Source organism: Paraburkholderia ginsengisoli NBRC 100965 (assembly GCF_000739735.1).
Taxonomy (GTDB): domain Bacteria; phylum Pseudomonadota; class Gammaproteobacteria; order Burkholderiales; family Burkholderiaceae; genus Paraburkholderia; species Paraburkholderia ginsengisoli.
Window position 1 is genome coordinate 1 of record NZ_BBJF01000003.1, and the last position, 113823, is coordinate 113823.

A 113823-nucleotide genomic window follows, 5' to 3' on the forward strand; every position below is an offset into this window, starting at 1 on the left:
GGCTTGGCATGGTCGGTGGCGGCCAGCTCGGCCGCATGTTCTGCTTTGCCGCCCAGGCGATGGGCTATCGCGTCGCCGTGCTCGACCCGGACGAAAGCAGCCCGGCGGGCGCCGTCGCCGACCGCCACCTGCGCGCGGCCTATGACGACGAAGCGTCGCTGACCGAACTCGCGCGGCTGTGCGCGGCGGTGTCGACCGAATTCGAGAACGTGCCGGCCGCGAGCCTCGACTTTCTCGCGAAGACCACCTTCGTGAGTCCGGCGGCCCGCTGCGTTGCCGTGGCTCAGGATCGCATCGCCGAGAAGCGCTTCATTGCGTCGTCGGGCGTGACGGTGGCGCCGCATGTGGTGATCGAGTCGTCGGATGCGCTCGCCGCGCTCGACGACGCCGCACTCGATGCCGTGCTGCCCGGCATTCTCAAAACCGCCCGCATGGGCTACGACGGCAAAGGCCAGATTCGCGTGCGCAACGCGGAGGAAGTGCGCGAGGCGCATGCGTCGCTTGGCGGCCTGCCCTGCGTGCTGGAAAAGCGTCTGCCGCTGAAATTCGAAGTGTCGGCGCTGATCGCGCGCGCGGCGAGCGGCGCGTCGGTGGTCTATCCGCTCGCGCAGAACACGCACCGCGACGGCGTGCTGTCGCACACCATCGTGCCGGCGCCGGACGCGAGTCCGACGCTGGTCCAGCAGGCGCAACAGGCCGCGCTGCAAATCGCCGACAAGCTCGGCTATGTGGGCGTGCTATGCGTCGAGTTCTTCATTCTCGAAGACGGCTCGCTGGTCGCCAACGAAATGGCGCCGCGTCCGCACAACTCGGGCCATTACACGGTCGACGCCTGCGCGACCAGCCAGTTCGAACAGCAGGTGCGCGCGATGACCGGCATGCCGCTCGGCGACACGCGCCAGCATTCGCCGGCGGTGATGCTGAACATCCTCGGCGACGTGTGGTTCCCGGACGGTCCGAAGCGCGCGGCGGTCACACCGCCGTGGCACGAAGTCGCGGCGATGCCGGCTGCGCGTCTGCATCTGTACGGTAAGGAAGAGGCGCGTTGCGGCCGCAAGATGGGTCACGTGAACTTCACGGCGGCGACGCTCGAAGAAGCTCGCACGGCGGGCCGCGATTGTGCGCGGCTGTTGCACATCATCACGGGCTGACGCGAGCGCCATGCCGGATCAACAGAAACCCGCTGAGGACGCCGCCAGCGCATTGCCGGTGAGCGCCGCGCAGATCGAGCACGCGGCAGCGCTGCTCGACGCGGGCGGGCTGGTCGCATTCCCGACGGAGACCGTGTACGGGCTAGGCGGCGACGCCGAAAGTCCGGACGCGGTCGCGCGCATCTATGCGGCGAAGGGCAGGCCGGCCAATCATCCGGTCATCGTGCATCTGGCGCCGCAGGGCGATCCGAATTACTGGGTCGAGCAGTTGCCCGAGCAGGCGCAGCGCCTGATCGACGCATTCTGGCCGGGCCCGCTCACGCTGATCCTGAAGCGTGCCGCGCGAATTCCAGCGGCGGTGAGCGGCGGCCAGGATTCGGTCGGACTGCGCTGTCCGTCGCATCCGGTCGCGCAGGCGTTGCTGGAGGCGTTCAGTGCGTTGCGCGGCGGACATGGCGGCGTGGCCGCGCCGTCGGCGAATCGCTTCGGACATGTGAGCCCGACCACCGCGCAACACGTGCGCGACGAATTCGGCAGCGCGATTCATGTGCTGGACGGCGGCGCGTCGGACGTTGGGATCGAGTCGACCATCGTGGATTTGTCGCGTGGCTTTCCGGCGCTGCTGCGGCCCGGTCGTGTGACACCGCAGGATATCGCCGACGTGCTCGGTGAAGCGCCGCGTTTGCCGGACGGCTCGGATGCGACCGCGCCGCGTGCCTCGGGCACATTGAAGGCGCATTACGCGCCGCGCACGCCGCTGGCCTTGTTGCCGTTCAATGCGCTGGAACCCTTGCTCGCCGCGCGTGAAGCGGGCGAGCGCGTCGCGCTGGTTGCGCGTGCTTCGCGAGCCGGGCATTGGGCCGACGCCGAGGGCGTGCATTTCATCGCCGCCCCTGAAGATCCGCACGTGTACGCGCGCGAGTTGTACGGCTTGCTGCGTGCATTGGATCGCGCGAACGTCACGCGGATTCTGATCGAGAAGCTGCCCGACACGATCGAGTGGATTGCGGTGAATGACCGCCTGGGCCGAGCCGCGGCGGCGTTCGAAGCGCAAGCTTAGCGGCGGGTTTTATCTTTATCTGCATGGGCGCACGCGCAGTGCTGTCGCTCGCGTCCAGCTGAAAACAAGAACGCCCGGCTTGAAACATCAAGCCGGGCGTTCTGTTTTGCGGAAGCTTTTTGCAGACCTACCGCTGCCGCCGTGAGGCGGCAAATCCCCCCTTACTTTCCAAGCCCGCTAGCCGCGATCTGCTGCTGCACGTACTGCGCGAACAACGCGTGCAAGTGCGTGCTCGGGTGGACAGTGTCCGCGAACATGTAGGTCTGGTCGGCGCCGGACACCGTGTAGGTCTGCGGCGAGCAGAACAGCGACGAGCCGAACTGGGCACCGTACTGCTCGGCGGTCAGCCCGTTCGTCGCGCTCGGATTGGCCTTGGCGTAAGCGATGGCGTTGTTCTCCATCGACGTCAGGTTGCACGCCGTGCCCGTATTGGACACCGCGAAGCCGAGCGCCTGATAGTTCGGCAACTGTTCGTCCAGCCACTTGAACGCATCGACGACAATCACCTTGCCCGAACCCACGAGGCCGAGGGTCGTCAGGCTTTGGAGCAGCATGCCGTTATATGCCGCGGTAATCCCGGATAGCAGCGCGGCCGAGCCAGGCGTTTTCGCCTCGGCCGCGACGCCGAGCGGCGCGTTGCCGATGTCCGGCACCGTCGACACCACCACGTGCGCCGCCCCCGAATTGACCATGGTTTGCACTTGCGCGGCGAGCTGCGCGGCAGCCTGCGCGATCTGCGGGTTGGGCAGCGCCTGCAGATAGCCGGCGATGAACATGACCTGGCCTGCCTGCGAGTTCGGCAGCTTGCCCGCCTGCACGAGCAGCGGGTATTGCGTCTGAAGCGCGGCGCCGAGTGCCGTCAGATTGGCGGTGGTCCCTGCGAACTGGAAGATGTCGTTCGCGCCGCCGTTCACCAGCACGAGTTGGTTCGCATTGAAGCTCGTGTGTGCGCCGAGGTAGTTCGCCACCTGAGTCACGACCGGCACCGTCGTAGCCGCCATGTTGTTCGGCGCCCAGCCCTGGCCTTGAGCATTGACGACGTCCGAGCCGCCCTGCGCATAGCCGTAGCCGCCTGCCGCGACCAGCGGCTTGCCGAAGCCGCCGAGGTAGGCCGGCGTCAACGTGTCGCCGTAGTACTCGGCAACCTTTTGCGTCCACACTTCGCCCGGGTTGGTCGTGAAGCGGCCGCCGCCGAAGCTCGACTGAATCACCGGCGCATACGTGCCCACATCCGACAGGCTGTCGCCGAACGACACCACCTGCAGCTTGACGCCGCCTGCCGGCGTGCTGCTGTTCGAGTTGTTGTTGTCGTCGCCGCCACCGCCGCAGGCCGCGAGCAGGGCGAACGCGGCGCTGGCCAGCGCAATCTGCGTGACGCGAATGAATTGATGCTTCTTCGATGTTGTTTGATTCATGTTGACTACATCTCCTCGTATGTGTGGCCCTTGCGCCATGTGTTGCAGGCAGCGTCCATCGCGTCGGCGGCGTGACGACAGCTTACAGAATCTTCTACGGCCTGCGCTGCGTTTGAAACGCGGCCGTATGGGTTGCACTCGCGCCTGACGGCTGGCGCGTGTCCTCGTTCGAATCTATGCCCGGCACAGTCGCACCGGCAGCGCGACGCGCATGATAATCCGCGGCCCACGCGGGCGGCGCGAACAACGCGCGCCACTTGTTGTGCCAGCCGCGCACGCTCGTAAAGTCGGCGGCCATCGACGCCCATTCGTGAAACGTCGCCTTCAGCGGGTTGTACGTGTACAGCGGCTCGACGATGCCGTACACCGGCGTGTGGTGCGGATCTTCGTCGACGTAGCTGCCGAACAGGCGATCCCAGATCACCAGCACACCCGCGTAATTGCGATCGATATAACGGTCGTTGCGCGCGTGATGCACGCGATGGATCGACGGCGTATTGAACACGTATTCGAGCCAGCCGAGCTTGCCGATTGCCTGGGTGTGCACGAAGAACTGGAAGCCGAGATTGATCAGCACGATGGCGACGATCTGCTTCGGCGGAAAGCCGAGCACCGCGAGCGGAATCCAGAACAGCCACATGCCGGCGACCGGATACATCAAACTCTGACGGAACGCGGTCGAGAAATTCATCCGCTCGGACGAGTGATGCACGACATGCGCGGCCCACAGCCAGCGCACCCGGTGGCTGCAACGATGAAACACGTAGTAGAGCAGGTCCTGCGCGACGAACAGCACGACGAACGAGACCCAGCTCGCCTGCCATGTATGGACGCGATAGTGCTCGTAGAAAAACGCGTAGACGGGAATGATCGCGAGCCACGCGAGCTTGTCGGCGGCTTGCTGCATGAGCGCAAGCGCGGCGTTGCAGAACGTGTCGCGCCAGCTATAGATCTGCTCGCCCCGGCGCGTGCGCCGCAGGTGCCAGGCCTCCCAGCCGATACACGCGAGAAAGACCGGCGCCATGGCGAGCAGCAGCAATTCAGCATCGAATTGCATGGTGTCTTCCTCCGTGGTCCCTGACCGCTGCGCTGTGCGCAGCGGGTCGTGTCGTTTTTGTTCGATTGAGCCGCGCTGCGCTTCGGAGCAAGTCTCGTTGAAGACCCTGCCGGGCGCGCTCTTTGTACGACACGCGGAGTGCTGTGCGCGCGCGTCAATCGCTGCCCGACAGCGTACACGCTTAGGGCCTGGACGCGCACCGCTTCGCTAGAAGAATTCCTCAGTGACTCGCGCGCTTGCGCGGGTTTTTCCTGGGCTTGCCGCTCGGTTCGTCGACGGGAGCGGCGACCTTCGTGAAGCCTTGCGACGGTCCCTCGTAGACCCATTCGAGCAACGCGTCATGCGCGGCGCGCGCGGCTTCCGAATGCGGATCGTTGATCAGGCTCACGACCACGTAACTGTTGCCGTCCGCCGACGCGACATAGCCCGCGATCGCGCGCACGTCGCGCAGGGTGCCGGTCTTGATGTGCGCGTTGCCGCCCGCGCCCTGGTTGGTCAGGCGGTTGCGCATCGTGCCGTCGACGCCCGCGATCGGCAGCGACTCCACGAAGACCTGCGCGACCGGGCTCGCATTGGCCCGCTGCAACAGGTCGGCGAGTGCGAGCGCGGTGATGTGCTCATCGCGCGACAGGCCCGAACCGTTCTCGAGCGTCAGGTATTGCATGTCGAGGCTGTCGCGGCGTAGAAACTCCTGCACCGCGCGCGCGGCTTTGGCGGGCGTCGCGGGCGCTTTTTCCTCGGCGGCGCCGATCGTCAGGAACAGATTGCGCGCCATCGTGTTATTGCTGAACTTGTTGATGTCGCGAACGATGTCGGACAGCACCGGCCCCTGGTGCGTGGCGACCAGCTTCGCACCGACGGGCACCGCGCCTTCGCGGGTCGCGCCGCTGAAGGTGCCGCCGGTTTGCTGCCACAGCGCGAGAAAGCCGCCCGCGAAAAACGCCGAGTGGTCGAGCACCGCGACGTTGATCGTGCGCGGGTCGCAACGCATCGAATAGTCGCCGGTGAACGAGGCCACGATGGTGCCGTTCGGCTGCTGAGTGACGGTCGGCGACACCGAGGCCGAGTCGCCACGGCACGGACCGTTGACCGCGCGCAGCTGATTGTCGATCTGCAACTGCGCCAGAGCCGGCAGCACGTCGATCGCGACGCTGCCATCGGGCGACGGCGTCACCGTGAACGACAACGATTTGAACGCGTACAGCAGCGGATCGGGGCCGACGTTGTACGGCGCGGTGGCGTCGTCGTCGAACGGCGCGAGGTCGCGCGTCGACGGATCGAAGTAGCGCTTGTCGAGCACCAGCGCGCCGTCGATGCCGGTGATGCCCGCCTTGTGAATCTTCTGCACCAGGTCGATCAACTCTTCCGGTACGAGCTTCGGATCACCAGTGCCTTGAATGTACAGATTGCCGTGCAGCACGCCGTTGGCGTCGAGCGTGCCGTCCGCGTACGCGCTCGTGCGCCAGCGATAGTCGGGGCCCAGAATCGACAGGCCGGAGTAGGTGGTGACGAGCTTCATCGTCGACGCGGGCATCATCGGCTTGCCGGCGTTCAGCGCGAGGATCGGCGTGCGGTCGCCGACCTTCTCCACGACCACGCTGATCGACGACAGCGGCACGTGCGCGCGCTGCAAGCCGATCATCACGGATGGCGGCAGCACCGTCGTGACGTTGACGCTCGGATGCGCCGCCTTGACGCGTGCCTGCGCGGCCATCGGCAGCGCGGCGGCCGAGCCGAGCACGGCGCACACGAAGAGCCACGCCGACGCGCGCGGCGCAAGCTTGCGCGGCAGGCGGGCGGCAGCGGCAACGGTAGCGGTGGCAACGGAACGGCGCGGACGCAACGCCACGCGGCGTGCGACGGAAGACAGAAAGGCGTGCGTCATGAACGGGTGAAGAGGCAAAATTTCAGGGCGTGGCGCTCACGGCGCATCACGCTGCATGGATTGGTTGCGTGGCGTCGGCGGTCGCGCAAAGACTTCGGCGAATCGACCCATCCGGCATGCACGACGGCGCGCACTTCATGGACCCCAGCCGCGCGACGCAAAGCGCCCATTGTAGTGACATGCCGCCGGGCTGCGGTGACAAAAAAGCATCACGCGCCGCGCAGGGCGGGGTGGGCGCTAGAATGCGGCATCATCAAACGTTTCGGAACGTACAACCATGCGCATCTTGCTAGTCGAAGACGACCGGATGATCGCCGAGGGCGTGCGCAAGGCGCTGCGCGGCGAAGGCTTCGCGGTCGACTGGGTGGAAGACGGCGAGGCGGCGCTGCGTGCGGCGGCCGGGCAACCTTACGATCTCGTGCTGCTCGACCTCGGCCTGCCCAAACGCGACGGTCTCGACGTGTTGCGCACGCTGCGCACGCGCGGCCACGCACTGCCGGTGCTGATCGTCACCGCGCGCGACGCGGTGGCCGAACGCGTCAAAGGCCTCGACGCCGGCGCCGACGATTACCTCGTCAAACCTTTCGATCTCGACGAACTCGGCGCCCGCATGCGCGCGTTGATCCGTCGCCAGTCCGGCCGCAGCGATTCGACGATCCGTCATGGCAACCTGACGCTCGATCCCGCGTCGCATCAGGTCACGCTCGACGGCGCGCCGGTCGCGTTGTCGGCGCGCGAATTCGCGTTGCTGGAAGCGCTGATCGCGCGGCCCGGGGCGGTGCTGTCGAAGAGTCAGCTCGAAGAAAAGATGTACGGCTGGGGCGAGGAGATCGGCAGCAATACTGTCGAGGTCTACATTCACGCGCTGCGCAAGAAGCTCGGTGCGGAGCTGATCAGAAACGTGCGCGGTCTCGGCTACATGATCGCGAAGGACGCCTGAGCCGATGCGTTCGATCCGCCGACAACTGCTGGTCTGGCTGCTGGCGCTGGTATTGCTCGGCGTCGGCATCGCGGGGCGGCTGATTTACCGGCAGGCGCTCGCCGAGGCCAACGAACTGTTCGATTACCAGCTGGAGCAGATCGCCGCGGCGCTGCCGTCCGAACCGTTCTCGCAGGTGCTCGGCTCGCGCGATACCGGCGACGAAGGCATCGTGTTGCAAATCTGGAATCGCAACGGCGTGCTGATGTACTACTCGCGCCCGCGTGCGCCGCTCGCGCCGCGCGCCGAGCTAGGCTTTTCGACCGAACGCACGGAGCGCGGCGAATGGCGCGTGTATGGCGCGATCGTCGGCGATAACGTCGTGCAGCTGGCGCAGCCGCTGTCGGTGCGCAACCGGCTCGCCGCGAATGTGGCGCTGCGCACCTTGTGGCCGCTGATCGTGCTGCTGCCGCTGCTGGGCCTCGCGGTGTGGGTGATCGTCGGACGCGGGCTGATGCCGTTGCGGCGCGTGACGACCGCGCTCGACGCGCGCCGTCCCGAGGCGCTCGATCCGCTGCCGGACCAGCGTCTGCCGCTCGAAGTGCAACCGCTCGTGCGCGCGTTGAACGGGCTGCTCGCGCGGCTTGCCACCGCGCTCGACATTCAGAAAGCGTTCGTCGCCGATGCCGCGCACGAATTGCGCACGCCGCTCGCCGCCGTGCAGATTCAGGCGCAACTGGTCGCGCGCGCGAAAGACGACGCCGCGCGCAATGAAGCGCTGACGGATCTGCAGGCGGGCGTCACGCGCGCCACGCGGCTGGCCGAGCAACTGCTGGCGCTCGCGCGGTCGGAGCCGGACGGCGTCGCCGTCACCGACGCGGTGGATCTGCGCGCGCTGCTGCAGGAGTGCGTGGCGGCTTACGCGCCGCTTGCGTTGAATCGCGGCGTCGATCTGGGCGTCGAGGCGAGCGAAGCGGCCACGGTGATCGGCGATGCCGACGCACTGCGCGTGATGTTCAACAACCTCGTCGACAACGCGACCAAGTACACGCCGCATGGCGGCCGCGTCGACGTCAGCCTGCATGTCGAGGACGGGCATCCGGTGGCGCGGATCGCCGACAGCGGACCGGGGATCGATCCGGCCGATCGCGATCGCGTGTTCGATCGCTTCTACCGCGCCGGCAGCGGCGCGAATCGCGCCCGCACCGACGTGGCCGGCAGCGGGCTCGGCCTCGCGATCGTGCGCCGCATCGTGATGCAACATCACGCGAGCGTGTCGCTCGATGAATCGCCGACGGGCGGTTTGCGAGTCACGGTGCGCTTCTGACAAAGAGCCTTTCGTTTCGCAAAGCGGGCTAAACGAGCCGGAACGTCTCTCGGAAAGGAGCGTTCAGCAATCCGTGCTGCTTAAGTCCCCTTTAAGCGATGCCACGTACGCTCCACGACATCCCAAAAGGCTCTCTCCAGTCAGGAGTACACGATGAACGCGAAAACCTTGTCTCGCAGCGCTGTTGCAGTAGCTGTCGCCGTTGCGCTGTCCGCCGGCTATGTGGCGGGGCATCGCGATGTGCCCGCGCCGCAGGTGATCTCGCCGGCGCAAGCCGCGATGATGCCCGCCGAAGCCGCCGCTAAAACCGGCATCCCCGATTTCTCCGGCCTGGTCGAAACCTACGGGCCGGCCGTCGTCAATATCAGCGCGAAGCACGTGGTCAAGCGAACCGCGTTGCGCGGCAATGGCGGCAATGCCGGCAGCAATCAGTTGCCGATGGATCCGAGCGATCCGCTCTTCCAGTTCTACAAACGCTTCTTCGGGGGCATGCCGGGCATGCAAGGCGGCGATGGCGGCGGCGATGCGCCGGATCAGCCGAGCGCGAGCCTGGGCTCGGGCTTCATCATCAGCAATGACGGCTACATCCTGACCAATGCGCACGTGGTGGACGGCGCCAACGTCGTCACCGTCAAGCTCACCGACAAGCGCGAGTTCAAGGCGAAGGTGGTCGGCGCCGACAAGCAGTCGGACGTCGCCGTGCTGAAGATCGACGCAAGCAATCTGCCGGCCGTGAAGATCGGCGACCCGCGTCAAAGCAAGGTCGGTCAGTGGGTGGTTGCGATCGGTTCGCCCTATGGCTTCGACAACACCGTGACCTCGGGCATCATCAGCGCGAAGTCGCGCTCGCTGCCGAACGAAAACTACACGCCGTTCATCCAGACCGACGTGCCGGTGAATCCGGGCAATTCGGGTGGCCCGCTGTTCAACCTGCAAGGCGAAGTGATCGGCATCAACTCGATGATCTATTCGCAGACGGGCGGTTTCCAGGGCCTGTCGTTCGCGATCCCGATCAATGAAGCGATCAAGGTCAAGGACGATCTCGTCAAGACCGGTCATGTGAACCGAGGCCGCCTCGGCGTCGCGGTGCAAGGTCTGAACCAGACGCTGGCCGATTCGTTCGGCATGCAAAAGCCGCAAGGCGCGCTGGTCAGCTCGGTCGATCCGGGCGGCCCCGCTTCCAAGGGCGGTCTGCAGCCGGGCGACGTGATTCTGTCGTTGAACGGCGATCCGATCAGCGACTCGTCGGATCTGCCGGCGAAGGTTGCGGGTCTCGCGCCGGGCAGCTCGGCCACCGTGCAGGTGTGGCGCGACAAGTCCACCAAGGATCTGAAAGTGACCATCGGCTCATTGGCGGACGGCAAGGTCGCATCGAACAAGGCCGATCAACCGACCCAACTGCAAGGCCGTCTCGGTGTCGCGGTGCGACCGCTGACGCCGGAAGAGAAAAGCGGCGCGTCGGTGTCGCATGGTCTGCTGGTGCAGCAGTCGGGCGGCGCGGCGGAAAGCGCTGGCATCCAGCCGGGCGACGTGATTCTGGCGGTCAATGGCCGGCCGGTCACGAGCGTCGATCAACTGAAGCAGATGATCAGCAGCGCGGGCAATAGCATCGCGTTGTTGATCCAGCGCGACAACGCGCAGATCTTCGTGCCAGTCGATCTCGGCTAGCAGGGAGGACAGCCAGGGTGACCGTCGAGGCGGCAGTTTGACCGACGCATCACCCGACCCGCCGGGCAATTGAAGTAAGGTTTGCCGGTCCTTGCATTTACTGCAACGGACCGGTTTTTTTTGCCTGTGCGAAAGTCATGAACAGGAGCTGGGAAGACCCCGGCGCACCGCCTTAGCGCGGCGGCAGCGATTTCTGGACGGCGCATGCGATCCTTGGCATGCAGGTTGCGTCTGCCTTGATCCGGGCCCATCGCGGGATTCCGGACGATAGGTTCTCAACAAGGAGCGAACCGATGAAAACCCAACGCAAGCAGCGAGGGATCGTAGCCGCTGCGCTTTGCGCAGCGCTCACGCTCGGTCTGACAGGCGGCGCGTATGCACAGCAGGCAAGCGAAGTAACCGGCGGCACCACGACTGACGACACCAGCGCGGGCAACGCCAACGGCGGCGGTCTGCCGCAGATCCAGCAGCAGGGCGACGTGTCGTTCGTGTCGGGCGGCGTCGGTCTCGACGAGTCGAAGGCGCTGCAACAGGCGCAGAACCAGTGGCCGCTGTCGCTGCGCTTCACGGGCCCCGGCTCCGAATTTCTTGCGGACGTCAACGTGCGAATCGTCGATGCGCATAACAACGAAGTGTTGAACACCAGTTCGCGCGGGCCATATATGCTGGTCAAACTGCGCCCCGGCCACTACACGGTGCACGCGCGGTACAAGGACAAGGAGCAATCCAAAGCGGTGACGGTCGCGGGCAACGGCGGCGCCAAATCCGCGTTTTACTGGAACATGAAGTAAGCGGCCCCGGCCTGCGCGCAAGTGCCGCGTTCGCGCCGGGCGCTTAGAAGGAAGCCTGCGCAATCGGCGGAAGATTGGCCGATAATGAAAGCCACGGGCGCACCCGTGGCTTTCCTGTTTGTACGACCGCTTACCATCACGGAGCCGAGACATGAGCGATGCCTTGACACCTCACGGCGACCCCGGCGCGAGCGCTGGCGGCCACACTATTGCAATTCACGGGAACAGTCACCGGGTGCGCGTGATCCACGGCGGTGTAACTATGGCCGATACCCAGGCGGGACTCACGCTCACGGAAACCGGCTTGCCCGACGTGTTCTATTTCCCGCGCGAGCACGTCAACATGGCGCGGCTCGAACGTTCCACGCATACGTCTCACTGCCCGTTCAAGGGCGACGCCTCGTACTTCCATTTGCGCACTGAAGACGGCCTGATCGAAAACGCCGTGTGGAGTTACGAAACGCCGTTCGAGCAAGCCGAGCAGATCAAAGGGTATCTCGCGTTTTATGCATCGCGCGTCGACCGCATCGATCAGACCTCCTGATTTCCGCTGTCGCGCGTTCATAGCAAGAGGCTGTCATGGAGTTGAACGACGCGTTACGGATTCCACTTGCGCCATCCGATGTTTGGGACGCGTTGCAAGATCTCGCGCTGTTGCGCGCCAGCCTCGATAACTGTGAGTCGCTCACGCGTCTCGCGCACGACGAATACGAGTTGATCATGACGGTGCCGCTCGGCCCGTTGCGCGCGCGCTACGAAGCACGCGCCCATGTTGCTGGGCAGGACTCCGGGCCGGCGGATGCGCAGCGCCGCACCATCAACTTCAAGGCGCGCGCCGAGGGCATCGGTGCATTGCGCGGCCAGATCGAGATCCGCTTGCGCGGCGACGAGGTTGTGCACGGCGCGGGCAGGCAACCCAATACGCGGATCGAGTACACGATCTGGGCGACCTCATCGGGACCGCTGGCCGAACTGCCGCCGCGTCAGCTCGAAAACGCACTTCATCAACTGGCGGACGATTTTTTCGCCGAATTCGACGCGGTCGTGCGCGCCAAATACGGAGAAGGCCCGAACCGCGCGCGCGGGGCGGCGGTGCGTCGGCAGCATGTGTTTTTGCGGCCGATCACGTTGGCCGGCATCGCGCGGCGCACGCGCACCGAGCACGCCCACGCCATGTCCGGGCGGGCGGCGGGCGCGTCGCATGGCGTTTCGCATGGTTTGTCGCACGATGTCTCGCGACGCGAACCGGGTGCGCGCGTGATTCCGAACTGGGCTTGGGCTGTGATGATTTTTCTGGTCGCGCTGTTGTTGTATGCGGCGCGCTGGCTCAGCGAGGCGTGACGGTTCGACTGGTGTATGCCGTCCTTCGTATGACGACAAAGCGCGCTGATGTCGCGTCGGCGCGACTACGAAATCACGGTAGGACACTACGAAATGGTGTTGCCCGCTCAGCGCGCCCGCGCGGTTAGGAGGCCGCGCTTCGATCTGCGGTTATCACGTCTTCGGCGCGCGCTACTCTGCGTCTTCACGCGTCGCCACCGCTCTCGACGCGGCACGTCCTCACACGCCGCGAAACTCCCGCCGCCACGCCGATGGCGACGTGCGAAACGCGTCCGCGAAATGTTGCCGCAGCGAAGCCGCAGAGCCAAAACCCGCGATCCCCGCGATCGCTTCCACCGACGCGTCGCTACTCTCCAGCAACTGCTGCGCGCGCGCCAGCCGCTGCGCGAGCAGCCATGCGCCGACCGTCGTGCCGGTGGTGAGCCGGAAGCGTCGCGTGAACGTGCGGCGGCTCATCAACGCGCGCCCGGCGAGCGTGTCGAGTGTATGCGGTAGGTCCAGATGGCCGCTCACCCAGTCGAGCAGGCCTGACAGCCGGTCGCCGCGCGGGTTCGGCGGCATCGGCTGCTGGACGAATTGCGCCTGGCCGCCCTGCCGGTGCGGCGGCACCACCAGCCTGCGCGCCACATAGTTCGCCACCTGCGCGCCGCACATCTTGCGCAGCACGTGCAGGCAGCAGTCGAGGCCGGCGGCGGTCCCGGCTGACGTCATCACGTCGCCGTCGTCGACGTAGAGCACGTCGGGGTCGAGCCGCACGCGCGGGTAGCGCCGAGCGAAGTTGTCGGCCCATGCCCAGTGGGTCGAGGCCGGACGCTCGTCGAGGATGCGGGCGGCGGCCAGCACGAACGCGCCCAGGCACAGCCCGACCAGTTGCGCGCCACGCGCATGGGCGGCGCGCAACGCGTCGAGCAGTGCGGCGGGCGGTGCCTCGTCGGGATCGCGCCAGCTCGGCACGATGATGATGTGCGCGTCGGCGAGTGCTTCGAGGCCGTGCGTGACGGCGATCGAGAAGCCGGCGGTGGTGGTCAGCGCGCCCGTTTCGGCAGCGCAGACGCGGAAGTCGAAGTCCGGAAGCCCGCCGCCGCTGCGATCCTCGCCGAAGACCGCGCACGGCACCGACAGATGGAACGGACTGATGCGGTCGAATGCGACCACGGCTACGATATGGCGGGACGCGCCGTCGCGCGGAGCGGGTGAGGAAGCGGGAGTCGCCATCGATCATCTCCTAATGAGCCGACGATGGCCCGATTCTAGCGAATCTTGTCATTCGGGCCGCTGTCGTGAATGTGGGCGCGGGCGAACAATGCTGTCATCGCGACGCTGCGCCGCAAGATGCCCATGCCGGACCGCAGCGCAGCGCGAGCCTTTCACCGCATCATTCCTTCACCCCGACAGGAGCCTTGCCATGACCACGCCGCGCCGTGCGCTGATCGTCATCGACGTGCAGAACGAATACGTGACCGGCGATTTGCCGATCGAATTTCCCAGTGTTCAGACCTCGCTCGCCAACATCGGCCGCGCGATGGATGCGGCGCGGGCCGCCGGCCTACCCGTGGTGGTCGTGCAGAACTTCGCGCCCGCCACCTCGCCGCTGTTCGCGCGCGGTAGCGCGACGGCGGAGCTGCATCCCGTGGTGAGCTCGCGCCCTCACGATCACTACGTGGAGAAATCGCTGCCGAGCGCGTTCACTGGAACCGATCTGGCCGAGTGGCTCGCCGCGCAGCAAATCGACACGCTCACCGTAACTGGCTACATGACGCACAACTGCGACGCGTCGACCATCAACCACGCCGTTCACGCGGGGCTGGCCGTCGAATTTCTGCACGATGCGACGGGCTCGGTGCCGTATGAGAACGGCGCGGGTTTTGCCAGCGCGGAGGAGATCCATCGGGTTTTCAGCGTAGTGCTGCAATCGCGCTTCGCGGCGGTGGCGAGCACGGACGAGTGGCTCGCGTCGGTGCGGAGCGGGGCGCCGCTTGCGCGCGACAACATCTATACGTCGAATCAGGCCGCACGGGCCCGACGGGCGGTTGCCTAGTGCGGTCGCATGGCTCGGAATCGCTTGATCGGATAACGTGCCCGTCACGCGGCAGTAGCGGCTAGCCCCTATTGCCGCCGGATACGCAGAGCCGCCGCAAGCGAAACGGCCTCAAGAAACTGTCACGCACCGTTAACGAAAGCGGGCGGGTTACTCACCCGCCCGCTTTTTTTCTCTATCCGCCTCGCCCCAGCCTGGCTATCGGACCGTCTGACCGTGCCTGCTACGCTTTCCGTTTGCATAGCGCCGGGCTCAACCGCAGCGCGTCGAAGATGCCCTCGACCAGCTGCTGCGCGTGAGCGCCGAAGTCCGTCGCATCGGGCAGGAACAGCATGTCGCGCAGCGAGCCGCTGACAAACGCATGCACCATCGCCGCCGCCAGTTTCGTATCGAGGTCCGCGGGCACTTGCCCCTTCGAGATGGCGTTGCGCAGACCGCCTTCGATTTTCAGCAATCCCTCGCGCATGTTGGTCTGATAGCGGACCATCACCGGGCCCATTTCCTCGACCAGCTCGCACTTCAGAAACAGGATGTCGAACACGCGCCGGCGGCGCGGATCGTTGGCGGTGTCGCGCAGACAGACTACGCACACCTCCATCAGGCGGCCGAGCGGATCGGGCTCGTTGGGGTCCTGCGACGCGGCTTTGAGTTCGTCCAGCGGCAGCAGCACGCGGTCGAACATTTCGGTGAAGAGATCGCTTTTGTGCGCGAAATGCCAGTAGATGGCGCCGCGCGTGACGCCTGCGGCCTGCGCGATATCCGCGAGCGAGGTGCGCGAAACACCCTTCTCGAAGAAGACGCGTTCCGCTGCATCGAGAATGCTTGTGCGCGTCTCCAACGCCTCTTCTTTGGTTCTTCTGACCATGTGGGTATGACCTGCTGATTGCGGGGGTTTTCCCGAGCCTTTTTAAGTCGGCCCGATGACAATCTGTCTTCTAAAAACCGATTTGGAAGCAAACTTGCGGGCCCCCGGCCCGCAAGAGATATAAATGCACTTTTACATGCATTCGTGAACGTATATATAATAGCACCCCACGATCGGATAGCCCAAGCCGTGACGACCGGTTAATATCCGTCACTGTTGCCTTCAAAACGCTCTTGCGCGTTGCCCCATAGGGCGGCGCCGTGCGGCATTCCCCGGTATGGCGCATTCGCATCACGATGCCCCTGCAGGTGCGATGTGCATCCATGGGCTTCCGGTCAAGCGTCGCAAGACGCATGTGTGCGCTGCGGTCCCCGGGGTAGGGATGCGCGCACTTTTTCATTCTCAGTCTTAGACAGAGGTCGCTCCATGCGCGTCGAACGGGTTCCATTCCGCTTAATCAGTGCCGCGACGGCTGCCGTATTGCTGGCAGCGTGCGGACCAAAACAATCTGCCCCGCCGCCCCAGACGCCCGAAGTCGGCGTCGTCACCGTCCAGCCGACGACCGTGCCGGTCGTCACCGAACTGCCGGGCCGCACCAGTGCCTTCCTCGTCGCGCAAGTGCGCGCACGCGTCGACGGCATCGTGCTGCGCCGCGAGTTCACGGAAGGCAGCCAGGTGAAGGCCGGCCAACGCCTGTACAAGATCGATCCGGCGCCGTACATCGCAACGTTGAACAACGCGAAGGCGACGCTCGCCAAGGCGCAGGCCAACCTCGTGTCGACCACCGCGCAGGCCAACCGCTACAAGGTGCTGGTCGCCGCGAACGCGGTCAGCAAGCAGGACTACGACAACGCGGTCGCCTCGCAAGGCCAGGCCGTGGCCGACGTCGCGGCCGGCAAGGCAGCGGTCGACACCGCGCAGATCAACCTCGGCTACACCGACGTGACCTCGCCGGTGACCGGCCAGATCGGCGTGTCGCAAGTCACGCCGGGCGCATACGTGCAGGCGAGCGCCGCCACGCTGCTCGCGACGGTCCAGCAACTCGATCCGGTCTACGTGGACCTGACCCAATCGAGCCTCGATGGTCTGAAGCTGCGCCGCGAAGTACAGGAAGGGCGCCTGAAGACCAGCGGTCCGGGCGCAGCCCAAGTGTCGCTGATTCTCGAAGACGGCCGCGTCTATTCAGAGAAGGGCAAGCTGCAGTTCACCGACGTCACGGTCGACCAGGGCACCGGTTCGGTCACGGTTCGCGCGATCTTCAAGAACGCGGACAAGGTGCTGCTGCCGGGCATGTTCGTGCGCGCAAAGATCGAGGAAGGCGTGAACCAGAACGCGCTCGTCGTGCCGCAGATCGGCATCACGCATGACCAGAAAGGTCAGCCGACCGCGCTGGTCATCGGCGCCGACAACAAGGTCGAACTGCGTCAGCTGGTCACTTCGGGCACCTTCGGCTCGAACTGGGTGGTCGCAAGCGGCCTGAAGGCCGGCGATCGCGTGATCGTCCAGGGCACCGACAAGGCCCGCCCGGGCCAGCAGGTCAAGCCGGTTGCCGCGCAACTTCCCGCCACCCCCGCTTCCGGTGTCGCCGCCCAAGGCGCGCCGGCCGCCAGCGGTGCTGCCCAGACGGCTCAACCAGCCTCTGCTGCATCGGGCGCGTAATAACAGGGAGCCCGCCTCATGGCAAAGTTCTTCATTGATCGCCCGATTTTTGCATGGGTGATCGCCATTATTCTGATGCTCGCGGGTCTCGCGTCGGTCTTCACGTTGCCGATCGCGCAATACCCGACGATCGCACCGCCGGCCGTGCAGATCAGCGCAACGTACCCGGGCGCATCGGCGAAGACGGTGGAAAACACCGTCACGCAGGTGATCGAGCAGCAGATGAGTGGTCTCGACCACTTGCTGTACCTGGCGTCCACGTCGGACGACTCGGGTACGGCAACCATCACGCTGACGTTCGCGGCCGGCACCAATCCTGACATCGCGCAGGTGCAGGTGCAGAACAAGCTGCAGCTCGCCACGCCGCTGCTGCCGCAAGCCGTGCAGCAGTTGGGCACCAAGGTCACGAAGTCGAGCAGCAGCTTCCTGCTGGTCATGGCGTTCGTGTCCGAAGACGGCAGCATGAGCAAGTACGACCTGGCGAACTACGTCGCGTCGAACATTCAGGATCCGGTCAGCCGTATCGACGGTGTGGGCACGGTGACGCTGTTCGGCTCGCAGTACGCGATGCGGATCTGGCTCGACGCGAACAAGCTGAACAACTTCGGCCTGACGCCGGTCGACGTGCAAACCGCGTTGCAGGCGCAAAACGTTCAGGTTGCCGGCGGTTCGCTCGGCGGCACGCCGTCGGTGCCGGGTCAGGTGCTGCAGGCCACCATCACGCAGGCCACGCTGCTCAATACGCCTGAACAGTTCGGCAACATTCTGCTGAAGGTGAACCCGGACGGCTCGCAGGTGCGTCTGCGCGACGTGTCGCACATCGAACTCGGTGGCGAAAACTACAACTTCGACACCAAGTACAACGGCCAGCCTACAGCGGGCTTCGGTATTCAGCTCGCCACCGGCGCGAACGCGCTGGCTACCGCGAAGGCGGTGCGCGCGAAGATCGCCGAACTGTCGAAGTACTTCCCGCATGGTCTGGTGGTCCAGTATCCGTACGACACCACGCCGTTCGTGCGTCTGTCGATCGAGGAAGTGGTCAAGACGCTGCTCGAAGGTATCGTGCTGGTGTTCCTGGTCATGTACCTGTTCCTGCAGAATCTGCGTGCCACGCTGATCCCGACGATCGCCGTGCCGGTGGTGCTGCTGGGCACGTTCGCGGTGATGGGGCTGGTGGGCTTCTCGATCAACACGCTGTCGATGTTCGGGCTCGTGCTGGCGATCGGCTTGCTGGTTGACGATGCGATCGTGGTGGTGGAAAACGTCGAGCGGGTGATGCAGGAGGAGGGCTTATCGCCTCGCGACGCCACCCGCAAGGCGATGGACCAGATCACCGGCGCACTGGTCGGCGTGGCGCTCGTGCTGTCGGCGGTGTTCGTGCCGGTGGCGTTCTCGGGCGGTTCGGTCGGCGCGATTTACCGGCAGTTCTCGCTGACTATCGTCGCGGCGATGGTGCTGTCCGTGCTGGTCGCGTTGATTCTGACGCCGGCTTTGTGCGCGACGATCCTCAAGCCGATTCCGCAAGGTCATCACGAAAAGACCACCGGCTTCTTCGGCTGGTTCAACCGCACGTTCAACAAGAGCCGCGACAAGTATCACTCAGGCGTGCACCACGTGATCAAGCGCTCGGGCCGTTGGCTGATCATCTACATGGTGGTGATCTTCGCGGTCGGCCTGCTGTTCGTGAAATTGCCGAAGTCGTTCCTGCCTGACGAGGACCAGGGCACGATGTTCGTGCTCGTGCAGACGCCGTCGGGGTCAACGCAGGAAACCACGGCGCGCGCGCTGAAGGACGTGTCCGACTATCTGCTGAACGACGAGAAGTCCATCGTCGAATCGACCTTCACGGTGAACGGCTTCAGCTTCGCCGGTCGCGGTCAGAACGCGGGTCTCGTGTTCGTACGGATGAGGGACTACGCGCAGCGCCAGCACTCGGATCAAAAGGTGCAGGCGCTGGTGGGCCGTCTCTACATGCACTTCGCCGGCTACAAGACCGCGGTGGTGTTCCCGGTCAATCCGCCGTCGATTCCTGAACTCGGTACGGCTGCGGGCTTCGACTTCCAGTTGCAGGATCGCGCGGGTATCGGCCATGAAAAGCTGATGGAAGCGCGCAACATGCTGCTGGGTCTCGCGGCGAAAGATCCGACGCTGGCCCAGGTGCGTCCGAACGGCCTGAACGATACGCCGCAGTTCCGCGTGAACATCGATCGGGAGAAGGCGCAGGCGCTCGGCGTATCCGTGTCCGACATCGACCAGACGTTCTCGATTGCCTGGGCATCGGCGTACGTGAACAACTTCCTCGATACCGACGGCCGGATCAAGAAGGTCTATCTGCAAGGCGACGCGCCTTTCCGGATGAAACCGGAAGACGTGAGTGCCTGGTTCGTGCGCAACAGCGCGGGCGCGATGGTGCCGTTCTCCGCGTTCGCGAGTACCGAGTGGGCGTTCGGCTCGCCGAAGCTGGAGCGCTACAACGGTATCTCGTCGGTGGAAATCCAGGGCGCGGCCGCGCCGGGCAAGTCGACCGGTCAGGCAATGACGGCGATGGAAGCACTCGTCGCGAAGCTGCCGGCGGGCGTCGGCTACGAGTGGACGGGTCTGTCGCTGCAGGAGCGCCAGTCGGGTTCGCAGGCGCCGATTCTGTACGGCATCTCGATCCTTGTCGTGTTCCTGTGTCTCGCGGCGCTGTATGAAAGCTGGTCGATCCCGTTCTCGGTGATCATGGTGGTGCCGCTCGGCGTGATCGGCGCACTGCTGGCCGCTACGCTGCGCGGGCTCGAGAACGACGTGTTCTTCCAGGTGGGTCTGTTGACCACGGTCGGGTTGTCGGCGAAGAACGCGATTCTGATCGTGGAATTCGCCCGCGAGCTGCAACAGAGTGAAGGCATGGGGCCGATCGAGGCCGCGCTGGAAGCGGCGCGTCTGCGGTTGCGTCCGATTCTGATGACGTCGCTCGCGTTCATTCTCGGCGTGATGCCGCTCGCGATCAGCAACGGCGCGGGTTCGGCGAGCCAGCACGCAATCGGTACCGGCGTGATCGGCGGGATGTTGACGGCGACCTTCCTCGCGATCTTCATGATCCCGATGTTCTTCGTCGTGATCCGCGCGAAGTTCGGCGGCGAGAAGGAAGATCCGGACGAGGCGCTCGCACACTACGAACAGCACCATCCGCACGATTCGCAAGGCGGCGGTTCGGCTGCGTCGACGGATGAAGGCTCGGGCAAGGACGGACATTGAGATGCAAAAACATTCTCTGATTGCAGTGGCGGTTGCGTTGTTCGCCGCGGGTTGCACGATGGCGCCGCGGTACCAGCGCCCCGATGCGCCCGTGACGGCAACCTTCCCGACCGGTGGCGTGTACGACACGCAGCCGGGCGCGACCAAGCCGGGCGCGCCCGATTCTGGTTCCACCAGCGCGCGCAGCGCCAGCGGCCAGGCGGCCGCCGACATCGGCTGGCGAGATTTCTTCGTCGATCCGCGCATGCAGCGGCTGATCGAAATCGCGCTGAAGAACAATCGCGATCTGCGCGTGTCGGTGTTGAACATGCAGGCGTCGCAGGCGCAGTACCGGATCGTGCGCGCCGGTCTGTTCCCGACGCTTGACGCGGCGGCTTCCGGCACCCGTTCGCGCACGCCGCGCGACCTGTCGTTCACCGACCAGCTGATTACGTCGTCGTATTCGGTGGGTCTGAACGCGTCGTGGGAAATCGACTTCTTCGGGCGCATCCAAAGCCTGAAGGATCAGGCGTTGGCGACCTACCTGGGCACGGCTCAGGCGCGCAAGGCGGCGGAAATCGCGCTCGTCTCGCAAGTGGCTAACCAGTACCTGACGGTGCTCGAACTGGACGATCTGCTGAAGGTCACACAGAACACGCTGAAGACGGCGGACGAGTCGTACCGGATCAACAAGGTTCAGTTCGATACCGGTACGGGTTCGGAACTCGATCTGCGGCAGGCGCAAACGGTGGTCGAGGTGGCGAAGGCGAATCTGCAGGCGCAGATGCGTCTGCGGGCGCAGGCTGAAAACGCGCTGGTGCTGCTGCTCGGCGAGTCGATCCCCGCCGATCTGCCGCCGGGATTGACGTTGGACAACCAGAATCTGCTGACGGATATTCCGGCTGGGCTGCCGTCCGATCTGCTGACGCGTCGTCCGGACATCATGGAGGCCGAGGAGAATCTGTTGGCGGCCAACGCGAATATCGGCGCGGCGCGCGCGGCGTTCTTCCCGCAAGTCACGCTGACCGGCAGCGTCGGCACGCTGAGCCCGACACTGGGCGGGCTGTTCAAGGCGGGTTCGGCGGCATGGAGTTTTGCGCCGTCGATTACGGTGCCGATCTTCCAGGGCGGCGAGCTCAAGGCCAGCCTCGACGTCGCCAACATCCAGAAGAACGTCCAGATCGCCACGTATGAAAAGGCGATCCAGACGGCCTTCCGCGAAGTGGCGGACGCACTGGCGGCGCGCGGCACCTACGACCAGCAGATTGAAGCGCTGGAGCGCGATACGTCGGCTGAACAACGCCGGCTGGATCTGTCGAACCTGCGATATGCGAACGGTGTCGACGGCTATCTGGCGGTGCTGACCGCACAGACCGCGCTGTACCAGTCGCAGCAGTCGCTCGTGACCGCGCGCATGGAACGCCTGCAGAATCTGGTCACGCTGTATCAGTCGCTCGGCGGCGGCTGGATCGAGCATACCGGCGAGCAGCCGCGTCCGGCCGATGCGCCGGTCGACTACGGCGCGGCCAGTGCGCCGGTGGCGGCTTCGGCGCCGAGCGCGGGTTGAATCGGTTGATCGGTTGAGCTTCGCGTCAGCGCGTGTGTGGGGCGGCTTCTGATTCAGGGAGCCGCTTCACGCAGCGGAACAAAACAAAACGCCACGGCAATGCCGTGGCGTTTTTGTTTTTGCGGCCCTTGCGGCAGCCGCAACCGCAGCGGCCACAGCAACATCCGTCACCGCAACGCACGACTCAGCAGCAGTCGTTACCCTCAGTGCACATCCACCGTGCGCAGCATCTCATCGCCTTGCGGTTCGCTGCCCCCACGGCCATCGAAGTCGTGCCCGGCGCGACGAATCTCGCACTTCGCTTTCTTCTCGCTCTTCACGCCGTTGAAGATCAGATTCAGCACCACCGCCGACACCGACGCCAGCAGAATCCCGCTATGCAACAGCGGCGACAGCGCGGGCGGCAGCTTCGAGAAGAAGTGCGGCGACACCACCGGCACCAGACCCAGCCCGATACTCACCGCGACGATGAACAGGTTGTGCGGGTTCTTCACGAAGTTGACTTTCGACAGCACCTTGATGCCGTTCGCCGCGACCATGCCGAACATCACGATGCCCGCGCCGCCCAGCACGAACGCCGGCACCGACGCGACCACCTGCGCCATCTTCGGGAACAGGCCGAGCAGTACCAGGATCACGCCGCCCATCGCGCAGACGAAGCGGCTCTTGACACCGGTGACGCCGATCAACCCGACGTTCTGCGAAAACGACGTATGCGGAAACGAGTTGAAGATGCCGCCGATCAGCGTGCCCAGCCCGTCGACGCGCAGCCCGCGCACCAGCGTCTTCTGATCGACCGGCCGATCGACCATGTCGCCGACCGCGAGGAACATGCCGGTCGATTCGATGAAGGTGACGAACATCACCGTGACCATCGTCGCGATCGACAGCGGATCGAAGTGCGGCAGGCCGAAGTGGAACGGCATCACGAAGCCGACCCACGGCGCGAGCGTGACGCCTTCCATGTTGACGCGGCCGAGCGCCAGCGCGATCACGAAGCCCGCGACGATGCCGAGCAGCACCGAGATGTTCGCGAGGAAGCCGCGCGCGAATTTGTTGATCAAGAGGATCAGCATCAGCACGACGAGCGACAGGCCCAGATAAACCGGATTGCCGTAATCGGGATTGCCCACGCCGCCGGCGGCCCAGTTGATGCCCACTTCCATCAGCGACAGACCGATCACCGAGATCACCACGCCGATCACCACCGGCGGGAAGAAGCGCAGCAGCTTGCCGACCGCGGGCGCGAGCAGGATGCCGACCACGCCGGCCGCGATCGTCGACCCGAAGATGTCGAGAATGCCAAGCGAGGGATTGGTGCCGATCGCGACCATCGGCCCGACCGCCGCGAACGTGCAGCCCATGATGACCGGCAGACGGATGCCGAAGATCCACAGACCGAGCGTCTGGATCAACGTCGCGATGCCGCACGAAAACAGATCGGCGCTGATGAGGAAGGCGATCTGGTCCTTCGGCAGCTTGAGCGCCGCGCCGACGATCAGCGGCACCGCGACGGCGCCGGCGTACATCACCAGAACGTGCTGAATGCCGAGCGTGAGCAACTGGCCTGCGGGCAGTCGCTCGTCGCACGGGTGAACCGTGTTCGGTTGCATATCGTCTGTCTCCACCATCTGTTTTGGGATGGCTCCAAGGTATCGGGGACGAAAAGGTGCAACAAGACCGCTGGGGCCTATTCCGGCATTCCCGGTGACGATATGCGGGTGCGTCGTTTGAAAGGCGAATGGAAGGCGCATGGGTGACCCAACGGCGGGCAGCCCTTTGCAGCGGCGCTGCGAAGCCACTTGCCGCCGATGCCCGATGCGCGGGGATATATGTGAGAATCAATGAGGTGTATCGCGCCTTGCGCATAGTCCTGTTTCCGTGCGGCTCGCAACGTGGCGGGGTTAACCCGCGATTCGGGTTTTTCAGCGAGCGTTGGGCGCGCGTCCGAAGCTGTGCGGCGGTGACGACAGATAGGCTCGATGACGTAACCCGCATGCGCGCCGCTCTCCATTCCCATTCGACCTTCAATCAATCGCCCATGAGTTTTCTCGGCATCGATCTCGGCACCGGTTCCCTCAAAGCAGCAATCGTCGACGCACACGGCCGCGAGCAGGCGGTGTCGAGCGTCGCCTATACGCTCGACACGCCGCACGCGGGATGGGCGGAGACATCGGTGCAGACATGGTGGCGCGCGCTTGTCGAAGCAATGGCGCGCTTGCCCGACGGACTGCGTCACGACGTGCAGGCGATCGGCTTGTCCGGGCAGATGCACGGCGTCGTGTTGATCGACGCGGCAGGCGAGGCCGTGCGGCCCGCGATGCTGTGGCCCGACACGCGTGCATTGAGCCTGCTCGATGCGTGGCCCGAGCCGCAGCCGAATCCGGTTGCGCCAGGCATGGCCGGCCCGCTGCTGCGCTGGATCGTGCTGCATGAACCGGAGGCCGCGCGCCGCACGCGTTGGGCGTTGCAGCCGAAGGACTGGCTGCGCGTCGCGCTTGGCGGCGCGGTCGCGACCGACCCGTCCGACGCCTGCGCGACCGCGCTCGCCGATCCCGCCGGCGTGTGGGACGCGGCGCTACTCGAACGCCTGCGGATTCCGCGCGAATGGTTCGCGCCGTTGGCGCCGTCGTATGCGGCGGGCGGCGTGTTGTCGGAGAGCGCGGCACACGCGCTCGGCCTGCGAGCCGGCATCGTGCTCGCGACCGGCGCTGCGGACACACCCTGCGCTGCGCTCGGCAGCGGACTCTCGAACGATGGCGATGCGTTGCTCACCACCGGCACCGGCGGACAGATCGTCGTGCTCGCGACACAGGAGCCCGCCGCGATGAAGGGCTTGCATCGCTATCGGGCGGCGAGCGATCACTGGTATCGGATGGCGGCGATGCAGAACGTCGGCATTGCGCTGGAGCGGGTGCGTGGCTGGCTGTCGTATGAATGGGCCGAGGCTTATCGCGATGCGTTCGGCGACGAGGCGGCCGCAAGCGCCGCCAGCACGCTGACCTTCCTGCCTTACCTCACCGGCGAGCGCACGCCCTGGCTCAACCCGCAAGCGCGCGGCGGCTGGCTCGGCCTCGCGCTCGATCACACGCGCGGCGCGATGATGCGCGCCGCGTTCGAAGGCGTCGCGTTCTCGCTGCGCGCCGGGCTCGATGCGATTCGCGCGAGCGGCGCGACGGTGACATCGTTGAAGCTCGCCGGGGGCGGTTCCGTCGACGCGCGCTGGCGGCAACTGCTCGCCGATGCGCTGAACGTCGAACTGCATGCGGTCGATTGCCCGAATGCCGCGCCGCGCGGTGCGGCGATTCTCGGCGGCCTCGCGAGCGGTCATTGGCATGCGGACGATCTCGCTGCGCTCGCGCCGGGCGCGACGCGGGTCGCGGTTCCGCAAGACGATGCCGCACTTGCCGCCCGCTATGCGCGCTTTCTCGATCTGTACGGCCGCGTCGACACATGGTTCGGCGACACGACGCCGCGCTAGCCGACGCAATGTCCGCTCAGGACAATGCCGCGACGCACTTTGCAATACCATGTCGCTTTTCGCGCGCTAAGCTGCAAGCCGGCCTGCGCTGCCGTCAGGCAACGACAGCCCGGCGGCCGGCGCCGCGCGCGAATCACGCGCAGCCGCAGTAACGGAACACGCAGAACACCCGCGCGCCGCAACGCATCGAACCGCGCGCGCGTCGCATTCACAGACTCACAGGAGCATTGACGATGAAGACCAAAGCAGCAATCGCATGGAAAGCCGGCGCCCCGTTGACGATCGAGGAAGTCGATCTGGAAGGGCCGCGCGCCGGCGAAGTCCTGATCGAAGTGAAGGCGACTGGCATCTGCCACACCGACTACTACACGCTGTCGGGCGCGGACCCGGAAGGCATCTTCCCGGCGATTCTCGGCCACGAAGGCGCGGGTGTGATCGTCGATACGGGGCCGGGCGTCGGCACGCTGAAGAAGGGCGATCACGTGATTCCGCTGTACACGCCGGAATGCCGCCAGTGCAAGTTCTGCCTGTCGCGCAAGACCAATCTGTGTCAGGCAATCCGTTCGACGCAAGGCAAGGGCTTGATGCCCGACGCCACGTCGCGCTTCTCGCTCGACGGCAAGCCGCTGTTTCACTACATGGGCACGTCCACGTTCTCGAACTACATCGTCGTGCCCGAAATCGCGGTCGCGAAGGTGCGTGAGGACGCGCCGTTCGACAAGATCTGCTACATCGGCTGCGGCGTGACGACCGGGGTCGGCGCTGTCGTGTACTCGGCGAAGGTCGAGGCGGGCGCGAACGTCGTGGTGTTCGGTCTCGGCGGCATCGGGCTGAACGTGATTCAAGGCGCGAAGATGGTCGGCGCGGACAAGATCATCGGCGTCGATCTCAACCCGGGCCGCGTCGAGCTGGCGAAGAAGTTCGGCATGACCCACTTCATCAACCCGAACGAAGTCGAGAACGTCGTCGACCACATCGTGCAACTCACCGATGGCGGCGCGGACTATTCGTTCGAATGCATTGGCAACACCAAGGTGATGCGCCAGGCGCTGGAGTGCACGCACAAGGGTTGGGGCCAGTCGTTCATCATCGGCGTGGCGGCGGCGGGCGAAGAGATCAGCACGCGTCCGTTCCAGCTGGTCACGGGCCGCGAGTGGAAGGGCTCGGCGTTCGGCGGCGCGCGTGGCCGCACCGACGTGCCGAAGATTGTCGACTGGTACATGGAAGGCAAGATCAATATCGACGATCTCATCACGCACCGTCTGCCGCTCGAACGCATCAACGAAGGCTTCGATCTGATGAAGAAGGGCGAGTCGATCCGTTCGGTCGTGCTGTACTAACGAGGAGCATTGCGATGCTTGAACTCTTGTCGTCGCACGCCTGTCATGGCGGCGAGCAGCGCTTCTACCGGCACGACTCGCGGACCGTCGGTCTGCCGATGCGCTTTTCGGTGTATCTGCCGCCGCAGGCTTTGCACGCCAATGCGACGAAGGTGCCCGCGCTGTTCTATCTCGCGGGTCTGACCTGCACGGAAGAAACGTTTCCGATCAAGGCGGGCGCGCAGCGCTTTGCCGCGCAGCATGGCATCGTGCTCATCTCGCCGGACACCGGTCCGCGCGGCGCGGGCGTGCCGGGCGAGAGCGCGGCGTGGGACTTCGGCGTGGGCGCGGGCTTTTACGTCGACGCGACGCAGGAGCCGTGGGCGAAGCACTACCGCATGTACTCGTACGTGCGCGATGAGCTACGCGACACGGTGCTCGCGAATCTGCCGGTGGACGGCGCGCGCCTCGGCGTATTCGGGCATTCGATGGGTGGTCACGGCGCGTTGATGCTGGCGCTGCGCAATCCGGAGATCTACCGGTCGGTGTCGGCGTTCGCGCCGATTGCCGCGCCTTCGCAGTGTCCGTGGGGCGTGAAGGCGTTCAGCGGTTACCTGGGCGACGACCGCGAAGCATGGAAGCAGTACGACGCGAGTGAGCTGGTGGCACGCGCGTCGAGCAAGTTCGCGGAAGGGATTCTGGTCGATCAGGGGCTCGCGGATCAGTTTCTCGCCGAGCAACTCTATCCGGAGGTCTTCGAAGCCGCGTGCCAGGCGGCAGGGCAGCCGCTGACGTTACGCCGTCATGCGGGCTATGACCACGGCTATTACTTCATCTCGACGTTCATCGAGGATCATCTCGCGCATCACGCGAAGGTGCTGCTCGGATAAGGCCGAAGACGGCGGCGTGCAGATGCGCCGCCGCCGTCACTGTTTCAACGCCGCTTCAACAAACTCCCGCCATACACCAGCGCCGACAGCACGGTGATCCAGAAGCTCGTCGGCCAGTCGGTATAGAACGCCAGCGTCAAACCGAGCCACGCCTGCAGCAGCGCGAACACGGCGGCCAGCACGAGGCCGGCCGAGAGCCGCGTCGTCATGTTCTGCGCGGCGGCGGCCGGGCCGACCATCAGCGTGAACACCAGCAGCACGCCGACGATCTGCGTGCACGCCGCGACGGCCAGCGCGGCAATCGCGAGAAACAGCACCGAGACCAGACGCAGCGACACGCCCTTGGCCTCCGCCAGTTCCGGTTGCAGCGACGCGAACAGCAGTGGTCGCATGATCGCCGCGAGCGCCGCCAGACTGACGATGCCCAACGCCGCGAGCACGGCGAGCGTCGACGTATTCACGCCGAGCACGTTGCCGAACAGCAGCGCGGTGACCTGCGTCGCGTACGCGGTGAAGAAGTGCAGGAACAACAGGCCGAAGCCGAGCGACAGCGACAGGATCACGCCAATCGCGACATCGCGTCCGGCGAGCCGCTCGCCGAGCGCGCCCATGCCGACCCCCGCTGCGAGCGTGAAGCCGATCATCCCCCAGATCGGCGAAATGCCGATCAGCACCGCGCCGGTCGCGCCGGTGAAGCCGACGTGCGAGAGCGCGTGGCCCGCGAAGGTCTGTCCGCGCATCACCAGGAAATAGCCCACCACGCCGGCCAGCACCGCGACGATCCCCGACGCCGCGAATGCGTTGACCATGAAATCGTATTCAAACATCGTGCGTATGTCCGTCGCGTGAGTCGTGCTGATGGGAGTGGCCGTGCGAGTGCCCGTGCGAATGCGAGTGGCTGTGGCCGCCGCCTTCGTCGTGTTCGTGCTCGTGATCGTGCTTTTCCACTTCGACGTCGCCCGACATCACGAAGATGCGGCCGTTCACGCGCATCACGTCGATCGGCGAGCCGTACAGGCGCGAGAGCACTGGCCGCGTGATCACTTCATCGACGGTGCCGAGCGCCGCCACGCCGCTGCCGAGATACAGCACACGGTCGAGCGAGTTCAGGAGCGGATTCAGTTCATGCGCGGAGAACAGCACGGCGATGCCGAGTTCGCGCTGGACGTTGCGTACGAGTTCGACCACGCTCTTCTGATGATGCGGATCGAGGCTGATCAGCGGCTCGTCGAGCAGCAGCAGTTTCGGCTTGCCGAGCAGGCATTGCGCGAGCAGCAACCGCTGACGCTCGCCGCCCGACAGCTCCGACAACGGCCGCTCGGCGAGCTTGCGGCCGCCGACCAGATCGAGCACGCGCTCGACGTCGGCGCGGGTTTTCGCATCCGCATGCGGCAAGCCCCAGCGGTGGCCGTCGGCGGCCATTGCGACGAAATCGCGGCCGCGCACGCGGCGGCCGGCGAGCGCGCTACGCGTCTGCGGCATGTAGCCGATCGACGCATTGCCGCGCTCGACCGGTTGCCCCAGCACGCGGATCACGCCTTGCGAGGCAGGCACGAGGCCAAGCACGGCGCGCATCAGCGTGGTCTTGCCCGCGCCGTTCGGCCCGAGCACGCCGATGAATTCGCCCTGGTTCACCACGAAGCCGGTGTCGCGCAAAATCGTGCGTCCGCCGAGTTCGAGCGTCACATGGTCGAGTTCGAGCACGGGCGCGCCGCCGGAGGCGCGCGTGGGTGCGCTCGCGGGCGCACTGGCTGGCGCGTTGCGGCCAGTCGATGTCATTGGGTTTTTCCTTTGGCGGAGGCCGCCGCTTTTGCGTTGGTCCCAGCGCCAGCACTGTTCGCATCGCCCGCGGCCAGCGCGTGACCGAGCGCGTCGAGCTGGGCCAGCATCCACGTCTGATAGGTCTTGCCGGCCGGCAGGGTTTCGGTGACGCTCATCGTCGGCACCTGGGATTGCTGCGCGAGCTTCAACATGCGTTGGGTCAGGGCCTCGGTTGCCTGGCTGTTATAGATCAGAACGCGCACGCGCCTGTCGCGCAGATCGCGTTCGAACGCGGCGATATCGGCCGCGCTGGCTTCGGTGTCGTTCATCGCGGCGAGCTGGAAGCGCTGGTTGCGCATCGTCAGCCCGATCGCGTCCGACATGTAGCCGAACACCGGCTCGGTCGCCGTGACCGGCACGCCCGCATAGCGGCCATGCAACTCGGCGACCTTGGCGTCGATCGGCTTGAGCGAAGCGAGAAATTTCGCGAGGTTCGCATCGTACGCCGACTTGTGCGCCGGGTCAGCCGCGACGAGCGCGTCGCTCATCGCGCGCGCCACTTTCGGCATGGTGGCCGGGTCGTACCAGAGGTGCGGATTATCGCCGCTCTTCTTGCCGGTGAGGTTGGCGGCGACGATGGTGGTGCGCTTCGCCCCCTTCGACGCGGCCAGCAATTTCGCCATCCACGGATCGTAGTCGGCGCCGTTGTAGATCACAAGGCTCGCATGCTGCAACTCGCGCGCGGTCTTCGGGCTCGCTTCGAACAGATGCGGGTCCTGGTCGGGATTGCTGAGAATGCTCGTCACGTCGACGCGATCGCCGCCCAGTTGCTGGACCACATCGCCGTAAAAATTCTCCGCGGCGACGACCGGGATTTTCGCATCGGCGGCCAACGCGGCGTGGCTGAGGGCGAACGCCGCCGCGCACGCGGCCGCGTATTTCGACAGCTTCAGCGCGCGGAGTGCGCCGGTCAACATCGAGCCGATTTTTTTCATCGTTGTTTCCTGCTGCTTGAGAGTTGGGTGAGTCACAAACGTTAGGGATGAGAGCGTTGGCTTGAGGCCAAGGCACTTTCGCGTATGAAGTCATGCGCGGTTCGTGGTGCTTCGGCTTCGGCCGCGGATTCATGCATGGCTTCGCGCCTGGGCGGCCCGATATGCAAGTTCATTCATGGCCTCGCTCGCGACATCAGACCGAAGCCCCGGCGGGCCGCGCCGCGCGGGCGCATAGCGCACACAGCCCGCTCAGCTCGATCACCTGCCGATGCACCTCGAAGCCATGCGCGGGCGCGCTGTGCGACAACTGATCGGCGAGGTCGTCGCCGGGAATCTCGACGGTCGCGCCGCAGCCGTCGCACATCAAAAACTGGCTGCGATGCGGCACGCCGATTTCGCAGCACGCGACATACGCATTCTTCGATTCGATCCGATGGACGAAGCCGTGCGCGAGCAGAAAGTCGAGCGCGCGATAGACCGTCGTCGGCGGCATCCGCCCACGTTGTGGCGCGAGCGTGTCGAGCAACTCGTAAGCGCCGACCGGCCGCTCGCTGGCGACGATCGCCGCATACACCTGACGACGCAGCGGCGTCAGCGCGAGTCCATGCAAAGCGGCGTGCGCGTCGGCATGCGCGAGTCGCACGGCATGGTGTTCTGCAATCGACATGGCCATCGGCGTGGACCTCCCAAACGGCGGCAAAGGCTTCGAAGCGAAGCGAGGTCGAAATGATATAACGTATCTCGATTTTTTGTCAGTGGCTTGCACAGATCGCGACCTGCGGTGGGTCCCGCGTCCCATACAGATGCGGTCGCGAGCGGCGATGACGTGTTCAGCCCCTGCCGCGCTGCACCATCGAAATCTGGTCGAGCGCCTTGACATGACCCGGTCCGTATCCGATCATTCGATCACCAACAGAGCAATTGTTCGCGCAATGAGCGTTCGCTCACTGCGCCTCAAGAAGCAGAACGAACCGGAGACATGCGGTGGCGGCACGATTGCAAGACAAGGTGGCCATTCTGACGGGCGCGGCAAGCGGCATCGGTGAAGCGGTGGCGCGGCGCTATCTGGATGAAGGCGCGCGCTGCGTGCTGGTCGACGTGAAGCCGGCGGACAGTTTCGGCGACGCGCTGCGCGCCGCCTACGGCGAGCGCGTGCTGAGCGTGAGCGCCGACGTCACGCGCCGCGACGACATCGAACGCATTCTGGCGAGCACCCTCGAGCGCTTCGGCCAGGTCGACATTCTGTTCAACAACGCGGCGCTCTTCGATATGCGCCCGATCCTCGACGAATCGTGGGACGTGTTCGACCGCCTCTTCGCGGTCAACGTGAAGGGCATGTTCTTCCTGATGCAAGCGGTCGCACGAAAGATGGTCGAGCAGGGCCACGGCGGCAAGATAATCAACATGTCGTCGCAAGCCGGACGGCGCGGCGAGGCGCTCGTTTCGCACTACTGCGCGACCAAGGCGGCGGTGCTCAGCTACACGCAATCGGCGGCCCTCGCGCTCGCGCCGCACAAGATCAACGTGAACGGCATCGCGCCGGGTGTCGTCGACACGCCGATGTGGAACGAAGTCGACGCGCTCTTCGCCCGTTATGAAAACCGGCCGCTCGGCGAGAAGAAGCGGCTCGTCGGCGAAGCGGTGCCGCTCGGCCGCATGGGCGTGCCGGACGACCTGACCGGCGCCGCGCTGTTTCTCGCGTCCGCGGACGCCGACTACATTACCGCGCAAACTTTGAACGTCGACGGCGGCAACTGGATGAGCTAGGCGAAGCCACGCGTCGCGTGTGATCCACCGCCATTTCCGTAGAACAAACGCAGCACCACATAACGTACGAGAAAGGAGACAACACATGAAACCAGCTTTCAAATCCACGCTGAAGGCGGTCAGTGCCGGCGCGGCGGCGTGCTTTGCGTTGAGCGCATCGGCGGCCACGGTCACGATCGCGACGTTGAACAATCCGGACATGATCGAGTTGAAGAAGCTCTCGCCTGCATTCGAAAAAGCGAATCCGGACATCAAGCTGAACTGGGTGATTCTCGAAGAAAACGTGCTGCGCCAGCGCGCCACGACCGACATCACCACCGGCAGCGGCCAGTTCGACGTGATGACGATCGGCGCGTACGAAACGCCGCAATGGGGCAAGCGCGGCTGGCTCACGCCGCTCACCAACCTGCCCGCGAGCTACGATCTGAACGACGTCGTGAAGACGGCCCGCGACGGCCTGTCGAGCGGCGGCCAGCTGTACGCGCTGCCGTTCTATGTCGAAAGTTCGATGACCTATTACCGCAAGGATCTGTTCGACAAGGCTGGTCTGAAAATGCCGGATCAGCCGACCTACGACCAGATCGCGCAATTCGCCGACAAGCTCACCGACAAAGCCAACGGCCAGTACGGCATCTGTCTGCGCGGCAAGGCGGGCTGGGGCGAGAACATGGCGTACGGCACGACGGTGGTGAACACCTTCGGCGGCCGCTGGTTCGACGAGAAGTGGAACGCGCAGCTCACGTCGCCGGAATGGAAGAAGGCGATCACGTTCTACGTCGATCTGCTGAAGAAGGACGGCCCTCCGGGAGCCAGCTCGAACGGCTTCAACGAAAACCTCACGTTGATGTCGTCGGGCAAGTGCGCGATGTGGATCGACGCGACGGTGGCGGCTGGCATGCTCTACAACAAGAGCCAATCGCAGATCGCCGACAAGGTCGGCTTCGCGGCGGCGCCGATCGCGGTCACGCCGAAGGGCTCGCACTGGCTGTGGGCCTGGGCGCTGGCGATTCCGAAGTCGTCGAAGCAGGCTGACTCGGCGAAGAAGTTCATCACATGGGCCACGTCGAAGGAATACATCGAACTGGTCGCGAAGGACGAAGGCTGGGCGTCGGTGCCGCCGGGAACGCGTCAGTCGACGTATGCGCGCCCCGAATACCAGAAGGCCGCACCGTTCGGCGCGTTCGTGCTGAAGGCGATCGAAACGGCCGACCCGGATCACCCGACGCTCAAGCCGGTGCCGTACACAGGTGTGCAGTTCGTCGGGATTCCTGAATTTCAGTCGTTCGGTACCGTGGTCGGTCAGAGCATCTCCGGCGCGATTGCCGGTCAGATGACGGTCGATCAGGCGCTGGCAGCGGGCAACGCTACCGCGGATCGCGCGGTGAAGCAGGCCGGCTATCAGAAGTAATACGGCAACCCAGCCACTTCAGTGATGTGGCACGCGCCGGCTGACGCCCGTCAGCCGGCTCACGCAGCACAGCGGGCCGTTCCCGCCGCGAGCGCGGCGACATCGAAAGATGTCGCGGCGTCTCGCGCGGCACATGCCGTTCAGGCGGACGCCCCGCGCATTACCGAACAGGTGGTTAATCATGCGTCCTCTGCGCCTACCTCTCATGCACGCTCATCCCCAGACAGAAAGAGAACGCGAAATCCGCAAAGCCAATTCCGCCCGCTGGCTGGTGTCGCCATCGGTTGCGGTGCTGGTGCTGTGGATGGCGATCCCGCTCGCGATGACGATCTGGTTTTCGTTCTCGCGCTACAACCTGCTGAATCCCGACATCAAAGGCTTCGCCGGCTTCGATAACTACCGGTATCTCGCGAGCGATCCGTCGTTCTGGCCGTCGATCGCCAACACGCTCGAACTGATCGTCTCGGTGCTGGTGATCACCGTGGTCGGCGGCGTGCTGATGGCGATTCTGTTCGACCGCAAGTTTTACGGCCAGGGGATTGCGCGGCTGCTCGCCATCGCGCCGTTCTTCGTAATGCCGACCGTCAGCGCGCTGATCTGGAAGAACATGATCCTGCATCCGGTGTACGGCCTCGTCGCGCAAGGCATGCGCGCGCTGGGCATGACACCGATCGACTGGTTCGCCGTTTATCCGCTCACCGCGGTGATCATGATCGTCGCGTGGCAGTGGCTGCCGTTCGCGTTCCTGATTCTGTTCACCGCGATCCAGTCGCTCGATCAGGAGCAGAAGGAAGCGGCGAAGATCGACGGCGCGGGTCCGTTCTCGATGTTCTTCTACATCACGCTGCCACATCTGAAGCGAGCGATCGCGGTGGTGGTGATGATGGAAACGATTTTCCTGCTGTCGATCTTCGCCGAAATCTATACGACCACGGGCGGCGGTCCGGGCACCGCGACGACCAATCTGTCGTACCTGATCTTTTCGCTGGGCCTGCAACAGTTCGACGTCGGTCTCGCGTCGGCGGGCGGCATTCTCGCTGTCGTGCTGGCCAACATCGTGTCGTTCTTCCTCGTGCGGATGCTCGCGAAGAACCTGAAAGGGGAGTACGAAAAATGAGCCACGTTGCCTCCACTCCGGCGTCCACGACGCCGCCCATGACCGTGCCGGCGAAGTCGCCGTTCGCCGCGATCCGTCGCGGCATCCCCGGCGTGATTGCCTGGCTGGTCGCGCTGCTGCTGTTCTTTCCGATCTTCTGGATGACGATCACCGCATTCAAGACCGAGCAGCAGGCCTACTCGTCGTCGCTCTTTTTCGTGCCGACGCTCGAGAGCTTCCGCGAGGTGTTCGCGCGCAGCAATTACTTTTCGTTCGCGTGGAATTCGGTGCTGATCTCGGTGGGCGTCACCGTGCTGTGCCTGATTCTCGCGGTGCCCGCCGCGTATGCGATGGCATTCTTCCCGACGCGCCGCACGCAGAAAGTATTGTTGTGGATGCTGTCGACCAAGATGATGCCGTCGGTCGGCGTGCTGGTGCCGATCTATCTGCTGTGGAAAAACAGCGGCCTGCTCGACACGGTGTCGGGTCTCGTGATCGTCTACACGTTGATCAATCTGCCGATCGCGGTGTGGATGTCGTTCACATACTTCGCCGAAATTCCGCGCGACATTCTCGAAGCCGGCCGCATCGACGGCGCCGCGACGTGGCAGGAAATCGTCTATCTGCTGATGCCGATGTCGCTGCCGGGGCTCGCATCCACCGCGCTGCTGCTCGTGATTCTTTCGTGGAACGAAGCGTTCTGGAGCATCAACCTGTCGAGTTCGAACGCTGCGCCGCTCACCGTGTTCATCGCGTCGTATTCGAGTCCTGAAGGCTTGTTCTGGGCGAAGCTGTCGGCGGCTTCGTTGCTAGCGGTCGCGCCGATCCTGATCGTCGGCTGGCTGTCGCAGAAGCAACTGGTGCGCGGCCTCACGTTCGGGGCGGTCAAATGACGGCGGGCACCGGTTTGGGCAACCTCGCGCTGATCTGCGATTGCGACGGCGTGCTGATCGACAGCGAAGCCGTGGCCGCGCGCATGCTGGTGCACGAACTCGAAGCGCGCTGGCCGGATACCGAGGTCGAGCCGGTGGTGCTGCCGCTGCTCGGGCTGCGCATCGAGAAGGTTTTGCAGGGCACGGCCGAGCAGCTCGGCAAAAACCTCAGCGTCGCCGACATCGACGCGATCCGAAGCGCGGTGGAAGCCGCAGCAATCGAGGCGCCGACCGTCGAGGGCATCGAAGCCGCGCTCGCGCAGGTGCCGCTCATCAAGTGCTGCGCGAGCAACAGCTTCCGGCCGTACGTAGAAACCGTGCTGACGCGCACGGGCCTCGTGCGGTTTTTCGGCGAGCGCCTGTTCTGCGCGGACTCGGTGCCGAATCCGAAGCCGGCGCCCGACGTGTATCTCGCGGCGGCGCGCGGACTCGGGCTCGCGCCTTCCGCGTGCCTCGTCGTGGAGGACAGCGTCACCGGCGTGACGGCGGCGAGCGCGGCGGGCATGACGGTGCTCGGCTTCATTGGCGGCGGTCATGCGAGCGACGCGCAGATCGACAAGCTGCGCGCGGCGGGAGCGCGTCACGTATTCGACGACATGCGGCAATTGCCGGAGCTGGTCGCGCAATGGACGCTGAACGCGACGGCGGCCGCGCCGTGAGCGCGGCCTCGCTCACGGCGGTGAAGATACGACAGCCAAGCGGCACGCAGCACGACTGCGGCAACACATAGCAACACACACACCGCAACACATAGCGACACACAGCAATACACGGAGACACATCATGGCAAGCGTAACTCTGCGCAACATCAGAAAGGCCTACGACGACAACGAAGTGATGCGCGACATCAACCTCGATATCGCCGACGGCGAGTTCGTCGTGTTCGTGGGCCCAAGCGGCTGCGGTAAATCGACCTTGATGCGGATGATCGCCGGCCTCGAAGACATCAGCGGCGGCGACCTGACCATCGACGGCACGCGCATGAACGACGTGCCGCCCGCCAAGCGCGGCATCGCGATGGTGTTCCAGTCCTACGCGCTGTATCCGCACATGACGCTGTACGACAACATGGCGTTCGGCCTGAAACTCGCGGGCACCAAGAAGCCGGAGATCGACGCGGCCGTGCGCAACGCCGCGAAGATCCTGCACATCGATCATCTGCTCGATCGCAAACCGAAGCAGTTGTCCGGCGGGCAGCGTCAACGCGTGGCGATCGGCCGCGCGATCACGCGCAAGCCGAAAGTGTTCCTGTTCGACGAGCCGCTGTCGAATCTCGACGCCGCGCTGCGCGTGAAAATGCGCCTCGAATTCGCACGTCTGCACGACGAGTTGAAGACCACGATGATCTACGTGACGCACGATCAGGTGGAGGCGATGACGCTGGCCGACAAGATCGTCGTGTTGTCGGCGGGCAATCTCGAACAGGTCGGCAGCCCGACGATGCTGTATCACGCGCCGGCCAATCGCTTCGTCGCGGGCTTCATCGGTTCGCCGAAAATGAACTTCATGGAAGGCGTCGTGCAGTCGGTCACGCACGACGGCGTCACGGTGCGTTACGAAACCGGCGAGACGCAACGCGTCGCGGTGGAACCGGGGTCGGTCAAGCAGGGCGACAAGGTGACGGTTGGCATCCGCCCCGAACATCTGCACGTGGGCACCACCGACGACGGCGTGTCGGCTCGCACGATGGCGGTCGAATCGCTCGGCGACGCGGCGTATCTGTATGCGGAGTCCAGCGTTGCGCCGGACGGCCTGATCGCGCGGATTCCGCCGCTCGAACGGCACGCAAAAGGCGAAGTGCAAAAGCTCGGCGCGACGCCCGAGCATTGCCATTTATTCGACAGCGAAGGGAAAGCATTCCAGCGTAAGATCGTTGAAGTGCTGGCCGCGTGATGTCATGAGAAAGCGGCGGGCGCGCCGCTTTTATCCCATCACGCTTCGGGGAACGCTCATGCCCGCCTACGTCGTCATCACGCGCGAGAAAACGCTCGACTCCGCGAAGCTGGATGAATACAAGCAGATCGCGCCCGCCATCTTTGAGCAGCATCCGGTGATGATGCTGGCGAGCCACGGACGCAAGGAAGTGGTGGAAGGGCCGGCGATCGAGGACATCCTGATTCTCGAGTTCACCGGCTACGACGAAGCGCTCGCGTGGTATCGCAGTCCGGCGTATCAGGAGATCAGCAAGACGCGGCTGCAGGGCGGCGACTACCGGATCATCATTACCGAAGGTTTGCCGACGGCGTAGCGCGCGGGCGTGCGGCTTTCATCCGGTGCGCACGCCAGGCCGCGTCGAGTCGCGCCACACCACGTCGCAAATTTCACGCTTCCAAAGCCGCCCGCGCGCACAACTCGTCGGTCACGAGTCCCGACAGCCAGCCGCCTTTGAGCACAGCGATCAACGCCTCACGTTTGCGCTGCCCGCCGGCGAAACCGATCGTCGGGCGACGCGGCGGCGTATCGAGCGCAATGCTCGTCACGCGCCGGCCGGTCGGCGATTCGACGTGCGCGCCGGCGGCATCGATTGGCAGTCCGAGCATTTCCGCGACCGCGCCGTTCTGCATCAATTCCTTCACTTCCGCCGACGTAATGAAGCCGTCTTCATGCAGCGGACACTTCGGTCCGATATTGCCGATCCCGACGAACGCGACATCGGCCTGCCCCGACAGCGACTCGACGATCCGGTACAGCCGGTGATTGCACCACTGCGCGCGCTCGGCCTCGCTATCGGCGAGCAGCGGCGCTGGCAGCAGGAAATACTTGCCGCCGGTCTTTTCGGAAATGTGCAGCGCGACGTCGTAGCGGTTCGACGAGCCGTCCTGCGCGATCGCCCCGACCATCGATACCAGCCGATGCTGCGGACGGTCAAGTTGCGCGATCTGATCGACCGCGGCCTTCAGCGTACGGCCGCTGCTCACGGCGACCACCATCGGTTTTTCGGCGCCGAGATAGCGCTCCATCACCTGCGCGCCGGCCACCGCCAGCTTGCGGTCGACTTCGTCGGAAGTGTCGCCGTCGATCGGCACCACTTCGCACATCGCGAGGCCGTAGCGCCTGGACAGTTGATCGGCGAGCGACAGGCAGTCGGCCAGTTTGTGATCGACCCGCACGCGAATCAGGTTCTTTTCCACTGCGAAGGCGACCAGCCGCTGCGCGACCGGGCGCGAGACCTGCAGCTTCTCGGCGATTTCGTTCTGGGTGTTGCCGGCGACGTAGTAAAGCCACGCCGCGCGGGTAGCAAGATCTAGTTTTTCTGTGGACTTGGGCACGGTAACGGTTCGCTTGAAGTGCGCCGATGATAGCAGCCGGACCGCGCCTCTCAGCGCGCCGGCTGCGGTTTACCGCCGCTCACGCGAGCGGGGCGCGCGCCGGGTCGAACAGAGGCCGCACGTGACGGTACAGCGCGCGATACGCTTCGAGCCGCGTACGCAATTCGGCATGGCGGCGCGGATTCGGCGTGAACTCCTTTTCGATCGGCGGCTTGCTCAGCACCGTGGCCGGATCGCCGCCGGCGGCCAGCCAGCCGAGCCGCGCCGCGCCGAGCGCCGCGCCGGTTTCTCCGCCGCCGTGTTTGCGCGTCGCGGTGTCGAGCGCATCGGCCAGCAACTGCGCCCAGTAATCGCTGCGCGCGCCGCCGCCGAGCAGCGACAACGCCTTCGCTTCAGTGCCGGCTGCGCGCAGCGCGTCGAGGCCGTCGGTCAGCGCGAGCGTCACGCCTTCGAGTACCGCGTAACCGAGCAACGCGCGATCGGTCGCGTGGTTCATGCCGAAGAACACGCCCTGTGCATACGGGTCATTGTGCGGCGTGCGTTCGCCGGACAGATACGGCAGGAACAGCGGCGCGGTAGTCAACGCGTCGGCGGGCAATGCTTCGATTTCGGCGAGCAGGGTCGGCTCGTCGGTGGAGGTGAGTTTGCAGACCCAGCGCAGGCAACTCGCCGCCGACAACACCACGCTCATCTGATGCCAGCGATCCGGAATCGCGTGACAGAACGCGTGCACGGCGGACGCCGGATTCGGCCGGAAGCTGTCGCCGACCACGCACAGCACGCCCGACGTGCCGAGCGACACGAAGCCGTCGCCCGGTTGCGTCGCGCCGATGCCGATTGCGCTGGTGGCGTTATCGCCGCCGCCGGCCGCGACGATCACGCCGTCGCTCAGGCCGAATTCACGCGCGACCGACGGCAGCAGCGTGCCCGACGGCGCGCTGCCTTCGGCGAGGCTCGGCATCTGCGCGCGCGTCATGTTGCAGGCGGCGAGCAGCGAGTCGGACCAGTCGCGTTTGGCGACGTCGAGCCACAACGTGCCCGCCGCATCCGACGGATCGGACACCTTGCCGCCCGTCAGTTGCAGCCGCAGATAGTCTTTCGGCAACAGCACGCACGCGGTCCGCGCGAAAATCTCCGGCTCATGGCGCGCGACCCACAGCAGCTTCGGCGCGGTGAACCCCGGCATCGCCAGATTGCCGGCGACGCTGTGCAGATCCGGCGCGCGCTCGGTCAGCTCCGCGCACTCCTTGTCGCTGCGCATGTCGTTCCACAGAATCGCGGGACGCAGCACGCGGTCCTCGGCATCCAGCAGCACCGCGCCGTGCATCTGCCCCGACAGGCCGATGCCGCGAATCTGCCCGAATTCGTCGGGATGCCGCTCGCGCAGCGCGGCGAGCGCCGCGCGCGTGCCTGCCCACCAATCCTCGGGATTCTGCTCGGCCCAGCGCTGATGCGGGCGCGAAACCGTAAAGGGGGAGCCTGCCGTGCCGATCACGCGTCCATCGGAGGCGAGCAGCAGGACTTTCACTTCGGACGTGCCGAGGTCGATGCCGAGATACATGGGCGCGAAACCTTCGTCGTTAGGGATGCGCTACTTTAGCCGCACCTGGCGCGCGCTGCCATGCGCATTAAGCCTGGCACCGCGCGCGATTCGAGAGAAAGTGCAGCGAGCCGCTTACACTGCGCCGCGTCTGGCGAGCCACACATCGACGCGCGCGAGCGCACCGGCGAGCGCCGATTCCAGTTCCGGCGTCTGCGCCATGCTGCCCCATAGCAGCCGGTCGGCGGCGAACGCCTGCAACGGATCGGGCGCCGCGAAGAAAGCGTGTGCGACGCGCTCGTCCATCACGCCGTCCTGATACGCATACGGCAGCTTGCCCGCGTGCCAGCGTTCGAGAAAGCGGAAGAACAGCGCGGGCAGCATCGCCGTCGCGGCGGGCGTGACGCCGCGCTCGAAACATTCGGCGAGCGTCGGCGCGATGAAGCCGGGCAGCTTCGAAAAGCCGTCGGCGGCGACGCGCTGATTGGTGTCCTGGATATAAGGATTGCTGAAGCGTTCGAGCACGACGTCGCGATACTTTTCCAGATCGAGCGGACTCGGCGTGAGGCAGGGGATCACGTCTTCGGTCACGTAGTCGAACGCGAACTGGCGAACGTCAGCGTCGAGTGTGCCTTCGTGAATGTAGTTCAACCCGACGAGGGTGCCCGCCCACGCGATGCAGCTATGCGGCGCGTTGAGAATGCGGATCTTCGCTTCCTCGTACGGCAGCACCGAGTCGACCAGTTCCGCGCCGACTTTTTCCCATGCGGGTCGGCCGGCGATGAAGCGATCTTCGATCACCCATTGGATGAACGCTTCGCCCATCACCGGGCATGCGTCGTCGAAGCCCGTCGCGGCCTTCACGCGCTCGCGCACGTCCGGCGTCGGACGCGGCGTGATGCGGTCGACCATCGAACTCGGGCACGCGGTGTTGTCGTCGAACCATTGCGCAAGCTGGTCCGCGCCGCGCCGCTCGAGAAACTCGCTCATGCCCGCGTGAAAACGCTCGCCGTTGCTACGCAGGTTGTCGCAAGTCTGCAGCGTGACGGGGCCTGCGCCGCGCTGCATGCGTGCGTCGAGGATTGCCGCCAGCGCACCGTAGATCGTGGTGTGGCCGCCTTTGAGATCAGCGGCGAGGTCGACATTGGCGGTGTCGAGCCGGTCGTGTTCGTCGAGGTAATAGCCGCCTTCGGTGACCGTGAACGCGATGATCTTGCAGGCCGGATCGGCGCCCGCTTCGATCAGCGCATCAAGGCTGTCGGTCCACGGCACCACGCGTTCTATCGAGCGGATCGTTTCGTACGCGCGCTCGCCTTGCGGCGTGACGGTTTCGAGCGTGTAGACGCCGTCCTGCGCGGCGAGCGCTTCGAGCACCGCGTTCATGTCGCTGCGGATATTGCCGACCGTCAGCGACCAGTGCGGTTCGCCCGCCAGCTTCGCCTCGTTCAATCGATGCAGATACCACGCCTGATGCGCGCGATGAAACGATCCCGCGCCGATGTGCAGGATCACGTGTGCGGCCGCGCCGCTGCCTTGCCCGGTGTCCATGTGCGTCTCCTGATGTCCGCACGGCTCGAAGCGTGCGCTTTTCTTTGGGTGGAGCATTTGCTCTGTATGTGAGCGAATGATCGTACCCGGCGAAACGAAAGTCAAGGCGGCATCACCGGCTTTTCGTGGCGCAGCGCGGCGCGGGCGGCCTTCCGCGTGTGGCCCGCGGTGCGGGGGAGTCGAGCAGACGCGCTTCGCCGTGCGTTTTGCATTGCATCAAATTTGACATTCCGGGCGTCGGGACTAACCCGAATGCAAAAAAGTATTGGTCCGCGGTCTCATTTTTAGTGGTGGCGGGCGCGGTTGCAGGCTACTTTCGCTATACACGACAAGACGAAAAGCAGCGGCGCCCGAGCGGCCCGCTTCATGGAGGCAAGACAGTGCAACCCGATCTGGAAATCGTGGCCGTGCGCCGCGACGAATCATTCAAGGTGTGGTCGCATGGCTATCCGTACCGCACGGTACGCTGGCATTTTCATCCGGAATACGAAATACATCTGATCGTCGCGACGACCGGCAAGATGTTCGTCGGCGATCACATCAGCAACTTCGCGCCCGGCAACCTGGTGTTGATGGGGCCGAACCTGCCGCACAACTGGGTCAGCGACGTGCCGGAAGGCGAGAGCATCGCGCAGCGCAACCTGGTCGTGCAGTTCGGTCAGGAGTTCGTGTCGGGCTGCGTCGACAGCTTCCCCGAGTGGCGTCAGGTCGAAGCGCTGCTGGCCGATTCGCGCCGTGGCGTGTCGTTCGGCGCGCGCACCAGCGCGGCGATCCAGCCGCTCTTCATGGAGTTGCTGGCCGCGCGCGGGCTGCGCCGTCTCGTGCTGTTCATGTCGATGCTGGAAATCCTGATGAATGCCGAGGACCGCGAGACGCTCGCGAGTCCCGCATATCAGGCCGACCCGACCGGCTTCGCGTCGACGCGCATCAATCACGTGCTGTCGTATATCGGCAAGAACCTCGCGAACGAGTTGCGCGAGTCGGACCTCGCGCAACTCGCGGGGCAGAGCGTCAGCGCGTTTTCGCGTTACTTCCGCCGCCATACCGGCTTGCCGTTCGTGCAGTACGTGAACCGGATGCGCATTAACCTCGCGTGTCAGTTGTTGACCGACGGCGAACTGAGCGTGACCGATATCTGTTTCAAGGCGGGCTTCAACAACCTGTCGAATTTCAATCGGCAGTTCCTCGCGGTGAAGGGCATGGCGCCTTCGAAATTCCGCCGCTATCAGCAACTGAACGACGCGAGCCGCGACGCGTCCGAGGAAGCCGCGGCGCGCGGCGCGGGCATCGACGACGCGCCGGCCATCGTGCTCGCACCCGGGCTGCCGCGCAACGTGGTCGCAGCGTATCCATTGACATAGCGCCGACCCGGGCCGGCGCTCGTTCGCAGACGTTTTACTTCAACTGCGTTTCAACACCGAGTTTGAACACCTATCGCGCTGTGTCCGCACAGCGTGAGGGACGTGCTCACTTTCAATAACGGAGACAACCATGACGCAATCCCTTTCGAAGCAGACCTCGTTGAATATTCTGGTTCGTCGCACGGCGACGTTCGCGACGCTCGCGTTCGGCCTGTCGCTGATCGCCGCGCCGGCCGCGCAAGCCGCGCCGCTGAAAATCGGCATGACGTTTCAGGAATTGAACAACCCGTATTTCGTGACGATGCAAAAGGCGCTGAACGACGCGGCCGCTTCGATGGGCGCAACGGTGGTCGTCACCGACGCGCATCATGATGTGAGCAAACAGGTCAGCGACGTCGAGGACATGTTGCAAAAGAAGATCGACATCCTGCTCGTGAATCCGACCGACTCGACCGGCATTCAGTCGGCGGTGACGTCGGCGAAGAAGGCGGGCGTGGTGGTCGTCGCGGTGGATGCGAACGCGAACGGTCCGGTCGATTCGTTCGTCGGCTCGAAGAACTACGACGCCGGCGTGATGGCGTGCGAGTACCTGGCGAAGTCGATCGGCGGCAGCGGCGAAGTGGCGATTCTCGACGGCATTCCGGTCGTGCCGATTCTCGAACGCGTGCGCGGCTGCAAGGCGGCGCTCGCGAAAGCGCCCGGCGTGAAACTGGTGGATACGCAGAACGGCAAGCAGGAACGTGCGACCGCGCTGTCCGTCACCGAGAACATGATTCAGGCGCATCCGAATCTGAAGGGCGTGTTCAGCGTGAACGACGGCGGGTCGATGGGCGCGCTGTCGGCGATCGAAGCATCGGGCAAGGACATCAAGCTGACCAGCGTCGACGGTGCGCCGGAAGCGATTGCCGCGATCCAGAAGCCGAACTCGAAGTTCGTCGAAACGTCAGCGCAATTTCCGGCCGACCAGGTGCGCATTGCGCTCGGCATCGCGCTCGCGAAGAAGTGGGGCGCCAATGTACCCAAAGCGATTCCGGTCGACGTAAAGATGATCGACAAGAGCAATGCGAAGGGCTTCAGCTGGTAACGCGAACGTCGGTTGCCGCGTGGTGTGACGCGCGGCCACCGACGGCACAGGAGCAGCCGATGGACACGATTCTGAAGCTCGACAACATCACTAAAAGCTTTCCCGGTGTGAAGGCGCTGCAAGGCATTCACCTGGAAATCGCGCGCGGCGAGATACACGCGCTGCTCGGCGAAAACGGCGCCGGCAAATCGACGCTGATGAAGGTTCTGTGCGGCATCTATCAGCCGGACGAAGGCACGATCACGATCGATGGCGAGGCGCGTCACTTCACAAACTATCACGACGCGGTGGCTGCGGGCGTTGGCATCGTGTTTCAGGAATTCAGCCTGATTCCGTATCTGAACGCGGTGGAGAACATGTTTCTCGGCCGCGAATTGAAGAATGGACTGGGCCTGCTCGAGCGCGGCAAGATGCGGCGCGCGGCGGCCGCGATTTTCCAGCGCCTCAGCGTCGCGATCGATCTGTCGGTGCCGATTCGCGAGTTGTCGGTTGCACAACAGCAGTTCGTCGAGATCGCCAAGGCGTTGTCGCTGGAAGCGCGCATTCTGATTCTCGATGAGCCGACCGCGACGCTCACGCCCGCCGAGGCCGAGCATCTGTTCGCGATCATGCGCGACCTGAAACAGCAGGGCGTCGCGATGATTTTCATCTCGCACCACCTCGAAGAAATTTTCGAAGTGTGCGATCGCATCACGGTGTTGCGCGACGGCCAGTACGTCGGCATGACGGAGGTCGCGCAATCCGACGTGGGGCGGCTGGTCGAGATGATGGTGGGGCGCCGCATCGAAAGCAGCTTTCCGCCGAAGCCGCCGTTGCGCACCGATGCGAAGATCGTGCTGAACGTCGACAAGCTGCAATTGCTGAAGGACGGCCCGGTGTTGAGCTTCACGCTGCGCGAGGGCGAGATTCTCGGCTTCGCGGGACTGGTCGGTTCGGGGCGCACGGAAACCGCGCTCGCGGTGATCGGCGCAGACTCGGCCTACGCGAAGGAGGTTCGCATCAACGGCGCGGCCGCGAAGCTCGCCGATCCCGCCGATGCATTGCGCGCGGGCGTCGGCATCTTGCCGGAAAGCCGCAAGACCGAAGGGCTGATTACCGACTTTTCGATCAAGCAGAACATCTCGATCAATAACCTCGGCAAGTATCGCGCGCTGCGGTTTTTTATCGATCAGCGCAGCGAGGCGCGCGCCACCGCGGACATCATGAAGCGCGTGGGCGTGAAAGCGCCGACGATGCATACCGAAGTCGCGACGCTCTCGGGCGGCAATCAGCAGAAGGTGGTGATCGCGCGCTGGCTGAATCACCACACCAACATCCTGATCTTCGACGAGCCGACGCGCGGCATCGACGTCGGCGCGAAAGCCGAAATCTATCTGCTGATGCGCGAACTCACCGCGCGCGGCTACTCGATCATCATGATCTCGTCCGAACTGCCGGAGATCGTCGGCATGTGCGACCGCGTCGCTGTATTCCGGCAAGGCCGCATCGAAGCGATGCTCGAAGGCGACGCGATCAACTCGAATGCCGTGATGACCTATGCGACCGCGGGCTCGCTTGGAGCAACTCATGAACACGCCTAATCCTTCTTCTCCGCCGAAAAGTTCTACGGTCAGCAGCGATACGCCTGGCGCGCCGGTGCGCTTCACGTGGGCCGCGCTGAAACGCTCGACGCTGTTCTATCCGTTCATCGGCCTGCTGGTCGTGTGCATCGTGATGGTGTTCGCGAGCGACAGCTTTTTGTCCGGCGCGAACATCGAGAACGTGCTGCGCCAGGTGTCGATCAACGCGATTATCGCGGTGGGCATGACCTGCGTGATTCTGACCGGCGGCATCGATCTGTCGGTCGGCTCGGTGATGGCGCTCGCGGGCACGCTCGCCGCCGGGCTGATGGTCGCCGGCATGAACGCGGTGGCCGCGCTGGCTGTCGGCGTCGCGGTCGGTCTCGGCTTCGGTGCGGCCAACGGCTTCTTCGTCGCATACGCCGGTATGCCGCCGATCATCGTCACGCTCGCGACGATGGGTATCGCGCGCGGCCTCGCACTGATCTACACGGGCGGTTATCCGATCGACGGCCTGCCCGACTGGGTCAGCTTCTTCGGCAGCGGCAAGATTCTCGGTATTCAGGCGCCGGTCGTGATCATGGCGGTGATCTACGTGATCGCGTGGGTGTTGCTCGAACGCATGCCGTTTGGGCGCTACGTCTACGCGATCGGCGGCAACGAACAGGCGACGCGTCTGTCTGGCGTGCGCGTCGCGCGCGTCAAGCTGATTGTGTACACGATCGCCGGTTTGACGTCCGCGTTTGCCGCGATCGTGCTAACCGCGCGTTTGATGAGCGGCCAGCCGAACGCGGGTGTCGGCTTCGAACTCGACGCGATCGCTGCTGTCGTGATGGGCGGCACGTCGATCTCGGGCGGACGCGGCTCGATCATCGGCACGTTGATCGGCGCGCTGCTGCTCGGCGTACTCAATAACGGCCTGAACATGGTCGGCGTGAATCCGTATGTGCAGAACGTGATCAAGGGCGGAATCATTCTGCTCGCGATCTATATCAGCCGCGACCGTCGAAAGTAGTGCTCCCTACCGACTCTCCATTTCTTCCTTTTCGCAGGACCATGCAATGACGACTCAAACCGACCAGCTGAACATGACCGCCATCGTCTGTCATGCACCGAAAGACTATCGCGTCGAGCAGGTGTCGAAGCCGCAGGCGCGCGCGCATGAACTGGTGATCCGCATCGCCGCGTGCGGCATCTGCGCGAGCGACTGCAAATGCCATTCGGGCGCGAAGATGTTCTGGGGCGGCCCGAGCCCATGGGTGAAGGCGCCGGTGATTCCGGGGCACGAGTTCTTCGGCTACGTCGAAGAGATCGGCGAAGGCGCGGCCGACCATTTCGGCGTGCAGAAGGGCGATCGCGTGATCGCCGAACAGATCGTGCCGTGCGGCAAATGCCGCTATTGCAAATCCGGTCAGTACTGGATGTGCGAAGTGCACAACATCTTCGGCTTTCAGCGCGAAGTCGCGGACGGCGGCATGGCCGAATATATGCGCATTCCGCCGACCGCGATCGTGCACAAGATTCCCGATGGCATTTCGCTCGAAGACGCCGCGATCATCGAGCCGCTTGCGTGCGCGATCCACACGGTCAATCGCGGCGAACTGCAACTGGACGATGTGGTCGTGATCGCGGGTGCAGGCCCGCTCGGGTTGATGATGACGCAGGTTGCGCATCTGAAGACGCCGAAGAAGCTGGTGGTGATCGACCTGGTGGAAGAGCGCCTCGCGCTCGCGCGTGAATACGGCGCCGACGTGACGATCAATCCGCAGAAAGAAGATGCGCTGGCCATCATCCATTCGCTCACCGACGGTTACGGCTGCGACGTGTACATTGAAACCACCGGCGCGCCGATCGGCGTCAATCAGGGGATGGACCTGATTCGCAAGCTCGGGCGCTTCGTCGAATTCTCGGTGTTTGGCGCGGATACGACGCTAGACTGGTCGGTGATCGGCGATCGCAAGGAACTCGACGTGCGTGGTGCGCACCTCGGACCTTACTGCTATCCGATCGCGATCGATCTGCTCGCGCGCGGACTCGTCACGTCGAAGGGCATTGTCACGCACGGTTTTTCGCTGGAAGAGTGGGACGAGGCGATCAAGGTCGCGAACTCGCTCGATTCGATCAAGGTGTTGATGAAGCCGCGCGCGTGAGCGCGAATCGTCGGCGCGAACGCGAGCGTCTGCACATGACAGGCCGCACACAAACGGAGACTGTATGAACTACGTCATCGGCGTCGATATCGGCACGCAGAGCACGAAGGCGCTGCTGGTCGATCAGCACGGCGCGATCATCGCGCAGCATGCGTCCAGCTATCAGCCGGATACGCCCAAACCGCTGTGGGCCGAGCAATGGCCGGCCGTGTGGTTGAAGGCGGTGGTGGAGTGCGTGGCCGCGTGTGTCGACGACGCGAAGCAGGCCGGCATCGCAGCGAGTTCGATCAAGGCGCTGTGCGTGAGCAGTCTGTACGGCGGCTCGGGCATTCCCGTCGACAGCGACATGAGGCCGCTCGCGCCGTGTCTGATCTGGATGGACCGCCGCGCGACCGCGCAGGTCGAATGGGTGCGCAACAACGTCGATCTCGACCGGCTGTACGCGATCACCGGCAACGGAGTGGACAGCTATTACGGGTACACGAAGATGTTGTGGCTGCGCGATCACGAGCCGGACGTGTGGGCGAAAACGCGCTATTTCCTGCCGCCGAACGCGTACGTGATCTACATGCTGACCGGCGAGGTGGCCGTCGATCACAGTTCGGCGGGCAACATCGGCGGCATCTACGACATCGGCAGGCGCGACTGGTCGGACGAAGCGCTCGACATGCTCGGCATTCCGGCGACGATGATGCCGGAGCGGCTGGTCGAATCGTCCGATGTGGTGGGCGGGCTGTTATCGCAGTGGACCGCGCAGCTTGGACTCGACGCGGGCACGGCGATCGTCGCCGGCGGTGTGGACGCGGCGATGGCGACGTTCGCCGCCGGCGTCACGCGCGCGGGTCAGCACGTCGCGATGATCGGCACGAGCATGTGCTGGGGCTATATCAACCAGAGCGTCGACGCGCGGCACGGGTTGATCAGCATGCCTCACGTCTTCAACGGGCAGCGCGATATCTACGTGTTCGGCGGCGCAATTACCGCAGGCGCGTCGGTCACGTGGTTTCGCGAGCAGTTCTGTCACGCGGAGATCGAAGCCGCGCGCGCGACGCCGCATGGCGACCCGCATCGTCTGCTCGAAGAGAGCGCCGCCAAAGTGCCGGCGGGTTCGGACGGCGTGCTGTTCCTGCCGTATCTGATGGGCGAGCGCAGTCCGGTGTGGGACGCGAAGGCGAGCGGTGCGTTCGTCGGGCTGAGTCTCTTTCATACGCGCGCGCATCTGTATCGCGCGGTGCTGGAGGGCGTGACGTTCGCGCTGAAGCACAACATCGAGGCGGGACGCAAAGGCGCGCAATCGCTCGACGACAAGTTGATCGTGGTCGGCGGTGCCGCGCATTCGGACCTGTGGATGCAGATCATCGCGGACGTCACCGGCTATCCGGTCTACACGATCGAACAGGATGTCGAAGCGGCGATGGGCGCAGCGTTGCTCGCGGCGGTCGGTATCGGACTGGTCGAGCGTGAAGCGGCCGAGGGCGGCTGGGTCACGTTGATCGAACGCGCGCAGCCCGACGCGAGGCGGATGGCGGTGTACGAAGCGCGCTTCGGCATTTATACGGACCTGTATCCGGCATTGAAGCCGGTCATGCATCGGTTGCAATCATCATGACTACGACCTTCGATTTTTCCGGCCGCTCGATTCTCGTGACGGGCGCATCGAGCGGAATTGGCCGCGCGACCGTCGAGGCATTGTGTGCATCGGGCGCGGCGGTCGTCGCGGCGGCGCGCAACGTGAACGAACTGGCGCGTCTCGCCGAGGAAACCGGCTGCGAGCCTTTGATGCTCGACGTCAGCGACGAAGCCGCGATCGACGATGCGCTGGCGTCGCTCGATGCGTTCGACGGGCTCGTGAATTGCGCCGGCATCGCGTTGCTGGAACGCGCGGTGGATACGACCGGCGCGAGTTTCGATCGCGTGATGGCGGTGAATACGCGTGGCGCGGTGCTGGTGGCCAAGCACGTCGCGCGCGGGATGATCGACGCGAAACGCGCGGGCAGTATCGTCAACGTGTCGAGTCAGGCGGCGCTCGTCGCGCTCGACGATCATTTGAGTTATTCGGCGTCGAAGGCGGCGCTCGATGCGGTGACGCGCGCGCTGTGCATCGAGTTGGGGCCGTTCGGGATTCGCGTGAACAGCGTGAATCCGACCGTCACGTTGACGCCGATGGCGGTGCAGGCGTGGAGCGATCCCGCGAAACGGGATCCGGCGTTGCAGGCGATTCCGTTGCGGCGCTTTGCGGAATCCGCCGAAGTCGCCGCGCCGATCATGTTTCTGCTCAGTGATGCGGCATCGATGATTAGCGGGGTGTGTTTGCCTATCGATGGAGGGTATACGGCAAGGTGAGCCGTGCCGCGCGAGCACGGCAACGGCAACCGGCTAGAGCATCGTCCTCACATGCCAAAGCTCGGGAAACAGCACCACGTCCAGCATCTTGCGCAAATACGGCGCGCCGCTCGTGCCGCCGGTTCCCTGCTTGAAGCCGATGATCCGCTCGACCGTGGTCGCGTGCCTGAACCGCCATTGGCGAAACGCGTCTTCGAGATCGACCAGTTCTTCCGCCATCTCGTACAGCTCCCAATGCTGCGACGGATTGCGGTACACCTCCAGCCAGGCCGCTTCGACCGACGCATCGTGCGTGGTGGGCTGGGTCCAATCCCGCTCCAGCCTCGACGGCGAAATCGCAAACCCGCGACGCGCGAGCAGACGCACCACCTCGTCATAGAAGGACGGCGCTTCGAGCGATGCTTTCACCTCGGCGAACACGTCCGCGCGATGCGCGTGCGGCTTCAACATCTGCTCGTTCTTGTTGCCCAGCAGAAACTCGATCTGCCGATACTGATACGACTGGAAGCCCGACGAACTACCGAGATAAGGCCGCATCGCGGTGTACTCGGACGGCGTCATCGTTGCGAGCACGCTCCACGCCTGCACGAGTTGCTCCATGATCCGCGACACGCGCGCGAGCATTTTGAACGCGGGCGGCAACTCGTCGCGATGCACGGCCTGCAGTGCGGCGCGCAACTCGTATAGCGCCAGCTTCATCCACAGTTCGCTCGTCTGATGCTGGATGATGAACAGCATCTCGTTGTGATCCGGCGACAACGGATGCTGCGCGTCCAGCACCGTGCCGAGCGACAGGTAGTCGCCGTAGCTCATCGAGTCGGAGAAGTCGAGCTGCGCGTCGTGCCAGCCGGTGTCGGAGTCGGTCGTCGCGGAAGAAGCAGCGGTCGAACCAGCCGCCGAAGCGGCGGCCATTGCCCCGCCGCGCCCATGTCCAAACGGGCAGCCCTGCGCCACGGGCTCTTCCGGCAAACCCGGCGTTCGCATGTGATCGGTCATCGTGCGCTCCTCAGGTCACGGCGCCGCGAGCGGCGAACTCGGGTGCGCGCCAGGTCTCCTGCGCGAGCACCTCACGCAAGGTTTCGACGGCGTCCCACACATCGACGAAGCGCGTATAAAGCGGCGTAAAGCCGAAACGCAACACATGCGGCTCACGGTAATCGCCGATCACACCGCGCGCGATCAACGCCTGCATCACCTCATAGCCATGCGGATGTTCGAAGCTCGCATGCGAGCCGCGCTGCGCGTGCTCGCGCGGTGTCACGAGCTTGAGCGGAAACTCGCTGCAACGCGTTTCGACCAGCTCGATGAACAGATCGGTCAGCGCGAGCGACTTCTGGCGGACCGCCTGCATGTCGGTTTGCAGGAACACGTCCAGGCCGCATTCGACCAGCGCCATCGACACCATCGGCTGTGTGCCGCACAGGAAACGGCCGATGCCGTCGTCAGGCCGGTACGTCGGGTTCATCTCGAACGGCGCGCGATGTCCCCACCAGCCCGACAGCGGCTGCGCGAAATCGTTTTGATGGCGCTTGGGCACCCAGACGAACGCGGGCGAACCGGGGCCGCCGTTCAGATACTTGTACGTGCAGCCGACCGCGTAATCCGCGCCGACGCCGTTCAGATCGACCGGCACCGCGCCCGCCGAATGCGCGAGATCCCACAGCGCGAGCGCGCCCTTGTCGTGGATCAGTTTGGTCAGCGCGGCCATGTCGTGCATGTAGCCGGTGCGGTAGTTCACGTGCGTGATCATCGCGATCGCGGTGTCGTCGCCGATCGCGGCGGGCAGCTCGGACGGATCGTCGACGAGGCGCAGTTCATAGCCGCGGTCGAGCTGTTCGATCAGGCCTTGCGCGATGTACAGATCGGACGGGAAATTCGAGCGTTCGGACACGATCACGCGACGCTTCGGATCGCGCGCATTGGCGACCCGCACCGCCGCCGACAGCAGCTTGAACAGGTTGACCGAAATCGTATCGGTGACGACCACTTCGTCGTCGTCGGCGCCGATCAACGGGGCGAGCTTGTTGCCGAGGCGACGCGGCAGCGCGAACCAGCCGGCGCTATTCCAGCTGCGGATCAGGCCTTCGCCCCATTCGGCGGCGATCACGGTCTGCGCGCGTTGCGCGGCGGCGGCCGGCGGCACGCCGAGCGAATTGCCATCGAGGTAGATAGTGGTCGGCGACAGCGCGAACTGGTCGCGCAGCGTCGCGAGCGGGTCGGCGCTATCGAGCGCCAATGCTTCGTTACGGTGGTTCATGGTGGTTTCGTCGGTCGGGTCAGTGAGAGCCGGCGAGGCCGGCCGGTTCGGTGTGTTCGATGAATCCAGTGAGTTCGGGCAAGCTCAACGCGCGTCGGGCAGCGCGCGCAATACCGCGCGCACCGGGCTCGCGTCGAGCGTGGTGAGCTTGAGCGGCAGTGCGATCAGTTCGTAGTCGCCGGGGGCGACGGCGTCCAGCACGATGCCTTCGAGAATCGCCATCCGATGCGCGCGAATCCGGTGATGAGCATCCATCGTCTTCGATTCCTGCGGGTCGAGCGACGGCGTGTCGATGCCGATCAGCTTTACGCCGCGCGCCGCGAGCAGATCGATCGTGTCCGGCGCGACCGCGCAGAACGCGCTGTCCCACGCGGTCGTCGGTGCCTGTCTGTAAGTGCGTAGTAAGACTCGCGGCGGGAGATGATCGAGCGAGCCGGCCAGGTGTTGTGGCGTCACAACAGGCGACGCGCCAATGCAATGAATCACTCTGCATAAACCGAGATAGGCATCGAGCGGCACCTCGCCGATCGCCGCGCCGTTCGCGTCGTAGTGCAGCGGGGCGTCGGTGTGTGCGCCGGTATGCGGCGACAGCGTCAGCCGCGCGACGTTGACCGGCGAGCCCGCCTCCATGCGCCATACGCGCTCGATGCCGACCGGCGTGTCGCCGGGCCAGACGGGCGTGGCGGGATCGACGGCGGGGGTAATGTCCCAGAGTGTCTGCATGTCTCGAACGGCGAATTGTGGGTATCCGGGAATGATAGGCGGCCTGTCGCAAAATGTGATTGCGAAAAAATCACCTTCGGAGCCGTGTCTTGGAACATAATTTGATTCAAACGGGAAAGGGAGACCGAATATGAACGCGATCTCGCTCGACGCCACCGATTGCCGTATTTTGACGGTGCTCCAGCAAGAAGGACGGATCAGCAATCTGGATCTCGCGGAGCGCATCTCGCTCTCGCCATCGGCCTGTCTACGGCGCCTGCGTCTGCTGGAGGAGCAGGGGGTCATCGAGCATTACCGCGCGTGTCTGAACCGCGAGGTGCTGGGTTTCGAACTGGAGGCGTTCGTGCAGGTGTCGATGCGCAACGACCAGGAGAACTGGCATGAGCGCTTCGCGGAGGCGGTACGCGACTGGCCGGAAGTGGTCGGCGCGTTCGTCGTGACCGGCGAGACGCATTATCTGCTGCGCGTGCTCGCGCACAACCTCAAACACTATTCGGATTTCGTGCTTCAGCGTCTCTACAAGGCGCCGGGCGTGATGGATATTCGCTCGAATATCGTGCTGCAGACGTTGAAGGAAGATTCCGGCGTGCCGGTGTCGCTGGTGAAGAAAAGCGCCGGGCATGGCGCGTCGCATAACGACCGGTGAAGACAGCATGAAGCGGCGCGAAGCGCGGCCGGTTCCGTGACTGACTGATATAACCAGGTTCAGCAGGCGCACGGGCGAGGCGGCGCTGATCGCATGTGCGCGTTGCACTGCCTGTCTTTCGCGCGCGGCGCACCCACGCCATGCGGCTATAGTTTCAGAGCGGCTTCAGACCGTGAAACAGGCCGTTCTGAAACACCAGCGGCGCGATCTCCGCCGCATTTTCATGCACGCCGCAGCGCTCCACTTCGCCGACGAAAATCACGTGGTCGCCTTCCTCGTAGCGGCTGCGGTTATGGCATTCGAACCACGCGAGCGCGCCGTCGAGCACCGGCATGCCGGTGTCGCCTTGCGCATGCGACACGCCTTCGAAGCGGTCGCCCTTCACGGTCGCGAAGCGTTTGCACAGATCAAGCTGCGACGCAGCCAGCACGTTGACCACGTAGTGGCTGTTCGCGCGGAACACCGGCATCGACGCCGAGCGCGTGGCGAGACTCCATAGCACCAGCGGCGGATCGAGCGACACCGAGTTGAACGAGCTGGCCGTGATGCCGATCAACTGGCCGGACTCGGCGCGCGTCGTAATCACGGTGACGCCGGTGGCGAATTGACTGAGCGCCTGTTTGAAGGCGGTCTGGTCGAAATTGGGCGGGCTGGCGCGCTTCATCGGGCGCAAGCCACTGGCGTGAAGCGGGTCAGGGGCGGGCTGAACCCGAAGCACGCGCGGTCGAAAACAATTGATTCGAAAGTCATAGTGAAAATCGTCGATTTGGCCCAATTTTAACTGCAATCGCGGCGCACGGGCCCGCGACCTCCGCCGGTCAGTGGAAAACCCGCTAAGCTAAAAAGTCCCGCGCGTGGCACGAGCATTGCGGCGAAACAGGGCCGGCATCGGCCGATTATCAGTATCAAGGAGCGAGCAGCATGAGTCAGACAGGCGAAGTCGCCACCCTCGGTGGCGGGTGTTTCTGGTGCCTCGAGGCGGTGTATCTGGGCGTCGACGGGGTGAATTCGGTCGAGTCGGGCTATGCGGGCGGCCAGACCCGCGAACCGACCTACGAACAGGTGTGTGATGGCGAGACCGGTCACGCAGAAGTGGTGAACGTCGACTTCGATCCGGCGAAGATCAGCTATCGCGAGATTCTCGATATTTTCTTCGCAATCCACGATCCGACCCAGTTGAACCGGCAGGGCAACGACGTCGGCACGCAATATCGGTCGGTCATCTTCACCCATTCCGACGCGCAGCGTGAAACGGCGCTTCAGGCGATCCGCGAGATCGGCGAACAGCAGATTTACGACGGGCAGATCGTCACCCAGGTGCTGCCGCTCGACGGCAATTACTGGCCGGCCGAGGCGTATCACCAGAACTATTTTGCGCAGCATCCGAATCAAGGGTACTGCTCGTTCGTGGTGGCGCCGAAGGTTGCGAAATTTCGTCAGAAGTTCGCGCATCGGATCAAGGCGAGTTGAGGCGGCTTGATCTGGGATGGCCGCCCGGTGCCGGATTTCACGGCGCGGGCGGCCGTTTTTTTGAGCGCGTTGTTTTTCGTGGCGGACCGGGGTCTAAAGTGGCGTGGGCTGGCGCTGCGGTCCGCGTGCGAAGGGGCGCCTGCGAATTCTCGACGTCGAGGCGCTTTGAAGCGGCACGGCTTGAAGTGTGGCCGTCTGCCGCGTCCCGTCGCACCGCGTTGCCTAAGCCGGGCCATCGCCTGGCTCGTCAGCCTCGTCCTGCTACTGCTGCGACTCATCCGGCCGCGGCTGTTCATGCTCGTGCTCGTGAGCCTGGCGCGCATACGCGTCGATAATCGCCCGCGCGAGCTCCACGCAGCTTAGCGGCGCCGAACCCTCCGCCTTGTTGTTGATCGCGATTACCACGGGCTGGCCGGCCAGCGCGTAGCGCGCGGCCAGCTCGGCGAGCGACGCGCGCGTGGCCGGGTCATGATCGACCAACTGATTGAACGGCTCGTACTTGGCCTTCGCCTGTTCGTATTTGAAGCCGCCGTGCAAACTCCAGCGCACGATCAGCGGACCGGCCGGCTCGCCGTCCAGCAGCGCGAGCGCCGCGGCCTGGCGCAGTGGGTCCGGCATCCGCGCATGAATCCCCACGCAATACCGCACGCCCGTCGTTTTCAGCGTGCGGATAAAGCGCGGCGTGAGCAGGCTAGCGTCGCGAATTTCAATCGCGTAGCAGGTGCCGTCCGGCAGCTTCGGCAATGCCGTCAGGAATTCGGCGAGACGTTCGATGAACACTGCCGGCTGCGCGAGCATCTGGTCCGGCAGCGGCGAAAGCTGGAACACGAGCGCTCCGGCTTTCGCGCCGAGCCCTTCGAGACAGGGTGTGACGAATTCGTCGATCGCCATCTGCGCGTTCAGGAAGCACGGGTTCAGCGAGACCGGTTCGCCGCGTTCGGCGCGCACGGTGGCGTCGGTGATCGTCATCGGCGCTTTGACGATGAAGCGGAAATGCTCGGGGACTTGCTGCGCGTAGCGCAAGTAGTCGGTGACCGGCAGCGCCTGATAAAACGACCGGTCGATGCTGACCGTCTTCAGCAGCGGATGCGCGCCATAGGCGGCGAGGCCGTCGCGCGAGAGTTTGCTGTTGCTGTATTCGTCGCCGTAGACGATGCCGTTCCAGCCTGGAAACGACCACGTCGAGGTGCCTAGGTGGATCTGCGGCGGCAACTCGGCCGCGAGCGCGAGCAGTCCGGGCGACGGCGGGGCCGCCAGGATCTCGCGGGCGCGGCGTTTTTTGGGGACGTCGGCGGGCGCGGATGAGGCGTCGGAAGTGGCGGGCGATGCGTTATCGGGCGCACCGTCTTCCTGCCAGAGCGAGGCGCGAGCGCCGGGTTTCGTGCGCGGTTGCCGCTGGCGCTCGGGGCGTGCAGTGGCTGCGGGCGCGGCGGCGCGAGCATCGGCGGAAGACTGCGCGGCGTCGGCGTCCGCTTCAGCAGCCGCGCGCTGCGGCCTGCCACCCCGCGCATCCGTGGTCGACGCACCGGCCGCCTGCTCCACCGGCATCCCGAACAGATCGAATTGCACGGCTTCGCCATCGGCGTCATCACGCGAGCCGCTTACTGGCTGTTCAACTTCGCTTATCCCGCTCTGGCCCATCGATGTCCGACCTGCTGTTCAAAGTTGCGCCGCGCCGGTCCGCTCATGCACTCGCCGCGGCGCAACCGGCTCACAGCGGTTTTTCGTACATGTAGCGGCGCGACCACGGCAAGGTTTTCGCGCTGCGGCCGGCCTTGCGGCACACGACCTGGTAAATCGACACGTCGTCGGTTTCGAACGCATACGCGCAGCCGGCCAGGTACACGCGCCAGATGCGGAATTTTTCGTCGTCGACCAGCTTGCGGGCTTCGTCCGCATTCGCCTCGAAACGTTCCGCCCACAGGTCCAGCGTGTGCGCATAGTGACGGCGCAGGCTTTCGACGTCAACCGCTTCGAGCCCGCCGCGCTGCATCGCTTCGAGCGCGAGGCTGATGTGCGGCAGCTCGCCGTCGGGGAACACATAGCGGTCGATGAATTCGCCACCGCCAAGCGCGGTCTCGCCGCTGTCCGAATCGCTCGACGTGATGCCGTGATTCATCGCGATACCGTCGTCGACCAGCAGGTCGCGGATCTTCTCGAAGTAGCCCGGCAGATTCTTGCGGCCCACGTGCTCGAACATCCCGACACTCGTGATGCGATCGAATTGCCCTTCGACGTCGCGATAATCCTGCAGGCGGATTTCGATCTGGCCTTCCAGACCCGCTGCCTTCACGCGTTCCGTGGCGAGATTGAACTGGTTCTGCGAGAGCGTCACGCCCACGCACTTCGCGCCGAACTTCTGCGCGGCGCGCAGCACGAGCGCACCCCAGCCGCATCCGATGTCGAGCAGACGCTGCCCCGGCTGCAACTGGATTTTCGTGAGGATGTGATCGATCTTCTTGATCTGTGCGGTGGCGAGATCTTCATTGCCGTTCTCGAAGTACGCGCACGAGTACACCATGTTCTCGTCGAGCCACAGCCTGTAAAACTCGTTCGACACATCGTAGTGGTACTGGATCGCCTTCCTGTCCGACGCCTTCGAGTGATTGAAGTAACGCCGCACGCGCGCCAGCTTGCCCGCGCTGGTCACGGTATTGCGCGCCAACTGGTAGCCGATGTTGATGATGTCCGACAGTTTGCCTTCGATGTCGATCTTGCCCTTCACGTACGCCTCGCCGAGATTGTCGAGGCTCGGTTCGAGCAGATAGGGCAGTGCCGTCGCGCTTTTGACATGTAGCGTGACCTGGGGCGCGGCGAACTGCCCGAAGTCATGTTGCTGGCCGTCCCACAGCACGAGGCGTGCAGGCAGGTTAGCCTTGGTTTTGACGTCTTCTACCCACTGCGCCAGCTTCTTCTCCCAGAACATGTGATCTCTCCGTGTCCGTTGAATTAAAGCAAAGCTTGTGTGGATGGCGACCCAGTGCGGCGCAACTCCCATACCGCGAGACGCGATCCGGCCGGCGCGCGCCGCTGCGTTGGCGGCGCACTGCCGACGTGATATTCCGATTCAAGGCGATAGGCGGGAGATTTGCCAGTCGCTGTTTTCGCTTGCGCGTGCATAGAGCAGACGGTCATGCAGACGCGACGGCCGGCCCTGCCAGAATTCGATTGCTTCGGGGACCAAACGATAACCGCCCCAGTGCGGCGGACGCGGCGGCTGGTCGCCGTATTGCAGGCTGATTTCGCGCTCGCGCGTTTCGAGCTGCGAGCGGCTTTCAATCACCTGACTCTGATTCGATGCCCACGCGCCGATACGCGAACCGAGCGGACGCGACGCGAAGTACGTATCGCTTTCGGCCGCGCTCGTTGTGACAATACGTCCCTCGACGCGCACCTGGCGTTCGAGCTCGATCCAGTAAAACAGCAGGCTCGCGTACGGATTGGCGGCCAGTTCGCGGCCCTTGCGGCTTTCGTAATTGGTGAAGAACACAAAGCCGCGCTCGTCGACGCCCTTGATCAGCACGATGCGCGCCGACGGCCGGCCGCGCGCGTCGACCGTGGCCAGCGTCATCGTATTCGGTTCGGGCAATTTGGCGTCGACAGCTTGTTGAAACCATGTGTCGAATTGACGGATCGGATCGCGATCGACATCGCCAACGTCCAAAGAACCCAGCGAATAGTTTTTTCGAAGTTCGGCGAGTGAGGTCATGTTCTTATGCGAACGCTACAGTCCAACAAGTATAGCTAAGGAGTTAATTTTTTGCGCGCGACCAGGACAAGACCGCGGGAGATACGTGGCTTTCGCGCTTCACCGTCATCACGTCTGCGTCGATCCCACTCGACGCCTTCAGGCAAAATACGGGCTGAGTACGCCAGAACGCCTGAGCGCCGTCACTTTCTGTTTCGCCTGTCTTCCAACGAGCCCCGCCACCATGTCCAGCACCGCCGCGCAATCCGATCTTACTACCAGCCTCGACGGGAGTGAAACCGCCGACCACGCGCGGCGCTTCGGCGGCATCGCGCGTCTGTACGGCGCGCCGGCGCTCGCCGCGTTCGAAGGCGCGCATGTCGCGGTGATCGGTATCGGCGGCGTGGGGTCGTGGGTCGCCGAGGCGCTCGCGCGCAGCGCGGTCGGCACGCTGACGCTGATCGATCTGGACAACGTTGCTGAAAGCAACACGAACCGGCAGATCCATGCGCTCGACGGCAACTACGGGAAGCCGAAAGTCGAAGCGATGGCCGAGCGCATCGCCGCGATCAATCCGTATTGCGATGTGCGGCTGATCGAGGACTTCGTCGAGCCGGACAACTTCGCGGCCACGCTCGGCGGCGGTTTCGATTACGTGATCGACGCGATCGACAGCGTGCGCACGAAGACCGCGCTGATCGCGTGGTGTGTGGAGCGCAATCAGCCGTTGATCACGGTGGGCGGCGCGGGTGGCCAACTCGACCCGACGCGCATTCGCATCGACGATCTCGCGCTGACGATCCAGGACCCGCTGCTGTCGAAAGTGCGTGGCCAGTTGCGCAAACAGCATGGTTTTCCTCGCGGGCCGAAGGCGAAGTTCAAGGTGAGCGCGGTGTATTCCGACGAGCCGTTGATCTACCCGGAAGTCGCCGTCTGCGATATCGACGAGGAAGCCGAGCACGTCAGCACGTCGCCGGGTCACACGGGACCGGTTGGATTGAACTGTGCGGGATTCGGTTCGAGCGTGTGCGTGACCGCGAGCTTCGGTTTCGCAGCGGCCGCGCATGTGTTGCGGGCGTTGGCGAAGCAGGCGGTGACGTGAAGCGTTGAGCGCCGCGGAAAACGCGCACCGTATTCAAAGGCAGGGACGCGAGCAATGCGCGGCGCATTCAGCGTGCATTCAGCACACATTGGCGGGCATTAGGGCGCGGCGGCCGCATGTGCCGTGACGCGCCCGAAGCTCGCTTAATCAATGAATCAGTACAGCAATGCGCTCAGCTTGCGTCGCCATTGCGACACCAGCTCCGGCTGATGCGCGGCCAGATCGAACACCGACAACATCGTCTTGCGGCCGATATCGTCGCGGAACGTGCGATCGCGTTGCACGATCGCCAGCAGGTGTTCGAGCGCTTCACCATATTTGCGGCGCGCGATCAACGCGCTGGCCAGATCGAAGCGCGCTTCGAGATCGTCGGGAGCGGCTGCGACTTTGGCTTCGAGCGCATCGGTCGGCGGCAGGTCCGCGGCGGCATCCACTGCGTCGAGGCGCGTCTTGATTGCGTTAAAGCGCACGTCGATGCCTTGCGTCGTTTTCGGCGACAGCAGATCGACTTCATTGCGCGCCTCGTCGATGCGGTTGTCTTCGAGCAGCAGTTCGATGCGGTCCATGCGCGCTTCGTCGAAGCCCGGGTCGTACGCGAGGGCGGCTTGTAGCGCGTCGTACGCGTCTTCGCGGCGGCCCTCGGCCAACGCGGTTTGCGCTTCGAGACGCGCGGCATCCGCGCCTTGCGGCACGAGCCGCTCGAGGAATTCGCGCAATTGACCTTCGGGCAACACGCCGATGAACTGATCGACCGGCTGGCCGTCGGCGAAAGCGACCACGTGCGGAATGCTGCGCACCTGGAAGTGCGCGGCCAGTTCCTGATTCTCGTCGACGTTGACCTTCACCAGCTTCCATTTGCCGGCCGCTTCGGCTTCGAGCTTTTCCAGCATCGGGCCGAGGCTCTTGCAGGGGCCGCACCACGGCGCCCAGAAATCGACCAGCACGGGGGCCAGTGTCGACGCCGTGATGACGTCCTGTTCAAAAGTGGCCAGAGTGGTGTCCATTGCTTCCTCGTCGATAAAAACAGTTTGTCTTTAATTGGGGCCGAACGGCGTGGATTCAATGCGGGGCGCCGGCTTGGTCCGGTCGTCGCTCATTGCGCCCGATACGTGCTCCTTTGCGCTCATTTACGTGCCGGCAGCGGAATCCATTCGGTCTCGCCGGGCACGTGGCCCATCTCCTGATTCGTCCACGCGAGTTTCGCGGCCTCGATCTTCTCGCGCGAACTGGCGACGAAATTCCATTCGATAAAGCGCTCGCCATCCAGCTTCTCGCCGCCGAGCAGCATCACGCGCGCGCCGTGCGTGCTGGCGAGCGTGACCGTTTCGTCGAGCGCGAGCACCGCCATCTGGCCGGCTTCGAGCGGCGTGCCGTCGATCTCCAGGTCGCCGTCGACCAGATACACGCCGCGTTCCTCGTGTTCCGGTTCGAGCGCGAACGCGCCGCCCGGCGAGAACTCCGCGGCGACGTACAGCGTGCCCGAGAACGTCGCGACCGGTGACTCCACGCCGAAGGCCGTGCCCGCGATCACGCGCAGCGAAACGCCGTTGCGCTCGACGACCGGCAGCGTGTCCGCGGCGTGATGCGCGAACGACGGTTCGACCTCTTCGTCCGCGAGCGGCAGCGCGACCCAGGTCTGGATGCCGTGCATCGTCAGGCCGCTCGCGCGGTCTTCGGCGGGCGTGCGCTCGGAATGCACGATGCCGCGTCCCGCAGTCATCCAGTTGACGTCGCCGGGGACGATCTTCTGCTCGGAGCCGAGGCTGTCGCGGTGCATGATCGCGCCTTCGAACAGATAGGTGACGGTGGCGAGGCCGATGTGCGGATGCGGCCGCACGTCGAGGCCGACGCCGGGTTCGAGCGTCGCGGGGCCCATGTGGTCGAAGAAGATGAACGGGCCGATCAGGCGCGCCGCCATGGCGGGCAGCACGCGCCGCACGGTCAGACTGCCGACGTCGCGCAGATGCGGTTTGAGGACTGCTTTGATCGAGGAAGTCATGGGCGGGCTCGGCTGGAATAATCGGTGAGATTTGGTTTAATAGACGATTCTACTGCGCAGCGCGCCATGCCGACGGCTCGCGACACAGCGGCGCTGCGGGAACCCGTAGGATGCGCGGCCGCGCCGCGCTGCCGCCTCCGCTAAACTGCCGGATTAAACAATCAATCGGAGACCGGGATGTCGCCCAGGGATTTGCTGCTCGCGCTCGTGGTGGTGCTCGCGTGGGGCGTCAACTTCGTCGTGATCAAGGTGGGCCTGCACGGTGTGCCGCCGATGCTGCTCGGCGCATTGCGCTTTACGGTCGCGGCGGTGCCGGCGGTGTTTTTCGTCAAGCGCCCGAATCTGCCATGGCGCTGGCTGCTCGCGTACGGCGCGACGATCTCGTTCGGGCAATTCGCGTTTCTGTTCTCGGCGATGTACGTCGGCATGCCGGCGGGACTCGCGTCGCTGGTGCTGCAGGCGCAGGCGTTTTTCACGCTGATCTTCGCGGCGCTGTTCCTGCATGAACGCTTTTGCGCGCCGAACGTCGTGGGCTTGCTGATCGCGGCGGGCGGGCTCGCGGTCATCGGCCTGCAAGGCGGGCACTCGATGAGCGTCGCCGGTTTCGTGCTGACGCTGTGCGCCGCGTGCATGTGGGCGCTCGGCAACATCGTCACGAAGAAACTCGGCAAGGTCGATCTGGTCGGGCTGGTGGTGTGGGGCAGTCTGATTCCGCCGCTGCCGTTCTTCGCCGCGTCGTATCTGTTCGAGGGGCCGCAGAAAATCGTGGCCGCGCTGACGGGCATCAGCGCGATGTCGATCTTCGCGATCGTGTATCTCGCGTTCATCGCGACGTTGCTCGGCTACGGCTTGTGGAGCCGCCTGCTGTCGCGCTATCCGGCGAGCCAGGTCGCGCCGTTCTCGTTGCTGGTGCCGATCGTCGGGCTGGCGTCGGCGTCGCTGTTGCTCGATGAGCAGTTGACGGCGGTGCAGATTGGCGGCGCGTTGCTGGTGATGGCAGGCCTTGCGGTGAACGTGTTCGGCGGGTGGGTCGTGCAGCGGTTGATGCCGGCGCGTTGAGCGCATCATGAACAACGGCCGCATCGAGCGGCCGTTGTTCATTGCATCACTGCGCGCAAATGCATCACGTCATGCGGTTTTTCGCCAGCGGCGGATTCGCCGCGAAATAGCGCTTGATGCCGGTCATGATCGCGTCGGCCATCTTCTCGCGATACGCGTCGTCGTTGAGCCGGCGCTCCTCGTCCGGGTTGCTGATGAACGCGGTCTCGACGAGGATCGACGGAATGTCCGGCGCCTTCAGCACCGCGAACCCCGCCTGTTCGACCGAGCCCTTGTGCAGCTTGTTGATCCCGCCGATTTCCTTCAGCACGAAGTTGCCGTAACGCATCGAGTCGCGGATCTGCGCGGTGGTCGACATATCGAATAGCGCGCGATTGACGGTGGCGTCGGCGGACTTGATGTTGATCCCGCCGATCTGATCCGACGAGTTCTCCTTGTTCGCCATCCAGCGCGCGGCGGCGCTCGACGCGCCGTGCTCCGACAGCGCGAACACCGACGAGCCCTTCGCGTCCGGCGTGGTGAACGCATCCGCGTGGATCGACACGAACAGGTCCGCACCGACGCGCCGCGCCTTCTGCACGCGCACGTTCAGCGGCACGAAGAAGTCGGCGTCGCGGGTCATCATCGCGCGCATGTTCGCCTGCGCGTCGATCTTCGCGCGCAGCTTCTTCGCAATGTCGAGCGCGACGTGCTTCTCGTAGGTGCCCGAGCCGCCGATCGCACCCGGGTCTTCGCCGCCATGACCCGGATCGATCGCGACGGTCAGCAGACGCACCGTGTTGCTCTTGCCGGATTTGGGCGTGCTGAACGCGTAGGTGTCGTCGCTGCCTGCGTCGTCGCTGTCCTGATCGCGTGCGCTGCTGTTGCTGCCTTTATTGCGCGCGAGCGCGGCGGGCGGCACGAGCGGTGGTGCAGTCGGCGTGGCCGGCTTGCCGGCGATGACCGGCGCTGTCGGTGCAGTCGGCGTGGGCACGACATGCGTCGGCGCGCGCGGCGCGGCATTGCCGCTTGCGCCGCCGTTCTGCGCATAGCGCTCGAAGAACGCTTCGCTGTTGTCGGCGGTGGGCGGCGTCGTGCCGGGGCCGCTCAGCGTGGCCGGCGGCGCGCTGTTCTCGTCGTTCAGCGTCTGCTGCTTGCGCTCCGTCTGCGCGAGCAGATCCATCAACGGATCGGGGGCGACAGCCGGGTACAGGTCGAACACCAGCCGGTACTTGTACGCGCCGACCGGCGGCAGCGTGAACACCTGTGGCTTCACCGAACCCTTTAGGTCGAACACCATGCGCACCACGTGCGGCTGATATTGCCCGACCCGCACCGACGAAATCTGCGGATCGTTCGGCGTGATCTTCGAGACGAGATCCTTGAGCGCCTGATCGAGATCGAGGCCGCTCAGATCGACCACCAGACGGTCCGGTCCCTGCAACAACTGCTGTGCGTTCTGCAACGGCTGATCGGATTCGATCGTCACGCGCGTGTAGTCGCGCGCGGGCCAGACCCGCACGCCGAGCACCGAGCTGGCCGATGCGAGCCGCGGTGCGACGAGGCCGAGCACGAGCGTCGAGGCGCCCGCGCGAAGAATCTGCCGACGCCGCCAGTTATGCGTGGCGGTGGCCGCCGATTCGATCGAGCGGAACGGTTTGATCAACATCTTTCGAGACATGCCTTTCCTGATTCGCTGTATGCCCGTGCGACGAGCATGCGGCCGTTGCCCTCGTTGTCGAGGTCGAGCGAGAAGACGAGATCCGGCACGCCGAGGAGACGCCCTGCGCGTTGCGGCCATTCGACGAGGCAGATCGCGCCGCTGTCGAAGTATTCGCGAAAGCCCGCGTCGGCCCATTCGGCCGGATCGGTGAATCTGTACAGATCGAAGTGATAGAGCGCGAGTTCCCCGCCTTCGTCTTGCGGCCGCTCGAGCACATAAGGTTCGACCAGCGTGTAGGTGGGACTGCGCACGCGGCCGCTATGACCGAGCCCGCGCAAGGTCGCGCGCACGAGCGTGGTCTTGCCCGCGCCGAGGTCGCCGACGAGTTGGACCTGTAGCCCGTGGAACGCGTTGCCGCTCGCGGCGATCGCGGCGCGCACGCTTTCGATCGCCTGCGCGAAGCGCGCGCCGAAGGCGAGCGTGGCGGCTTCGTCCGCGAGCGCGAAGGTGCGTTCGAGCAGCACGGCGGCGGGCGGTTGAATCGCGTGATCGGGATTGGCAGGCATTCTCGTAAAATGGCGTGATGAACCGAAGTCCGGAGTCCCCTGTTTCCAGCACGCCCGCATCCGTCGATGCCGAGCGTGCAGTGCGTCATTTCGATGAAGTGGCGCTGAATGCGCTCGCGCTGAACATCAAAAGCTGGGGCCGTGAATTGGGTTTCGGGGGGATCGGCATTAGCGACACCGATCTGTCCGCCGCCGAAGCGCCGCTTGCAGCATGGCTGGAAGCGGGGTGCCACGGCGAGATGGATTATATGGCGAAACACGGCATGAAACGCGCGCGGCCCGCCGAGCTTGTGGCCGGCACGCGACGTGTGATTACCGCGCGTATCGCTTATTTGCCTTTCGCAACGTTGAGCGGCGACGCGAGCGGAACCACTACGGGAGACGGCCCGCTCGCGCAGGACTGGCGCGCAGCCGAGCATGCGCGGCTCAGAGACCCATCGGCGGCGGTGGTGTCGATCTATGCGCGCGGCCGCGACTATCACAAGGTGATGCGTAACCGTTTGCAACATCTGGCCGACAGGATCGAAGCCGAGATCGGGGCGTTCGGCTACCGCGTCTTTACCGATTCGGCGCCGGTGCTCGAAGTCGAACTTGCGCAGAAGGCGGCCATCGGCTGGCGCGGCAAGCATACGCTGCTGCTGCAACGCGACGCGGGCTCGCTGTTTTTCCTCGGCGAAATCTACGTCGACGTGCCGCTGCCGACCGATGCCGAAACCCAGCCCGAAGCGGCGCCCGAAACGCCGGGCTCGCATTGCGGCAGTTGCACGCGCTGCCTCGGGGCGTGTCCGACCGGGGCGATCGTCGCGCCGTACAAGGTCGACGCGCGGCTGTGCATCTCCTATCTCACGATCGAACTCAAAGGCAGTATCCCCGTTGACCTGCGGCCGCTGATCGGCAACCGTGTGTATGGCTGCGATGATTGCCAGCTCGTGTGTCCGTGGAACAAGTTCGCGCAGGCCGCGCCCGTTGCCGATTTCGATGTGCGGCATGGGCTCGATCGCGCGTCGCTGGTGGAACTCTTCGCGTGGAGCGCGGACGAGTTCGATACCCGTATGCAGGGCAGTGCGATTCGCCGCATCGGCTATGAGAGCTGGCTGCGCAATCTTGCGGTGGGGATGGGCAATGCGCTGCGGGCGTCGTCGGGAAGTTTGAGCGGCGCGGCGCGCGAGGCGATCGTGCAGGCATTGCGGCAACGCGTCGATGACTCTTCCGCCGTGGTGCGCGAACACGTGGAGTGGGCGTTGGAAGCGGCGTAAAGTGGCGGCAGTCGGGTGGGCCGTGAATGGTAAAAGAGGTTTGCACGAAGCGTTTTGCGCGGCCTGGTTCGCGTGCAAGGTCGGCGTGCGCAACGCCGGCGTACGCAGTGGCAAGCGGCTCGCGGTGTCAGTGAGGAGCAGGCAATCATGTTCAACGCAGTGATCGATGCACCGTTCGGCAAGGTCGGCATTCGTGTCGAAGGCGAGGCCGTGCGCGAGATCGTCTATCTACCGGATTCGGTGCAGAGCGTCGCGCCCGACACGCCGTTGGCGAAGCAGGCCGTCGAGCAGATCGAACGCTACTTCGAGCGGGCTTCCGCTAAGTTCGAGTTGCCGCTCGCGCCGGTCGGCACCGCGTTTCAGCGACGCGTCTGGCAAGCGTTATGCGAGATTCCGCCGGGCGTCGTGCTGACCTACGGACAGTTGGCGAAGCAGTTGGGCAGCGTGCCGCGCGCGGTCGGCCAGGCTTGCGGCGCGAATGACTTTCCGATTGTGATTCCGTGTCATCGGGTGGTGAGTTCGAGCGGCATCGGCGGCTTCGCGCATCATGCCGAAGAGGGCTTCTTTCGCAACGTGAAGCGCTGGCTGCTGGCGCATGAAGGCATTCCGTACGCATGAGCGATCTCACCGCCGACGACGCGAGCGTCGTGTCACTCTCATCTTCCTCCGAATGGGGGGCGAGTCAGGCGTCGATCGACGCGTTCTGCGACGCGCTATGGCTCGAACACGGCCTGTCGCGCAACACGCTCGATGCGTACCGGCGCGATCTGCGGCTCTTCAGCGAATGGCTCGCGACAACCCGCAACGCGTCGCTCGACACAGCCACCGAAGCCGATCTCAACGCATACAGCGCCGCCCGGCACCAGGACAAGTCGACCTCTGCGAACCGGCGGCTCTCGGTGTTTCGCCGCTATTACGCGTGGGCGGTGCGTGAGCATCGCGCGACGGTCGATCCCACCTTGCGCATCCGTTCGGCGAAACAGCCGCCGCGTTTTCCGTCGACGCTCAGCGAAGCGCAAGTCGAAGCGCTGCTCGGCGCACCCGATATCGACACGCCGCTGGGATTGCGCGATCGCACGATGCTGGAGCTGATGTATGCCAGCGGCCTGCGCGTCACCGAACTCGTCACGCTGAAGACGGTGGAAGTGGGGCTGAACGAAGGCGTGGTGCGCGTGATGGGCAAGGGCTCGAAGGAGCGGCTGATTCCGTTCGGAGAAGAAGCGCACGGCTGGATCGAGCGCTATCTGCGCGACGCGCGGCCGGCGCTGCTCGGCCCGCGCGCGACCGATGCGCTGTTCGTAACCAACCGCGCCGAAGGCATGACGCGTCAGCAGTTCTGGAACATCATCAAGCGCCACGCGGCGGCGGCCGATGTGCATGCGCCGTTGTCGCCGCATACGTTGCGGCACGCGTTCGCCACGCACCTGCTCAATCACGGCGCGGACCTGCGCGTCGTGCAGCTGCTGCTCGGCCACACGGATATCTCGACCACGCAGATCTACACGCACGTCGCCCGCGAACGGTTGAAGTCGCTGCATGCGATGCATCATCCGCGCGGGTGATGCTGGGCTTACGTGCGTGGTGCCGCGCGCCTTGCTATGGTTGTTGCGCTAGACGAACTCGCGCAAGCGGTGTTTGAGAATCTTGCCGGTCGAGGCCGCGGGTAACGCGGCGAGCACCTTCAATTCGGCCGGCCGCTTGTACGGCGCAAGGCGCTCGCCGCACCACGCGATCAATTCGGCGGGTGTCACTGTCGCGCCCGCCGTCAATTCGACGAACGCGATCACTTCCTCGTTGCCCTCGACCGCGCGTCCGATCACCGCCGACTGCACGACTTGCGGATGCGCATTCAACACGTGCTCGACTTCGGCCGGGTAGACATTGAAGCCCGAGCGGATAATCAACTCCTTGCTGCGCCCGACGATATGCAGCGCGCCGTCGGCGTCCTGCCGCGCGAGGTCGCCGGTCTTGAGCCAGCCGTCCTCGGTCACGGTCGCGCGGGTTTGCTCCGGACTGCGGTAGTAGCCGAGCATCACGTTCGGCCCACGCACCCACAGTTCACCGATTTCACCCGGCGGCGCCTCGACGCCGTCGAGCCCGACGAACCTCACGTCGACGCCCGGAATGACTTCGCCGACCGAGCAGTCGCTGCGCGGTGCATCGAGCATCGTGTGCGAGACCGTGGGACTGCTCTCGGTCATCCCATAGCCGTTGTGCAGCGGCAGACCGTAGACGGCCTCGACTTGCGCCTTCAGCGCGGCGTCGAGCGGCGAGCCGCCCGAGTAGGCAAAGCGCAGATGCGGCGCCGACCACGGGAAGCCGCGCGTCTGCAGATGTTCGAGCAGTTTGGCGTGCATTGCCGGCACGCCCTGGAAGATCGACACGCGTTCGTTGGCGAGGGCGCGCCGCACGGCTTCCGGCGCGAAGCGCGGCGCAAGCCGCAAGGTCGCGCCGGCGTGCAGGCTGCCCAGGCATACCGATGCGAAGCCGTACACATGCGAGATCGGCAGTACCGCATAGACAACGTCGTCGGGCCCGACCTTGCGCAAGCGGCTCGACACGGCCGCGATGTAAAGAAGGTTGCGATGCGACAGCATCACGCCTTTCGGTGCGCCGGTGGTGCCGGTGGTGTAGATCAGCGCGGCGCACTGGCGGTCGTTCGCGGCTTCGAGCGGTTCGGCTTGCGCCGTGCTATCCACGGTGTATGACCATGCGCCGATGTCCGGTGTGATGGCTGGCGCGGGCGTCGCTCGATGGCGCAGCGCGTGTTGCAGGGCGTCGCCGGACTCCACCGCATACGCGACTACGCGAGGCTGCGCGTGCGCGCGGATTGCGTCGAGCTCGGCAGCGGACAGTCGCGCGTTCGACACCAGCGCCCATGCGTCGAGGCGCGCGGTCGCGAACAGCAGCACGATCTGCGCGATGCTGTTCTCCGCGACGATCATCACGCGATCGCCGCCGCGCACGCCCCATTCGCGCAGCAAGGCGGTGACGGCGGCGATGGCTTCCAGCAGTTGCGCGCTAGTGAGTTGACGCGCGTCCTCGATCAGGGCGACGTGCTGCGGGTCGCGTGCGGCGGCGAGCGCGGGAATCTCGGCAATGCGTGCGGGCAGGGCAGCCAGCAGGGCGGGGATGTCGATAGTGGAACGGATGGGTGAATCGATGCTCAATGCTGTCTCCGGTGTCGATCAGAGTGAGTTGCTTAAAGCGCTCCACTGCGCAGCATGCCCTGCGTCAGCGGTCCAACCGAATATTTTCGAACGATCGTGCCACAACCGCCGCGCTCGCACAATCGGCCATTCGGCAAATAGCCGTTGTGCAAACTCGCCATTACAATGCGCCGATGAGCAAATCCAGACACGTTTCCGAGACGCCTGCCACGCAGTTTCTGCGCCGCCACGGCGTCGCGTTCGGCGAGCACCCTTACGATTACGTCGAGCACGGCGGCACCGGCGAATCGGCGCGCCAGCTCGGCGTGGACGAGCATCATGTCGTGAAGACCCTCGTGATGGAAGACGAACACGCGAAGCCGCTGATCGTGCTGATGCACGGCGATCGCACCGTCAGCACCAAGAACCTCGCGCGACAGATCGGCGCGAAGCGCGTCGAGCCGTGCAAGCCCGAGGTGGCAAACCGGCACTCCGGCTATCTGATCGGCGGCACGTCGCCGTTCGGCACGCGCAAGCAGATGCCGGTCTATGTCGAGTCGACTATTCTCGAGTTGGACCGGATCTGGCTGAACGGAGGCCGGCGTGGGTTCCTCGTCAGTATCGAGCCGAAGGTGCTGACCGGGCTGCTGGCGGCAAAGGCGGTGCAGTGCGCGAGCGTCGATTGACGTTTGCGAGAATGTTTTCCGGGCGGGCGCGTTCGGTAGAATGTGCGCCGCTTTGTTCCGAGTTGTGTTCCCCGTTGCATGCACTGATGCGGTCGCAGTATCGGGTTTCAGACCGCTGATCCTTATAAGAGTCCCCAGATGCAAAACCTGATCGTTGCTGTCGTTGCCTACCTGATCGGTTCGGTGTCGTTTGCCGTGATCGTGAGCGCCGCAATGGGCCTCGACGACCCGCGCTCGTACGGCTCGGGCAACCCAGGCGCCACCAACGTGCTGCGCAGCGGCAGCAAGAAGGCGGCGATTCTCACGCTGATCGGCGACGCCTTCAAGGGCTGGCTGCCGGTCTGGTTCGTCGTGCACTACGGCGCGCGCTACGGGCTGGACGAGACGTCGGTGGCGATTGCCGCGGTCGCGGTGTTTCTCGGCCACCTGTATCCGGTGTTCTTCCGCTTCAAGGGCGGCAAGGGCGTGGCGACCGCGGCGGGCGTGCTGCTCGCGATCAATCCGACGCTCGGCGTCGCGACCTTGCTGACATGGCTGATCGTCGCGTTCTTCACGCGCTATTCGTCGCTGGCGGCGCTGGCCGCGGCGGTGTTCGCGCCGCTCTTCTACGCATTTCTGTTCGGGCCGCGAGTGATTGCGCTGGCGATCGTCGTGATGAGTTCGCTGCTGGTGTGGCGTCATCGCGGCAACATCGCCAAGCTGATGCGCGGGCAGGAAAGCCGCATCGGCGATAAGAAGAAGGCGGCTGCGCCGGCGGCGGGCAATGATCTTTGAGGCTTTGAGGCTTTGAGGCTTTGAGGCTTTGAGGCTTTGAGGCTTTGAGACGCGGCGCGCATTGCGCGCCGCGCCGACCCAAGGCGACACCCGGCGCGAATCGCTCGCCCGCCCCTTGCGCAAGCCTCACGGCGTTCGTAGCGATTGCCCGTCGCCGCGCGCGTACTTGCGCTGTTGCAGCCTCAGTCGCGGAAGTTGTTGAAGTCGAGCGGCGTGTCGGTCACGTCCTTGCGTAGCATCGCGATCACGCTTTGCAGGTCGTCGCGCTTGCCGCCGGTGATGCGCACCGCGTCGCCCTGAATGCTCGCCTGCACCTTGATCTTGCTGTCCTTCACGAGGCGCACGATCTTCTTCGACAGATCGCCCGACACGCCCTTCTTGATCTTGATGACCTGCTTGACCTTGTCGCCGCCGATCTTCTCGATCTTGCCGTAGTCGAGAAAGCGCACGTCGACGTTGCGCTTGGCCATTTTCGACAGCAGCACGTCTTTCACCTGACCGAGCTTGAAGTCGTCGTCGGCGTAGGCCGTGATTTCGTTTTCCTTATGTTCGACGCGCGCGTCCGACCCCTTAAAGTCGAAGCGTGTGGAAATTTCCTTGTTGGACTGTTCGATCGCGTTCTTGACTTCGATCATGTTCGCTTCACAGACGACGTCAAACGATGGCATTGCATTCTCCCAATAGTGCTGCGGTGCGTGACGCGGCCGGGCGGCTGCGCACGGGGCACTCGCTATAATCACGGACCGGACGTCATTTTACCGACGCCACTCCCTTTTGCCCAAGGCCGCCGCGCATTGTCGCGCGGCCGGGGCCGATCTGGCCTGATTCGCTGTTTCATTGTCCTCGATTCCGATGTCCCAATCCGATTCCGCCGCGTTCATTGCCGGCTATCCGCTGAAGGCGCACAACACCTTCGGCTTCGATGTCCGCGCGCAGTTTGCCTGCCGGATCGAACGCGAAGCGCAATTGATGGCCGCCGTGCGTGACCCGCGCGCGGCCGGCCTGCCACGTCTCGTGCTGGGCGGCGGCAGCAACGTCGTGCTGAGCGGCGATTTCGCCGGGCTGGTGCTGCTGGTCGCGTTGCGGGGCCGACGCGTCGTGCGGGAGGACAACGATGCCTGGTACGTCGAGGCGGCTGGCGGCGAGCCGTGGCATGAGTTCGTCGCGTGGACTTTGTCGCAGGGTTTGCCTGGGCTGGAGAATCTCGCGCTGATTCCGGGCACGGTCGGCGCCGCGCCGATCCAGAACATCGGCGCATATGGACTGGAAATGTGCGAGCGCTTTGCGTCGCTGCGTGCGGTGGAGTTGGCGACCGGCGACGTGGTCGAACTCGACGCGCAGGCTTGCCGCTTCGGCTACCGCGACAGCTTCTTCAAACGGGAAGGGCGCGACCGTTTCGTGATCACGTCGGTGACGTTCCGTCTGCCGAAGGTCTGGCAGCCGCGTGCTGGTTACGCGGACCTCGCGCGTGAACTGGCTGCGGGAGGTTATGCCGCCAGCGCCGGGCAAGGCAGCACGGGTACGCAGCCGACTGCGCAAGCGATCTTCAATGCGGTAGTGGCGGTGCGCCGCGCCAAGTTGCCCGATCCGCTGGAACTCGGCAATGCCGGGAGCTTTTTCAAGAATCCGGTCGTGGACGCGGCGCGGTTCGATGCGCTGAAAAACAATGAGCCGGATGTGGTGTCCTATCCGCAGGCAGACGGCCGGGTGAAGCTCGCCGCCGGCTGGTTGATCGATCGATGCGGCTGGAAAGGCCGTGCGATGGGCGCGGCGGCCGTGCATGAGCGGCAGGCGCTGGTGCTGGTGAATCGCGGCGGCGCGAGCGGCGCGGAAGTGCTGGCGCTGGCTCGGGCTGTTCAGCGGGACGTGCTGGAGCGGTTCGGCGTGGAGTTGGAAGCGGAGCCGGTTTGTTTGTGACGCGGCGCGGGCGTGGGGGCGTAGTGGGCTGAGGCAGAGCGAGCGGAGTCGTACTGTGAGGGCTCGGAAAAGCGGTTCGATGGATGCGCTCGTGAATCTTGACGCCGACTCGTACGAGCGTGATGCCGGAATGAAAAAAGCGCCGGGAGATAAACTCCCGGCGCTTTTTTATCGACTGCGTTTCGGATCAGGCCGTGCCTGCGGCGCTTGATTTCGCGGACGCGAAGCTAGCCTTCACCGAAATTCCCCCGATCAACCACGCTGACGGCGCGCGTTCTCCGCGATCCGCATGCGCAGCGCGTTCAGCTTGATGAAGCCGCCGGCGTCGGCCTGGTTGTAGGCGCCGCCGTCGTCGTCGAACGTGGCGATGGTCTTGTCGAACAGCGTTTCTTTCGAATCACGCGCGACCACCGAAACGCTGCCCTTGTACAGCTTCACACGCACCCAGCCGTTGACCTTTTCCTGCGTGTGGTCGATCAGCACCTGGATCGCGCGGCGCTCCGGGCTCCACCAGTAGCCGTTATAAATCAGCGACGCGTAGCGGGCCATCAGGTCGTCTTTCAGGTGAGCGACTTCACGGTCGAGCGTGATCGACTCGATGCCGCGGTGCGCCTTCAGCATGATCGTGCCGCCCGGCGTTTCATAGCAGCCGCGCGACTTCATGCCGACGTAACGGTTTTCCACCAGATCCAGACGGCCGATGCCGTGCTTGCCGCCGAGGCGGTTCAGTTCGGTCAGCATTTCCGCCGCCGACAGACGCTTGCCATTGATCGCGACCGGATCGCCGTGCTCGTACTCGATGTCGAGGTACTCAGGCTGGTCCGGCGCCTGTTCCGGCGACACTGTCCAGCGCCACATATCGGCTTCCGCTTCCGCCTTCGGGTCTTCGAGGTGACGGCCTTCGAACGAGATGTGCAGCAGGTTCGCGTCCATCGAATACGGCGCGCCGCCTTGCTTGTGCTTCATTTCGATAGGAATGCCGGCCTTTTCCGCGTACGCGAGCAGCTTTTCGCGCGACAGCAGGTCCCACTCGCGCCACGGTGCGATCACCTTGATGCCCGGCTCGAGCGCGTAGTAGCCGAGTTCGAAGCGAACCTGGTCATTACCCTTGCCGGTTGCGCCGTGCGACACCGCCTGTGCGCCGGTGGCGCGAGCAATCTCGATCTGACGCCTGGCGATCAGCGGACGTGCGATCGACGTGCCCAGCAGGTACTCGCCTTCATAGATCGTGTTGGCGCGGAACATCGGGAACACGTAGTCGCGCACGAATTCTTCACGCAGGTCTTCGATGAAAATGTTTTCCTGCTTGATGCCGAGTTGCAGGGCCTTCTTGCGCGCCGGCTCCAGCTCTTCGCCCTGGCCGATGTCGGCCGTGAACGTGACGACTTCGGCGTCGTAGTTGTCCTGCAACCACTTCAGGATGACGGAGGTGTCGAGGCCGCCCGAATAGGCGAGCACGACTTTCTTGATATCGCTCATGGTGAACTCGTAGCTGGAAGAAGCGGGAAAACAAGCGCACCGGCGGTTCCGGCGCGCGGAAAAGCGCTATTTTGACACTAAACCGCCGGGCGCCCGCGTTTTTGGGGCAGTGCGGTGGTGCGGCCGGGTCCGCATTTCAATCGAGGACACCGGCCCGATGCGCGGCGCTAACGTGGATGCCTTGCCTCGTATTCAAGGCCCCGTCGCGCTTCACGCAGGTGCTGCGTAGCGGCCAGCTCAGTGATTCAGCTTGCCGAGCAGCAGATATTCCATCAACGCCTTTTGCACGTGCAAACGGTTTTCCGCCTCGTCCCACACGACGCTTTGCGGGCCGTCAATCACTTCCGCGCTGACTTCCTCGCCGCGGTGGGCGGGCAGGCAGTGCATGAAGAGCGCGTCGGAGTTGGCGCGCGCCATCATTTCGGCGTCGACGCACCAGTCGGCGAAGGCTTTCTTGCGCGCTTCGTTTTCGGCTTCGAAGCCCATGCTGGTCCAGACGTCGGTGGTGACGAGGTCGGCGCCCGCGCAGGCTTCGTTCGGGTCGTCGAATTCCTCGTAGAACGGCGCGCTCTCGGCGGCGACCATTGCGCGGTCGAGCTTGTAGCCCGGCGGCGTGGACAGGCGCAGCTTGAAGCCGAGAATCTGCGCGGCTTCGATCCACGTGTACAGCATGTTGTTCGCGTCGCCGACCCACGCGACCGTCTTGTCGCGGATCGGACCGCGATGTTCGAAGTACGTGAAGATGTCGGCCAGCACCTGGCAGGGGTGATACTCGTTGGTCAGCCCGTTGATCACCGGCACGCGCGAATTTTCCGCGAAGCGCTGGATGATGTCCTGACCGAACGTGCGGATCATGATGATGTCGACCATGCGCGAGATCACTTGCGCGGCGTCTTCGATCGGTTCGCCGCGGCCGAGTTGCGTGTCGCGCGTGCTCATGAAGACGGCGTGGCCGCCCAGCTGGAAGATGCCGGCTTCGAACGACAGGCGCGTGCGCGTCGAATTTTTTTCGAAGATCATCGCCAGCGTGCGGTCGTGCAGCGGGTGATAAGTCTCGTAGCTCTTGAATTTGCGTTTCAGAATGCGCGCGCGTTCCAGCACGTACTCGTAGTCTTCCAGCGAGAAATCTTTGAACTGCAGGTAGTGGCGAATTTTCTTGGCGGTCATGAAACAAATACGGCGGTCTCACCCGGCAGGATTGCCGGACGGCGCCGCCGTCGTTTGTGGTAACTCAATGCAGCATAAAGGATTTCGCCCCGTTTGACGAGTCGGCCAAAAGGCCGGGAAAGCTGGCTGAAAGCCTCGCCCGGCTGCCGGCGGGACCTTGTGTGCGCTGCGGAAAAAGGACCGCTGCGCTATAATCTGCCGGTTCTCCCAAAGCCCGGCAGGCCGTATCTGGCCTGCGGGATACGGCTCGCGCGGTTCGGAAAATCTGCTCGCGGTGCGCCGTCATGACAAGCGCCGAGGCTGCTCAGCCGGCCCAGGCGGTTTCTGGTGGTGCGGCTTGCCATCGCGGCGTACCTGCCGCGAATTCAGGCATCTGCAGCTGACGTGCCGTCGGCTTTGCCGTCTTCCCGCTGGGCAGTCACACAGGTATTTCTACATGGCCGAAGCAGCTCCAACCGAATTTTTCATTCAGGGCATCACGTCGACCGGAAAGCGATTCCGGCCGAGCGACTGGTCGGAGCGGCTCGCCGGTGTGATGGCGTGTTTCGGCCCGGGAGCGAAGAAGGGGCCGAATGCCTATATGCAGTACTCGGTGTACGTGCGGCCGACCATGATCGGCGATCTCAAATGCGTGATTCTCGATTCACGCCTGCGCGACATTGAGCCGATGGCCTTCGATTTCGTGCTCAATTTCGCGAAAGACAACGACCTCGTCGTCACCGAGGCTTGCGAGCTGGAAATCGACCATGCTCCCGCGCCGCAAGCCAAAAGGCACGTTCTATAGCGCAAGCCGGCCAGATCGAAGAAAACAGAAAACCCGCCAGAAGCGGGTTTTTTTGCGTGAAGCCGGCGCATCGGGCACCCGTTCGTCAATTGCAGCGAGCGCGATGCGGTGAACCGCGCGCCCGTGTTCGCGCCAAGCAAAAAAGCCCGCCGAGGCGGGCCTTTCTGTGCAGCGGAAACAGGAGGTAGCCCACCGGAGCGGGCTGACCGGAATTACTGCGCTGCGGACGCTTGCAGACCCTTGATGGCTGCAGCGAGACGGCTCTTATGGCGAGCAGCCTTGTTCTTGTGAACGATGCTCTTGTCGGCAATGATGTCGATGGTCTTCGACGATGCCTGGAAGATTTCAGCGGCCTTAGCCTTGTCGCCGGCGTCGATCGCCTTGCGGACAGCCTTGATAGCCGTGCGGAACTTCGAGCGCAGTGCCGAGTTGTGCGAGTTTGCCTTGGCGGCCTGGCGGGCGCGCTTGCGTGCTTGTGCGGAGTTAGCCATGACGGTTCCTTATCCTGTTCCTGTTTCCAGTACCTGACCTTCAAGTGGTGAGGTGCTGCTTTTAATCCGAACTCTTGGAAGCGATTGCCCAAGAGCGCAAAAGGTGTCGAAAAAATCGATCGAACTACGCGAAGGCGGGCCCGTGTTCCCGGGTATCCGAGGATGTTGCCAGACGGCGTGCTGCCGACCTGAACCCCGTCCGAAAATTGAGCGAGCTTCGAAACCGGCGATTATAGCAACAAAATCAGGCACGTGGCAACGGGAATACATGGGTGCGCCGCACGGGCCTGTCGCGTGAAGGCCGCTGCCGTCGGGCGGGCAGTCGCTTGACAGTGTGGCGAGAGCGTCGCCGCGGCGTCCAGCAGCACGCGCTCCGTGGCGTGTTGGGCGGGACGCGGTACGATCCCGCTCGGCCGCAAAAAAATGCGCCGATCACGCGATCCGATCGAACGTCTGCGCAGCAAATCGGTCCGAATCGCGTTCTGGCTCGTCGTCCGCACTTGCGGCACCCGTATAATAAGCGCCCCATGAATCTATTCCGAGCCCTGCTGACGGTCAGCGGCTTCACGCTGCTGTCGCGCGTGACCGGACTGGCCCGCGAAACGCTGATCGCTCGTGCGTTCGGCGCCAGTCAATACACTGACGCGTTTTACGTCGCCTTCCGTATCCCGAACCTGCTGCGCCGCATTTCCGCCGAAGGCGCGTTCTCGCAGGCCTTCGTGCCGATCCTCGCCGAGTTCAAGAACCAGCAGGGCCACGACGCCACCAAAGCACTGGTCGACGCCACGTCCACCGTGCTCGCGTGGGCGCTGGCGGTGCTGTCGCTAATCGGCGTGGTGGGCGCGTCAGGCGTGGTGTACATCGTCGCCTCGGGCCTCGCGCACGAAGGGCAGGCGTACGCGCTCGCGGTCACGATGACGCGCATCATGTTCCCGTACATCATTTTCATCTCGTTGACGTCGCTGGCGTCGGGTGTCCTGAACACGTACAAGAACTTCTCGTTGCCCGCGTTCGCGCCTGTGCTGCTGAACGTGGCGTTCATCGTCGCGGCGGTGTTCGTCGCGCCGCGTCTGCAGACGCCGGTCTATGCGCTCGCGTGGGCAGTGATCGCGGGCGGCATTCTGCAATTCATCGTGCAACTGCCAGGTCTGAAGAAGATCGACATGGTGCCGCGCATCAGCCTGAATCCGCTGCGCGCGCTCGCGCATCGCGGCGTCAAGCGGGTGCTGTCGAAGATGGTCCCGGCGATGTTCGCCGTGTCGGTCGCGCAGATCAGCCTGATCATCAACACCAATATCGCGTCGCGCATCGGGCCGGGCGCGGTGTCGTGGATCAACTACGCCGACCGGCTGATGGAGTTTCCGACCGCGCTGCTCGGCGTCGCGCTGGGCACGATCCTGCTGCCGAGCCTGTCGAAGGCGCACGTCGACGCCGATCCGCAGGAGTACTCGTCGCTGCTCGACTGGGGGCTGCGCGTGACGTTCCTGCTGGCCGCGCCGAGCGCGGTTGCGCTGTTTTTCTTCGCGCAGCCGCTGACCGCCGTGCTGTTCAACTACGGCAAGTTCGACGGCAACTCGGTCGTGATGGTTAGCCGCGCGCTGTCCGCGTATGGCGTCGGCCTGATCGGTCTGATTCTGATCAAGATCCTCGCGCCCGGCTTCTACGCGAAGCAGGACATCAAGACGCCGGTGAAAATCGGCGTCGGCGTGTTGATCGCGACGCAGTTGAGTAACTATGTGTTCGTGCCGCTTTTCTCGCATGCGGGTCTCACGCTGAGTGTCGGGCTCGGCGCTTGCGTCAACGCATTGCTGCTGTTCGTCGGTCTGCGCAACCGCGGAATTTATATGCCGTCGGGCGGCTGGCTCAAATTCTTCGTGCAGTTGTTCGGCGCCTGTCTGGTGCTCGCCGGCACGATGCGTTGGCTGGCGATCAACTTCGACTGGATCGCCATGCATGACCGGCCGGTCGACCGGATGGTGCTGCTGGGCGCGTGTCTCGTGCTGTTTGCCGCGCTATATTTCGGTATGCTTTGGTTGATGGGCTTCAAGTACGCGTATTTCAAAAGGCGAGTGAAGTGATCACGATGACGCGAGTTCTCGACTATTTCAGCACGCTCGTAGCCGAAGACGAGAGTCTGCCGCTGACCGAGACGGCCCTCTCGCTCGCGCAGGATGCCTACCCCGATCTCGATCTGCAAGCTACGCTGGCCGAGATCGACGAACTGGTGGTGCGCCTGCAGCGCCGCATGCCGGCCGACGCCGACATCCGTCAGAAGGTCGGCATTCTGAACCGGTTCTTCTTCCGCGAGCTCGGCTTTGCCGCGAACCTCAACGACTACTACGATCCCGACAACAGTCATCTGAATGCGGTGCTCAAGCGGCGCCGCGGCATTCCGATTTCGCTCGCGGTGCTGTATCTGGAGATGGCCGAGCAGATCGGCATTCCGGCGCGCGGTGTGTCGTTTCCGGGGCACTTCCTGCTGCGCGTCACGACGCCCGACGGCGACATGATGCTCGATCCGACCAGCGGACATTCGCTGACCGAAGCGCAGATGGTCGAGATGCTGGAGCCGTACGTGGCGTCAGCGGGCGAATCGGTGAGCCGCGCGCTGCGCATGCTGCTGCAACCGGCCACGCGTCGCGAGATCATCGCGCGGATGCTGCGCAATCTGAAATCCACCTATCTTCAGACCGAGCGCTGGCAGCGTTTGCTGGCGGTGCAGCAGCGTCTCGTGATTTTGCTGCCGGAAAATATCGAGGAGGTGCGCGATCGCGGCTTCGCGTACGCGCGGCTCGACTACCTGCGCCCCGCGCTCGAAGACCTCGAAAGCTATCTGGGCGATCGCCCGGATGCCGAGGACGCGACGGTGGTCGAGTCGCAATTGCATGAATTGCGTCAACGCACCCAGCACGACGATCGCGAATAGCGCCAGCCGTGCCGTGCGCTTTGAAGCCGCGCAAAACAGAACGCCTGCACATGGATCATGTGCAGGCGTTTTTTCCTGCGTGCCGTATGCCGTATGCCGCATCAGGCGGCAGGACGGCGCGGCGTTACTTCGGCTGCATGCGGATCGCGCCGTCCAGACGAATCACTTCGCCGTTGAGCATCGGATTGTCGAAAATCTGCTTGGCGAGCATCGCGTATTCCGCGGGTTTGCCGAGCCGCGGCGGGAACGGCACCATCGCGCCGAGCGCGTCCTGCACTTCCTGCGGCATGCCGAGCAGCATCGGCGTTTCGAAGATGCCCGGGGCGATCGTCATCACGCGGATCGCGTTGCGCGACAGGTCGCGCGCGATCGGCAGCGTCATGCCGACCACGCCGCCCTTCGATGCCGCGTAGGCCGCCTGGCCGATCTGGCCGTCGTACGCGGCCACCGATGCCGTGTTGATGATCACGCCGCGCTCGCCGTTCGCGTTCGGCTCGTTCTTCGACATTGCCGCGGCGGCGAGCCGGATCATGTTGAAGGTGCCGATCAGATTGATCGAGATGGTGCGCGCGAACGAGTCGAGCGGATGCGGGCCGTCCTTGCCGACCGTTTTCGTGGCCGGTGCGACGCCCGCGCAATTCACGAGGCCGCGCAGCGTGCCGAGCTTCGTCGCGGCTTCGACGGCCTGGATGGCGTCGTCTTCGCGGCTCACGTCGCATTTGACGAACACGCCGCCGAGTTCTTTGGCAAGCGCTTCGCCGGCGTCCTGATTCAGATCGGCGAGCACCACCTTGCCGCCGTTCTCGACGAGCAGGCGCGCTGTGGCGGCGCCAAGACCCGATGCACCGCCGGTGATCAGGAACGCATTGTCACGAATCTCCATGTCTACTCCTTTGCTTCGGTTGTCGTATCTCGATCGAATATCTTTTCGATGATCGATTGTAACGGCTATGCTGCAGCGCGGAAAGCCAAGCGGTGGGGCGTGTCTGGTCCGTCGCGCGAGCGAACAGATTGGGATAGCTAATTAATTGGCAGGAGCGCGTACGGCTCGGAGAGCGAGGCGGGCGGGCCCACGCTGCGCCGTTTCTCCCGATAAACCAATAAAAAACCCGCCGGCGAAGGGCGGGTTTTTTCAAACAGAAGCGGTTTGAAGCGAACTTACTTCAACGCGTCGAACGCGCGAGTGCGAATCTCATCGACACTGCCGAGGCCCGAAATACGGCGGTACTGCGGTGCCTTCAATGTGGTCGACGGATCGCCGTTGTTCGCCCAGTTGTTGTAGTACTCGATCAGCGGCTTGGTTTGCGCTTCATACACGTCCAGACGCTTCCTGACCGTTTCTTCCTTGTCGTCTTCGCGCTGGATCAGCGGCTCGCCGGTCACGTCGTCCACGCCTTCGACCTTCGGCGGATTGAACTTGACGTGATACGTGCGGCCCGAAGCGGCGTGCGAGCGGCGGCCGCTCATACGCAAGATGATCTCGTCGAACGGCACGTCGATTTCCAGCACGTAGTCGATCGCGACGCCGGCCTGCTTCATCGCTTCCGCTTGCGGAATGGTGCGCGGAAAACCGTCGAACAGATAGCCGTTCGCGCAGTCCGGCTGCTGCAGACGTTCCTTCACCAGGTTGATGATCAACTCGTCTGTGACCAGTTCGCCGGCGTCCATGAAGCGCTTCGCTTCGAGGCCGAGCGGCGTGCCTGCCTTGACGGCCGCGCGCAGCATGTCACCCGTGGAAATTTGCGGAATACCGAATTTTTCCTTGATGAAGTTTGCCTGAGTGCCCTTACCCGCGCCGGGTGCACCCAAAAGGATCAAACGCATGTGATATCTCCAGATCTATGTGAATTCTTCGATGCCGCCGCAGCCATCCCACGATTCGTCGAGGGGCCCGCGTCGGCGGCCGTTGCGGTCTCGCGCTGCACGTCCAAACACGACGGCGCTGCAAGAGGGGCAACGATGCGACCGGGCAAACCCTGAGTTTCGCTATGCAAGGGGAGGCGCGCATAACCGTCCGATTATGCCATGGGTTTTTGTGCTCAAGACCCGAATAAAGCCTGCACGCGCGCGAGATCCGCGGGGGTGTCGACGCCGGGCAGCGGCACATCCGGCGTGACGAGCACCGCGATGCGCTCGCCATGCCACATCGCGCGAAGCTGTTCGAGCGCTTCGACCTGTTCGATCGGCGAGATGGCGAGACTCGGGTACGTGCGCAGGAATTGCGCGCGATACGCGTATAGCCCGATATGCCGATGAACGATCGCCGGTGCAGGCGGGGCGGGCATCGACGCGACATTCGGCCAGTGCGGCTGATACGCGTCGCGAGCCCAGGGGATCGGCGCGCGCGAAAAGTACAGCGCGACGCCGTGCGCGTCGAGCACGACCTTGACGACGTTCGGATTGAAAATTTCCGCGGGATCGGTGATCGGGTGCGCGGCGGTGGCGATCGCACAGCCGTTGCTTGCCGCGAGGTGCGACGCGACGCCGCACACGAGAGCCGGATCGATCAGCGGTTCGTCGCCTTGCACGTTGACGACGATCGTGTCGTCGCTCCAGCCGAACTGCGCGGCGACTTCCGCGAGACGGTCGGTGCCCGACGGATGGTCGGCGCGCGTCAGCACGGCTTCGAAGCCGTGGTCGCGCGCGGCGTCAAGCACGGCCTGCGCGTCCGACGCGACCAGTACCTGCTGTGCGCCCGACTCGCGCGCGCGTTCGGCGACCCGCACCACCATCGGCTTGCCGCCGATATCGGCGAGCGGCTTGTTGGGCAGGCGCGTCGAAGCGAGCCGGGCCGGCACGACGGCGATGAACGGGGGAGTGGCGGGGTTAGCTTGGGTCATCGGGAAGACAGGCGGAAAGACGGGCAGGGATTAAACCGGAGGAAGCACCCGCGCATGCGGTACGGGCGCGAACAGGAAAGACAGCAGCGGACGCGCAAGGCAACGGCCAGTGGCGTCGCGGGACAGCGCGGCGGGGCGCCGGCCCCGCGCGCGAAGCGAACTCAGGCGACCGAGCCCGGATTCAGATCGACCGGCGTGCCTTCCACGGTCTGCCGCGCTTCGTCGACCAGCATCACGGGAATGCCGTCGCGGATCGGATAAGCGAGTTTGTCCGCGTTGCAGATCAGTTCCTGCGCGGCACGGTCGTAGCTGAGCGGGCCCTTGCAGATCGGGCAGACGAGAATTTCAAGCAGGCGAGCGTCCACGGACTTTCTCCACAACTAATGCAATGAGGCGATGATCGAGCGCGGCTTCGACCGGGACAACCCAGATGCGCGCGTCGTGCCAGGACCCTAATTTTACCGCATCCTTTTCCGTAATCAGGATCGCATCGGCGTCCACGTCGGTAAAAGGATTGCGTTCGAACGCGTAGTGATCGGGCAGCGCGCGCGTGGCGGGCGCGAGACCGGCGGCACGCAGCGTCGCGAAAAAGCGCTCCGGCGCGCCGATGCCGGCCGCGGCCAGCACGCGCTCGCCGGCGAACTGCGCGAGCGGACGGCGCAGCGCCGGGTTCTCCAGATGCCAGGCGTCGGCGGGCGCGAGTTGCAGCGCGAACGTGTTCGGCCACGGCGGCAGGGTGCGCGCGTACGGATCGTTGATCAGCGTCGCGTCGCGTCGGCGCGATAGCGGCTCGCGCAACGGGCCGGCCGGCAGCAGGAAGCCGTTCCCGCCGAGCCGGTGGTCGAACACGACCAGTTCGGCGTCGCGCGCGAGGCGGTAATGCTGCAGGCCGTCGTCGCTGACGATCACGTCGACGTCGCGATGCGCGGCGCACAGCGCCTGCGCGGCGGCCACGCGGTCCGGACAGACCCACACCGGCGCGCCCGTGCGGCGTGCAATCAGCAACGGTTCGTCGCCGCCGACCGTCGCCGCCGACGCAGGCGTGACCGGCGTCGGTGTTCTCACGCGCGCGCCGTAGCCGCGCGACACCACGCCGGGACTGAAACCGGCGGCGCGCAACGCTTCGACCAGCGCGATGACGGTCGGCGTCTTGCCGGTGCCGCCGACGGTCACGTTGCCGACCACGACCACCGGCACGCCGACTCGCACGGATTTCAGCCAGCCTAGCGAGAAGGCGGCGCGGCGCGCGCCGGCAATCGCGCCGAACACGCACGCGAGCGGCGTCAGCGCCCACGCGAACGGCCCGCGCTGTTGCCACTCGCGCGCGAGGCGGGCTTCGAGACGGTCGTTGAGTGCGCTCATGGACGAGTCGCGCGGACGAGCGGCGCGCCATTCGCCGGCAGAGGGCGGCGCGGCGGCGTGCAGGCGCCTGGCGCTATACGCGGGGTCAGCATCAACGCGGTTCTCCGGACAGTCGAAAAAGTGAGGCGGGAAATGATGCAGCGGCGGGGTCCGTCGCGCTCGCGCAGCGTGCCGCAATGGTCCGCTTCGCGGGGCGTCCGGCATGCCGTCGAACCCGCCACTCTAGCGTGCGCGCATCCCGCCCGGCAAGTCGCGCGGCGAGTGTCAACGCAGGAGCCGCGAGTCGCAATGCTGCCCGCAGCCTGTGGATAACTTTGTGGAGAACCTGCCGTCAAATCGGCGCGAAGGCCCGTTCCGAGCCTTGCGCATCGGCAAGTGCAGTGGCTGCTGAGATGTAAACACCATATAAATCAACGACATGCTCTGAATCGACCCGCGCTGGCGGTCGGTCTGGCGGGATCCGTCTGGCGCCTCCCGCCATGTGGACACTTTTAACAATTCAGCGACTACGCTGGACGCCGTTAGCTAGTCGGTCTATCGTCTGTCCGGCCAGTCACAGATACCCCTTCGCATGAATTCCGAAAGTCCTTTTGCTTCGTCGGCGACGCCCGGCGGTGAAGTCGTCGTTCCCGTTTCAGCGCTCAACCGCGCGATCGGCACGATGCTCGAACGCTCGTTTCCGCTCGTCTGGGTGGCCGGCGAAGTGTCCAACTTCACGCGCGCGGCGAGCGGCCACTGGTATTTCTCGATCAAGGACGCGCAGGCGCAAATGCGTTGCGTGATGTTCCGCGGGCGGGCGCAATACGCCGAATTTACGCCGCGCGAAGGCGATCGCATCGAAGTGCGCGCGCTCGTCACGATGTACGAGCCGCGCGGTGAACTGCAACTGAATGTCGAAGCGGTGCGCCGCACCGGCCAGGGGCGTCTGTACGAAGCGTTTCTCAGGCTCAAGGCGCAGCTCGAAGCGGAGGGGCTCTTTGCTGCCGAGCGCAAGCGCGCGTTGCCGACGCATCCGCGGGCGATCGGCATTGTCACGTCATTGCAGGCCGCCGCATTGCGTGACGTGCTGACCACGCTGTCGCGCCGCGCGCCGCATATTCCCGTGATCGTCTATCCGGCGCCCGTGCAGGGCGTGGGCGTCAGCACGAAGCTCGCGGCGATGGTCGACGCGGCCAGCGCGCGGCGCGAAGTCGACGTGCTGATCGTGTGTCGCGGCGGCGGGTCGATCGAAGACCTGTGGGCCTTCAACGAAGAAGTGCTCGCGCGCGCGATTGCGGAAAGCGCGATTCCTGTGGTGAGCGGCGTCGGTCACGAAACCGATTTCACGATCGCTGATTTCGCCGCCGACGTGCGCGCGCCGACGCCGACCGGCGCCGCCGAACTCGTCAGCCCGCAACGCGTGCTGCTGCTGCGCGAACTCGATCATCGTCACGCGACCCTCGCGCGCGGTTTCGGCCGCATGATGGAGCGGCGCGCGCAACAACTCGACTGGCTCGCGCGCAGGCTCGTGTCGCCGGCCGAGCGGCTCACGCGGCAACGCACGCATCTGCAGCAATTGAGCGTGCGGCTCGCGTCGGCGGGCGCGCGTCCGGTGCGTGACGCGCGAGCGCGTTTTTCATTGCTGCAGATGCGCTGGCAGCGCTGGCGTCCGGATCTCGCCGCGCATCAGGCGAAGCTCGGCAATCTCACGCAACGTCTGGACGCGGCTCTATTGCGCCAGCATGAACGGCAGGTCGCGCGGATCGATACGCTCGCCGCCCGGCTCGAAGTGCTGAGTCCACAGCGCACGCTGGAGCGGGGCTACGCCGCGATGATCGATGCGCAGAGCGGCCGCGCGGTGCGCGCGCCGTCGTCGTTGCGACCGGGGCGTCGCCTGACCGTGCATCTCGCCGAAGGCTCGGCCGACATCGCGCTGGCCGATGTGCAAGCGCGTCTCACCGACGGTTTCTGACACTTCGCCGACGCTCGCAACGGCCGTGCTGCGGCTCGCGGATGAGCCGGGCACACGCTATGCGAATGCACGGTTTACGCGGTGTGCACGGCCTCTTTTTCGCTGCCGGGCATAAAGTCCGTTGGTTTGCGGGGTTATTCCAACTCGCCTACAATCGAGTGTTCTTAAGCGTTATCCGCAGACTCCCCACAACAGATACAGACAAAGGAAATCACCATGGAACATACGCTCCCGCCGCTGCCGTTCGCGAAAAACGCACTTGCTCCGCACATGTCGGAAGAGACGCTCGAATTTCACTACGGCAAGCACCACCAGACCTATGTGACCAACCTGAACAATCTGATCAAGGGTACGGAGTTCGAGAACCTGTCGCTGGAAGAGATCGTCAAGAAGTCGTCGGGCGGCGTGTTCAACAATTCGGCTCAGGTGTGGAACCACACGTTCTTCTGGAACAGCCTGTCGCCGCAAGGTGGCGGTGCACCGACCGGCGCACTGGCTGACGCGATCAACGCGAAGTGGGGTTCGTTCGACAAGTTCAAGGAAGAATTCGCGAAGACCGCAGTCGGCACGTTCGGCTCGGGCTGGGCATGGCTCGTGAAGAAGGCCGACGGTTCGCTCGACCTGGTGTCGACGAGCAACGCCGCCACGCCGCTGACCACCGACGCGAAAGCACTGCTGACGATCGACGTGTGGGAACACGCGTACTACATCGACTACCGCAATGCGCGTCCGAAGTTCGTCGAAGCGTACTGGAACATCGTCAACTGGGAATTCGCGTCGAAGAACTTCGCGTGAGATTGCCGTGAGTGTGTCAGTTGCCGCGTGACGTGACGGTTTGAGTCGGCCAATCGCATTGGCGGGATTCGACATGATGCCGTCGTCGCGGTGGCAACGAACGGTTTGAAAAGTGAAAGCCCTTATTCCTGAGGGCTTTTTTTTCGGGCTTGGGAAATGGGCCTGAGCAAGCTTGTGCAAGTCAATGCAATTCGCAGGTCGTAGCGCGAATGTGGACGGTGACGGAATGCATTTTCGCTCGGCGAGTTTGATGGGGCCCGTGACTGCGATCGTTAAGTTCACCGTTATGATTGCCGAGCCGGTTCTTCAGGCACAAGTTTGTCACAGTTGGTAACTGCCGCATCGCGAGTGAACGCGCATGAGGTGGCATGCTCAGATTTCGCCGGACTTCGCGTGTGTGGATCAAGGCTGCGGCGATGCCGCATCTTCATTGTTCGAGGTCCGTTGATGCCGATGGCCTCGACCCGCACGCGTCGGTGGCGCGACCGAACTGGCAGACGTGGGCGGTGGCGGATGATTCATAAACTGAAAATTCTGCGCTATGGCGGCGCTTGGAAATGTCGTAGCTGGTTGCTGAATTGCGTCACGAGACAAGGCTGTATCCGACTGCGCGAAGACCGACGATACACAAGTGGCACAAGCCACGCCCACTGCCAAAGCTAACCGATTCATTGAGTCATCCTTCTTTTCCTTGAGAGGGGCAATATCCGCGCGATGCGCGAGCGCGTATAGTCGAGCCGCCGCGTGTCGCGGGACCGAGTCTTGCGGCGAGCGATTTGCACGATAGCGTTGCAAGCCAGTTTAGGCGCCACGACGCGCGATTTGATTGCCGGCCCGCTTACAAGCGTTACCTGGTATGACGCCGCCACACGGCGAGTGCCCTGCGACACGCCATGCGATTCGCACGCCCACCCGCCGAAGTGCGGAGAAAAAACTTTCTGTAACTATCCGGTAACCATAGATCGCGCCGATTGGCCTAACGTTTGAATTCCCATGTTTCGAAAGCACCATGATGTCCAGCACTAAATCGATAAGTATGGCAATACCGGTCGCCGTGGTTGCACTCGCGCTCGGCGGTTGCGCGGTGATGCCGCCGAGTGGCCCGAGCGTGGTCGCGCTGCCGCGCAGCGGCGAATCGCTTGACCAGTTTCAGCAGAACGACTACGCGTGTCGTGATTACGCGAACCGCTCCACTAATTCGTCCGGCTCGGCGCAGGCGGCCACGACGAATAGCGTGAACAGCGCGGCGCTGGGCACCTTCGGTGGCGCGGCGATAGGTGCACTGCTCGGCGCGGCGGCCGGCAATGCGGGTGCTGGCGCGGCCATCGGCGCGGGTAGCGGGCTGCTGATCGGCGGCGCGAACGGTGCCAACAGCGCGCAGTATTCTGCGGCCGGCTTGCAGGCGCACTACGACGCCGCCTACGCGCAGTGCATGACCTCGAAGGGCGACACGATTGCGCAGCCGCGGCCGTACTACGCCGCGCCGCAACCAGTGTATGTCGCGCCGCAGCCTTACTATGCACCGCCGCCGGGGTACGTCGCGCCTCCGCCGGTCATGTATGCGCCTTATCCGTACTATTGAGCCGTTTAGCGCGTGGATCGATCGGTCCGCTTGGCGTTGTCGAAGCCCGCTGTTTCACGCGGTGATCGCGCAAACCGATCGGTGTCAACGTTCCTTCATCTTGGGCGGAAATACGCACTTGTTCGCCGCACGTTGCGTTGACGCCGAAGTCGGCGTGTTTAGCGTCAGGAGCCGAAGGGGATCGCGAACGTCGAGCGCTGCCGGCGCGCTCCGTTCAGCGCGCGTTCGATGCGGTCGGTCCGCGTGCTGCGGTTCGGCAGACCGGTGACCGTCTCAAGCTTGGCGAGCCGCACGATCTCGCCGCAGCAGAGATCGGAGCGCGCGGTGGTCGGGCGCTCGGGCATTGGCGACAAGCTCCGTGCAGCCGAGGTGACGGGTTTGCTGTTTTTTGTGCGATTGGATGCAACGAATCAGCGCAAAAAAAGCCCCTGCTCGTGGCGAGCAGGGGCTTTTCGGTTAGCGCGCCGCATGTCCCGGCGCCCTCGCGTTAGCGCGGTCGCGAGCAGTGCGTGCATCGACAGCAGCAGACGCTAATAGCACCGATCGGTTGCGATGGCCCGCGCCGGGCAAGTCAGTGCGAATCATGCAACGTGAACTGCTTACTCCGCATCACTCGTCGCCGCTGTTTTGCGAGGACGACGGCTGCGTGGCGCGGTTTTACGTGCGGCCTTTTTGACTGCAACGGGCGCTTCCTCCGCAGCGACAGCTACTGACTGCGGCTCGGCGGGTGCGGCGATCTCCGGGATGTCATCGATCGTGCGCGGCGTGCTCTTTTTCGCTTTCTTCGCGGCCGTCTTGCGTGGCGCGCGTGTCTTGCGGCGTTCGGCCTTGTTGCCGTCCGCATCGCTGGCGTCTTCGTTACCACCAACTGCAACCGGCTCAGCGGCAGCGTTTTCCTGCTCTACCCAGGTGGCTTCCGGCTGTTCGGCAGCAGGCTCGCTGGCCCAAGGCGCTCGCTCCTGTTCGTACTCGTGCGCCGGGGTTTCCTCGCGAGCTTGCACGTGACCCGTGGGCTCGACCTGTACGCGCTCTTCGTGAATCGCCTCCTGTTGCCCACGGCCAGCCTTGCGATTGCCGCGGCCTCTGCGACGCGATTCGTGCTTGCCACCCGTTTCGGCAACGGCAATCACCGTCTCGGCAACCTGCGCCTCATACAACTGCTCGGCCGATTCCGCTTCGGCAGGCTCGTTCACGCCTTCGCCAGCGACGTTTGCCGCCGTACTGCGGTAGACGTATGCGCCAGATTTCTCGTCGCGACCAAATTCGAGCAGCCCACGTGCCTGCGCCTCTTCCAGCAGATTGCCGAAGGCGCGAAAACCGTAGTACGTCTCGTTGAAATCCGGTTTGCGGCGCTTGATCGCGTTCTTCAATACGGATGCCCAGATCTTGCCGCTGTCGCCGCGTTCGGACGCGAGTGCATCGAACGTTTGCACCGCGATCTCCACCGCCTTCGTGCGGCGTTTTTCCAGATCTTCCTTGTGACGGCTCTTGTCTTCGTCCGGCGCACGTTTGGCTGCTTGCTGAGCGTTCTGCTGCGGACGCGTCGACTCGCGCTTCACAACCGTGCGCTGACTTTCACGCACGAGGTCGTCGTAAAAGAAGAACTCGTCGCAGTTCGCGATCAGCAGATCGGACGTGGACTGCTGCACGCCCACGCCGATCACCTGTTTAGCGTTCTCTCGCAGCTTCGACACCAGCGGCGAAAAGTCGGAGTCGCCGCTGATGATCACGAACGTATTGACGTGCGACTTCGTGTAGCAGAGGTCGAGCGCGTCGACGACGAGCCGGATATCCGCAGAATTCTTGCCCGATTGGCGCACGTGCGGAATTTCGATCAATTCGAAATTGGCTTCGTGCATCGCGCCTTTGAAACTCTTGTAGCGATCCCAGTCGCAATACGCCTTCTTCACGACAATGCTGCCCTTGAGCAGCAGACGTTCGAGCACCAGCTTGATATCGAACTTGTCGTACTTCGCGTCGCGCACGCCGAGCGCGACATTTTCGAAGTCGCAGAATAGCGCCATGCTGACGTTTTCGTTGGATGACGCCATGTATATCTCCATTGAAGCGATCGTCGAATTCGACGAATCGCGACCATGATAGCGATTCCAGCGAAGGTGAGCAGCTTTTGTGTTTTGGCCGCACCGACTGCGACGGCAACAGAGGCTGACTTGCGGGCGCCGTCACGGTGGGCGCCGCACTCCATTTCGGCCGCGAGGACAGCGTGCGTCGCTTGAGCGAGTCGAGTAAAGCGGATCTAAATGAATCACTGGTTTCGCCTGTATGAAAATGGAAAGATGCGCTTCGAGCACTCGACCACCCTTACGACTGCGCGACTGCTAGTGGCACAAGCAGGAGAGCGCGGAAGCCAAGTCCTGAATAGCAAAGTGTTCGTTGGAACCGGAGCCGAACGGGGCAAAGGGGACGCCGCTATAGGTCATGTCGGCGCACAACGTCGCCCACCGCCGCGCGCGTTTCGAGCACGCCGTCGATCAATCCGTACTCCTTCGCCTCATGGGCCGACATGAAGTTGTCGCGATCGGTGTCGCGCACGATTTCCTCGACGCTGCGTCCGGTTCGCTCGGCCATCATGGCATTCAGGCGCGCCCGCAGATACAGCACTTCCTTCGCCTGAATCTCGACGTCCGCCGCCGTGCCCTGGCTGCCGCCGGACGGCTGGTGAATCATGATGCGCGCGTTGGGCAACGCGTAGCGCTTGCCGCGTTGACCCGCGGTGAGCAGGAATGTCCCCATGCTGGCGGCGAAGCCGGTGCACAACGTCGACACCTCCGGTTTGATGAATCGCATGGTGTCGTAAATTGCCAGACCGTCATACACCGAGCCGCCCGGCGAGTTGATATAAAAGGAAATATCCTTGTCGGGGTTTTCGGATTCGAGAAACAGCAACTGGGCGACAATCAGACTGGCCGACTGCTCGTTGACCGGCCCGACCAGAAACACGATGCGCTCGCGCAGCAGGCGCGAGTAAATGTCGTAGGCGCGTTCGCCGCGTCCCGACTGCTCGATCACCGTGGGAACGAGGCCGAGGCCGTGGACGGATGGATAGCTGAGGTGCATAGGGGTTCCATAGTGGCGGCACGGCACGGATGCCCGATGAGTACCTCTGGATCGAGCATCGCACGAGCGACGTGGTGGGTTAAAGAACCGGGCGCTGCGTGCGCCGGCTGTTGCTCATTTGACGATGCAGCGTGCGTCCGCGTGACAGAAATATTTTTGCTTCGCGCTGTCACATCGTGGTGGGCTGGGGCGTCAAGCTGAAGAGAATGCCGACTACGGCGAGCGCCTGCCCACCCCCGCAGGCAAGCAAGGCGCGCTTTTTTTCACCTGCACGATCTGGAGGCGTACGCATGACGGAACAAGGAATCAACAAGGCATCCAGTTTCGAGGCCGTGCGCGCCCGCCTGCTCGCGCTGGCGTACAGGATGCTCGGCAGCCGCGCCGAAGCGGAAGACGTGGTACAGGACGTCTGGCTCAAATGGCAACTGGCGGACACACGCGCGGTGCAAACGCCGGCCGCCTGGCTCACCACGCTTGCTACGCGCACAGCGATCGACCGTCTGCGGCACGTGCAGCGCGAGCGTTCGCAGGCGGCGGGCTGGTTGCCGGAACCGTGGCTGGACGAGGTCGCGCCGTCGGCGGAAGAGCTCGCATTGCGGGCGGCGGAGATGTCCTACGGTGTGATGCTGCTGCTGGAACGTCTGAAGCCCGATGAGCGCGCGGCGTTCGTGCTGCACGAAGCGTTCGATTGCGACTACGCGGAGATCGCAAAAATTCTCGAACGTGCACCGGCTACCTGCCGGCAGATCGTCCGTCGGGCCAAGGCGCGTTTGCAGCGCGCAGGTGCGCCGGTGGAGCGGCCCGACCCGGTTGCGCACGCCCGCATCGTCGAGCGTTTGCGTGCCGCGCTCGAGTCGCAGGATCGAAAGGGTCTGTTGCGGCTCTTCAGCGAGGCGCCGGAAGTCGTCAGCGACGCGCCCGTGGGCGCGCCTGCATGCGTACGCGAGCCGGCCGCAGCGGAGTGGGTGGACACGGTGACCTCGCTGGCACAGCACGCGAGCAACGCGGAAGTGGTGTCGATCGAAGGGAACATGTGCGTCGCGCTGTTCTTCGAAGGCGACGTCGTCGGTGTGCTCGACGTGTGGACGAACGGCGTGGCGGATGGCTCGACGAAGATCATTTCGCTGCGCATCGTGACCAGCGCCGCGCGCTTGCATGCTGCCAACCGCGTGGTGGGCCGGGCGGCCGTCGCGCAATTGCTCGCGCGCATCCGGCGGCGCCCGGGGCCGTCAGTTGCGATGCGCCGCGACTTCCCAGTTGATGTCCACGCATAGCACCTGCGTGCCATGTGGCGTATGCGCGGCGATCGAGGCGGTCACACACAGATGCGCTTCGTTGATCGACAGATAAGGCGGTGTGAGATGCACTTGACCCGGCACGCGCATCGCCTGGATGAAGTACGGCCGGCGTTCCCAACTCGCGCCCTCCGAATGCAACAGCGGTCGGAAACGCTTTGCGCGTTGCGACGTGCGCCCAGGCGGCAGCACGTTGTCGCCGATCTGCCGGCCCGAACCGTCGAGCACGAAGCAGCGCGCCGTTTCGCCGAGCAGCAGCAACGGCGCGGTGGCCTGGGCGATCGACTCGCCGGTCACCAGTTGCGCGGCGGCTGTTTCCAGTGCGGTGACGTACGGTGCGAGCCGCGCGGATTGCGCGTGCTGGCGTGCGGTGACCCGTTCGCGCAGTGCAGCGGAGAGCGAGTCCATCAGGCCGGCCGCGGCTTGCGGCTTGACCGGCTCGACGCTCGGGCCCGCGAAGAACGCGCCCTGCACGAAGTCCACGTTGCATTCGAGCGCAATCAGCGCGTCGCGCTCGGTGCTCAGGCCACCCATCAGCACCAGTTGCCCGGACTCGTGCAGCAGCGAAACGAGGCCCGGCAGTACGCGTTCGATATGCGAATGTTCGCTGGCTTGGGCAAGGATGCAGCGGTCGAGTGTGACGATATCCGGACGCAGATTCCACACGCGGTCGATGTTCGAATGCTTCGCGCCGAAGCCGTCGAGCGCGATCAGAAAGCCGGATTTGCGCAGCGCGTCGATGATTTCGGCGAAGCGCGTGGTTTCGCCGCCCGCTTGCTCGGAAACTTCGAGCACCACGCGCTGCGGCGGCAGGCCCAGCGCTTTGAGGCCGGCCAGCAGCGCATCGCCGTAGCTAGTGTCCATCAGCGCGGCCGGATGCAGGCTCAGGAAGAGCCACTCGTCGTGGCTGTCGAATGCGTTGAAGTTGCCCAGATGCAGCGATTCGGCCAGGCGGCCGAGTTCCAGCAGATCGCCGCGCCGCGCGGCCTGCGTGAACACCTCGTGCGAGGGCACTTGCTGCGCGTGTTCGTCGTGGGCGCGCAGCGACGCGTGGTAGCCGATCGCGCGGCGGTGCGACACCGAGAAGACGGGCTGAAATACGCTGAAAACGGTGTAGCCGCCGTACAGAACGGTGCGCCGGGAGCCTTCGTCGCCGGCCATAGGGCGCGGCGGCTGGAAGCCGGGAGGATCGAGTTCGATCATGCTCATCGTGTCGGTCGTGTGGAGGTGGCGGCGCGCGTGCGGCTCGATGGGACGGCGCATGCGCAAAACGAGAGTTTACAGGATAGGCGAGCAAGAACTATGCGCGTGCGGAAACACACCGTTCGCACGTCCCAGCCATGCTCTGATACGACGATTGTGCGCCACCCCGGGTGCGAACGTGACGGTTCGCACTTCGCTGGTGCGGCCCGCGCCCTGTTGCGGGTCGGCGGCGAGGTGCGGCTGGCGTTGTGCGCGTCAGGTCCGCTCCGACGGATCGGTCTTCTTCGCCGGCGTGCGGATGTCCGGCGACAGTTGCGCGAAGATCCACGACGAGCACGCGGTGATGATGCCGACACACAGGAAGGTCGCATGAAACGCGGGCAGCGAATTGATCGCGGTCACGCGCTGCAACAGACCGGTGAAGGTCGCGAGCAGCGCGCCGGCTACGGTCACGCCGAGACTCATCGACAGCATCTGGACCAGCGAAAACAGGCTGTTGCCGCTGCTCGCGCCGCCGGTGCCCAGGTCCTTCAGCGTCAACGTATTCATCGCGGTGAACTGCATCGAGTTGACAGCGCCGAAGATCGCCAGTTGCACGAGCCGCAGCCACAGCGGTTGATTCGCACTGGTGAGCGCGAAACTCGCCATAGCCAGGCCGACCAGCACCGTGTTGACGATCAACACGCGTCGGTAGCTGTACCTGACGATCAGTTTCGTCACGAGACGTTTGGACGCCATACCGGCGGCGGCCACCGGCAGCATCATCAGGCCCGCTTCGAATGCGCTGTAGCCGAGGCTCACCTGCAGCAGCAGAGGGATCAGGTACGGCATCGAGCCGCTGCCTATCCGCGCGAACAGATTGCCAAGCAGGCCGACGCTGAACGTGTGGATCTTGAAAAGATCGAGCGGGAACAGCGGCGCGGGTTCGCGCACCGCGTGCAACGCGTATGCGACGAAGCAGGCGAGGCTGAGGATCAGCAGTACCAGCACGGTCGCGTGTTGAATGCCGAACTCGGTGCGGCCGTCGAGCGCGAACGAAATCGCCACCATGCCGACGATCAGCAGCAGGTAGCCCTTCATGTCGAACTTGCCCGTGTGCTCGTTACGGCTATCCGGCATGAAGATGAAGGTCGCGATGCAGCCCACGATTCCGACCGGCACGTTGATCAGAAAGATCCAGTGCCACGACGCGATCTTCACGAGCCAGCCGCCGAGTGTGGGACCGATCAATGGGCCGATCAGACCAGGAATTGCCACGAACGACAGCGCCGGCAAATAGCGTTCCGCCGGAAAGGTGCGCAACACCGCGAGCCGTCCCACAGGCAACAGCATGGCTCCGCCCACGCCTTGCACGATGCGGAAGACCACCAGTTGATTCAGCGTATGGGCGTTCGCACACAGCAGCGAGCCCACCGCGAACACGAGGATTGCGCTGAAGAACACGCGTCGCGTGCCGAGTTTGTCGGCGAGCCAGCCGGACACGGGAATCATCACCGCCATCGTCAGCGAATAGGCGATCACTACCGATTGCATGCGCAGCGGCAACTCGCCGAGGCTCGTCGCCATCGCCGGGAGCGCGGTATTGACGATGGTCGAGTCGAGCGTCTGCATGAAGAAGCCGGTGGCGACGAGCCACAGCATCACGGTGAGCGAGCGGGCCGAAGGTCCCGAGGGGGTGTTGACAGCGGAGGCGGGCGGAGTCGGCGTCGTGGACATGGAGAGCGGCTGGGCGCGCTGGACGGGCTGGGACTCGCTATTCTAGGGAAAAGCGCGGCGCCGCGCAGCGTGAGCCGGCGAGGGCGTGGTTAGGCCGCGGACTTCGAGCGTTGACCTTGCGGATGCGGTGCGAGGTAGGCGCTTAGGCGGCCCGCAAAGTGATTGCCAGGGCAGACCAACAAAGCAGAGCTCTGCTGGCCGAGTCCCAAGGCAACCTCCCAAGGCAACCTCCCAAGGCAACCTCCCAAGGCAACCTCCCAAGGCAACCTCCCAAGGCAACCTCCCAAGGCAACCTCCCAAGGCAACCTCCCAAGGCAACCTCCCAAGGCAACCTCCCAAGGCAACCTCCCAACCCCCTGGTCGCCGAACCCATCACCCGTCCCCCTCCAACCCCACCGCCGCATGAAAAAACGCCTGCGCCCGCGGCTCATTACCGAACGCCACATGAATCCTGATCCAGGGGCTCGTCTCCATATTCGGCCGGAAGTAGCTGCCCGGCACCACCGTCACGCCCAGCGGCGCACCGCACGCCACCAACCGTTCGGCGTCGGCGACATGCGGCACGCGCGCCCACACGAACTTGCCGCCCACGGGTTTTTCGAAAATCTCCCAACCCGCATCTTCGAGTATCTGGATCGTCGAGCCAAGCGCGTCGCGCATGCGGCGGCGCAGCCGCTCCAGGTATTTGCGGTACGCGCCGCGTTCGAGCAACGACACCGCGACCGCTTCGGCGAAGCGCGAGCCGCCAATGCTCGTCAGCATCTTGATATCGACCAGATCCTTGATGATCGCGTGGCTCGCCACCACACAGCCGACGCGCAGCGACGACGATAACGTCTTCGACAGCCCGCCGACGTAGATCACGTGTTCGAGCTGATCGAGCGTCGCGAGGCGGTCGGTGAGTTCGGTCTGGAAGTCCGCATAGATGTCGTCCTCGATGATCGAGAAGCCGTGCTCGCGCGCCAGTTGCAGTAACCGGAAGGCCACTTGCGGCGCGACCGTGGTGCCGGTCGGATTGTGGAATACGGTGTTGATGAACAGCAGTCTCGGTCGATGCAGCTTGAGCTGCTCCTGCATGACGTCGAGGTCGGGGCCGTTGCGGGTGCGCGGAATGCCGATCAGTTTCACCCCGTGCAGTTTCAGCAGGCCGTACAGGTTGTAGTAGCCGGGGTCTTCGACAAAGATCGTGTCGCCGGGCTTGAGCATGTAACGCATCAGCAGATCGAGCGCCTGGCTCGCGCCGTTGGTGATCAGGATCTGCGACGCGTCCGCCTGAATCCCCAACTGTCCGATCCGGCTTTGCAGATGTTCGCGCAAGCTCAGGTTACCGAGCGGCGTCGCGTAATCGACCATACTCTCCGGGTCCGTGCGCGACACGTGGCGGATTGCCTGCGCGAGACTGTCCGTGTCGCGCCAGCTTGCCGGGATGAAGCCGCTGCCGAGCTTCAGCGTTTCGCCGGGATGGTTGAACTGCTGCAGCAGATGTCCCGATTCGTCCTCGGCGCGGCGCGGGTCCGAAGTGCCCTGGCAAAGGGTCGTCGCCGGTTGACGGTCGGCCACATAGAAGCCCGAGCCGTGGCGCGAATCGACATAGCCGAGCGACACCAGCCGGTCGTACGCCTCGATCACCGGAAAGCGGCTCACGCCGAAGTCGGCGGCGAACTGGCGGATCGACGGCAGCTTCGAGCCCGGGTGCGCGACGCGCGAGCGGATCCATGCGGTGACGCCGGTGACGATCTGCTCGGTGATCGGCACACCGTTGTCGCGATCGATCTGGATTTCGAGTTTCATGCGCGCGCTTCCTTCACCTGACGACGCGTGGTCGGTCTGACGACAAGCGTCTTGTCCACGACGCATCAATCGCCCAACTGTCCGGTTTTTCGACTGAACAGTTCCACTGAAAGTGTTCGGAACTGTGCATGGGTTTTCGATGATCGCACGTCAATAATCGGTACAATAGAAAAGTTCTTTGAAGGAGAACGGCGATGCGTGAAGTGCGGATTTTCGAGTTGGAACATGACGAGCCCGCGACGGCCTGGCGTGTCGCGCGTCCGTCGACCTTCAAGGTGATATCGGGCGAAATCTGGCTGACCGTCGAAGGCGAGCATGAGGATCACTGGCTCGCCGCTGGCGAGTCGGTCGAGTTGCCGCGCCGGGCGCTCGCATGGATCAGCGCGAGTCAGGGCGGCGCGCGCTTTTCGCTGTCGAGCGGCTCCGAGCAGGTGACGTCGACGCCGCGGCTGAGTTGGCCGGTGTTCGGCTGGTTGCCGCGCTGGCTCGGCGTGGCTTGAAAAAATGCTGGCGAGCGGCGGGGCGACCTTAATTCACCTCGGCCTATTCGACTGACTCAAACCCGCCGCTTCATATTCCCCGATGTACCGCGCCCTCGGCCGGATCAGGCGGCCGTCGCGCGTCTGTTCCATCGCATGCGCGATCCAGCCGACCACCCGGCCCACCGCAAACAGCGTGAACGCGGCGCCGGCCGGCAGCGCGAGGACGCGCTCGATCGCGGCGAGCGCGAAATCGACGGTCGGCTCCGCGCCGGTCGTGTCGCGCACCGTGCGCGCGAGTCGCAGCACGTCGCCGAGCGGCGAGCGCGCCGGCGCGCAATCGGCCAGCATCTCCAGCAGCAGTCGCGCGCGCGGATCGCCGTCCGGATACAGCGGATGGCCGAAGCCCGATAGCACCGGTCCCTGCGCGCGGTGTTCATGGCGCGCGAGACGGTTCGCCAGATAGCGATCGAGATCGGGCGCGCGCGATGCTTCGTCGAGCAGCGCGGCGATCCGCACCGTCTCGCCGCCGTGACGCGGTCCGGAGAGCGCCGCGAGCCCACCCGCCACCGCGCCGAACAGGTGCGTTCCCGTCGACGTGATACAGCGCACCGTGAAGGTCGACGCATTCAGCTCGTGATCCGCGCAGGCGACCAGCGCGGCGCGCAACAGTCCGGCCCGCTCCCGGTTGCGCACCCGCCAGGCCGAAGCCAGTTGCCGATGCAGCGGTTCGTTCGACGGCGCCGCCGAGATCATCGCGGCGCCCAGCAGCCGCATGACGGCGCACGCAGTATCGAGTTGCGCATCGCGGCCGAGTGCCCACACGCGCGGCATTTGCGCGGCGGCCGCCGGCAGCAGCACGAGCGCTCGATCAAGCGGCGTGCTGTCGCCCCAGAGCTTGAGCCATGCGGCCCATTGAGCGGGCGCGAGTGGCACCGCCGGCGCTTCGGCAATGCGCCGCGCGCTGCATTCCCACAGCAATGCCGCGACGTCCTCGAGCGACGCACTGCGCGCCAGTTCCATCGCATCGTGGCCGCGATACAGCAGACGGCCGTCGGCGACCAGCGTGATCGACGATTCGAGCACCGGCACACCCCAGTCCAGCACCTTCTGCGCGACCTTGCCGGCGCGCTTGCCGTCGGCTTTGCGGCGCGCGAGGCGGCGCACCTCGGCGGCATCGTAGAGACGGTGCTTGCCATGCGCATCCGGCGACGAGCTGAGCATGCCGCGGCTCACGTACGCGTATAGCGTGGGCAGGCTGATGCCGAGCGTAGCGGCGGCTTCGCTGGCGGTAAGGGACGTCGAGGTCGGCATGGAAACGCGCAGAAACCAAAGAAATCAATATACGTTGATTATCATAATCAAGGTTGATTGCGCCGGGGTGCAATTCTAGACTCGGGTCACCTAGCGGTTCACCTTCATCTGCTCCGATCCCGATATGAACGCCATCTCGCCCGACCTCGCTCTCAAACAGATCTGGACTGTCGCCGGATGCGATCCGGGCGCGCTGCGTTCCGTGTCGCTGAGCGGCGCGGACCCTGGCTTGCCGTCGGTCTACCGGGTCGGCAGTCTGGCCTCGGCGACCATCGCCGCGACGGGCCTCGCGGCGGCCGAGTACCAGCGCTTGCGCGCGGGCCGCAGGCAGCATGTGTCGGTGCAGATGCGGCGCGCGTTGGCGGCGTTTCGCAGCGAACGCTATCTGCGCGTCGACGACGGGCCGCCTCCCGCGTTGCGCGATCCGGTCACGGGCTTCTACGAAACGCGCGACGGTCGCTGGATTCAACTGCATACGAATTTTGCGCATCACCTTCAGGGTGTGTTGAAGGTGCTCGGCTGTCCCGGCAATAGCGATCCCACAGCGGTGGCCGCCGCGATTCACAACTGGGATGGCGCGACACTCGATCAGACGCTCGCGGACGCGGGCCTATGCGCCGCGTTGATTCGCACGCCCGACGAATGGGCCGCGCTCGACCAGGCGAAAGCGGTTGCGGGATTGCCGCTGTTCGAGATCGAGCGTATCGGCGATGCGCCGGCCGAGCCGCCTCCGCGCGGCGCGGACCGGCCGCTGGCGGGGGTGCGGGTGCTGGACCTGTCGCGCATCATCGCGGGGCCGGTGGCCGGGCGGGCACTCGCGCATCATGGCGCGGACGTGTTGATGATCAACGGTCCGCATCTGCCGAACATCGCGCCGCTGGTGATCGACAACGGGCGCGGCAAGCGTTCGGCGGTAGTCGATCTACGCGATGCCACAGGGCGGGAGATCTTGCGCGGCCTCAGCACGAGCGCCGACGTGTTCTTGCAGGCGTATCGTCCGGGCGCGCTGGCGGCGCGCGGCTTCGGTCCCGAGGAACTGGCGCGGCTGCGGCCGGGAATCGTGTATGTGTCGGTGTCCGCGTATGGACACGAGGGGCCGTGGGCGCAGCGGCGCGGCTTCGATAGCCTCGTGCAGTCGGCGAGCGGGATTGCCTTCACCGAACGGCAGGCGGCGCGCTGTGCCGAGCCGAAGCATTTGCCGTGTCAGGCGCTCGACCATGCGACCGGCTATCTGGCCGCATTCGGCGCGATGGTCGCGTTGACGCGGCGTGCCATCGAAGGCGGGAGCTGGCACGTAAGGGTGTCGCTCGCGCAAACGGGACGGTGGTTGCAATCGTTTGGACAGATCGCCGACGGCTGGCAGCTCCCCGACCTCACACTCGACGACGTGCGCGATTGCGTCGCGACCGTGCAGTCGGAATTCGGTCGAGTGCTGGCGGTGCAGCCGGCCGAAGAGATGGAACAGACGCCGGCTTTTTACGCGCTGCCGCCCACGCGGGTCGGCGCACACGAGGCGACGTGGGTGTGAAGGCTTTCGCATCAGCGTGGTGGCGGCGCCTGTGCCGGCGGAACTCGCGTGCGGTCCTCGGCGTGCGGGCAAAGTGTGGGCAAAGCGCCAGCATTGCGTACGACCCACGCCACCTAACCGCAAACCAATCCGCTACTTCCTCAGCTCCGCGACAAAATCGTAGTAATCGTTGCGGCAGTACGTGTCGGTCAGTTCGATCGCGCGCTGATCGGCGGTATAGCCCACGCGGGTGATCAACAACAGCGCCTCGTTCGGCGCAATGCTCATCTGCTGCGCGATTTCCTCGCTCGCGTTCACCGCGCGAAAGTGCTGCAGCGCGCGCACGATCGTCAGGCCGCGATTTTCCAGGTACGTGTACAGCGAATCGCCGATGGCTTGCGGATCGGGAATCACCGCTGCGGGAAAGGTGGAATTTTCCACCGCCATCACGATGCCGTCGGCGAGTCGCAAGCGCCGCAGCCGCGTGACCGCCGCGGCCGGCGACAGGCCGAGCTGAATCACCTCGTCGCGATTGGCCGGCGAAATCTCCCGCGAAAGCCACTTCGAGCTCGGCGTAAAACCGCGCCGCCGCAGCATTTCGCTGAAGCTCGACAGACGCGACAGCGGATCTTCGTAGCGCGGCGTGATGAAACTGCCCGCACCCTGAGTGCGGCGGATCAATCCTTGTTCAACCAGCAACGCGATCGCCTTGCGCGAGGTGATCCGCGAGACGCCGAGCGCTTCGGAGAGCACGCGCTCGGAAGGCAGCGCTTCGCCGGCGTTCCAGCGGTTTTCGTGGATGGCGCTGCCGAGCTTGCGGGCAAGTTGCAGATATAGCGGCGTGTCGTTTTCCGGGTCCGGGCGCAGGTCGCGCCAGCGGTCTTCCGAGGCAGAGGTCATGGGGCTCACGCAAGATGGGCAAGCGGCAATTCTATGACATCGGCGCGTCTCGTTATAGCGGGCGTTTGCCTGGGACGCGGCCGCGGGCGCGTCGAGCCGCTAAACTCGTCGTTATGATTTTTCGTAGCGGCGTCGCGGGCATCGCGCGCATTGCATGACGCCGCTGTATCGGTTTGGATCCAGTCACTTCGAGGAGTCCGTATGACGAGCGAGATCGCAAGCGTGAGCCTGCCCGACGGCGAGCGCGTTCCGGCATTGGGACAGGGCACGTGGGAAATGGGGGAAGCGCCGGCGCGGCGCGCGGCGGAAATCGCCGCGTTGCGCTGCGGCGTCGAACTCGGCATGACGCTGATCGATACCGCGGAAATGTACGGCGACGGCGCGACCGAAACGCTGCTCGGCGAAGCGCTCGCCGGTTTGCGCGACCAGGTGTTCCTCGTCAGCAAGGTGTATCCGCATAACGCCAGCCGACGCGGCGTGATCGCGGCCTGCGAACAGAGCCTGAAGCGTTTGAAAACGGACCGGCTCGATCTGTATCTGCTGCACTGGCGCGGCTCGGTGCCGCTCGCGGAAACCGTGCAGGCGTTCGAGGCGTTGCGCGCGGCAGGCAAGATCCGGCATTGGGGCGTCAGCAACTTCGACACCGACGACATGGAAGAACTGGTCGCCGTGCCGGGCGGCGACGCGTGCGCGACCAATCAGATTCTCTACAACGTCGCGCGCCGCGGACCGGAATTCGATCTGCTGCCCTGGCTCGCCAGGCGAAAGATGCCGACGATGGCCTACAGCCCGGTCGATCATGCGCGTCTGCCGAAGCGCTCGCCGCTCGACGACATCGCCGACGCCCGTGGCGTCTCGGTGTTTCAGGTTGCGCTTGCGTGGGTGTTGCGGAAGCCGGGCGTGTGCGCGATTCCGAAGGCGGGCCGCGTCGAGCACGTGCGCGACAACCATCGCGCGTCGCAACTGCGGCTGAGCGCGGAGGAGCAGGCCGCCCTCGACGCGTATTTCAAACCGCCGCGCAGCAAGCGTCCACTGGAAATGCTGTGAATGCACGACGCGCGGTAAGCGCGGCGGCGGTCGCTTGCGGCACGGCGGCTCGCCGCACGGGGCGCGTCAGGTGCAGGCGTGGTGCAGGTGGACGGAGCCCAGCACCGCGACTTCGGCCGGGGTGTGTTTGAGGGCTTCGTCGTCGACGCTGGCGGCGTCGGCAATGAAGTCGTCGACGATCGACGACACCGGCACGTCACGCAGACACAGCGACACGCGCTGCGTCTCGTTGGCCGGCAGCGCCGTGCGCTGGCCGAGGAACAGTACGCCGTATTGATAGCCGTGGATGATGCCGCGAACCGCGCCGACGCATTGGCCTTGCGCGACGTTGTCGTTTCGCTGTTTGCAGGTCTGCAGGAGCGAGTAGGCCGAGAAGCTGGGATCGACCGGCGGGGCCGCTTGCGACATGGTCGGCGGAATCGGCTTTGCCGGAGGCGGCGGGGTTTGCGCATGAGCGAGCGATGCGAGGCCCAGAGCGGCAGCCATCACCAGGCCGGTGGCCGCGCGTGCCGCGGAGGGGGGAACGTTTCGTTGCATGTTGTGGGCCCTCATATCGAACGTTGAATCTGATATGAGGCGATCGCCTCGGATTGGTTCCATAACACTTGTGCGTGGCCGGTTGTTTTATTTGCCTGTCCTATGCGGGGTGGTTTGCCTCGACGGTTCGGGCGTTGCGCGCGGCCGCGCGAGGGGGAGATGTCGGGGAGATGACAGCGCGCCCGAAGGGGCGCGTCCGGTGCAACCGGCCTCAGGCGGTGACGCTCGACCGGGGGATCGAGACATCACCGCCGATGCCAGCGGATAGCGGACGGCATGCCGGAGCATGTCGCTGGCGAGAGGAGGGCGCGGGGGCATCCCCTCAGAGCGGGCGCCTGCTAATGCCCGTTCCCTCCGCCATTGCCACCGCCATTGCCACCGCCGTTGCCGCCGCCACCCTTGCCTCCGTGACCGCCGCCGAAGCCTCCGCCAAAGCCTCCGCCGAAACCGCCACCGAAGCCGCCGCCGAAACCACCGCCAAAACCACCGCCAAAACCACCGCCAAAACCACCGCCTTTGCCACCGCCGAAGCCACCACCTTTGCCGCCGCCGGGGCCACCGCTGGAGCCGCCGCTGGAGCCGCCGCCGCAACCGCAGCCGCCGCTCCCGCTACTTCCACCGCTACTGCCACCGCCGCTACTGCTTCCACTGCCACCGCCGCTACTGCCTCCACCGCCGCCTCCGCCGCCACCGCCACTATTCCCCTTGCCGCCCGCGGCCGCGCCTGGGCCGGAACTGCTGCCGCCTTTCCCCGGGCCGGCCGCCCCGGCATTCGCGCCGCTCCCGCCCGACCCCGACCCGCTATTGTTCGCGCTCGCCGCGCCGTTGCCGCCACTGCCGCCGCCGACATGCCGTCCGCAACCGCCGATGCTCGCGCTGCCGCAGTCACGCGACATGAAGACCGCGGCGGCGTCGTCGGCGGCGGTTGTGTCGCCGGATGCGCTGCCTGTCGCCACACCGTCCGCGGCCGCGCCTTCGCTCTGCGCGAGTTGCGTCGGAGCACGCTCGCCGCTGGCGGGCGCCGACGCGTCCGCAAGCACCATCCACTCGGGGATCACGTCCGTCGATGCCGGATACGCAACCTCGGTCGCGAATGCCACGACGCCTGCGACGAGCGTGGCACTCCGCAAATCCATGCAGTAGTACTGATTGAATTTTCTGGTCTTCATCACAGCTCTCCCGAGGGAGCGACGGTCCTCGTTGCCACCGTTCCCATGCTGACCCCGCGGCGGCGGACCTGTTTGAGCGCGGGCCTCATCGCGCCCGGGTCTGTTGCGCCGATACCGGTCAATGACCTGTCAATCACCCGTCGTTGTTTTCCTGGCTGCTTGGCCGGTGCGTTGATGGCAGCGCTCGCTTAGTCTCTTCGCGCTTGTTCGGCTTCAAATGTCTGGACGATATTTAGCGATATCCATGCCATCGGACGCAAAGCCTTGCAGCGACAAGCGCGGATAGCGGTGTGCGATGTGTGCGGTGAAAAAACGCATGAAAACGTTTCGACGATGAAACGCGTCGGCTTAAAGCCGCGGGAAGCCGCGCTACTCGTTGCGGGTGACGTTCTGCGGCGCGTCGGTGGAATCGTCGGGGAGGGTGGCGTGCGGCTCGCGTGCGGCGCTTTGCAACTCGCGCAACGTGTCGATGGGGATATGACAGCGGATTCGATGCGCGGCCGGCTGAGCGGTGTCGCCCGCGTGATGGGTGGCGTCATGCCCCGCGTCGAGAAAGGGCGGGTCCTGCTGTTCGCAGATCGCGCCGAGCTTGCGTGGGCAGCGCGTGTGAAACACGCAGCCCGACGGCGGCGAGATCGCGCTCGGCAGATCGCCGGATAGACGGATGCGCGCCGTGCGCTCGTGTGCATGCAGCGTCGGCACCGACGACAGCAACGCCTCGGTATAAGGATGCTGCGGACCGTCGAATACAGCGGCGGCCGGCCCGATTTCCAGCAGCCTGCCCAGATACAGCACGGCGATCCGATCCGCGAGATAGCGCACCACGTGCAGATCGTGCGAGATGAACACGTAGCTGACGCCGCGCTCGCGTTGCAGATCGGCGAGCAGGTTGAGGATCGCGGCCTGCACGGAGACGTCGAGCGCGGAAGTGGGCTCGTCGCAAACCACGACGCGCGGCTCGCCGGCAAACGCGCGGGCAATCGCGACGCGTTGCTTGAGTCCGCCGGACAACTGCCGCGTGCGCGAGTCGAGATAGCGCTCGGGCAAACGCACGGCTTCGGTCAGCGTGGCGAGCCGCGTGTCGATCTCCGGGCCGCGCAAGCCGGTGAGACGCGACAACGCGCGGCCGATCAGCCGCTTCACCGAATGCGCGCGATTGAGCGCCGAGTCCGGGTTCTGGAACACGATCTGCAGCGACTTCACCTGCGCGTCGCTGCGTCGCGTGACGCGCGCGGCGAGCGGCGCGCCGTCGAGTTCGAGCACGCTGCCGGCGTCGGGCGTGAGCAGGCCGAGCATTAGCTTGGCGAGCGTGGTCTTGCCGCTGCCCGATTCGCCGACGAGGCCGAGCGTTTCACCGCCGGCGAGGTCGAGCGACACGTCGTCGAGCGCGCGCAGCGATGCACCTGATACGTGGAACGTCTTCGAGAGGTTGCGAGCGCGCAGCACAGGCGTGGCGCGCTTTTCTTGCGCCGCGCCGCGCGGCTTGTCGGGCAATGCCTCCAGCGCGGCGCGCGGCAACTCGATCGCGCGTTCATGGTAGTGGCAGCGCGCCATCTGATCGCCATGGGCGGCGCTAAGCCGGTAGGGCGGCGGCGCTTCACGGCGGCAGCGTTCGTCGGCGAGGCGGCAGCGGTCCGCATAAATGCAGCCTTGCGTGACCGAGCCCGGCGACGGCAAACCGCCCGCGATCGTATCGAGCCGCTCGGTGTCCTTGCTGCGCCCGGTCGTGGGCAGACAGCGCAACAGCCCGACCGTGTACGGATGACGCGGCCGCGTGAAGACATCGCGCGTCGCGCCTTCTTCGACCAGCTTGCCCGCATAGAGCACGCCGACGCGTTCGCACATCCGCCCGATCACCGCGAGGTTGTGGCTGATGAAGAGCACGGCGGTCCCGAGTTCCTCGCGCAACTGCGCGACGAGGTCGAGCACTTCGGCTTCGACGGTCGCGTCGAGGCCGGTGGTCGGTTCGTCGAGAATCAGCAGCGCGGGGTTCGACGCGAGCGCCATCGCGATCACCACGCGCTGCTGCATGCCGCCCGATAATTGATGAGGATAACTGTTCATCACCTGCTCGGGCGCGGCGATGCGCACACGCTTGAGCATCTCCAGCGTGCCGCACAATGCGTCGTCGCGCGTGGCGCCGGCGGCTTCGAACGCTTCGGAAACCTGCCGCGCGATCGTCAGCGACGGATTCAACGCGCGGCCCGGGTCCTGATAGACCATCGAGATCGTGTTGGCGCGCAGGCTGCGCAGCGCATCGGCGTCGAGCTTCTGCACGTCCGCGCCGGCAATCATGATCTTGCCGGCCTTCACCTTGCCGTTGCGCGGCAGATAGCGCACGGTCGCCATCGCAACCGTCGATTTACCGCAGCCCGATTCGCCGACGAGCCCATACGCTTCGCCGCGCCGCACGCGAAACGAGACGTCTTGCAATACTTCGCGATCGCGTCCGCGAATCCGGTACGTGACCGTCAGGCCGACCACGGTCAGCGCATCGGTGCGATCGCTCTTCGACACGTCGAAGGCGGCGAACGGGGAGGAGGGCGTGCTGCTCATCGGTCGAGTACGCCTTGCACGCTGTCGGCGATCAGATTCACGCCGACCACCAGCGACGCGATCGCGCCGGCCGAGAACACCACGGTCCACCATGCGCCGCCCGCCATCAGCGTGTACGACTCGGACAGCGCGAGGCCCCAGTCGGCGGAAGGCGGCTGGATGCCGAAGCCGAGAAACGACAGCGTGGCGACCGCGAAGATCGCATAGCCGAGCCGCACGGTCGCCTCGACGATGATCGGCGGCAACACGTTCGGCAGGATCTCGACGAACATGATGTACGGCGCGCGTTCGCCGCGTAGTTGGGCGGCGGCCACGTAGTCGAGATGCCGCTCGGCGAACACGGCGGCGCGCACGGTGCGTGCGGTGATCGGCGTGAAGGTGATGCCGATCACGAGGATCACCGTGACGTTCGACGCGCCGACCGCCGCCAGCGCGAGCAACGCGACGATCACGAGCGGCAGCGCGAGCACGGCGTCGATCGCGCGGCCGACCACGTTGTCGACCCAACCCTCGAAGTAGCCGACCACCAGGCCGAGCGCGGTGCCCGCCGCTGTGCCGAGCAGCGTCGCGAGCGGCGCGATCGTCAGGATGTCGCGCGCGCCGACGATTACGCGCGAGAACACGTCGCGGCCAAGCTGGTCGGTGCCGAACCAGTGCGTGCGATCGGGCGGCAGCAGCGAATTGAGCGGATCGGACGCGTACGGGTCGATCCGCACGATCCACTGCCCGGCGAGCGCACACACGATCCACCACGCGACGATCACCACACCCACCACGAAAGTCGGCGAACGCAGCAGCACGCGCAACTGCTCGAAGCGCGGTTCGGTTGCAGCGGCTGACGCTGGAGTCGGCGGAACGATCGTGCTCATTCGGCGCTCCTCACACGCAACCGCGGATTGAGCAGCACGTGCAGCGCATCGGCGACGAGATTGGCGAGCGTGTAGACCACGCCGATCGTCAGCACGCCCGCTTCGAGCATCGGAAAGTCCTTGGCCTTGGCGGCGTTGTAGATCAGCGAGCCGATGCCCTGATAGTGGAACAGCGTCTCCACCACCACGAGGCCGCCGATCATATAACCGAGCTGCGTCGCGGCGACGGTGATGGTCGGCAGCAGCGCATTGCGCAATACATGCCGCCAGATCACGACATGGCGCGGCAAGCCTTTGAGAATCGCGGTGCGCGTGTAGTCGGCGTCGAGCGCCTCGACGGTGCCCGCGCGCGCCATTCTCGCGATGTAGCCGAAGAACACCAGCACCAGCGGCAGCACCGGCAGCACCAGGTGCCGCAATTGTTCGAGCGCGCCGGCTTCGGGCGGATACGATGCTTCAATCGGCAGCCAGCGCAGCCACACGCCGAACACGAGGATCAGCACGATCGACGAAACGAATTCCGGCACCACAGTCGCCGATAAACCGGCGATGCTGATCGTGCGATCGAGCCAGCGCCCCGCGTGCATCGCCGACCACACGCCGCCCGCAATGCCGAGCGGCACCACGACGATGAACGCCAGCAATCCGAGCTTAGCCGAATGCGTGAGCGCGTCGGCGATGAACGGCCCAACCGGTTCGCGGTACGCATACGAGAGCCCCATGTTGCCGCGCACGAAATGCGTGATCCAGTCGACGTATTGCGTGAGAAGCGGACGGTCCGCGCCGAGCTGATGATTGAGCGCGGCGACCGCTTGTGCATCGGCGAGCGGCCCGAGCACCGCGCGGCCGATATCGCCGGGCAGCAACTGGCCGCCCGCGAACACGATCACCGACAACAGCCACAGCGTGATCAACGACAAGCCCACCCGCGTCGCGAGAAAGCGCGCGACGCGGCCCGCGTTGTCACGCGAAACGCTGGAGGCGGAAGGGGACGTCGTGGCCGACATCGTGAGTTCCTCGTCGAATGGCCGAAGGGCGCGCGTGCACTTACGCGCTCAACACCGCGCGGTCGAAATAGAGTTGCGCGAGTGCCGTGAAGCGCACGCCGTTCACGCCCTTGCGCATCGCGATCAGTTGATCGTAGAAGAACGGGATGATGACGGGTGTCTCGTCGAGCAGCAGTGTCTGGATCTGTCCGGAGATTTTCTTCTGCGAAGCGAGGTCGATGGCCGCCACGAATTGCGCGACCAGCTGATCGTATTGCGGATTCTTGAAGTGCGCTGCGTTCCACGTGCCGGTGCTCGTGAGCGGCGCGTTCAGGAACACGTTCGGCACGCCGCGATGGCCATAGTCGGTGATGCCGAGGGGCGAGTCGAGCCAGTCCGATTTGCCGGGCGTGCCCGCGCCGTAATACAGCGACTGGCTCTCGACCTTCAGATTGATGCGTACGCCGATCGCCTTCGCCGCGTTCTGCACGACCACCGCGAGGTCGGGAATCTCCATGTACTTTTCAGTGGTCAGCGTCACGTCGAAGCCGTTCGGCACGCCCGCTTGCGCGAGCAGCTGCTTCGCTTTGGCAATGTCGACCTTGCGTTGCGGCACGCCCGCATCCGACGACGGAAACACCGGTGCGAACGGACTGTCGTTGCCGAGTTGCGCGCGTCCCTTGAAGAGGCCGCGCACCAGCACGTCGCGATCGAGCGACAGCGCCAGCGCCTGGCGCACCCGCTTGTCCTTGAACAGCGGATTGTCGTTGCGCATGTGAATCTGCCGATGCGCGCTCGACTTGACACCGACCGCCTTGTAGTCGGGATTGTTCAGAATCCCGGCGCCGCCCTGCACGGTGAAGGTGCCCATCACGTCGGCCTGGTGACCTTGCAGCGCGAGCAACTGGGCTTGCTCGTCGGCGTAGAACGAAAACTGTACGCGTTGCGGTAACGCTTTCTCGCCCCAGTAGTCGGGATTGCGTACGAACGACGCGCCGACCTTCGGCTGATATTTCTCGAACCTGAACGGACCCGTGCCGATGAAGCTCTTTTCATAACCGCCCGCGTAGTTCGCGGGCAGGATCACGGCGTTGTAGTTGTCCGAAGACACGTAGTACGGGAAGTTGCCGTTCGGCGCATCCAGATGAAACGCGATCGTGTGCTCGTCGACGACTTTCGCGCCGCCTTTCGACAGCACGCCCTTCAATACCGAGAGCGCCGCCGAGCCGCTGGCGGGATCGGCGAGACGGTCGAACGTGGCGGCCACGTCTTTCGCGGTGAACGGCTGGCCATCATGGAATTTGACGTTCTGGCGCAGCTTGAAGGTCCACACGTCGCCCTTGTCGTTCGGCTGCCATGACAGCGCGAGCGCCGGCTTCAGCATCAGCTTTTCGCCGTCGTCGTCGATCAGGAATTCGCCGGTCTGGTTCAGCAACGCGAGACTGGCGGCGTCGGTCACGGTGAGCGGATCGACCGCGCCGGCGGGTGTCAGGTGGGCGACGCGGATCGTCTGGTTGCCTGCGCCCGGCGCGCCTTGCGCCCGCGCCCGCGGCGCATTCAGCAGCGCACCGCCGCTCGCGAGCGCCAGGCCGATCACGCTCGCATAGCGCAGCAGTTCCCGGCGCGTGATGCGGCCGGCGAGGAATTCGTCGATGGCGTGGTTGCCGTAGGCGTCGGTGGTCAGGCGGGCTGCGTCGAGTGCGAGAAATCGGTCCGCGGGAGTTTTCATCGATGGAGAGTCCAGTCCGTTCTGTTGCCGGTTCTGAAGCGCCGCGCCGGATGCGTGGCGCAATGACGACGAACAAGGCTGCGGCGCAAGCCTGCGCGAAGCCGCTTCAGTGTAAGCGATTGACTAAGCGTCTGGCGCGCTTGCGGCGCGGCGAGGTGGCCGATTGGCCGATAAAAGAGTCGCTGTGTATCGTCATCACAACGTTCGACGCGTGGATGGCAATGCATGCGGAATTCGCGCGCGGTGGATGCGGTGCGTGCGGTCCGTCGAGTGAAGCGGCGCGGCCGCTGGCACGGACGTATCGCCAATGCGGCGTTGCCGGCATCCTTACCGCCCACATCGCACGCGAGGCGTTGGTTTTACCGCGCGACCCCTGCCGGACGCCGCCAGCGATGAAACAGCACCGAGCCGATCCAGCACGCCATGAAGGTCGCGACGATCGCATAACCCAGCGCGCCGAAGCGTTCGTTCACGCTCGCGACCGCGTCCCAGACGCCGCCGCTCAACCCGAGCTTGTCCGATAGCAGCCCGAGCGCTTCGACGCCGCCGATTACGATCGCCACGATCGCCGACACGAACGTGATGCTCGCGTTGTAGTAGAGCTTGCGCTTCGGATCGTCCATCGCCCAGCCGTACGCGTGAACCATCAGCACGTTGTCGGTCGAATCGACCAGCGTCATGCCCGCGGTGAAAAGCGCCGGGAACACGAGAATCGAATAGAGCGGCAAGCCGGTGCCCGCCTGCGATGCGGCAATCGCCAGCAGGCCGATCTCGGTCGCGGTGTCGAAGCCGAGGCCGAACAGCACGCCGACCGGGTACATGTGCCAGCTTTTCGTGACGAGCCGGAACAGCGGGCGCAACGCGCGCGATAGCAGGCCCGCCGGCGCGAGCGAGTCCGCCGTTTGCGCGAGCGCTTCGCCGTCCCGTTGGACATGGCGGTAACGACGCCACACGTCGCGCAGGATCACGAGGTTGACAGCCGCCAGCACCAGCAGGAAGGTTGCCGAAACGAGCGTGCCGAGCGTGCCGCCGACTTCCTTGAAGGTCTCAAAGCGGCCGTGCAGCGAATGCGCGGTCCACGCAATGCCGATGGTCGCCGCGATCACGATCGTCGAGTGGCCGAGCGAAAACGCGAGGCCGACGCCGAGCGGCCGCTTGCCGCTTTGCATCAGCTTGCGCGTGACGGCGTCGATCGCCGCGATGTGGTCCGCGTCGACCGCATGGCGCAGTCCGAAACCGTACGCGAGCAGCGCGGTGCCGAGCAGCAGCGGATAGTCGCGAAAGGCAATCAGCGCCCAGGTCCAGGCGCCGACGTTCGCGGCGATCAGGATGGCGTACAGCGAGAGCAGGCGAGGGCGCAGCGAAGCGGTCGGCGTCATGAGTCGGGAAGGATAGGTTTAGTGATCGTGCGGATGCTTGTGAATCGGATCGACCCAGTAGACCGTTTCGGGCGCTTCCACGGCGTCGATGTTCAGATTGACCACCACCGCCTCGTTGTCGCTGCGCACCAGCACGCATTCGAGAGGCTCGTCCGTGCTCGCGTTGATCTCCTGATGCGGCACATACGGCGGCACGAAGATGAAGTCGCCCGGGCCCGCTTCGGCGGTGAACTCCAGGTGCTCGCCCCAACGCATGCGCGCCTGGCCGCGCACCACGTAGATCACGCTTTCGAGCGCGCCGTGATGATGCGCGCCGGTCTTCGCGTTCGGATGGATCGTCACGGTGCCGGCCCAGATTTTCTGCGCGCCGACCCGCGCGGCGTTGATCGCGGCGGCGCGGTTCATGCCCGGCGTTTGCGCGGTGTTGCTGTCGAGCTGGTCGCCCTTGATGACCTTGACGCCGTGCTCGCGCCAGTCGATCGGCGTTTCCGGATGTTCGGCGTCATGTTCGGCGCGGTAGTGCGGGTGTTCGTGATCCTGGCTCATGGTGTCTCCTCCTGGGTGTAGCTCCCGGCGTTCGACTCGGCGCCGTCAGGCATTTTTGCACGTTCAAAAACGACTGTGTGGAGAAGCGGAATCGACGGCGCGATGGCCGAAAAAAAGCCCGTCCACAGGGGACGGGCTTCGGGTCGTCGGTGCGGCCTGCTTCAACCGCAACGCACCATGCATTCGCCGCGGCGCTTACTTCTGCTTCGCGTTGATCACGGCTTCCGCGACGTTGTTCGGCGTTTCGGCGTAGTGCTTGAACTCCATCGTGTAGGTCGCGCGGCCTTGCGTGGCCGAGCGCAGCGACGTCGAATAGCCGAACATCTCCGCGAGCGGCACTTCGGCGCGCACCAGCTTGCCGCCGCCGCCCGCGATGTCTTCCATGCCCTGCACCATGCCCCGGCGGCTCGACAGGTCGCCCATCACGTTGCCCATGAAGTCTTCGGGCGTTTCCACTTCGACCGCCATCATCGGTTCGAGCAGCACCGGCTTGGCTTTGCGCATCGCTTCCTTGAACGCCATCGAGCCGGCCATGCGGAACGCGTTTTCATTCGAGTCGACGTCGTGGTACGAACCGAAGGTCAGCGTCACCTTCACGTCGACCACCGGGTAGCCCGCCAGCACGCCGGCCTTCAGCGTTTCCTGGATGCCCTTGTCGACCGCAGGAATGTATTCGCGCGGAATCACGCCGCCCTTGATCGCATCGACGAATTCGTAGCCCTTGCCTTGCGGCGCCGGTTCGAGCGTGAGCACCGCGTGGCCGTACTGACCACGCCCGCCCGACTGCTTGACGAACTTGCCTTCGACATCTTCGACCTTGTTGCGCACCGTTTCGCGATACGCGACCTGCGGCTTGCCGACAGTCGCCTCGACGCCGAACTCGCGCTTCATCCGGTCGACCAGAATTTCCAGGTGCAGCTCGCCCATCCCGGAGATGATCGTCTGACCG

General features: G+C 64.8%; 99 protein-coding genes and 1 pseudogene (1 of these 100 only partly in view). 49 read left to right on the top strand and 51 right to left on the bottom strand.

Features of this window, described 5'->3' with window-relative positions:
• A partial coding sequence (locus BGI01S_RS01060) for a 5-(carboxyamino)imidazole ribonucleotide synthase (RefSeq protein ID WP_042322526.1) occupies positions 1–1151 on the top strand: 1151 nt, incomplete at its 5' end.
• Between the two features lie 10 nt (positions 1152–1161).
• Positions 1162–2211 (top strand): L-threonylcarbamoyladenylate synthase, encoded by a 1050-nt coding sequence (locus BGI01S_RS01065; RefSeq protein ID WP_042321236.1) that lies wholly within the window; start codon positions 1162–1164, stop codon positions 2209–2211.
• Between the two features lie 161 nt (positions 2212–2372).
• On the opposite strand, the gene BGI01S_RS01070 is transcribed toward BGI01S_RS01065, so the two are convergent.
• The 3 genes from BGI01S_RS01070 to dacB all read right to left on the bottom strand — a co-directional run bounded on the left by BGI01S_RS01070 (position 2373) and on the right by dacB (position 6568).
• Positions 2373–3626 carry an SGNH/GDSL hydrolase family protein gene (locus BGI01S_RS01070; RefSeq protein WP_042321238.1) on the bottom strand — a complete coding sequence of 418 codons (1254 nt, stop codon included), beginning with the start codon at positions 3624–3626 and terminating at the stop codon, positions 2373–2375.
• Between the two features lie 94 nt (positions 3627–3720).
• Positions 3721–4683 (bottom strand): sterol desaturase family protein, encoded by a 963-nt coding sequence (locus BGI01S_RS01075; RefSeq protein ID WP_042321241.1) that lies wholly within the window; start codon positions 4681–4683, stop codon positions 3721–3723.
• Between the two features lie 220 nt (positions 4684–4903).
• Positions 4904–6568: a D-alanyl-D-alanine carboxypeptidase/D-alanyl-D-alanine endopeptidase gene (dacB, locus tag BGI01S_RS01080; RefSeq protein WP_042321243.1), complete on the bottom strand. Its 1665-nt coding sequence runs from the start codon at positions 6566–6568 to the stop codon at positions 4904–4906.
• A 277-nt stretch (positions 6569–6845) separates the two neighbouring features.
• On the opposite strand from dacB, the gene BGI01S_RS01085 reads away from it, so the two are divergent.
• The 6 genes from BGI01S_RS01085 (at position 6846) to BGI01S_RS01110 (ending at position 12614) form a co-directional block, all read left to right on the top strand.
• Complete coding sequence (locus BGI01S_RS01085; RefSeq protein WP_042321246.1) at positions 6846–7508, top strand: response regulator; 663 nt, start codon at positions 6846–6848, stop codon at positions 7506–7508.
• A gap of 4 nt (positions 7509–7512) precedes the next feature.
• Complete coding sequence (locus tag BGI01S_RS01090) at positions 7513–8814, top strand: ATP-binding protein (RefSeq protein WP_042321249.1); 1302 nt, start codon at positions 7513–7515, stop codon at positions 8812–8814.
• Positions 8815–8967: 153 nt separating this feature from the next.
• On the top strand, positions 8968–10482 hold the full coding sequence (locus tag BGI01S_RS01095) for a DegQ family serine endoprotease (protein WP_042321251.1): 1515 nt from the start codon (positions 8968–8970) through the stop codon (positions 10480–10482).
• Positions 10483–10775: 293 nt separating this feature from the next.
• Positions 10776–11273: a hypothetical protein gene (locus BGI01S_RS01100; protein WP_042321254.1), complete on the top strand. Its 498-nt coding sequence runs from the start codon at positions 10776–10778 to the stop codon at positions 11271–11273.
• Positions 11274–11424: 151 nt separating this feature from the next.
• On the top strand, positions 11425–11817 hold the full coding sequence (locus BGI01S_RS01105; RefSeq protein WP_042321256.1) for a DUF427 domain-containing protein: 393 nt from the start codon (positions 11425–11427) through the stop codon (positions 11815–11817).
• A gap of 35 nt (positions 11818–11852) precedes the next feature.
• Positions 11853–12614, top strand: a complete 762-nt coding sequence (locus tag BGI01S_RS01110; RefSeq protein ID WP_042321259.1) for a CoxG family protein — start codon at positions 11853–11855, stop codon at positions 12612–12614.
• Positions 12615–12833: 219 nt separating this feature from the next.
• Here the strand turns inward: BGI01S_RS01110 and BGI01S_RS01115 are convergent, their stop codons facing one another.
• Positions 12834–13829 carry a helix-turn-helix domain-containing protein gene (locus tag BGI01S_RS01115; protein ID WP_042321262.1) on the bottom strand — a complete coding sequence of 332 codons (996 nt, stop codon included), beginning with the start codon at positions 13827–13829 and terminating at the stop codon, positions 12834–12836.
• Between the two features lie 190 nt (positions 13830–14019).
• Between BGI01S_RS01115 and BGI01S_RS01120 the strand changes: the two genes are divergently transcribed.
• Positions 14020–14652, top strand: coding sequence for a cysteine hydrolase family protein (locus BGI01S_RS01120; RefSeq protein WP_042321265.1), 633 nt, complete (start codon positions 14020–14022; stop codon positions 14650–14652).
• Positions 14653–14875: 223 nt separating this feature from the next.
• Here the strand turns inward: BGI01S_RS01120 and BGI01S_RS01125 are convergent, their stop codons facing one another.
• Positions 14876–15517 (bottom strand): TetR family transcriptional regulator, encoded by a 642-nt coding sequence (locus tag BGI01S_RS01125; RefSeq protein WP_042321267.1) that lies wholly within the window; start codon positions 15515–15517, stop codon positions 14876–14878.
• A gap of 426 nt (positions 15518–15943) precedes the next feature.
• Between BGI01S_RS01125 and BGI01S_RS01130 the strand changes: the two genes are divergently transcribed.
• Genes BGI01S_RS01130 through BGI01S_RS01140 form a run of 3 tightly spaced genes read left to right on the top strand, consistent with a single transcriptional unit; the run spans position 15944 to position 21959 of the window.
• A complete protein-coding gene (locus tag BGI01S_RS01130) occupies positions 15944–17176 on the top strand; it encodes an efflux RND transporter periplasmic adaptor subunit (RefSeq protein ID WP_042321268.1) in 1233 nt (410 codons plus the stop codon).
• 18 nt (positions 17177–17194) lie between these two features.
• Entirely contained in the window at positions 17195–20413 is a 3219-nt protein-coding gene (locus tag BGI01S_RS01135) for an efflux RND transporter permease subunit (protein WP_042321270.1), read from the top strand.
• A 1-nt stretch (position 20414) separates the two neighbouring features.
• Entirely contained in the window at positions 20415–21959 is a 1545-nt protein-coding gene (locus tag BGI01S_RS01140) for an efflux transporter outer membrane subunit (protein WP_042321274.1), read from the top strand.
• A 203-nt stretch (positions 21960–22162) separates the two neighbouring features.
• Here BGI01S_RS01140 and BGI01S_RS01145 read toward each other — a convergent pair whose 3' ends face one another.
• Positions 22163–23572 carry a nucleobase:cation symporter-2 family protein gene (locus BGI01S_RS01145; protein WP_042321276.1) on the bottom strand — a complete coding sequence of 470 codons (1410 nt, stop codon included), beginning with the start codon at positions 23570–23572 and terminating at the stop codon, positions 22163–22165.
• 428 nt (positions 23573–24000) lie between these two features.
• On the opposite strand from BGI01S_RS01145, the gene BGI01S_RS01150 reads away from it, so the two are divergent.
• From BGI01S_RS01150 to fghA, 3 genes are all read left to right on the top strand, one after another.
• Positions 24001–25440 carry a xylulokinase gene (locus tag BGI01S_RS01150; protein WP_042322528.1) on the top strand — a complete coding sequence of 480 codons (1440 nt, stop codon included), beginning with the start codon at positions 24001–24003 and terminating at the stop codon, positions 25438–25440.
• Between the two features lie 233 nt (positions 25441–25673).
• On the top strand, positions 25674–26780 hold the full coding sequence (locus tag BGI01S_RS01155) for an S-(hydroxymethyl)glutathione dehydrogenase/class III alcohol dehydrogenase (protein WP_042321278.1): 1107 nt from the start codon (positions 25674–25676) through the stop codon (positions 26778–26780).
• A 14-nt stretch (positions 26781–26794) separates the two neighbouring features.
• On the top strand, positions 26795–27649 hold the full coding sequence (gene fghA, locus BGI01S_RS01160) for an S-formylglutathione hydrolase (protein ID WP_042321281.1): 855 nt from the start codon (positions 26795–26797) through the stop codon (positions 27647–27649).
• A 44-nt stretch (positions 27650–27693) separates the two neighbouring features.
• Here fghA and BGI01S_RS01165 read toward each other — a convergent pair whose 3' ends face one another.
• The 4 genes from BGI01S_RS01165 to BGI01S_RS01180 all read right to left on the bottom strand — a co-directional run bounded on the left by BGI01S_RS01165 (position 27694) and on the right by BGI01S_RS01180 (position 31078).
• Positions 27694–28476, bottom strand: a complete 783-nt coding sequence (locus BGI01S_RS01165; protein ID WP_042321284.1) for a metal ABC transporter permease — start codon at positions 28474–28476, stop codon at positions 27694–27696.
• Positions 28469–29428 carry an ABC transporter ATP-binding protein gene (locus BGI01S_RS01170; RefSeq protein WP_042321286.1) on the bottom strand — a complete coding sequence of 320 codons (960 nt, stop codon included), beginning with the start codon at positions 29426–29428 and terminating at the stop codon, positions 28469–28471. The genes BGI01S_RS01165 and BGI01S_RS01170 overlap by 8 nt, the downstream gene beginning before the upstream one ends.
• Entirely contained in the window at positions 29425–30405 is a 981-nt protein-coding gene (locus BGI01S_RS01175; protein ID WP_042321289.1) for a metal ABC transporter solute-binding protein, read from the bottom strand. The genes BGI01S_RS01170 and BGI01S_RS01175 overlap by 4 nt, the downstream gene beginning before the upstream one ends.
• Before the next feature lie 193 nt (positions 30406–30598).
• Positions 30599–31078: a Fur family transcriptional regulator gene (locus tag BGI01S_RS01180; RefSeq protein WP_042321292.1), complete on the bottom strand. Its 480-nt coding sequence runs from the start codon at positions 31076–31078 to the stop codon at positions 30599–30601.
• Positions 31079–31389: 311 nt separating this feature from the next.
• Here BGI01S_RS01180 and BGI01S_RS01185 point away from each other — a divergent pair, with 311 nt between their 5' ends.
• The 7 genes from BGI01S_RS01185 to BGI01S_RS01215 all read left to right on the top strand — a co-directional run bounded on the left by BGI01S_RS01185 (position 31390) and on the right by BGI01S_RS01215 (position 37856).
• Positions 31390–32172: an L-iditol 2-dehydrogenase gene (locus BGI01S_RS01185; RefSeq protein ID WP_042321294.1), complete on the top strand. Its 783-nt coding sequence runs from the start codon at positions 31390–31392 to the stop codon at positions 32170–32172.
• Between the two features lie 85 nt (positions 32173–32257).
• The gene (locus tag BGI01S_RS01190) at positions 32258–33580 is read left to right on the top strand and encodes an ABC transporter substrate-binding protein (protein WP_042321298.1); all 1323 of its coding nucleotides are present in this window, start codon (positions 32258–32260) and stop codon (positions 33578–33580) included.
• Positions 33581–33761: 181 nt separating this feature from the next.
• The gene (locus BGI01S_RS01195) at positions 33762–34697 is read left to right on the top strand and encodes a carbohydrate ABC transporter permease (protein ID WP_042321300.1); all 936 of its coding nucleotides are present in this window, start codon (positions 33762–33764) and stop codon (positions 34695–34697) included.
• Positions 34698–34735: 38 nt separating this feature from the next.
• Positions 34736–35569, top strand: coding sequence for a carbohydrate ABC transporter permease (locus tag BGI01S_RS01200; protein ID WP_232624389.1), 834 nt, complete (start codon positions 34736–34738; stop codon positions 35567–35569).
• Positions 35566–36267, top strand: coding sequence for an HAD family hydrolase (locus BGI01S_RS01205; protein ID WP_042321303.1), 702 nt, complete (start codon positions 35566–35568; stop codon positions 36265–36267). Before BGI01S_RS01200 ends, BGI01S_RS01205 begins: the two co-directional genes overlap by 4 nt.
• Before the next feature lie 124 nt (positions 36268–36391).
• Positions 36392–37501: an ABC transporter ATP-binding protein gene (locus BGI01S_RS01210; RefSeq protein WP_042321306.1), complete on the top strand. Its 1110-nt coding sequence runs from the start codon at positions 36392–36394 to the stop codon at positions 37499–37501.
• Between the two features lie 58 nt (positions 37502–37559).
• A complete protein-coding gene (locus BGI01S_RS01215) occupies positions 37560–37856 on the top strand; it encodes a DUF1330 domain-containing protein (RefSeq protein WP_042321310.1) in 297 nt (98 codons plus the stop codon).
• 73 nt (positions 37857–37929) lie between these two features.
• On the opposite strand, the gene BGI01S_RS01220 is transcribed toward BGI01S_RS01215, so the two are convergent.
• The 3 genes from BGI01S_RS01220 to dalD all read right to left on the bottom strand — a co-directional run bounded on the left by BGI01S_RS01220 (position 37930) and on the right by dalD (position 41965).
• Positions 37930–38877 (bottom strand): sugar-binding transcriptional regulator, encoded by a 948-nt coding sequence (locus BGI01S_RS01220; protein ID WP_042321312.1) that lies wholly within the window; start codon positions 38875–38877, stop codon positions 37930–37932.
• 79 nt (positions 38878–38956) lie between these two features.
• Positions 38957–40438 carry a xylulokinase gene (gene xylB, locus BGI01S_RS01225; RefSeq protein ID WP_042321316.1) on the bottom strand — a complete coding sequence of 494 codons (1482 nt, stop codon included), beginning with the start codon at positions 40436–40438 and terminating at the stop codon, positions 38957–38959.
• A gap of 114 nt (positions 40439–40552) precedes the next feature.
• Positions 40553–41965 (bottom strand): D-arabinitol 4-dehydrogenase, encoded by a 1413-nt coding sequence (dalD, locus tag BGI01S_RS01230; RefSeq protein WP_042321319.1) that lies wholly within the window; start codon positions 41963–41965, stop codon positions 40553–40555.
• Between the two features lie 380 nt (positions 41966–42345).
• Here dalD and BGI01S_RS01235 point away from each other — a divergent pair, with 380 nt between their 5' ends.
• The 7 genes from BGI01S_RS01235 to BGI01S_RS01265 all read left to right on the top strand — a co-directional run bounded on the left by BGI01S_RS01235 (position 42346) and on the right by BGI01S_RS01265 (position 50462).
• The gene (locus BGI01S_RS01235; RefSeq protein WP_042321322.1) at positions 42346–43326 is read left to right on the top strand and encodes an AraC family transcriptional regulator; all 981 of its coding nucleotides are present in this window, start codon (positions 42346–42348) and stop codon (positions 43324–43326) included.
• A gap of 130 nt (positions 43327–43456) precedes the next feature.
• Positions 43457–44410: an ABC transporter substrate-binding protein gene (locus BGI01S_RS01240; RefSeq protein ID WP_042321324.1), complete on the top strand. Its 954-nt coding sequence runs from the start codon at positions 43457–43459 to the stop codon at positions 44408–44410.
• A 59-nt stretch (positions 44411–44469) separates the two neighbouring features.
• Entirely contained in the window at positions 44470–45990 is a 1521-nt protein-coding gene (locus BGI01S_RS01245; RefSeq protein ID WP_042321327.1) for a sugar ABC transporter ATP-binding protein, read from the top strand.
• Positions 45977–46984, top strand: a complete 1008-nt coding sequence (locus BGI01S_RS01250; RefSeq protein WP_042321330.1) for an ABC transporter permease — start codon at positions 45977–45979, stop codon at positions 46982–46984. The genes BGI01S_RS01245 and BGI01S_RS01250 overlap by 14 nt, the downstream gene beginning before the upstream one ends.
• A 46-nt stretch (positions 46985–47030) precedes the next feature.
• Positions 47031–48119: an alcohol dehydrogenase catalytic domain-containing protein gene (locus BGI01S_RS01255; RefSeq protein WP_042321332.1), complete on the top strand. Its 1089-nt coding sequence runs from the start codon at positions 47031–47033 to the stop codon at positions 48117–48119.
• A gap of 64 nt (positions 48120–48183) precedes the next feature.
• Entirely contained in the window at positions 48184–49728 is a 1545-nt protein-coding gene (locus tag BGI01S_RS01260) for an FGGY-family carbohydrate kinase (RefSeq protein ID WP_042321334.1), read from the top strand.
• On the top strand, positions 49725–50462 hold the full coding sequence (locus BGI01S_RS01265) for an SDR family oxidoreductase (protein WP_042321336.1): 738 nt from the start codon (positions 49725–49727) through the stop codon (positions 50460–50462). The genes BGI01S_RS01260 and BGI01S_RS01265 overlap by 4 nt, the downstream gene beginning before the upstream one ends.
• A 33-nt stretch (positions 50463–50495) precedes the next feature.
• Here BGI01S_RS01265 and kynA read toward each other — a convergent pair whose 3' ends face one another.
• The 3 genes from kynA to kynB form a co-directional block, all read right to left on the bottom strand.
• Positions 50496–51458 (bottom strand): tryptophan 2,3-dioxygenase, encoded by a 963-nt coding sequence (gene kynA / locus BGI01S_RS01270; protein ID WP_042321338.1) that lies wholly within the window; start codon positions 51456–51458, stop codon positions 50496–50498.
• A 10-nt stretch (positions 51459–51468) separates the two neighbouring features.
• On the bottom strand, positions 51469–52719 hold the full coding sequence (gene kynU, locus BGI01S_RS01275; RefSeq protein ID WP_042321339.1) for a kynureninase: 1251 nt from the start codon (positions 52717–52719) through the stop codon (positions 51469–51471).
• An 84-nt stretch (positions 52720–52803) separates the two neighbouring features.
• The gene (gene kynB, locus BGI01S_RS01280; RefSeq protein WP_042321342.1) at positions 52804–53442 is read right to left on the bottom strand and encodes an arylformamidase; all 639 of its coding nucleotides are present in this window, start codon (positions 53440–53442) and stop codon (positions 52804–52806) included.
• A 130-nt stretch (positions 53443–53572) separates the two neighbouring features.
• On the opposite strand from kynB, the gene BGI01S_RS01285 reads away from it, so the two are divergent.
• On the top strand, positions 53573–54088 hold the full coding sequence (locus tag BGI01S_RS01285) for an Lrp/AsnC family transcriptional regulator (RefSeq protein ID WP_042321345.1): 516 nt from the start codon (positions 53573–53575) through the stop codon (positions 54086–54088).
• Positions 54089–54242: 154 nt separating this feature from the next.
• On the opposite strand, the gene BGI01S_RS01290 is transcribed toward BGI01S_RS01285, so the two are convergent.
• Positions 54243–54752, bottom strand: a complete 510-nt coding sequence (locus BGI01S_RS01290; RefSeq protein WP_042321347.1) for a flavin reductase family protein — start codon at positions 54750–54752, stop codon at positions 54243–54245.
• A 257-nt stretch (positions 54753–55009) separates the two neighbouring features.
• Here BGI01S_RS01290 and msrA point away from each other — a divergent pair, with 257 nt between their 5' ends.
• Positions 55010–55558 carry a peptide-methionine (S)-S-oxide reductase MsrA gene (gene msrA, locus BGI01S_RS01295; protein WP_042321351.1) on the top strand — a complete coding sequence of 183 codons (549 nt, stop codon included), beginning with the start codon at positions 55010–55012 and terminating at the stop codon, positions 55556–55558.
• 261 nt (positions 55559–55819) lie between these two features.
• Here msrA and BGI01S_RS01300 read toward each other — a convergent pair whose 3' ends face one another.
• The 3 genes from BGI01S_RS01300 to pdxH all read right to left on the bottom strand — a co-directional run bounded on the left by BGI01S_RS01300 (position 55820) and on the right by pdxH (position 59267).
• Positions 55820–57199, bottom strand: a complete 1380-nt coding sequence (locus BGI01S_RS01300) for a DUF72 domain-containing protein (RefSeq protein ID WP_042321354.1) — start codon at positions 57197–57199, stop codon at positions 55820–55822.
• 70 nt (positions 57200–57269) lie between these two features.
• Positions 57270–58484 (bottom strand): SAM-dependent methyltransferase, encoded by a 1215-nt coding sequence (locus BGI01S_RS01305; protein ID WP_042321356.1) that lies wholly within the window; start codon positions 58482–58484, stop codon positions 57270–57272.
• 141 nt (positions 58485–58625) lie between these two features.
• Positions 58626–59267: a pyridoxamine 5'-phosphate oxidase gene (gene pdxH, locus BGI01S_RS01310; protein ID WP_042321359.1), complete on the bottom strand. Its 642-nt coding sequence runs from the start codon at positions 59265–59267 to the stop codon at positions 58626–58628.
• 223 nt (positions 59268–59490) lie between these two features.
• Between pdxH and tcdA the strand changes: the two genes are divergently transcribed.
• Positions 59491–60348, top strand: coding sequence for a tRNA cyclic N6-threonylcarbamoyladenosine(37) synthase TcdA (tcdA, locus tag BGI01S_RS01315; RefSeq protein ID WP_042321362.1), 858 nt, complete (start codon positions 59491–59493; stop codon positions 60346–60348).
• 155 nt (positions 60349–60503) lie between these two features.
• On the opposite strand, the gene trxA is transcribed toward tcdA, so the two are convergent.
• Entirely contained in the window at positions 60504–61352 is an 849-nt protein-coding gene (trxA, locus tag BGI01S_RS01320) for a thioredoxin (RefSeq protein WP_042321366.1), read from the bottom strand.
• Between the two features lie 119 nt (positions 61353–61471).
• A complete protein-coding gene (locus BGI01S_RS01325; protein WP_042321368.1) occupies positions 61472–62347 on the bottom strand; it encodes a pirin family protein in 876 nt (291 codons plus the stop codon).
• Between the two features lie 177 nt (positions 62348–62524).
• On the opposite strand from BGI01S_RS01325, the gene BGI01S_RS01330 reads away from it, so the two are divergent.
• Positions 62525–63406 (top strand): EamA family transporter, encoded by an 882-nt coding sequence (locus BGI01S_RS01330; RefSeq protein WP_042321371.1) that lies wholly within the window; start codon positions 62525–62527, stop codon positions 63404–63406.
• Between the two features lie 64 nt (positions 63407–63470).
• Here the strand turns inward: BGI01S_RS01330 and BGI01S_RS01335 are convergent, their stop codons facing one another.
• On the bottom strand, positions 63471–65066 hold the full coding sequence (locus tag BGI01S_RS01335; protein ID WP_042321374.1) for an N-acetylmuramoyl-L-alanine amidase: 1596 nt from the start codon (positions 65064–65066) through the stop codon (positions 63471–63473).
• A complete protein-coding gene (gene tsaE / locus BGI01S_RS01340; RefSeq protein WP_042321377.1) occupies positions 65048–65614 on the bottom strand; it encodes a tRNA (adenosine(37)-N6)-threonylcarbamoyltransferase complex ATPase subunit type 1 TsaE in 567 nt (188 codons plus the stop codon). The genes BGI01S_RS01335 and tsaE overlap by 19 nt, the downstream gene beginning before the upstream one ends.
• Before the next feature lie 17 nt (positions 65615–65631).
• On the opposite strand from tsaE, the gene queG reads away from it, so the two are divergent.
• The 3 genes from queG (at position 65632) to xerD (ending at position 68432) form a co-directional block, all read left to right on the top strand.
• Positions 65632–66870, top strand: coding sequence for a tRNA epoxyqueuosine(34) reductase QueG (queG, locus tag BGI01S_RS01345; protein WP_042321380.1), 1239 nt, complete (start codon positions 65632–65634; stop codon positions 66868–66870).
• Positions 66871–67017: 147 nt separating this feature from the next.
• Positions 67018–67488 (top strand): methylated-DNA--[protein]-cysteine S-methyltransferase, encoded by a 471-nt coding sequence (locus BGI01S_RS01350; RefSeq protein WP_042321382.1) that lies wholly within the window; start codon positions 67018–67020, stop codon positions 67486–67488.
• Entirely contained in the window at positions 67485–68432 is a 948-nt protein-coding gene (gene xerD / locus BGI01S_RS01355; RefSeq protein ID WP_042321385.1) for a site-specific tyrosine recombinase XerD, read from the top strand. Before BGI01S_RS01350 ends, xerD begins: the two co-directional genes overlap by 4 nt.
• Before the next feature lie 48 nt (positions 68433–68480).
• On the opposite strand, the gene BGI01S_RS01360 is transcribed toward xerD, so the two are convergent.
• Positions 68481–70040: a class I adenylate-forming enzyme family protein gene (locus BGI01S_RS01360; RefSeq protein WP_042321388.1), complete on the bottom strand. Its 1560-nt coding sequence runs from the start codon at positions 70038–70040 to the stop codon at positions 68481–68483.
• A 173-nt stretch (positions 70041–70213) separates the two neighbouring features.
• On the opposite strand from BGI01S_RS01360, the gene ybaK reads away from it, so the two are divergent.
• Together ybaK and plsY are read left to right on the top strand one after the other, a co-directional pair.
• Positions 70214–70705: a Cys-tRNA(Pro) deacylase gene (gene ybaK, locus BGI01S_RS01365; protein WP_042321390.1), complete on the top strand. Its 492-nt coding sequence runs from the start codon at positions 70214–70216 to the stop codon at positions 70703–70705.
• Positions 70706–70843: 138 nt separating this feature from the next.
• The gene (gene plsY / locus BGI01S_RS01370; protein WP_042321393.1) at positions 70844–71479 is read left to right on the top strand and encodes a glycerol-3-phosphate 1-O-acyltransferase PlsY; all 636 of its coding nucleotides are present in this window, start codon (positions 70844–70846) and stop codon (positions 71477–71479) included.
• 182 nt (positions 71480–71661) lie between these two features.
• Here the strand turns inward: plsY and BGI01S_RS01375 are convergent, their stop codons facing one another.
• Entirely contained in the window at positions 71662–72147 is a 486-nt protein-coding gene (locus BGI01S_RS01375; RefSeq protein ID WP_007180572.1) for a YajQ family cyclic di-GMP-binding protein, read from the bottom strand.
• A gap of 184 nt (positions 72148–72331) precedes the next feature.
• On the opposite strand from BGI01S_RS01375, the gene murB reads away from it, so the two are divergent.
• Positions 72332–73396, top strand: a complete 1065-nt coding sequence (gene murB / locus BGI01S_RS01380) for a UDP-N-acetylmuramate dehydrogenase (RefSeq protein WP_042321397.1) — start codon at positions 72332–72334, stop codon at positions 73394–73396.
• Between the two features lie 252 nt (positions 73397–73648).
• Here murB and BGI01S_RS01385 read toward each other — a convergent pair whose 3' ends face one another.
• Together BGI01S_RS01385 and argF are read right to left on the bottom strand one after the other, a co-directional pair.
• Positions 73649–74875, bottom strand: coding sequence for an argininosuccinate synthase (locus BGI01S_RS01385; RefSeq protein ID WP_042321400.1), 1227 nt, complete (start codon positions 74873–74875; stop codon positions 73649–73651).
• Positions 74876–75112: 237 nt separating this feature from the next.
• On the bottom strand, positions 75113–76042 hold the full coding sequence (gene argF / locus BGI01S_RS01390; RefSeq protein ID WP_042321403.1) for an ornithine carbamoyltransferase: 930 nt from the start codon (positions 76040–76042) through the stop codon (positions 75113–75115).
• Between the two features lie 436 nt (positions 76043–76478).
• On the opposite strand from argF, the gene BGI01S_RS01395 reads away from it, so the two are divergent.
• Complete coding sequence (locus BGI01S_RS01395; protein WP_042321405.1) at positions 76479–76826, top strand: DUF3579 domain-containing protein; 348 nt, start codon at positions 76479–76481, stop codon at positions 76824–76826.
• Between the two features lie 212 nt (positions 76827–77038).
• On the opposite strand, the gene rpsT is transcribed toward BGI01S_RS01395, so the two are convergent.
• Positions 77039–77317, bottom strand: a complete 279-nt coding sequence (gene rpsT, locus BGI01S_RS01400; RefSeq protein ID WP_042321408.1) for a 30S ribosomal protein S20 — start codon at positions 77315–77317, stop codon at positions 77039–77041.
• Positions 77318–77844: 527 nt separating this feature from the next.
• Here rpsT and murJ point away from each other — a divergent pair.
• Both murJ and BGI01S_RS01410 read left to right on the top strand, forming a co-directional pair.
• Positions 77845–79395, top strand: a complete 1551-nt coding sequence (murJ, locus tag BGI01S_RS01405) for a murein biosynthesis integral membrane protein MurJ (protein ID WP_042321411.1) — start codon at positions 77845–77847, stop codon at positions 79393–79395.
• A gap of 5 nt (positions 79396–79400) precedes the next feature.
• Complete coding sequence (locus BGI01S_RS01410; protein WP_042322530.1) at positions 79401–80243, top strand: SirB1 family protein; 843 nt, start codon at positions 79401–79403, stop codon at positions 80241–80243.
• A 124-nt stretch (positions 80244–80367) separates the two neighbouring features.
• Here BGI01S_RS01410 and BGI01S_RS01415 read toward each other — a convergent pair whose 3' ends face one another.
• From BGI01S_RS01415 to lpxK, 5 genes are all read right to left on the bottom strand, one after another.
• On the bottom strand, positions 80368–81126 hold the full coding sequence (locus BGI01S_RS01415) for a 3-hydroxyacyl-CoA dehydrogenase (RefSeq protein WP_042321414.1): 759 nt from the start codon (positions 81124–81126) through the stop codon (positions 80368–80370).
• Positions 81127–81401: 275 nt separating this feature from the next.
• Positions 81402–82067, bottom strand: a complete 666-nt coding sequence (gene adk, locus BGI01S_RS01420; RefSeq protein ID WP_042321418.1) for an adenylate kinase — start codon at positions 82065–82067, stop codon at positions 81402–81404.
• A 215-nt stretch (positions 82068–82282) separates the two neighbouring features.
• The gene (gene kdsB, locus BGI01S_RS01425) at positions 82283–83083 is read right to left on the bottom strand and encodes a 3-deoxy-manno-octulosonate cytidylyltransferase (protein WP_042321420.1); all 801 of its coding nucleotides are present in this window, start codon (positions 83081–83083) and stop codon (positions 82283–82285) included.
• A gap of 161 nt (positions 83084–83244) precedes the next feature.
• On the bottom strand, positions 83245–83448 hold the full coding sequence (locus BGI01S_RS01430) for a Trm112 family protein (RefSeq protein WP_007180583.1): 204 nt from the start codon (positions 83446–83448) through the stop codon (positions 83245–83247).
• Positions 83429–84445 (bottom strand): tetraacyldisaccharide 4'-kinase, encoded by a 1017-nt coding sequence (gene lpxK / locus BGI01S_RS01435; protein WP_042321425.1) that lies wholly within the window; start codon positions 84443–84445, stop codon positions 83429–83431. The genes BGI01S_RS01430 and lpxK overlap by 20 nt, the downstream gene beginning before the upstream one ends.
• A gap of 571 nt (positions 84446–85016) precedes the next feature.
• Between lpxK and xseA the strand changes: the two genes are divergently transcribed.
• From xseA to BGI01S_RS01450, 3 genes are all read left to right on the top strand, one after another.
• Positions 85017–86396 carry an exodeoxyribonuclease VII large subunit gene (gene xseA / locus BGI01S_RS01440; RefSeq protein ID WP_042321429.1) on the top strand — a complete coding sequence of 460 codons (1380 nt, stop codon included), beginning with the start codon at positions 85017–85019 and terminating at the stop codon, positions 86394–86396.
• Positions 86397–86612: 216 nt separating this feature from the next.
• Positions 86613–87191 carry a superoxide dismutase [Fe] gene (sodB, locus tag BGI01S_RS01445; RefSeq protein WP_042321432.1) on the top strand — a complete coding sequence of 193 codons (579 nt, stop codon included), beginning with the start codon at positions 86613–86615 and terminating at the stop codon, positions 87189–87191.
• A gap of 1009 nt (positions 87192–88200) precedes the next feature.
• A complete protein-coding gene (locus tag BGI01S_RS01450; protein WP_042321435.1) occupies positions 88201–88773 on the top strand; it encodes a glycine zipper family protein in 573 nt (190 codons plus the stop codon).
• A gap of 164 nt (positions 88774–88937) precedes the next feature.
• Here BGI01S_RS01450 and BGI01S_RS01455 read toward each other — a convergent pair whose 3' ends face one another.
• The 3 genes from BGI01S_RS01455 to clpP all read right to left on the bottom strand — a co-directional run bounded on the left by BGI01S_RS01455 (position 88938) and on the right by clpP (position 91851).
• Positions 88938–89117 carry a hypothetical protein gene (locus BGI01S_RS01455; RefSeq protein ID WP_042321438.1) on the bottom strand — a complete coding sequence of 60 codons (180 nt, stop codon included), beginning with the start codon at positions 89115–89117 and terminating at the stop codon, positions 88938–88940.
• Positions 89118–89372: 255 nt separating this feature from the next.
• Entirely contained in the window at positions 89373–90824 is a 1452-nt protein-coding gene (locus BGI01S_RS01460) for an NYN domain-containing protein (protein WP_042321440.1), read from the bottom strand.
• A 379-nt stretch (positions 90825–91203) separates the two neighbouring features.
• On the bottom strand, positions 91204–91851 hold the full coding sequence (clpP, locus tag BGI01S_RS01465; protein WP_042321443.1) for an ATP-dependent Clp endopeptidase proteolytic subunit ClpP: 648 nt from the start codon (positions 91849–91851) through the stop codon (positions 91204–91206).
• Positions 91852–92141: 290 nt separating this feature from the next.
• On the opposite strand from clpP, the gene BGI01S_RS01470 reads away from it, so the two are divergent.
• The gene (locus tag BGI01S_RS01470; RefSeq protein ID WP_042321446.1) at positions 92142–93125 is read left to right on the top strand and encodes a sigma-70 family RNA polymerase sigma factor; all 984 of its coding nucleotides are present in this window, start codon (positions 92142–92144) and stop codon (positions 93123–93125) included.
• On the opposite strand, the gene BGI01S_RS01475 is transcribed toward BGI01S_RS01470, so the two are convergent.
• The 3 genes and pseudogenes from BGI01S_RS01475 to BGI01S_RS01485 form a co-directional block, all read right to left on the bottom strand.
• On the bottom strand, positions 93081–94355 hold the full coding sequence (locus tag BGI01S_RS01475) for an EAL domain-containing protein (RefSeq protein WP_042322533.1): 1275 nt from the start codon (positions 94353–94355) through the stop codon (positions 93081–93083). The genes BGI01S_RS01470 and BGI01S_RS01475 overlap by 45 nt on opposite strands.
• A gap of 249 nt (positions 94356–94604) precedes the next feature.
• Positions 94605–96089 (bottom strand): annotated as a pseudogene (gene mdtD, locus BGI01S_RS01480) (multidrug transporter subunit MdtD); the annotation flags it as partial.
• A gap of 348 nt (positions 96090–96437) precedes the next feature.
• Positions 96438–97856 (bottom strand): aminotransferase-like domain-containing protein, encoded by a 1419-nt coding sequence (locus tag BGI01S_RS01485; protein ID WP_042321455.1) that lies wholly within the window; start codon positions 97854–97856, stop codon positions 96438–96440.
• A 194-nt stretch (positions 97857–98050) separates the two neighbouring features.
• Here BGI01S_RS01485 and BGI01S_RS01490 point away from each other — a divergent pair, with 194 nt between their 5' ends.
• Positions 98051–98356, top strand: a complete 306-nt coding sequence (locus BGI01S_RS01490; protein WP_042321458.1) for a DUF2917 domain-containing protein — start codon at positions 98051–98053, stop codon at positions 98354–98356.
• 33 nt (positions 98357–98389) lie between these two features.
• Here the strand turns inward: BGI01S_RS01490 and BGI01S_RS01495 are convergent, their stop codons facing one another.
• Positions 98390–99649 (bottom strand): citrate/2-methylcitrate synthase, encoded by a 1260-nt coding sequence (locus BGI01S_RS01495; protein ID WP_042321461.1) that lies wholly within the window; start codon positions 99647–99649, stop codon positions 98390–98392.
• Between the two features lie 133 nt (positions 99650–99782).
• Here BGI01S_RS01495 and BGI01S_RS01500 point away from each other — a divergent pair, with 133 nt between their 5' ends.
• Positions 99783–101177 carry a CoA transferase gene (locus tag BGI01S_RS01500; RefSeq protein WP_042322535.1) on the top strand — a complete coding sequence of 465 codons (1395 nt, stop codon included), beginning with the start codon at positions 99783–99785 and terminating at the stop codon, positions 101175–101177.
• A 132-nt stretch (positions 101178–101309) separates the two neighbouring features.
• On the opposite strand, the gene BGI01S_RS01505 is transcribed toward BGI01S_RS01500, so the two are convergent.
• Positions 101310–102056: a GntR family transcriptional regulator gene (locus BGI01S_RS01505; RefSeq protein ID WP_042321463.1), complete on the bottom strand. Its 747-nt coding sequence runs from the start codon at positions 102054–102056 to the stop codon at positions 101310–101312.
• 201 nt (positions 102057–102257) lie between these two features.
• Here BGI01S_RS01505 and BGI01S_RS01510 point away from each other — a divergent pair, with 201 nt between their 5' ends.
• Positions 102258–103103: an aldo/keto reductase gene (locus BGI01S_RS01510; RefSeq protein ID WP_042321466.1), complete on the top strand. Its 846-nt coding sequence runs from the start codon at positions 102258–102260 to the stop codon at positions 103101–103103.
• Positions 103104–103169: 66 nt separating this feature from the next.
• Here the strand turns inward: BGI01S_RS01510 and BGI01S_RS01515 are convergent, their stop codons facing one another.
• The 9 genes from BGI01S_RS01515 to fusA form a co-directional block, all read right to left on the bottom strand.
• A complete protein-coding gene (locus BGI01S_RS01515) occupies positions 103170–103640 on the bottom strand; it encodes a hypothetical protein (protein WP_042321468.1) in 471 nt (156 codons plus the stop codon).
• 338 nt (positions 103641–103978) lie between these two features.
• Positions 103979–104809, bottom strand: coding sequence for a hypothetical protein (locus tag BGI01S_RS30015; RefSeq protein WP_042321471.1), 831 nt, complete (start codon positions 104807–104809; stop codon positions 103979–103981).
• A 369-nt stretch (positions 104810–105178) separates the two neighbouring features.
• Complete coding sequence (locus tag BGI01S_RS01525) at positions 105179–107365, bottom strand: ABC transporter ATP-binding protein (RefSeq protein WP_042321473.1); 2187 nt, start codon at positions 107363–107365, stop codon at positions 105179–105181.
• Complete coding sequence (locus tag BGI01S_RS01530; protein WP_042321475.1) at positions 107362–108234, bottom strand: ABC transporter permease; 873 nt, start codon at positions 108232–108234, stop codon at positions 107362–107364. The genes BGI01S_RS01525 and BGI01S_RS01530 overlap by 4 nt, the downstream gene beginning before the upstream one ends.
• The gene (locus BGI01S_RS01535) at positions 108231–109241 is read right to left on the bottom strand and encodes an ABC transporter permease (RefSeq protein ID WP_042321478.1); all 1011 of its coding nucleotides are present in this window, start codon (positions 109239–109241) and stop codon (positions 108231–108233) included. Before BGI01S_RS01535 ends, BGI01S_RS01530 begins: the two co-directional genes overlap by 4 nt.
• A gap of 40 nt (positions 109242–109281) precedes the next feature.
• Positions 109282–110949 (bottom strand): ABC transporter substrate-binding protein, encoded by a 1668-nt coding sequence (locus tag BGI01S_RS01540; protein ID WP_042321481.1) that lies wholly within the window; start codon positions 110947–110949, stop codon positions 109282–109284.
• Positions 110950–111308: 359 nt separating this feature from the next.
• On the bottom strand, positions 111309–112328 hold the full coding sequence (locus tag BGI01S_RS01545) for a HoxN/HupN/NixA family nickel/cobalt transporter (RefSeq protein WP_042321484.1): 1020 nt from the start codon (positions 112326–112328) through the stop codon (positions 111309–111311).
• 18 nt (positions 112329–112346) lie between these two features.
• Positions 112347–112874, bottom strand: a complete 528-nt coding sequence (locus tag BGI01S_RS01550) for a cupin domain-containing protein (protein WP_042321486.1) — start codon at positions 112872–112874, stop codon at positions 112347–112349.
• Between the two features lie 195 nt (positions 112875–113069).
• Positions 113070–113823, bottom strand: the 3' portion of a protein-coding gene (gene fusA / locus BGI01S_RS01555) for an elongation factor G (RefSeq protein ID WP_042321488.1). It continues 1352 nt past the right edge of the window; the window shows 754 of its 2106 coding nt (coding positions 1353–2106); its start codon lies beyond the right edge, outside the window; the stop codon is at positions 113070–113072.

What these genes read in the sequence shown, in the direction of transcription:
- BGI01S_RS01490 (WP_042321458.1), top strand. Translation starts at nt 98,051, where the DNA reads ATGCGTGAAGTGCGGATTTTCGAGTTGGAACATGACGAGCCCGCGACG.
- BGI01S_RS01330 (WP_042321371.1), top strand. Translation starts at nt 62,525, where the DNA reads ATGTCGCCCAGGGATTTGCTGCTCGCGCTCGTGGTGGTGCTCGCGTGG.
- argF (WP_042321403.1), bottom strand. Translation starts at nt 76,042, where the DNA reads ATGACCGCCAAGAAAATTCGCCACTACCTGCAGTTCAAAGATTTCTCG.
- BGI01S_RS01415 (WP_042321414.1), bottom strand. Translation starts at nt 81,126, where the DNA reads ATGGAGATTCGTGACAATGCGTTCCTGATCACCGGCGGTGCATCGGGT.
- BGI01S_RS01385 (WP_042321400.1), bottom strand. Translation starts at nt 74,875, where the DNA reads ATGAGCGATATCAAGAAAGTCGTGCTCGCCTATTCGGGCGGCCTCGAC.
- sodB (WP_042321432.1), top strand. Translation starts at nt 86,613, where the DNA reads ATGGAACATACGCTCCCGCCGCTGCCGTTCGCGAAAAACGCACTTGCT.
- BGI01S_RS01545 (WP_042321484.1), bottom strand. Translation starts at nt 112,328, where the DNA reads ATGACGCCGACCGCTTCGCTGCGCCCTCGCCTGCTCTCGCTGTACGCC.
- ybaK (WP_042321390.1), top strand. Translation starts at nt 70,214, where the DNA reads ATGAGCAAATCCAGACACGTTTCCGAGACGCCTGCCACGCAGTTTCTG.
- lpxK (WP_042321425.1), bottom strand. Translation starts at nt 84,445, where the DNA reads ATGAGCGCACTCAACGACCGTCTCGAAGCCCGCCTCGCGCGCGAGTGG.
- BGI01S_RS01125 (WP_042321267.1), bottom strand. Translation starts at nt 15,517, where the DNA reads ATGGTCAGAAGAACCAAAGAAGAGGCGTTGGAGACGCGCACAAGCATT.
- BGI01S_RS01460 (WP_042321440.1), bottom strand. Translation starts at nt 90,824, where the DNA reads ATGGCGTCATCCAACGAAAACGTCAGCATGGCGCTATTCTGCGACTTC.
- kdsB (WP_042321420.1), bottom strand. Translation starts at nt 83,083, where the DNA reads ATGACCCAAGCTAACCCCGCCACTCCCCCGTTCATCGCCGTCGTGCCG.
- BGI01S_RS01290 (WP_042321347.1), bottom strand. Translation starts at nt 54,752, where the DNA reads ATGAAGCGCGCCAGCCCGCCCAATTTCGACCAGACCGCCTTCAAACAG.
- xylB (WP_042321316.1), bottom strand. Translation starts at nt 40,438, where the DNA reads ATGTATCTCGGCATCGACCTCGGCACGTCCGAAGTGAAAGTCCTGCTG.
- BGI01S_RS01550 (WP_042321486.1), bottom strand. Translation starts at nt 112,874, where the DNA reads ATGAGCCAGGATCACGAACACCCGCACTACCGCGCCGAACATGACGCC.
- kynA (WP_042321338.1), bottom strand. Translation starts at nt 51,458, where the DNA reads ATGACCGATCACATGCGAACGCCGGGTTTGCCGGAAGAGCCCGTGGCG.
- BGI01S_RS01250 (WP_042321330.1), top strand. Translation starts at nt 45,977, where the DNA reads ATGAACACGCCTAATCCTTCTTCTCCGCCGAAAAGTTCTACGGTCAGC.
- BGI01S_RS01165 (WP_042321284.1), bottom strand. Translation starts at nt 28,476, where the DNA reads ATGTTTGAATACGATTTCATGGTCAACGCATTCGCGGCGTCGGGGATC.
- BGI01S_RS01285 (WP_042321345.1), top strand. Translation starts at nt 53,573, where the DNA reads ATGAACGCGATCTCGCTCGACGCCACCGATTGCCGTATTTTGACGGTG.
- tsaE (WP_042321377.1), bottom strand. Translation starts at nt 65,614, where the DNA reads ATGCCTGCCAATCCCGATCACGCGATTCAACCGCCCGCCGCCGTGCTG.
- BGI01S_RS01200 (WP_232624389.1), top strand. Translation starts at nt 34,736, where the DNA reads ATGACCGTGCCGGCGAAGTCGCCGTTCGCCGCGATCCGTCGCGGCATC.
- BGI01S_RS01535 (WP_042321478.1), bottom strand. Translation starts at nt 109,241, where the DNA reads ATGTCGGCCACGACGTCCCCTTCCGCCTCCAGCGTTTCGCGTGACAAC.
- trxA (WP_042321366.1), bottom strand. Translation starts at nt 61,352, where the DNA reads ATGGACACCACTCTGGCCACTTTTGAACAGGACGTCATCACGGCGTCG.
- BGI01S_RS01110 (WP_042321259.1), top strand. Translation starts at nt 11,853, where the DNA reads ATGGAGTTGAACGACGCGTTACGGATTCCACTTGCGCCATCCGATGTT.
- kynB (WP_042321342.1), bottom strand. Translation starts at nt 53,442, where the DNA reads ATGCAGACACTCTGGGACATTACCCCCGCCGTCGATCCCGCCACGCCC.
- BGI01S_RS01100 (WP_042321254.1), top strand. Translation starts at nt 10,776, where the DNA reads ATGAAAACCCAACGCAAGCAGCGAGGGATCGTAGCCGCTGCGCTTTGC.
- BGI01S_RS01150 (WP_042322528.1), top strand. Translation starts at nt 24,001, where the DNA reads ATGAGTTTTCTCGGCATCGATCTCGGCACCGGTTCCCTCAAAGCAGCA.
- adk (WP_042321418.1), bottom strand. Translation starts at nt 82,067, where the DNA reads ATGCGTTTGATCCTTTTGGGTGCACCCGGCGCGGGTAAGGGCACTCAG.
- BGI01S_RS01260 (WP_042321334.1), top strand. Translation starts at nt 48,184, where the DNA reads ATGAACTACGTCATCGGCGTCGATATCGGCACGCAGAGCACGAAGGCG.
- BGI01S_RS01255 (WP_042321332.1), top strand. Translation starts at nt 47,031, where the DNA reads ATGACGACTCAAACCGACCAGCTGAACATGACCGCCATCGTCTGTCAT.
- BGI01S_RS01530 (WP_042321475.1), bottom strand. Translation starts at nt 108,234, where the DNA reads ATGAGCACGATCGTTCCGCCGACTCCAGCGTCAGCCGCTGCAACCGAA.
- BGI01S_RS01215 (WP_042321310.1), top strand. Translation starts at nt 37,560, where the DNA reads ATGCCCGCCTACGTCGTCATCACGCGCGAGAAAACGCTCGACTCCGCG.
- dacB (WP_042321243.1), bottom strand. Translation starts at nt 6,568, where the DNA reads ATGACGCACGCCTTTCTGTCTTCCGTCGCACGCCGCGTGGCGTTGCGT.
- xerD (WP_042321385.1), top strand. Translation starts at nt 67,485, where the DNA reads ATGAGCGATCTCACCGCCGACGACGCGAGCGTCGTGTCACTCTCATCT.
- murB (WP_042321397.1), top strand. Translation starts at nt 72,332, where the DNA reads ATGTCCCAATCCGATTCCGCCGCGTTCATTGCCGGCTATCCGCTGAAG.
- BGI01S_RS01450 (WP_042321435.1), top strand. Translation starts at nt 88,201, where the DNA reads ATGATGTCCAGCACTAAATCGATAAGTATGGCAATACCGGTCGCCGTG.
- BGI01S_RS01180 (WP_042321292.1), bottom strand. Translation starts at nt 31,078, where the DNA reads ATGGCCATGTCGATTGCAGAACACCATGCCGTGCGACTCGCGCATGCC.
- BGI01S_RS01510 (WP_042321466.1), top strand. Translation starts at nt 102,258, where the DNA reads ATGACGAGCGAGATCGCAAGCGTGAGCCTGCCCGACGGCGAGCGCGTT.
- BGI01S_RS01300 (WP_042321354.1), bottom strand. Translation starts at nt 57,199, where the DNA reads ATGGGCCAGAGCGGGATAAGCGAAGTTGAACAGCCAGTAAGCGGCTCG.
- msrA (WP_042321351.1), top strand. Translation starts at nt 55,010, where the DNA reads ATGAGTCAGACAGGCGAAGTCGCCACCCTCGGTGGCGGGTGTTTCTGG.
- BGI01S_RS01175 (WP_042321289.1), bottom strand. Translation starts at nt 30,405, where the DNA reads ATGAAAAAAATCGGCTCGATGTTGACCGGCGCACTCCGCGCGCTGAAG.
- BGI01S_RS01155 (WP_042321278.1), top strand. Translation starts at nt 25,674, where the DNA reads ATGAAGACCAAAGCAGCAATCGCATGGAAAGCCGGCGCCCCGTTGACG.
- BGI01S_RS01350 (WP_042321382.1), top strand. Translation starts at nt 67,018, where the DNA reads ATGTTCAACGCAGTGATCGATGCACCGTTCGGCAAGGTCGGCATTCGT.
- BGI01S_RS01375 (WP_007180572.1), bottom strand. Translation starts at nt 72,147, where the DNA reads ATGCCATCGTTTGACGTCGTCTGTGAAGCGAACATGATCGAAGTCAAG.
- BGI01S_RS01120 (WP_042321265.1), top strand. Translation starts at nt 14,020, where the DNA reads ATGACCACGCCGCGCCGTGCGCTGATCGTCATCGACGTGCAGAACGAA.
- BGI01S_RS01145 (WP_042321276.1), bottom strand. Translation starts at nt 23,572, where the DNA reads ATGCAACCGAACACGGTTCACCCGTGCGACGAGCGACTGCCCGCAGGC.
- BGI01S_RS30015 (WP_042321471.1), bottom strand. Translation starts at nt 104,809, where the DNA reads ATGAAGACCAGAAAATTCAATCAGTACTACTGCATGGATTTGCGGAGT.
- BGI01S_RS01105 (WP_042321256.1), top strand. Translation starts at nt 11,425, where the DNA reads ATGAGCGATGCCTTGACACCTCACGGCGACCCCGGCGCGAGCGCTGGC.
- BGI01S_RS01245 (WP_042321327.1), top strand. Translation starts at nt 44,470, where the DNA reads ATGGACACGATTCTGAAGCTCGACAACATCACTAAAAGCTTTCCCGGT.
- BGI01S_RS01070 (WP_042321238.1), bottom strand. Translation starts at nt 3,626, where the DNA reads ATGAATCAAACAACATCGAAGAAGCATCAATTCATTCGCGTCACGCAG.
- BGI01S_RS01090 (WP_042321249.1), top strand. Translation starts at nt 7,513, where the DNA reads ATGCGTTCGATCCGCCGACAACTGCTGGTCTGGCTGCTGGCGCTGGTA.
- rpsT (WP_042321408.1), bottom strand. Translation starts at nt 77,317, where the DNA reads ATGGCTAACTCCGCACAAGCACGCAAGCGCGCCCGCCAGGCCGCCAAG.
- BGI01S_RS01470 (WP_042321446.1), top strand. Translation starts at nt 92,142, where the DNA reads ATGACGGAACAAGGAATCAACAAGGCATCCAGTTTCGAGGCCGTGCGC.
- BGI01S_RS01085 (WP_042321246.1), top strand. Translation starts at nt 6,846, where the DNA reads ATGCGCATCTTGCTAGTCGAAGACGACCGGATGATCGCCGAGGGCGTG.
- kynU (WP_042321339.1), bottom strand. Translation starts at nt 52,719, where the DNA reads ATGAACCACCGTAACGAAGCATTGGCGCTCGATAGCGCCGACCCGCTC.
- BGI01S_RS01265 (WP_042321336.1), top strand. Translation starts at nt 49,725, where the DNA reads ATGACTACGACCTTCGATTTTTCCGGCCGCTCGATTCTCGTGACGGGC.
- tcdA (WP_042321362.1), top strand. Translation starts at nt 59,491, where the DNA reads ATGTCCAGCACCGCCGCGCAATCCGATCTTACTACCAGCCTCGACGGG.
- BGI01S_RS01140 (WP_042321274.1), top strand. Translation starts at nt 20,415, where the DNA reads ATGCAAAAACATTCTCTGATTGCAGTGGCGGTTGCGTTGTTCGCCGCG.
- BGI01S_RS01410 (WP_042322530.1), top strand. Translation starts at nt 79,401, where the DNA reads ATGACGCGAGTTCTCGACTATTTCAGCACGCTCGTAGCCGAAGACGAG.
- fghA (WP_042321281.1), top strand. Translation starts at nt 26,795, where the DNA reads ATGCTTGAACTCTTGTCGTCGCACGCCTGTCATGGCGGCGAGCAGCGC.
- queG (WP_042321380.1), top strand. Translation starts at nt 65,632, where the DNA reads ATGAACCGAAGTCCGGAGTCCCCTGTTTCCAGCACGCCCGCATCCGTC.
- BGI01S_RS01525 (WP_042321473.1), bottom strand. Translation starts at nt 107,365, where the DNA reads ATGAGCAGCACGCCCTCCTCCCCGTTCGCCGCCTTCGACGTGTCGAAG.
- BGI01S_RS01095 (WP_042321251.1), top strand. Translation starts at nt 8,968, where the DNA reads ATGAACGCGAAAACCTTGTCTCGCAGCGCTGTTGCAGTAGCTGTCGCC.
- dalD (WP_042321319.1), bottom strand. Translation starts at nt 41,965, where the DNA reads ATGGACACCGGGCAAGGCAGCGGCGCGGCCGCACACGTGATCCTGCAC.
- BGI01S_RS01515 (WP_042321468.1), bottom strand. Translation starts at nt 103,640, where the DNA reads ATGCAACGAAACGTTCCCCCCTCCGCGGCACGCGCGGCCACCGGCCTG.
- murJ (WP_042321411.1), top strand. Translation starts at nt 77,845, where the DNA reads ATGAATCTATTCCGAGCCCTGCTGACGGTCAGCGGCTTCACGCTGCTG.
- BGI01S_RS01475 (WP_042322533.1), bottom strand. Translation starts at nt 94,355, where the DNA reads ATGAGCATGATCGAACTCGATCCTCCCGGCTTCCAGCCGCCGCGCCCT.
- BGI01S_RS01495 (WP_042321461.1), bottom strand. Translation starts at nt 99,649, where the DNA reads ATGCCGACCTCGACGTCCCTTACCGCCAGCGAAGCCGCCGCTACGCTC.
- BGI01S_RS01170 (WP_042321286.1), bottom strand. Translation starts at nt 29,428, where the DNA reads ATGACATCGACTGGCCGCAACGCGCCAGCCAGTGCGCCCGCGAGCGCA.
- BGI01S_RS01075 (WP_042321241.1), bottom strand. Translation starts at nt 4,683, where the DNA reads ATGCAATTCGATGCTGAATTGCTGCTGCTCGCCATGGCGCCGGTCTTT.
- BGI01S_RS01210 (WP_042321306.1), top strand. Translation starts at nt 36,392, where the DNA reads ATGGCAAGCGTAACTCTGCGCAACATCAGAAAGGCCTACGACGACAAC.
- BGI01S_RS01455 (WP_042321438.1), bottom strand. Translation starts at nt 89,117, where the DNA reads ATGCCCGAGCGCCCGACCACCGCGCGCTCCGATCTCTGCTGCGGCGAG.
- BGI01S_RS01505 (WP_042321463.1), bottom strand. Translation starts at nt 102,056, where the DNA reads ATGACCTCTGCCTCGGAAGACCGCTGGCGCGACCTGCGCCCGGACCCG.
- BGI01S_RS01325 (WP_042321368.1), bottom strand. Translation starts at nt 62,347, where the DNA reads ATGACTTCCTCGATCAAAGCAGTCCTCAAACCGCATCTGCGCGACGTC.
- BGI01S_RS01115 (WP_042321262.1), bottom strand. Translation starts at nt 13,829, where the DNA reads ATGGCGACTCCCGCTTCCTCACCCGCTCCGCGCGACGGCGCGTCCCGC.
- BGI01S_RS01065 (WP_042321236.1), top strand. Translation starts at nt 1,162, where the DNA reads ATGCCGGATCAACAGAAACCCGCTGAGGACGCCGCCAGCGCATTGCCG.
- BGI01S_RS01335 (WP_042321374.1), bottom strand. Translation starts at nt 65,066, where the DNA reads ATGTCTCGAAAGATGTTGATCAAACCGTTCCGCTCGATCGAATCGGCG.
- BGI01S_RS01135 (WP_042321270.1), top strand. Translation starts at nt 17,195, where the DNA reads ATGGCAAAGTTCTTCATTGATCGCCCGATTTTTGCATGGGTGATCGCC.
- BGI01S_RS01130 (WP_042321268.1), top strand. Translation starts at nt 15,944, where the DNA reads ATGCGCGTCGAACGGGTTCCATTCCGCTTAATCAGTGCCGCGACGGCT.
- BGI01S_RS01240 (WP_042321324.1), top strand. Translation starts at nt 43,457, where the DNA reads ATGACGCAATCCCTTTCGAAGCAGACCTCGTTGAATATTCTGGTTCGT.
- xseA (WP_042321429.1), top strand. Translation starts at nt 85,017, where the DNA reads ATGAATTCCGAAAGTCCTTTTGCTTCGTCGGCGACGCCCGGCGGTGAA.
- BGI01S_RS01195 (WP_042321300.1), top strand. Translation starts at nt 33,762, where the DNA reads ATGCGTCCTCTGCGCCTACCTCTCATGCACGCTCATCCCCAGACAGAA.
- BGI01S_RS01485 (WP_042321455.1), bottom strand. Translation starts at nt 97,856, where the DNA reads ATGAAACTCGAAATCCAGATCGATCGCGACAACGGTGTGCCGATCACC.
- pdxH (WP_042321359.1), bottom strand. Translation starts at nt 59,267, where the DNA reads ATGACCTCACTCGCCGAACTTCGAAAAAACTATTCGCTGGGTTCTTTG.
- plsY (WP_042321393.1), top strand. Translation starts at nt 70,844, where the DNA reads ATGCAAAACCTGATCGTTGCTGTCGTTGCCTACCTGATCGGTTCGGTG.
- BGI01S_RS01305 (WP_042321356.1), bottom strand. Translation starts at nt 58,484, where the DNA reads ATGTTCTGGGAGAAGAAGCTGGCGCAGTGGGTAGAAGACGTCAAAACC.
- BGI01S_RS01205 (WP_042321303.1), top strand. Translation starts at nt 35,566, where the DNA reads ATGACGGCGGGCACCGGTTTGGGCAACCTCGCGCTGATCTGCGATTGC.
- BGI01S_RS01395 (WP_042321405.1), top strand. Translation starts at nt 76,479, where the DNA reads ATGGCCGAAGCAGCTCCAACCGAATTTTTCATTCAGGGCATCACGTCG.
- BGI01S_RS01190 (WP_042321298.1), top strand. Translation starts at nt 32,258, where the DNA reads ATGAAACCAGCTTTCAAATCCACGCTGAAGGCGGTCAGTGCCGGCGCG.
- clpP (WP_042321443.1), bottom strand. Translation starts at nt 91,851, where the DNA reads ATGCACCTCAGCTATCCATCCGTCCACGGCCTCGGCCTCGTTCCCACG.
- BGI01S_RS01540 (WP_042321481.1), bottom strand. Translation starts at nt 110,949, where the DNA reads ATGAAAACTCCCGCGGACCGATTTCTCGCACTCGACGCAGCCCGCCTG.